88 protein-coding genes, 1 tRNA gene and 2 pseudogenes (1 of these 91 running past the window's edge) are annotated in these 106586 nt (G+C 73.0%); 35 read left to right on the top strand and 56 right to left on the bottom strand.

Annotation, left to right across the window (positions count from 1 at the left end; genetic code table 11):
• Nucleotides 1-283: the 5' portion of a DUF5666 domain-containing protein gene (locus MNY60_RS00550; protein WP_242336106.1), read on the bottom strand. It extends 29 nt beyond the left edge of the window; only the first 283 of its 312 coding nucleotides appear in the window; its start codon is at nucleotides 281-283; the stop codon falls past the left edge of the window.
• Complete coding sequence (locus tag MNY60_RS00555; RefSeq protein WP_242336109.1) at nucleotides 280-909, bottom strand: c-type cytochrome; 630 nt, start codon at nucleotides 907-909, stop codon at nucleotides 280-282. The genes MNY60_RS00550 and MNY60_RS00555 overlap by 4 nt, the downstream gene beginning before the upstream one ends.
• 429 nt (nucleotides 910-1338) lie before the next feature.
• Between MNY60_RS00555 and MNY60_RS00560 the strand changes: the two genes are divergently transcribed.
• The 9 genes and pseudogenes from MNY60_RS00560 to MNY60_RS00600 all read left to right on the top strand — a co-directional run bounded on the left by MNY60_RS00560 (nucleotide 1339) and on the right by MNY60_RS00600 (nucleotide 11205).
• On the top strand, nucleotides 1339-3096 hold the full coding sequence (locus tag MNY60_RS00560; RefSeq protein ID WP_242359823.1) for a carboxypeptidase-like regulatory domain-containing protein: 1758 nt from the start codon (nucleotides 1339-1341) through the stop codon (nucleotides 3094-3096).
• Between the two features lie 182 nt (nucleotides 3097-3278).
• Nucleotides 3279-4202, top strand: a complete 924-nt coding sequence (cysD, locus tag MNY60_RS00565; protein WP_242336115.1) for a sulfate adenylyltransferase subunit CysD — start codon at nucleotides 3279-3281, stop codon at nucleotides 4200-4202.
• Nucleotides 4202-5479 (top strand): sulfate adenylyltransferase subunit 1, encoded by a 1278-nt coding sequence (locus tag MNY60_RS00570; RefSeq protein WP_242336118.1) that lies wholly within the window; start codon nucleotides 4202-4204, stop codon nucleotides 5477-5479. Before cysD ends, MNY60_RS00570 begins: the two co-directional genes overlap by 1 nt.
• A pseudogene (locus tag MNY60_RS00575) lies at nucleotides 5476-6156 on the top strand (phosphoadenylyl-sulfate reductase); the annotation flags it as partial. The gene MNY60_RS00570 and the pseudogene MNY60_RS00575, both read left to right, overlap by 4 nt.
• 132 nt (nucleotides 6157-6288) lie before the next feature.
• Nucleotides 6289-6852, top strand: a pseudogene (cysC, locus tag MNY60_RS00580) (adenylyl-sulfate kinase); the annotation flags it as partial.
• On the top strand, nucleotides 6849-7682 hold the full coding sequence (cysT, locus tag MNY60_RS00585) for a sulfate ABC transporter permease subunit CysT (RefSeq protein ID WP_242354298.1): 834 nt from the start codon (nucleotides 6849-6851) through the stop codon (nucleotides 7680-7682). The pseudogene cysC and the gene cysT, both read left to right, overlap by 4 nt.
• Nucleotides 7679-8623 (top strand): sulfate ABC transporter permease subunit CysW, encoded by a 945-nt coding sequence (gene cysW, locus MNY60_RS00590; RefSeq protein WP_308197049.1) that lies wholly within the window; start codon nucleotides 7679-7681, stop codon nucleotides 8621-8623. The genes cysT and cysW overlap by 4 nt, the downstream gene beginning before the upstream one ends.
• Nucleotides 8620-9705: a sulfate/molybdate ABC transporter ATP-binding protein gene (locus tag MNY60_RS00595; RefSeq protein ID WP_242336124.1), complete on the top strand. Its 1086-nt coding sequence runs from the start codon at nucleotides 8620-8622 to the stop codon at nucleotides 9703-9705. The genes cysW and MNY60_RS00595 overlap by 4 nt, the downstream gene beginning before the upstream one ends.
• 111 nt (nucleotides 9706-9816) lie before the next feature.
• Nucleotides 9817-11205: a cystathionine beta-synthase gene (locus tag MNY60_RS00600; RefSeq protein ID WP_242336127.1), complete on the top strand. Its 1389-nt coding sequence runs from the start codon at nucleotides 9817-9819 to the stop codon at nucleotides 11203-11205.
• Between the two features lie 62 nt (nucleotides 11206-11267).
• On the opposite strand, the gene MNY60_RS00605 is transcribed toward MNY60_RS00600, so the two are convergent.
• Complete coding sequence (locus MNY60_RS00605; RefSeq protein WP_242359824.1) at nucleotides 11268-12182, bottom strand: pirin family protein; 915 nt, start codon at nucleotides 12180-12182, stop codon at nucleotides 11268-11270.
• A gap of 339 nt (nucleotides 12183-12521) precedes the next feature.
• On the opposite strand from MNY60_RS00605, the gene MNY60_RS00610 reads away from it, so the two are divergent.
• Nucleotides 12522-12806, top strand: coding sequence for a hypothetical protein (locus MNY60_RS00610; protein ID WP_242359825.1), 285 nt, complete (start codon nucleotides 12522-12524; stop codon nucleotides 12804-12806).
• A gap of 76 nt (nucleotides 12807-12882) precedes the next feature.
• On the opposite strand, the gene MNY60_RS00615 is transcribed toward MNY60_RS00610, so the two are convergent.
• From MNY60_RS00615 to MNY60_RS00675, 13 genes are all read right to left on the bottom strand, one after another.
• Nucleotides 12883-14976, bottom strand: a complete 2094-nt coding sequence (locus MNY60_RS00615) for a heavy metal translocating P-type ATPase (protein ID WP_242359826.1) — start codon at nucleotides 14974-14976, stop codon at nucleotides 12883-12885.
• 2 nt (nucleotides 14977-14978) lie between these two features.
• Entirely contained in the window at nucleotides 14979-15323 is a 345-nt protein-coding gene (locus MNY60_RS00620; RefSeq protein ID WP_242359827.1) for a TraR/DksA family transcriptional regulator, read from the bottom strand.
• Nucleotides 15324-15543: 220 nt separating this feature from the next.
• Nucleotides 15544-16728, bottom strand: coding sequence for an ABC transporter substrate-binding protein (locus MNY60_RS00625; protein WP_242359828.1), 1185 nt, complete (start codon nucleotides 16726-16728; stop codon nucleotides 15544-15546).
• Nucleotides 16729-16877: 149 nt separating this feature from the next.
• A complete protein-coding gene (locus MNY60_RS00630; protein WP_242359829.1) occupies nucleotides 16878-17720 on the bottom strand; it encodes a glycoside hydrolase family 16 protein in 843 nt (280 codons plus the stop codon).
• Between the two features lie 52 nt (nucleotides 17721-17772).
• Nucleotides 17773-19923 carry a DUF3131 domain-containing protein gene (locus MNY60_RS00635; RefSeq protein ID WP_242354347.1) on the bottom strand — a complete coding sequence of 717 codons (2151 nt, stop codon included), beginning with the start codon at nucleotides 19921-19923 and terminating at the stop codon, nucleotides 17773-17775.
• A complete protein-coding gene (locus MNY60_RS00640; RefSeq protein ID WP_242359830.1) occupies nucleotides 19920-21266 on the bottom strand; it encodes a DUF3131 domain-containing protein in 1347 nt (448 codons plus the stop codon). Before MNY60_RS00640 ends, MNY60_RS00635 begins: the two co-directional genes overlap by 4 nt.
• A complete protein-coding gene (locus tag MNY60_RS00645) occupies nucleotides 21263-23086 on the bottom strand; it encodes a glycosyltransferase (protein WP_242359831.1) in 1824 nt (607 codons plus the stop codon). The genes MNY60_RS00640 and MNY60_RS00645 overlap by 4 nt, the downstream gene beginning before the upstream one ends.
• A gap of 5 nt (nucleotides 23087-23091) precedes the next feature.
• Entirely contained in the window at nucleotides 23092-23421 is a 330-nt protein-coding gene (locus MNY60_RS00650) for an STAS domain-containing protein (RefSeq protein ID WP_242336162.1), read from the bottom strand.
• A gap of 444 nt (nucleotides 23422-23865) precedes the next feature.
• Complete coding sequence (locus MNY60_RS00655) at nucleotides 23866-24153, bottom strand: hypothetical protein (protein WP_242354369.1); 288 nt, start codon at nucleotides 24151-24153, stop codon at nucleotides 23866-23868.
• Between the two features lie 64 nt (nucleotides 24154-24217).
• Entirely contained in the window at nucleotides 24218-27466 is a 3249-nt protein-coding gene (locus MNY60_RS00660) for a fused MFS/spermidine synthase (protein WP_242354380.1), read from the bottom strand.
• A gap of 168 nt (nucleotides 27467-27634) precedes the next feature.
• Nucleotides 27635-28396 carry a metal ABC transporter permease gene (locus MNY60_RS00665; RefSeq protein WP_242336171.1) on the bottom strand — a complete coding sequence of 254 codons (762 nt, stop codon included), beginning with the start codon at nucleotides 28394-28396 and terminating at the stop codon, nucleotides 27635-27637.
• Nucleotides 28396-29085, bottom strand: coding sequence for a metal ABC transporter ATP-binding protein (locus MNY60_RS00670; protein ID WP_242336174.1), 690 nt, complete (start codon nucleotides 29083-29085; stop codon nucleotides 28396-28398). Before MNY60_RS00670 ends, MNY60_RS00665 begins: the two co-directional genes overlap by 1 nt.
• Before the next feature lie 3 nt (nucleotides 29086-29088).
• On the bottom strand, nucleotides 29089-29670 hold the full coding sequence (locus tag MNY60_RS00675) for a phosphatase PAP2 family protein (protein WP_242336177.1): 582 nt from the start codon (nucleotides 29668-29670) through the stop codon (nucleotides 29089-29091).
• A gap of 151 nt (nucleotides 29671-29821) precedes the next feature.
• On the opposite strand from MNY60_RS00675, the gene MNY60_RS00680 reads away from it, so the two are divergent.
• Together MNY60_RS00680 and MNY60_RS00685 are read left to right on the top strand one after the other, a co-directional pair.
• Nucleotides 29822-30553 carry a hypothetical protein gene (locus MNY60_RS00680; RefSeq protein ID WP_242336180.1) on the top strand — a complete coding sequence of 244 codons (732 nt, stop codon included), beginning with the start codon at nucleotides 29822-29824 and terminating at the stop codon, nucleotides 30551-30553.
• A gap of 281 nt (nucleotides 30554-30834) precedes the next feature.
• Nucleotides 30835-37329, top strand: coding sequence for a S8 family serine peptidase (locus MNY60_RS00685; protein WP_242336183.1), 6495 nt, complete (start codon nucleotides 30835-30837; stop codon nucleotides 37327-37329).
• A 72-nt stretch (nucleotides 37330-37401) separates the two neighbouring features.
• Here the strand turns inward: MNY60_RS00685 and MNY60_RS00690 are convergent, their stop codons facing one another.
• Nucleotides 37402-38529 (bottom strand): sensor histidine kinase KdpD, encoded by a 1128-nt coding sequence (locus MNY60_RS00690; protein WP_242336186.1) that lies wholly within the window; start codon nucleotides 38527-38529, stop codon nucleotides 37402-37404.
• A 177-nt stretch (nucleotides 38530-38706) separates the two neighbouring features.
• Here MNY60_RS00690 and MNY60_RS24095 point away from each other — a divergent pair, with 177 nt between their 5' ends.
• On the top strand, nucleotides 38707-39783 hold the full coding sequence (locus MNY60_RS24095) for a sensor histidine kinase KdpD (RefSeq protein WP_242336189.1): 1077 nt from the start codon (nucleotides 38707-38709) through the stop codon (nucleotides 39781-39783).
• A gap of 185 nt (nucleotides 39784-39968) precedes the next feature.
• Here the strand turns inward: MNY60_RS24095 and MNY60_RS00700 are convergent, their stop codons facing one another.
• The 4 genes from MNY60_RS00700 to MNY60_RS00715 all read right to left on the bottom strand — a co-directional run bounded on the left by MNY60_RS00700 (nucleotide 39969) and on the right by MNY60_RS00715 (nucleotide 45756).
• The gene (locus MNY60_RS00700; RefSeq protein ID WP_242359832.1) at nucleotides 39969-41216 is read right to left on the bottom strand and encodes an NAD(P)/FAD-dependent oxidoreductase; all 1248 of its coding nucleotides are present in this window, start codon (nucleotides 41214-41216) and stop codon (nucleotides 39969-39971) included.
• A gap of 150 nt (nucleotides 41217-41366) precedes the next feature.
• Nucleotides 41367-42866 carry a helix-turn-helix transcriptional regulator gene (locus MNY60_RS00705; RefSeq protein WP_242336195.1) on the bottom strand — a complete coding sequence of 500 codons (1500 nt, stop codon included), beginning with the start codon at nucleotides 42864-42866 and terminating at the stop codon, nucleotides 41367-41369.
• A gap of 254 nt (nucleotides 42867-43120) precedes the next feature.
• Nucleotides 43121-44608, bottom strand: a complete 1488-nt coding sequence (locus tag MNY60_RS00710; protein WP_242336198.1) for an Ig-like domain-containing protein — start codon at nucleotides 44606-44608, stop codon at nucleotides 43121-43123.
• Between the two features lie 221 nt (nucleotides 44609-44829).
• On the bottom strand, nucleotides 44830-45756 hold the full coding sequence (locus MNY60_RS00715; RefSeq protein WP_242336200.1) for an SDR family oxidoreductase: 927 nt from the start codon (nucleotides 45754-45756) through the stop codon (nucleotides 44830-44832).
• A gap of 457 nt (nucleotides 45757-46213) precedes the next feature.
• Between MNY60_RS00715 and MNY60_RS00720 the strand changes: the two genes are divergently transcribed.
• Both MNY60_RS00720 and MNY60_RS00725 read left to right on the top strand, forming a co-directional pair.
• Nucleotides 46214-47221: a choice-of-anchor D domain-containing protein gene (locus MNY60_RS00720; RefSeq protein WP_242336202.1), complete on the top strand. Its 1008-nt coding sequence runs from the start codon at nucleotides 46214-46216 to the stop codon at nucleotides 47219-47221.
• Nucleotides 47222-47517: 296 nt separating this feature from the next.
• Entirely contained in the window at nucleotides 47518-49281 is a 1764-nt protein-coding gene (locus tag MNY60_RS00725; RefSeq protein WP_242359833.1) for an MOSC and FAD-binding oxidoreductase domain-containing protein, read from the top strand.
• A gap of 30 nt (nucleotides 49282-49311) precedes the next feature.
• On the opposite strand, the gene MNY60_RS00730 is transcribed toward MNY60_RS00725, so the two are convergent.
• Nucleotides 49312-52239 (bottom strand): protein kinase, encoded by a 2928-nt coding sequence (locus tag MNY60_RS00730; protein ID WP_242354392.1) that lies wholly within the window; start codon nucleotides 52237-52239, stop codon nucleotides 49312-49314.
• Between MNY60_RS00730 and MNY60_RS00735 the strand changes: the two genes are divergently transcribed.
• Entirely contained in the window at nucleotides 52238-52498 is a 261-nt protein-coding gene (locus MNY60_RS00735) for a hypothetical protein (protein WP_242336211.1), read from the top strand. The genes MNY60_RS00730 and MNY60_RS00735 overlap by 2 nt on opposite strands.
• Nucleotides 52499-52573: 75 nt before the next feature.
• Here MNY60_RS00735 and MNY60_RS00740 read toward each other — a convergent pair whose 3' ends face one another.
• A complete protein-coding gene (locus tag MNY60_RS00740) occupies nucleotides 52574-54943 on the bottom strand; it encodes a hypothetical protein (RefSeq protein WP_242336214.1) in 2370 nt (789 codons plus the stop codon).
• Nucleotides 54944-55127: 184 nt separating this feature from the next.
• Entirely contained in the window at nucleotides 55128-55835 is a 708-nt protein-coding gene (locus tag MNY60_RS00745; protein WP_242336217.1) for a TetR/AcrR family transcriptional regulator, read from the bottom strand.
• 217 nt (nucleotides 55836-56052) lie between these two features.
• Here MNY60_RS00745 and nuoB point away from each other — a divergent pair, with 217 nt between their 5' ends.
• The 3 genes from nuoB (at nucleotide 56053) to MNY60_RS00760 (ending at nucleotide 58819) form a co-directional block, all read left to right on the top strand.
• The gene (gene nuoB / locus MNY60_RS00750) at nucleotides 56053-56571 is read left to right on the top strand and encodes an NADH-quinone oxidoreductase subunit NuoB (protein WP_374109392.1); all 519 of its coding nucleotides are present in this window, start codon (nucleotides 56053-56055) and stop codon (nucleotides 56569-56571) included.
• A gap of 19 nt (nucleotides 56572-56590) precedes the next feature.
• Nucleotides 56591-57718, top strand: coding sequence for an NADH-quinone oxidoreductase subunit D (locus tag MNY60_RS00755; protein WP_242336221.1), 1128 nt, complete (start codon nucleotides 56591-56593; stop codon nucleotides 57716-57718).
• 198 nt (nucleotides 57719-57916) lie between these two features.
• Complete coding sequence (locus MNY60_RS00760; RefSeq protein WP_242336271.1) at nucleotides 57917-58819, top strand: hypothetical protein; 903 nt, start codon at nucleotides 57917-57919, stop codon at nucleotides 58817-58819.
• A 258-nt stretch (nucleotides 58820-59077) separates the two neighbouring features.
• On the opposite strand, the gene MNY60_RS00765 is transcribed toward MNY60_RS00760, so the two are convergent.
• The 3 genes from MNY60_RS00765 to MNY60_RS00775 form a co-directional block, all read right to left on the bottom strand.
• Nucleotides 59078-62029 carry a PAS domain S-box protein gene (locus tag MNY60_RS00765; protein WP_242359834.1) on the bottom strand — a complete coding sequence of 984 codons (2952 nt, stop codon included), beginning with the start codon at nucleotides 62027-62029 and terminating at the stop codon, nucleotides 59078-59080.
• A 136-nt stretch (nucleotides 62030-62165) separates the two neighbouring features.
• Complete coding sequence (locus MNY60_RS00770) at nucleotides 62166-62843, bottom strand: hypothetical protein (RefSeq protein WP_242354405.1); 678 nt, start codon at nucleotides 62841-62843, stop codon at nucleotides 62166-62168.
• 473 nt (nucleotides 62844-63316) lie between these two features.
• Nucleotides 63317-63391, bottom strand: a tRNA-Gly gene (locus MNY60_RS00775).
• Between the two features lie 115 nt (nucleotides 63392-63506).
• Between MNY60_RS00775 and MNY60_RS24100 the strand changes: the two genes are divergently transcribed.
• Complete coding sequence (locus MNY60_RS24100) at nucleotides 63507-64697, top strand: glycosyltransferase family 9 protein (RefSeq protein ID WP_242336230.1); 1191 nt, start codon at nucleotides 63507-63509, stop codon at nucleotides 64695-64697.
• On the opposite strand, the gene pgsA is transcribed toward MNY60_RS24100, so the two are convergent.
• The 3 genes from pgsA to MNY60_RS00795 form a co-directional block, all read right to left on the bottom strand.
• Nucleotides 64595-65320, bottom strand: coding sequence for a CDP-diacylglycerol--glycerol-3-phosphate 3-phosphatidyltransferase (pgsA, locus tag MNY60_RS00785; protein ID WP_242336234.1), 726 nt, complete (start codon nucleotides 65318-65320; stop codon nucleotides 64595-64597). The two genes, MNY60_RS24100 and pgsA, sit on opposite strands and share 103 nt — an antisense overlap.
• A gap of 181 nt (nucleotides 65321-65501) precedes the next feature.
• A complete protein-coding gene (locus MNY60_RS00790; protein WP_242354426.1) occupies nucleotides 65502-66875 on the bottom strand; it encodes a tetratricopeptide repeat protein in 1374 nt (457 codons plus the stop codon).
• Entirely contained in the window at nucleotides 66872-67501 is a 630-nt protein-coding gene (locus tag MNY60_RS00795) for a lytic transglycosylase domain-containing protein (protein ID WP_242336240.1), read from the bottom strand. Before MNY60_RS00795 ends, MNY60_RS00790 begins: the two co-directional genes overlap by 4 nt.
• Nucleotides 67502-67590: 89 nt before the next feature.
• On the opposite strand from MNY60_RS00795, the gene nadB reads away from it, so the two are divergent.
• Complete coding sequence (nadB, locus tag MNY60_RS00800; protein WP_242336243.1) at nucleotides 67591-69198, top strand: L-aspartate oxidase; 1608 nt, start codon at nucleotides 67591-67593, stop codon at nucleotides 69196-69198.
• A gap of 34 nt (nucleotides 69199-69232) precedes the next feature.
• On the opposite strand, the gene MNY60_RS00805 is transcribed toward nadB, so the two are convergent.
• The 8 genes from MNY60_RS00805 to MNY60_RS00840 all read right to left on the bottom strand — a co-directional run bounded on the left by MNY60_RS00805 (nucleotide 69233) and on the right by MNY60_RS00840 (nucleotide 75844).
• Complete coding sequence (locus MNY60_RS00805) at nucleotides 69233-69877, bottom strand: hypothetical protein (protein ID WP_242336246.1); 645 nt, start codon at nucleotides 69875-69877, stop codon at nucleotides 69233-69235.
• Nucleotides 69874-70470, bottom strand: a complete 597-nt coding sequence (gene pyrE / locus MNY60_RS00810) for an orotate phosphoribosyltransferase (RefSeq protein ID WP_242336248.1) — start codon at nucleotides 70468-70470, stop codon at nucleotides 69874-69876. The genes MNY60_RS00805 and pyrE overlap by 4 nt, the downstream gene beginning before the upstream one ends.
• Nucleotides 70467-71246, bottom strand: a complete 780-nt coding sequence (locus MNY60_RS00815) for a ParB N-terminal domain-containing protein (RefSeq protein ID WP_242336251.1) — start codon at nucleotides 71244-71246, stop codon at nucleotides 70467-70469. The genes pyrE and MNY60_RS00815 overlap by 4 nt, the downstream gene beginning before the upstream one ends.
• 18 nt (nucleotides 71247-71264) lie before the next feature.
• Entirely contained in the window at nucleotides 71265-71804 is a 540-nt protein-coding gene (locus MNY60_RS00820) for a polymer-forming cytoskeletal protein (RefSeq protein ID WP_242336254.1), read from the bottom strand.
• Between the two features lie 2 nt (nucleotides 71805-71806).
• Nucleotides 71807-72175 carry a polymer-forming cytoskeletal protein gene (locus MNY60_RS00825; RefSeq protein WP_242336257.1) on the bottom strand — a complete coding sequence of 123 codons (369 nt, stop codon included), beginning with the start codon at nucleotides 72173-72175 and terminating at the stop codon, nucleotides 71807-71809.
• A 110-nt stretch (nucleotides 72176-72285) separates the two neighbouring features.
• On the bottom strand, nucleotides 72286-73152 hold the full coding sequence (locus MNY60_RS00830; protein ID WP_242336260.1) for an alpha/beta hydrolase: 867 nt from the start codon (nucleotides 73150-73152) through the stop codon (nucleotides 72286-72288).
• Between the two features lie 31 nt (nucleotides 73153-73183).
• The gene (locus tag MNY60_RS00835) at nucleotides 73184-75139 is read right to left on the bottom strand and encodes a tetratricopeptide repeat protein (RefSeq protein ID WP_242359835.1); all 1956 of its coding nucleotides are present in this window, start codon (nucleotides 75137-75139) and stop codon (nucleotides 73184-73186) included.
• A gap of 69 nt (nucleotides 75140-75208) precedes the next feature.
• Complete coding sequence (locus tag MNY60_RS00840; RefSeq protein ID WP_242338506.1) at nucleotides 75209-75844, bottom strand: excisionase family DNA-binding protein; 636 nt, start codon at nucleotides 75842-75844, stop codon at nucleotides 75209-75211.
• A gap of 29 nt (nucleotides 75845-75873) precedes the next feature.
• Here MNY60_RS00840 and MNY60_RS00845 point away from each other — a divergent pair, with 29 nt between their 5' ends.
• Nucleotides 75874-76686 (top strand): carbon-nitrogen hydrolase family protein, encoded by an 813-nt coding sequence (locus tag MNY60_RS00845; protein ID WP_242338507.1) that lies wholly within the window; start codon nucleotides 75874-75876, stop codon nucleotides 76684-76686.
• Between the two features lie 41 nt (nucleotides 76687-76727).
• On the opposite strand, the gene MNY60_RS00850 is transcribed toward MNY60_RS00845, so the two are convergent.
• From MNY60_RS00850 to uppS, 10 genes are all read right to left on the bottom strand, one after another.
• Nucleotides 76728-77450 carry an MXAN_2562 family outer membrane beta-barrel protein gene (locus MNY60_RS00850; RefSeq protein ID WP_242355380.1) on the bottom strand — a complete coding sequence of 241 codons (723 nt, stop codon included), beginning with the start codon at nucleotides 77448-77450 and terminating at the stop codon, nucleotides 76728-76730.
• A complete protein-coding gene (locus MNY60_RS00855) occupies nucleotides 77447-78355 on the bottom strand; it encodes a fibronectin type III domain-containing protein (protein WP_242338511.1) in 909 nt (302 codons plus the stop codon). Before MNY60_RS00855 ends, MNY60_RS00850 begins: the two co-directional genes overlap by 4 nt.
• A gap of 154 nt (nucleotides 78356-78509) precedes the next feature.
• Nucleotides 78510-79532 carry an aspartate-semialdehyde dehydrogenase gene (locus MNY60_RS00860; protein ID WP_242338513.1) on the bottom strand — a complete coding sequence of 341 codons (1023 nt, stop codon included), beginning with the start codon at nucleotides 79530-79532 and terminating at the stop codon, nucleotides 78510-78512.
• Between the two features lie 76 nt (nucleotides 79533-79608).
• Nucleotides 79609-80511: a TIGR01777 family oxidoreductase gene (locus tag MNY60_RS00865; protein ID WP_242338515.1), complete on the bottom strand. Its 903-nt coding sequence runs from the start codon at nucleotides 80509-80511 to the stop codon at nucleotides 79609-79611.
• Between the two features lie 2 nt (nucleotides 80512-80513).
• Complete coding sequence (locus MNY60_RS00870) at nucleotides 80514-81965, bottom strand: site-2 protease family protein (protein WP_242338517.1); 1452 nt, start codon at nucleotides 81963-81965, stop codon at nucleotides 80514-80516.
• A gap of 169 nt (nucleotides 81966-82134) precedes the next feature.
• On the bottom strand, nucleotides 82135-82890 hold the full coding sequence (tsaB, locus tag MNY60_RS00875) for a tRNA (adenosine(37)-N6)-threonylcarbamoyltransferase complex dimerization subunit type 1 TsaB (protein WP_242338519.1): 756 nt from the start codon (nucleotides 82888-82890) through the stop codon (nucleotides 82135-82137).
• 10 nt (nucleotides 82891-82900) lie between these two features.
• Nucleotides 82901-84577 carry an RIP metalloprotease RseP gene (rseP, locus tag MNY60_RS00880; protein WP_242338521.1) on the bottom strand — a complete coding sequence of 559 codons (1677 nt, stop codon included), beginning with the start codon at nucleotides 84575-84577 and terminating at the stop codon, nucleotides 82901-82903.
• A 105-nt stretch (nucleotides 84578-84682) separates the two neighbouring features.
• Complete coding sequence (locus MNY60_RS00885; protein WP_242355382.1) at nucleotides 84683-85840, bottom strand: 1-deoxy-D-xylulose-5-phosphate reductoisomerase; 1158 nt, start codon at nucleotides 85838-85840, stop codon at nucleotides 84683-84685.
• Between the two features lie 45 nt (nucleotides 85841-85885).
• Complete coding sequence (locus MNY60_RS00890) at nucleotides 85886-86719, bottom strand: phosphatidate cytidylyltransferase (protein ID WP_242338525.1); 834 nt, start codon at nucleotides 86717-86719, stop codon at nucleotides 85886-85888.
• A 3-nt stretch (nucleotides 86720-86722) separates the two neighbouring features.
• The gene (gene uppS, locus MNY60_RS00895) at nucleotides 86723-87475 is read right to left on the bottom strand and encodes a polyprenyl diphosphate synthase (RefSeq protein ID WP_308197106.1); all 753 of its coding nucleotides are present in this window, start codon (nucleotides 87473-87475) and stop codon (nucleotides 86723-86725) included.
• Between the two features lie 101 nt (nucleotides 87476-87576).
• Between uppS and MNY60_RS00900 the strand changes: the two genes are divergently transcribed.
• The 5 genes from MNY60_RS00900 to MNY60_RS00920 all read left to right on the top strand — a co-directional run bounded on the left by MNY60_RS00900 (nucleotide 87577) and on the right by MNY60_RS00920 (nucleotide 91318).
• On the top strand, nucleotides 87577-88623 hold the full coding sequence (locus MNY60_RS00900) for a serine/threonine-protein kinase (protein ID WP_242359836.1): 1047 nt from the start codon (nucleotides 87577-87579) through the stop codon (nucleotides 88621-88623).
• Nucleotides 88624-88751: 128 nt separating this feature from the next.
• Nucleotides 88752-89174, top strand: a complete 423-nt coding sequence (locus MNY60_RS00905) for a hypothetical protein (protein ID WP_242338529.1) — start codon at nucleotides 88752-88754, stop codon at nucleotides 89172-89174.
• Nucleotides 89175-89213: 39 nt separating this feature from the next.
• Nucleotides 89214-89612, top strand: coding sequence for a hypothetical protein (locus MNY60_RS00910; protein ID WP_242338531.1), 399 nt, complete (start codon nucleotides 89214-89216; stop codon nucleotides 89610-89612).
• A 125-nt stretch (nucleotides 89613-89737) separates the two neighbouring features.
• Nucleotides 89738-90421: a hypothetical protein gene (locus MNY60_RS00915; protein WP_242359837.1), complete on the top strand. Its 684-nt coding sequence runs from the start codon at nucleotides 89738-89740 to the stop codon at nucleotides 90419-90421.
• A gap of 12 nt (nucleotides 90422-90433) precedes the next feature.
• The gene (locus MNY60_RS00920; protein WP_242338534.1) at nucleotides 90434-91318 is read left to right on the top strand and encodes an ATP-binding protein; all 885 of its coding nucleotides are present in this window, start codon (nucleotides 90434-90436) and stop codon (nucleotides 91316-91318) included.
• Nucleotides 91319-91360: 42 nt separating this feature from the next.
• Here the strand turns inward: MNY60_RS00920 and MNY60_RS00925 are convergent, their stop codons facing one another.
• Nucleotides 91361-92524 carry an aspartate kinase gene (locus MNY60_RS00925; RefSeq protein WP_242338537.1) on the bottom strand — a complete coding sequence of 388 codons (1164 nt, stop codon included), beginning with the start codon at nucleotides 92522-92524 and terminating at the stop codon, nucleotides 91361-91363.
• Nucleotides 92525-92748: 224 nt separating this feature from the next.
• Here MNY60_RS00925 and rpoZ point away from each other — a divergent pair, with 224 nt between their 5' ends.
• Complete coding sequence (rpoZ, locus tag MNY60_RS00930; RefSeq protein WP_242338539.1) at nucleotides 92749-93015, top strand: DNA-directed RNA polymerase subunit omega; 267 nt, start codon at nucleotides 92749-92751, stop codon at nucleotides 93013-93015.
• A gap of 136 nt (nucleotides 93016-93151) precedes the next feature.
• Here rpoZ and MNY60_RS00935 read toward each other — a convergent pair whose 3' ends face one another.
• Both MNY60_RS00935 and MNY60_RS00940 read right to left on the bottom strand, forming a co-directional pair.
• Nucleotides 93152-93838, bottom strand: a complete 687-nt coding sequence (locus MNY60_RS00935; protein WP_242359838.1) for a hypothetical protein — start codon at nucleotides 93836-93838, stop codon at nucleotides 93152-93154.
• Complete coding sequence (locus tag MNY60_RS00940; protein WP_242359839.1) at nucleotides 93835-94458, bottom strand: hypothetical protein; 624 nt, start codon at nucleotides 94456-94458, stop codon at nucleotides 93835-93837. Before MNY60_RS00940 ends, MNY60_RS00935 begins: the two co-directional genes overlap by 4 nt.
• Before the next feature lie 396 nt (nucleotides 94459-94854).
• Between MNY60_RS00940 and groES the strand changes: the two genes are divergently transcribed.
• The 4 genes from groES to MNY60_RS00960 all read left to right on the top strand — a co-directional run bounded on the left by groES (nucleotide 94855) and on the right by MNY60_RS00960 (nucleotide 98605).
• Nucleotides 94855-95148 (top strand): co-chaperone GroES, encoded by a 294-nt coding sequence (groES, locus tag MNY60_RS00945; RefSeq protein ID WP_242338544.1) that lies wholly within the window; start codon nucleotides 94855-94857, stop codon nucleotides 95146-95148.
• A gap of 39 nt (nucleotides 95149-95187) precedes the next feature.
• The gene (gene groL, locus MNY60_RS00950; RefSeq protein ID WP_242355386.1) at nucleotides 95188-96831 is read left to right on the top strand and encodes a chaperonin GroEL; all 1644 of its coding nucleotides are present in this window, start codon (nucleotides 95188-95190) and stop codon (nucleotides 96829-96831) included.
• 1004 nt (nucleotides 96832-97835) lie between these two features.
• A complete protein-coding gene (locus MNY60_RS00955) occupies nucleotides 97836-98057 on the top strand; it encodes a hypothetical protein (protein ID WP_242355389.1) in 222 nt (73 codons plus the stop codon).
• A gap of 344 nt (nucleotides 98058-98401) precedes the next feature.
• Nucleotides 98402-98605, top strand: coding sequence for a hypothetical protein (locus MNY60_RS00960; protein WP_242338551.1), 204 nt, complete (start codon nucleotides 98402-98404; stop codon nucleotides 98603-98605).
• 69 nt (nucleotides 98606-98674) lie between these two features.
• Here the strand turns inward: MNY60_RS00960 and MNY60_RS00965 are convergent, their stop codons facing one another.
• Nucleotides 98675-99115, bottom strand: a complete 441-nt coding sequence (locus MNY60_RS00965) for a hypothetical protein (protein ID WP_242338553.1) — start codon at nucleotides 99113-99115, stop codon at nucleotides 98675-98677.
• Between the two features lie 199 nt (nucleotides 99116-99314).
• Between MNY60_RS00965 and MNY60_RS00970 the strand changes: the two genes are divergently transcribed.
• A complete protein-coding gene (locus MNY60_RS00970; RefSeq protein WP_242338555.1) occupies nucleotides 99315-100826 on the top strand; it encodes a hypothetical protein in 1512 nt (503 codons plus the stop codon).
• A gap of 24 nt (nucleotides 100827-100850) precedes the next feature.
• On the opposite strand, the gene MNY60_RS00975 is transcribed toward MNY60_RS00970, so the two are convergent.
• From MNY60_RS00975 to MNY60_RS00990, 4 genes are all read right to left on the bottom strand, one after another.
• Nucleotides 100851-101216: a metal-sensitive transcriptional regulator gene (locus MNY60_RS00975; RefSeq protein ID WP_242338557.1), complete on the bottom strand. Its 366-nt coding sequence runs from the start codon at nucleotides 101214-101216 to the stop codon at nucleotides 100851-100853.
• An 8-nt stretch (nucleotides 101217-101224) separates the two neighbouring features.
• The gene (locus MNY60_RS00980; protein WP_242359840.1) at nucleotides 101225-103627 is read right to left on the bottom strand and encodes a heavy metal translocating P-type ATPase; all 2403 of its coding nucleotides are present in this window, start codon (nucleotides 103625-103627) and stop codon (nucleotides 101225-101227) included.
• Nucleotides 103628-103629: 2 nt separating this feature from the next.
• Nucleotides 103630-104019: a cupredoxin domain-containing protein gene (locus MNY60_RS00985; RefSeq protein ID WP_242338558.1), complete on the bottom strand. Its 390-nt coding sequence runs from the start codon at nucleotides 104017-104019 to the stop codon at nucleotides 103630-103632.
• A 212-nt stretch (nucleotides 104020-104231) separates the two neighbouring features.
• Nucleotides 104232-105134 carry a DUF1207 domain-containing protein gene (locus MNY60_RS00990; RefSeq protein WP_242338560.1) on the bottom strand — a complete coding sequence of 301 codons (903 nt, stop codon included), beginning with the start codon at nucleotides 105132-105134 and terminating at the stop codon, nucleotides 104232-104234.
• 652 nt (nucleotides 105135-105786) lie between these two features.
• On the opposite strand from MNY60_RS00990, the gene MNY60_RS00995 reads away from it, so the two are divergent.
• Entirely contained in the window at nucleotides 105787-106071 is a 285-nt protein-coding gene (locus tag MNY60_RS00995; protein ID WP_242359841.1) for a phospholipase D-like domain-containing protein, read from the top strand.
• A gap of 26 nt (nucleotides 106072-106097) precedes the next feature.
• Nucleotides 106098-106457, top strand: coding sequence for a cupin domain-containing protein (locus MNY60_RS01000; RefSeq protein WP_242359842.1), 360 nt, complete (start codon nucleotides 106098-106100; stop codon nucleotides 106455-106457).
• The last annotated feature ends 129 nt before the right edge of the window (nucleotides 106458-106586 follow it).

Here is a 106586-nt window from a genome sequence, read left to right on the forward strand (position 1 = left end):
TCACGGTGTCGGCGCGAAGGCGCTCGCCGACGTGCGTCCCGCGGATCACCGCGCGCTGCCCCACCTGGACGTCCTCGCGCCTGGCCGGCTTCTCGCCCCGGAAGAATCGCGTCTCCGGCGTGACCGTGAACGCGACGGAGTGTCCGTCGGCCGTCTTCACGACGAGCTGCTGGGCGGTGACGCTCTCGACGACCCCCATCGCGCGGCCGCCCTGCTCGTGCGCGGCCGCTGCCGGTGCGGTGAGCAGCGTCGCCAGCAGCGTGAGCGTTCTCGTGCGCTTCATCTGTGCTCCTTCCCGTGCGGGTGGGCCCCGTCCCCGGGCGGACGCGCCGCCGGCTCCTCGCCGCGCAGGAACGCGTCCTCCTCCTGGAGGGCGCGCCACTCTTCGGGTGACCTCGGGTTGAGCGCCTCCATGGACGCCCTTTCCTCGGCGGTGAGCGTCGGGAGGTGGCGGATGAAGTGGACGAGGTGCCAGCTCTCCTCCGCGGTCCCCGGACCGCCCCACGCCGGCATCCCCGTGAGCCGCACGCCGTTCTCGATGATGTAGAAGAGCTCCCCGTCCGTGAGCCTCTGCGTCTCCGCGGCGCGCAGGTCGGGCGCGCGCGGATAGAGGCTCCTTCCGAGCTCGGTCTGGCCGCTGCCGTCGTTCGCGTGACAGGTGGCGCAGTGGTCTGCGAAGTGCGCGAGCCCCGACTCGAGCACGCGCGGGCTCGGCGCGATCGGGTTCGTCGCCTCGCGCGCCTCCCCCGGGATCGCCCAGCCCCGCAACGCGCGGGCGACGCGCGCCTCGAGCGCCGAGGGCCGTGCGCGCGCTGCGATCCCTCCGCGCAGCACGTGCGCGCTGCCGAGCGCCGCCAGGGCGATGATCACGAGCCCGATCCCACCCACGAGCCAGCACGCGCTTCGCATCCGCGGTCCTCCAGCGCCCCCTCGCCTGCTAACGCCCGCCGCGGGCCTCGAGGTCCTCGGCGCCCAGACGCTCCGCGCCACAGTCCTCGGGGCTCATGTCCGGCGGAGGCGCGCGGCGCGCGTCCACGTAGTGGCGCGGCCCCGCCGGCTCGGCGAGTGCACCCTCTTCGAGCGCTCGGGCGCTCGCCGCGCCGCCGGCGGCGAGGGCGAGGACGCGGCGATGCGTGATCCCCTTCTCTCATTGCACGGCGCGCCTCTCATCGTGCGATCCTTTGGCGTTCCAAGCGATTTGGAGCGCGCCGCCGCGGAAGCTCCAGGCCGGCGACACTGGTGCCCGCGGGGTGCGATCGTCTGGAGGCGCGCGCTGCGGCGGCTCGAGCGAGCTGAACCGTTTCGCCACACGCCGTGTTCTCCCTGTCAGGAGATCTCATGCGAAATGACCTCAAAAGTCCGCCCCCCGAATTCCTCCCCGCCGCTCTCGGCGCGGTGCGCCGCGCCTCCCGACCGCTCGCCCTGCTCGCGATCGGGGCGGGACTCCTGCTCGCCGCGTGCGGCGGCGGCGGCGACACCGGCGGGCCGGGCACCTCGGGCGCCACGCTCAGTGGAACCGTCGTGAAGGGGCCGGTGGGTGGCGCCGCGGTGACCGCGTTCGCCGTCGCGAACGGCACCAAGGCGGCGCAGCTCGGCACGGCGGCGACGGATGCGCAGGGACGGTTCACGATGACCCTCGGGTCGCACACGGGTCCCGTCATGATCGAGGCGATCGGCGGGACGTACACGGACGAGGCGACCGGCGCGACGATGACGATGCAGGCGGGGAGCGTCATGACCGCCGTGATGCCCGCCGTCGACGCGGGAGCGGCGGCGGACGTCCAGGTGACGCCGCTCACCTCGATGGCCCAGGCTCGTGCGCAGAGCATGCCGGGCGGGATGACGGCGGCCAACGTCGGGACCGCGAACTCCGAGCTCGGCGGCTACTTCTCGGTCGGCGACCTCCTGCACACGATGCCCATGAATCCGCTCGTACAGGGCTCCGGCGCAGCCGCGACGCAGGAGATGAAGAACTACGGGATGACGATCGCGGCCATGTCGCAGTACGCGGTCATGATCGGCATGACCACCTCGTCCTCGGGCGTCGTCACGGCGATGATGCGCGACGCCTCCGACGGCGTCATGAACGGCATGTCGGGATCGACGGCGGTCTCGATGAGCGGGATGGGCGGCAGCCTCGCGCCCTCGGCCGGCACGGCCGATCTCGCGGACGCCATGTCACGCTTCGTGAGCTCCGGGATGAACAGGTCGGGCGTGGCGCTGGCGGACATGCAGGCGCTCATGGACAGGCTGCGCCTCTCCGACGGCCAGCTCTCGGGGACCGGCACCGGGACGACGAGCGGCATGCTGACCGGCAGGGCCTTCATGGGCACGATGTCGGGCGGGACGATCGGCGCGTTCGCTGTCCAGAACGGCCAGGTCGGCGCGATGATCGCCAGCGCCGCGCTGGACTCGACGGGGAGCTTCAGCCTGCCGCTCGGCTCGTACACGGGGCCGATGATGTTGCGGGTGAGCGGCGCGTCGTACGCGGACGAGGCGACGGGCTCCAGGATGACGATGCTCCCGCGCGACGTGCTGACGGCGGGGATCCCCGCGGCCGCTGCGGGCATGAGCGACATCCAGGTGACCCCGCTCACCTCCATGGCCGAGCTCCGGGCGCAGGCGATGACGGGGGGCTCGAGCGCCGAGAACATCGCGGCGGCGAACTCGGCCGTCGCCACCTACTTCTCGTGCGGCGACCTCCTGACGACCGCGCCCATGGATCCCTCGGTCGCGGGCTCCGGCTCCTCGGCGGACGCGAACAGCAGGAACTACGGGATGTCCATCGCGGCCATGTCGCAGTACGCCCAGATGATCGGGATGACCACGTCCTCTGGCATCGTCACGGTCATGATGGACGACGCCTCGGATGGCGTGATGAACGGCATGATGGGGACGACGCCCATCTCCATGACCGGGATGGGCGGGATGATGGGCGGCGGCGGCATGATGCAGCCCACGGTCGGTACGTCCGGCCTGGCGACGGCGATGACCACGTTCGTCGGCGACACGTCCGTCAACAGGTCGGGCGTGACGATGGCCGACATGCAGCCGCTCGTCGACCAGCTGGCGCGCTCCAACGGCGTGATCCAGTGACGCCGGCGGCCGACCCGGATCTCTGCGGGATTCCCCAGCTGTACGCCGGCGTCCTCGCGGTGACCGGGTCCCGAGCCGGCGTCCGCTTGACCTGACACCTCTCCGTTATCTAGGATGCCTCCGTTATCACGGACGGCGCGCCGCCATCCCGACGGCGCGCCCCCGTGTGGAAACGGGCAGGCATGGCGGTCGTCCCGACGTACCCCGCGAGCACGCTCTCGCACCTGGACTGGCTGGAGGCGGAGGCGATCCACGTCCTGCGGGAGGTCGCCGGTCAGTGCGCGAGCCCCGCGCTGCTCTTCTCCGGCGGCAAGGACTCGATCTGCCTCCTCCGGCTGGCCGAGAAGGCCTTCCGGCCGGGGCGCTTCCCCTTCCCGCTCCTGCACATCGACACCGGACACAACTACCCGGAGGTCCTCGCGTTCCGCGACCGCCGCGCGGCGGAGCTGCGCGAGCGGCTCGTGGTCCGCTCGGTAGAGGACTCCATCCGCGCGGGCCGCGTCGTGCTGAAGCACCCGCAGGAGTCGCGCAACAAGCACCAGTCGGTGACGCTGCTCGACGCGATCGCCGAGCTCGAGCTGGACGCGTGCATCGGCGGCGCGCGCCGCGACGAGGAGAAGGCGCGCGCGAAGGAGCGCGTGTTCTCGTTCCGCGACGAGTTCGGCGGCTGGGATCCCAAGAACCAGCGCCCCGAGCTCTGGAGCCTCTACAACGCGCGCGTCCACAAGGGCGAGAACGTGCGCGTCTTCCCGATCTCCAACTGGACCGAGCTCGACGTGTGGCAGTACATCGCGCGCGAGCGGCTCGAGATCCCGTCCATCTACTTCGCCCACCGGCGCCCGGTCGTCCGGCGCGGCGGCGCGCTCGTGCCCGTGACGCCGCTCACCCCGGCGCGGCCCGGCGAGGCGGTCGAGGAGGTCTCGGTCCGGTTCCGCACGGTCGGAGACATCACCTGCACCGCGCCGGTCGAGTCCACCGCCGACACGCTCGCGAAGATCGTCGCGGAGACCGCCACCACCACGATCACCGAGCGAGGCGCGACCCGCCTCGACGACCAGACCTCCGACGCCTCGATGGAGCAGCGCAAGAAGGAGGGGTACTTCTGATGCTCGCCGCCGAACGGCTCTCCGCCCCCGCCGCGGACGGCCTCCTCCGCTTCCTCACCTGCGGCAGCGTCGACGACGGCAAGAGCACGCTCATCGGGCGGCTCCTCCTCGACACGCGCTCCATCCTCGCCGACGCGCTGCACGCCATCGAGCGCACCTCGCGCAGGCGCGGCCTCGAGGCGGTGGACCTCTCGCTCCTCACCGACGGCCTCCAGGCCGAGCGCGAGCAGGGCATCACGATCGACGTCGCGCACCGCTACTTCTCCACCGGGACGCGCAAGTACATCATCGCCGACGCCCCCGGGCACGAGCAGTACACGCGGAACATGGTCACCGCCGCCTCCACGGCGGACCTCGCCGTCATCCTCGTCGACGCGCGCAAGGGCGTGCTCACGCAGACGCGCCGCCACTCGTACCTCGCGCACCTCGTGGGGATCCCGCACCTCGTGGTCGCCGTGAACAAGATGGACCTCGTCGGCTACTCGCCCGACGTCTTCGAGCGCATCCGCGCCGACTACCTCGCCTTCGCGGCGAAGCTCGGGATCAGGGACGGCGTGCACTTCGTCCCGATGTCGGCGCTCGCGGGCGACATGGTCGTGGAGCGCGGCGCGAACCTCCCCTGGTATCAGGGCCCGACGCTGCTCGAGCTGCTCGAGGAGGCGCCGCCCGCGCGCGACGCGTCGCAGGGGCGGTTCCGGTTCCCCGTCCAGTGGGTGTGCCGGCCGCAGACGCTCGAGCACCACGACTTCCGCGGGTACACGGGCCGCGTCGAGTCCGGCGAGGTCCGCCCCGGCGACGCCGTGCAGGTCCTCCCCTCCGGCCAGACGACGCGCGTGAAGCAGCTCCTCCTTCACGACGCGCCGCTCGCGCGCGCCTTCGCGGGCCAGTCGGTCACGATCCTCCTGGAGGACGCCGTCGACGTCTCGCGCGGCGATCTCCTCGTCCGCGCGGGCGAGGCGCCGGAGCCGACCCGCAAGCTCGACGCGACGCTCTGCTGGCTCTCGGAGCGGCCCGCCCAGGCGGGCCGGAGGGTGCTCCTCCGCCACGGGACGCGCGAGGTGCGCGCCACGCTCGCCGAGCTCGCCTACCGCGTGGACCTCGCGGAGCTCGCCGAGGCGCCCGCCGCCGCGCTCGGCATGAACGACATCGCGCGCGTGTCGCTGCGGCTCGCGCAGCCCGTCGCCGCCGATCGCTACGCGGACAGCCGCGCCACGGGCGCGTTCATCCTGATCGACGAGGCGACGAACGACACCGTGGCGGCGGGGATGATCCTGTGAGCGGCCGCACGCGCGAGGAGCTCGCCCGCTGGGCGCGAGACCTGGAGGGGAAGCACCCGGCGGAGATCCTCGCGGAGGTCACCGCCGCCTTCCCGCGCGGTCGCGTCGGCTTCGCGACCGGCTTCGGTCCAGAGGGGTGCGTGCTCCTCGACGTCGCCGCGCGCGCGGGGCTCCCCATCGACGTGTTCACCCTCGACACGGGCGCCCTCTTCCCCGAGACCTACGCGCTCTGGAACCGGCTCGAGGCGCGGTACGGGATCGCCATCCGGCGGGTGGCGAGCGCCGCGGCGGACGAGCTCGTGCCCGACGGCGCGCCCCCGCCGTGGGAGGCCGATCCGGATCGCTGCTGCGAGCTCCGCAAGGTGCTGCCGCTCCGCGCCGAGCTCGCCCGCTTCGACGCCTGGGTGACCGCGATCCGCCGCGACCAGACCGCCGACCGCGCGACCGCGGCGATCCTCGAGTGGGACGAGAAGTTCGGGCTCGTGAAGGTGAACCCGCTCGCCGCGTGGTCGAGCGCCGACGTGTGGCGGCACGTGCGCGCGCACGAGGTGCCGACGAGCCCGCTGCACGACCAGGGCTACGCGAGCATCGGCTGCGCGCCCTGCACGACGCCCGTCGGCGCGGGCGAGGACCCGCGCGCCGGCCGCTGGCGCGGCCGGTCGAAGAAGGAGTGCGGGCTGCACGCGAGGCCGGCGGCACGAACGACCGCGACCTCGACCGCGACCTCGACCTCGACCTCGACCTCGACCTCGACCTCGACCTCGACCTCGACCTCGACCTCGACCCTTCCCCTCGCACCCGAGCGCCGAGGCTTCATCCTGTGGCTCACCGGTCTCTCCGGCGCGGGCAAGAGCACGCTGTCGCGCGCGCTCCGGTGCTCGCTCGCCTCGGAGCGGCCGGTCGAGATCCTCGACGGCGACGAGGTCCGCGCCTACCTCTCGGCCGGGCTCGGGTTCACGAAGGAGGACCGCGACACGAACGTCCGTCGCATCGGGTTCGTCGCGCGCCTGCTCGCGCGGAACGGGACCGCCGCCGTCACGGCGGCGATCTCGCCCTACGCCGCGACCCGGGACGAGGTGCGGTCGCTCGCCGAGCGCGACGGCGTCCCGTTCGTGGAGGTGTTCGTGTCCGCGCCGGTGGCGGCGCTCGCGGCGCGCGACGTGAAGGGGCTCTACCGCAAGGCCCTCGCCGGCGAGCTCGCGCGCTTCACGGGCGTGTCCGATCCCTACGAGGCGCCCGAGCGGCCCGACGTCGTCGTCCGGACGGACGTCGAGTCGATCGAGGAGTCCGCTGGCCGCATCCTCGAGCACCTCCGCGCGCGCGGGCTCGTCCGCGCGGCGGCCCCGCCCGCCGCCGCGGAGCGCGCCTCGTGAGCGCCGACGCCCGCCGCGGTGTGCTGCCCGGGTTCGGGCTCTCGACGGGGTTCACCGTGCTGTACCTGTGCCTCGTGGTGCTCGTGCCGCTGTCGGCCGTCGCGCTCCGCTCGAGCAGCCTCGGGTGGCAGGAGGCCTGGAAGGTCGTCGCGTCGCCGCGCGCGCTCGCCTCCTACCGGCTCAGCTTCGGCGCGTCGCTCCTCGCGGCCGCCGCGAACGTGGTCTTCGGGGGGCTCGTGGCGTGGGTGCTCGCGCGCTACCGCTTCCCCGGTCGCGCCTTCGTGGACGCGCTGGTGGACCTGCCGTTCGCGCTCCCGACCGCGGTGAGCGGCATCGCGCTCACCGCCGTGTACGGTCCCACCGGCTTCATCGGGCGGCACCTCGAGGCGGCCGGCGTCCGGGTCGCCTTCTCGCCCCTCGGCGTGACCCTCGCGCTCACCTTCATCGGCCTGCCGTTCGTGATCCGGACCTTGCAGCCGGTCCTCGAGGACCTCGATCCCGAGGTGGAGGAGGCCGCGGCGGTGCTCGGCGCGTCGCGCTGGGAGACGTTCCGCCACGTCCTCTTGCCCGCGCTCGTCCCCGCCGCCACCACCGGGTTCGCGCTCGCGTTCGCCCGGGGGCTCGGCGAGTACGGCTCGATCGTCTTCATCTCCGGGAACATGCCGATGCGGACCGAGATCGCGCCGCTCCTCGTCATGACGCGCCTCGAGCAGTTCGACTACGCCGGCGCGGCCGCGCTCGCGACGGTGCTGCTCCTCGCGTCGTTCGTCCTGCTCCTCACGATCAACCGGCTCCAGGCCTGGACGCGGACGCGCGCGGGGGCGGCGTGACGTCCCCCGCCCTCGCGGTCCCGGCGCCCGATCGCGAGGCCCCGCCGCGCCCGGCGCCCTCCCGGCCCGCCGCGGTCCCCGCGCCGCCGCGCCGGCGACCCCGGCGCGCCACGGAGGACCCGGCGCTCGTCCGCTGGGCCCTCGTCGCCATCGCGCTCCTCTTCGTCGGCGCGTTCGTGCTCGTGCCTGCCGCGACGGTGATCGCCGAGGCGCTCCGCGGCGGCGTCGCGCTCTGGTGGAAGGCGCTCGCCGACCCCGAGGCGCTCGCGGCGGTGAGGCTCACGCTGCTCGTCGCGGCGATCGCGGTGCCCCTCAACGCGCTCTTCGGGCTCGCCGCCGCCTGGTCCGTGACCCGCTTCCGCTACGCGGGGAAGAGCGTCCTCGTCTCGCTCGTCGATCTGCCGTTCGGCGTCTCGCCGGTCGTCTCGGGCATGGCCACCGTGCTCCTGTTCGGCGCGCACGGCTGGCTCGGCCCGTGGCTCCTCGCGCACGGCGTCAAGGTCGTGTTCGCCGTCCCGGGCATCGTCCTCGCGACCGTGTTCGTCACGTTTCCGTTCGTGGCGCGCGAGCTCATCCCGTTCATGGAGGCCCAGGGCGTGGAGGAGGAGGAGGCCGCGCTCGTGCTGGGCGCGAGCGGCTGGCAGATCCTCACCCGCGTCACCCTGCCGAACGTGAGGTGGAGCCTGCTCTACGGCGTCATCCTCTGCAACGCGCGGGCGATGGGCGAGTTCGGCGCCGTCTCCGTCGTCTCGGGGCACATCCGCGGCCTCACGAACACGGTCCCGCTCCAGGTCGAGATCCTGTACGGCGAGTACGCGTTCCAGGCGGCGTTCGCGGTGGCGTCCCTGCTCTTCCTGCTCGCCCTCGTGACGCTCGTCGCGAAGAAGGCGCTCGAGTGGCACCACCGCCCCCGTCCGTCCGCCGTCCGGAGCGCCCCATGAGCATCGTCGTCCGCGAAGTCGAGAAGGCCTTCGACGCCACCCCCGTCCTGCGCGGCGTCTCCCTCGAGATCCCCGACGGCGAGCTCGTCGCGCTGCTCGGCCCGTCCGGCTGCGGGAAGACGACCCTGCTCCGGATCATCGCGGGGCTCGAGTCCGCCGACGCGGGCGAGGTGCGGCACGACGGCGAGGACGTCTCCGCGCGGAGCGCGCGGGAGCGGAACGTGGGCGTGGTGTTCCAGCACTACGCGCTCTTCCGGCACATGACCGTGGAGGAGAACGTCGCGTTCGCGCTGCGCGTGCGGAGGCGCCCGAGGGCGCAGGTGGCCGCGCGCGTCGCCGAGCTGCTCCGCCTCGTCCAGCTCGAGGGCCTCAAGGGACGTTATCCGCAGCAGCTCTCGGGCGGGCAGCGCCAGCGCGTCGCGCTCGCGCGTGCCCTCGCGACCGAGCCGCGGATCCTGCTCCTCGACGAGCCCTTCGGCGCGCTCGACGCCCGCGTGCGCCAGGAGCTGCGCCGCTGGCTGCGGCGCCTCCACGACGAGCTCCACGTCACGAGCGTCTTCGTCACGCACGACCAGGAGGAGGCGTTCGAGGTGGCCGACCGCGTGGTGCTCATGAACGCGGGGCGCGTGGAGCAGGTCGGGACGCCGGCGCAGGTGTTCGAGGAGCCCGCGAGCGCCTTCGTGATGCGCTTCCTCGGCGCGGTGAACGCCTTCAAGGGCTGGGTCGAGGGCGACCGCGCGTTCGTGAGCGGCCTCGACCTCGAGCTCGTGGCGCCCGCGTCCGCGGCGCACCGCGCGCGCGCACACGTCTTCGTCCGTCCGCACGAGCTCGACGTCCACCGCGCCCCCGTCCCCGGCTCGTTCGCGGCGAACGTGGACCGCGTGCTGCCGCTCGGCGCCGCCGTCCGGATCGAGCTGTCGGCGCCAGGGTTCGGCGGGATGGTGGAGGCGGAGCTCGACGTCCGCCGGAGCGAGGCGCTCGCGCTCGCTCCCGGAGACGCGGTGCACCTCTCCCCGCGCCGGGTGCGCGTGTTCCCCTCGCGCGAGGACGAGCTCGACAGCCTCACGGCGAGCGGCCTGTGACGCGCTCCCTCCGCCAGGGCGCTCGACGCGCCGGCCCGTGAGACGGGCGCGGTCGTGGGGTATACCGGACGCGAGGACCGGCAGACCCCACCGCCCCCGAAGGAGCCCGAGATGCCCGCGCCCACCGCCCCCTCCCCCGCAGACGGCGCGCTCGCCCTCGTCGGCGGCACGCCGATGGTCCGGGTGCGCCAGCTCGACACCGGGCCGTGCGAGCTCTACCTCAAGCTCGAGAGCGCCAACCCGGGCGGATCGATCAAGGACCGCATCGGCGTCTCGATGATCGCCGCCGCCGAGCGAGACGGGAAGCTTCACGCCGGGCAGCGGCACCTCGTGGAGGCGACGGCGGGCAACACGGGCCTCGGGCTCGCGCTCGTCGCCTCGCAGCGCGGGTACCGCCTCACCCTCGTCATCCCCGACAAGATGAGCCGGGAGAAGATCCTGCACCTCAAGGCGCTCGGCGCCGAGATCGTGATGACCCGCTCCGACGTCGAGAAGGGTCACCCGGAGTACTACCAGGACCTGGCCGAGCGGATCGCGCGGGAGGAGGGCGCGTTCTACGTGAACCAGTTCGGGAACCCGGCCAACCCGCTCGCGCACGAGACCACCACGGGCCCCGAGATCGCGGAGCAGCTCGGCGGCAAGCTCGACGCGATGGTCTGCGGCGTCGGCTCGGGCGGCACCCTCACCGGGCTCTCGCGCCACTTCGCGCGGGCGATGCCCGCCTGCGAGATGGTGCTCGCCGACCCGGAGGGCTCCGTCCTCGCGGGGTTCGTGGAGACCGGCACGGTGGGCAAGGCGGGGTCGTGGCTCGTCGAGGGCATCGGCGAGGACTTCGTGCCGCCCATCGCGGATCTCTCGCGCGTGCGCCGGGCGTACCGGATCCCGGATCGGGAGAGCCTCGAGACCGCCCGCGACCTGCTGCGGAAGGAGGGCCTCCTCGGCGGCTCCTCCACGGGCACCCTCGTCGCAGCCGCGCTCCGCTACTGCCGCGAGCAGGACCGCCCGCGGCGGGTCTGCACGCTCGTCTGCGACTCGGGGAACAAGTACCTGTCGAAGATGTTCGACGACCTCTGGATGCTCGACCAGGGGCTCTCCGCCCGGCCGCTCGTGGGGGACCTGACGGATCTCGTGACGCGCCGCTTCGCGGACCGCGCGGTGGTGACGGTCGGCCCCGGAGACCCGCTCCTCGTCGCGCTGAACCGCATGAAGGCGAACGACGTGTCGCAGCTCCCGGTCGTCGACGGCCGCCGCATCGTCGGGATCGTGGACGAGTCGGACCTGCTGTCCGCCGCCCTCGAGGACGAGCGGCGCCTCGCGCAGCCGGTGCGAGACGTCATGGCCACGCGGCTCGAGACGGTGTCGCCCTCGACGCCGCTCCGCGAGCTGCTCCCGATGTTCGCCGCGGGGCTCGTCCCCATCGTGATGGACGGCGACGCGTTCGTGGGGCTCGTGACCCGGATGGACGTGCTCGGGCACCTCCGGCGCGCCGTGAAGGGGTGAGGCAGCCCTGTCACGCGCGACGGCGGCGCTCTCCGGGCGCGAGCGGCGGGCGCCCCATGGCCTCAGCGCCTGCCGGCCTTGATGAACGTGCCCGCCTCGAGCTCCTCGAACGCGGTTCGCAGCTCCTCCTGCGTATTCATCACGATCGGCCCGTACCAGGCGACGGGCTCGCCGATCGGCTTCCCCGAGACGAGCAGGAACCGCACCGGCTGCGCCTCGGTCGTGACGGCCACCGCATCTCCGTCGCCGAAGAGCACGAGGTGCCCGTCGTCGATGAGGGCGTCGCGCTTCAAGTCGAAGTAGCCCGCCCCCTCGGCCTCGTAGGAGTAGGGATCCCGCTGCGGGCCGAACATGGCCTCGCCGCCGAAGACGTACGCGAAGACCGTGTGTCCACGCGGCGTCTCGCGGGAGAAGGTGACGCCCGGCGGCACGGTGACGTCGAGGTACTCGGGCTGCGTCACCACGTCGGTCACCGGCCCGGTGATCCGGTTCACGGCGCCGGCGATCACCTTGATCGTGGCGCCGCTCCCGTCCTTCACCTCGGGGATCTGCGCCGCCGAGATGCCCCGGTAGCGTGGGGCCATCATCTTGTCCACGGCCGGCAGGTTCGCCCATAGCTGGAAGCCGTACATCGCGCCCGAAGGATCCCCCTTCGGCATCTCCTGGTGGATGATCCCGCTTCCGGCGGTCATCCACTGCACGTCCCCCGGGGAGATCACGCCGCGGTTACCGAGGCTGTCGCCGTGCTCCACCTCGCCGCGCACGACGTAGGTGATGGTCTCCATGCCCCGGTGCGGGTGCCAGGGAAAGCCTTTCCGGTAGTGCTCCGGCTCGTCCGAGCGGAAGTCGTCGAGCAGCAGGAAGGGGTCGTAGAGCTCCGGGGGACCGAAGCCGATGGCGCGGCGGAGGTGGACGCCGGCCCCCTCGACCGTGGACCGGCTCTTCACGACCTTGCGGATGCGTCGCTCCTCGGCCACGGGCGGCCTCCCTCTCCGGCGCGCGTTCGACGCCCGCGCCCCAGCGCGTGAGATGTCTCCGCGGGCCGGGGCTGTCAACCGAGCCGCGAGGCTGGCCACGAGGAGGGAGCCCGGGCCCATCCCGTCGCTCGCACGGCCGTCACCGCAGAGTGGAGGTGACGCGCCCTTCGCCGTGACCGAGCCGGTGACAGCGTGACCGCTCCGGCCCCGCCGCGGCCGTCGTCCGTCGCCACGATCCCCGCGATTGGCGGGCGGGCGGAGCGCGGCGGGTGCGCGCTCGAGCTGGCACGGGGGTCGCAGTCTCGATCGCTCGAACCCGTTCTCAAGGAGAAGCCGCACATGCTCGCCCGCCCCATCCCTTTCGGCCTCGCAGCACTCATGACGGCGTCGGTCGCCGCCGCGTCGGACCTGCCGCCTCACGCGGGCTCGCACGACGACGTCACCTACGGCGACATCTCTCGCTCCTCCTTCGACGTCGCCCTCGCCCGGCCCGACGGCGCGACCGGGGTCGGCTCCCCGTACGACGACACGCGCTACGCGGCCCCGGAGGAGAGGACGTCCGCGGTCGCGGCACGCGAGCGGCGCACCCACGACCGCGCCACGTGCACGTGCTGCAAGGCGTGATCGCCTGACGCGGGCTTCGCTCGGGTGGACCCGCCATGGGATCCATCCGAGCGAAGCCGGGGGGCTGCGGAGGGGGTCACAGCCGTGCGCGCCGCAGGAGCTGGGCGTTCACGGCGACGACCACGGTGCTGACGGACATGAGCACCGCGCCGATGGCCGGCGGGAGGAGGATGCCCCACGGCGCGAGGACGCCCGCGGCGAGCGGGATCGCGACGACGTTGTAGCCGGCGGCCCACCAGAGGTTCTGGATCATCTTGCGGTACGTCGCCCGGCTGAGCGCGACGATCCGCGGCACGTCGCGCGGGTCGCTCCGGACGAGCACGATGTCGCCGGCCTCGACCGCCACGTCCGTCCCGGCCCCGACGGCGATGCCGACGTCCGCGGTCACCAGGGCCGGCGCGTCGTTGACCCCATCCCCGACCATCGCGACGCGCTTGCCGCTCCGCTGCAGCGCCTCGATGACCTCGGACTTGCGATCAGGGAGCACCTCCGCGTGGACGGCGTCGATCCCGAGCTCTCCGGCCACCGCGGTCGCCACCGCGCGCGAGTCGCCGGTGAGCATCGCGACCTCGAGCCCCATCTCGTGGAGGCGGCGGACCGCGGCCGGGGACTCGGGCCGCACCGCGTCCGCGACCGCGAACGCCGCGACCGCCCTCCCCTCCTCGACCAGGAACACCACGGACTGGCCGCGCTCCGCGGCCTCGCGCGAGAACGCGTCGAGCTCGGCGAGGGGCGCGACGCCGAGCCGCCGGAGCAGGTTCGGCCCGCCGACGTGCCGCACGCGCCCGTCCACCCGCGCGCGCACGCCGTGGCCCGGGATGGCCGCGAACGCCTGCGCCTCGGGGATGGCGAGGCCGCGCTCGCGCGCCGTGCGCACCACGGCCTGTGCGACCGGGTGCTCCGAGTCGCGCTCCACGGCGGCGGCCACGCGCAGCGCCTCGTCCTCGCCCATCCCGGCGGTGGACCGCACGCCGACCACGCGGTGCTCGCCGAGGGTGAGCGTCCCCGTCTTGTCGAAGACGATCGTGGTCAGGCGCCTCGCCTCCTCGAGCCCCCGCCGATCGCGCACGAGCAGGCCCGAGCGCGCGCCGAGGGTGGTCGAGATGGCGATGACGAGCGGGATGGCGAGCCCGAGGGCGTGCGGGCAGGCGATGACGAGGACCGTCACCACCCGCTCGACCACGAACGCGCCGGGCGCGCCGGCGAGCCGCCACGCCAGCGTGGTGAGGAGCGCCGCCGCGATGGCGGCGATCGTGAGCAGGAAGGCGGCGCGGTCCGCCAGCGCCTGCGCGCGCGAGCGCGAGGTCTGCGCGTGCTCCACCAGCCGCATGATCCCGGCGAGCGCGGTCCGCTCCCCCGTGCCTGTCACCTGCGCGCGCAGGGATCCGGCGCCGTTCACCGTACCGGCGATGACGCCGTCGCCAGGCCGCTTCTTCACCGGGCGGGACTCGCCGGTGATCATCGACTCGTCGACGGCGCTCTCGCCGGACTGGACGCGCCCGTCGGCGGGCACGCGCGCGCCGGGCCGGACGAGCACGAGGTCGCCGTCACGCAGCGCGGCGAGAGGGACCTCCTCCTCGCGCCCGTCCACGACGCGCACCGCCGCCGAGGGGAGGAGCTTCGCGAGCTCCTTCAGCGCGCCCTGGGCCTGGGTGATGGACCGCATCTCGATCCAGTGGCCGAGCAGCATCACCGTGACGAGGGTGGCGAGCTCCTCCCACAACGGCATCCCGGGGTAGCCGAGCGTCACCGCGGCGCTGAAGACGAACGCGACGCCGATCGCGAGCGCGATGAGCGTCATCATGCCCGGGAGGCGGTCCTTCACCTCGCGGACGGCGCCCTGGAGGAACGGCAGGCCTCCGTAGACGAACACGACCGCCCCGAGGAGCGGCGGGATCCACGTCGACCCCGGGAACGCGGGGGCGTGCCAGCCGGTCACCGAGGTGAGCATGTGGCCCCACAGGACGGTGGGGATCGTGAGGGCGAGCGCGATCCAGAAGCGGCTGCGGAACATCGCCACGCTGTGGCCGGCGTGGCGGTCGTGCCCGCCGTGCGCGTGCTCCGCCGCGGCACGCTCGGGCGCGGCGGGCCCGGGCATCCCGTGCGCGTGCCCGTGCGCGCCGTGCCCGTGGCCCGCGTGTGCGCCCTGCGCCCGCTCCTCGCGCGCCACCTTCAGTCCTCGTCCACGTCGGCGCGCGCCCAGGGCACCGAGCGAAGCCGCTCGAACGGGATGGGCGCGCCGCTCCGCTCGCTCACGCCGTACGTCCCCGCGTCGAGCTTCGCGAGGGCTCGCTCGACCTCGGCGAGGAGCGCGCGCTCGCGCTCGACGACCCTCTGCTGGTGCTCTCCCTCCGTCGAGCGCTGCGCCACCTCCTCGAGCTCGGTGCGCTCGTCGTCCGACGGCGCGGCGCCCGCGGGCGCCGCCAGCACGCGGGCGATCCTCTCGCGCTCGACCTCGAGCGCGCGGCGTAGGGTCTCGAGCTGCGCCTTCGTGAGCACGGACGTGGAGCTCGCCACGGTCCCCTCCTCTCGCCTCCGCAGATCGCGCGGGCCGCTCACTCAGATGTTTGCGCGCCGCCGCGCTGTCAACGCGCCGCGCGGTCCGCCTCGGCCGGGACGCACGGCACGAGCGCTCGCCCGTCGGGCGGCCCCGGCCGTCCACACGACGCGCACCCAAAGGAAAGGCCCCCGGCGAACCGGGGGCCTCTCGGTGCTGCCACGCTGGACGTCCGCCGCGTTACGGCTCGACGGTCGCCACGTACTTCGGCGCGTTCTTCTGGATGCCGATGATGACCGCCGACTTCACCGGGTTGTGGTCGGCGTCGAGGCGGATGGTGCCGGTGACGCCCTGCAGCGACGTGGTCTTCTCGATGGCGTCGCGGATCGCCGTCGGCGTGAGGTCCGAGGCGCGCTTCATCGCGTCGATGGCGAGGAGCGCCGCGTCGTAGCCGAGCGCGCCGAACGCGTCGGGCTTCGCGTGGTACGCGGCCTCGTACTTCTTCGCGAACTCCTGGACCACCGGCGAAGGGTTCTCGACCGAGTAGTGGTTCGTGAAGAAGCTGCCGTCGAGCGCGCCCTGCGCGATCTCGTAGAGCTTCGCCGAGTCCCAGCCGTCGCCGCCCGCGAGCGCGACCTTCACGCCGAGCTCGCGGCTCTGGCGACCGATGAGCGCCACGTCGGTGTAGTAGCCGGGCACGTACACGATCTCGGGCTTCGCGAACTTCACCTTGGTGAGCTGCGCCTTGAAGTCCTGGTCGCCGGCCTTGTAGCTCACGTCGAGCACGATCTCGCCGCCGAGCTCCTTGAAGGTCTTCGCGAAGTAGTCGGCGAGGCCCATCGAGTAGTCGTTGCCCACGTCGCGCATGATCGCGGCGCGCTTCACCTTCAGGGTCTCGCGCGCGTACTTCGCCATCACGGTGCCCTGGAACGGGTCGATGAAGCAGACGCGGAACATGTACGCGCGCGTCTTGTCGCCGTCCTTCGTGACCTTGGGGTTCGTGGAGGCCGGCGAGATGGCCGGGATCTTGTTCGCCTCGGCGATGGGCGCGAGGGCGAGGGTGCTCGTCGAGCCGAGCTCACCGATGAGCAGCGTCGCCTTCTTCTCGTTGATGGCGCGGGTGGAGGCGATGGCGGCCTCCTCGGGCTTGCCCTGCGTGTCGTAGACCTGGAGCGAGAGCTTGCGGCCCTTCACGCCGCCCGCGGCGTTCGCCTCCTCGACCGCGAGCTTGACGCCGTTGTTGGCGCCCTCGCCGAACGTGGCGATGTCGCCGGAGAGCGGCATGACGTTCCCGATGACGATCGGGGCCGCCTCCGCCTGCGCGGCCGGGGCCGCCGCCTGCTGCTGCTGCTTCCCCTCGTCCTTCTTCGAGCACGCCACGCCGGCGACGAGCGTCGCGAGCGCCACAGCGCCCAGCTTCCGCATTGGTGATTCCTCCTTGTGCCGCGTCGCGCATGCGCCAGCGGGCGCTGGGCGCGGCCCGTCACGTGCATATCACGCCGGCCGGGAAAAGGGACTCGAGCGGGCCCCGCGAGGCGTGACTCGTCGCGGCATCCTGCGCCGAGCCCGGGCGCTCACGACTTCTGCCAGACGCGGACCCAGTCGACGTCCATCCTGGTGGTGCTGGTCACGCGCGAGCCGTAGCCGCCCGCCGGCACGTACCCTGCCCAGCTCGCGTCCGCGACCTCGCAGGTGAGCTGCAGGTACTCGCTCCGGTGCGAGAGCGCCGCGGCGGTCGTCCAGGCCGGCAGCCCGTCGACGTAGAACGTGTAGCCCGTCTCCGTCCACATCACCCCGAAGACGTGCCACTCCCCCTGGATCGGCGCGTTGCCGGGGAGCGACACGACCTTCTGGACGTTCTGCCGCGAGGACGCGGTGCGATCCCAGTTGAGGTTCATCGCCGACATGTCCTTCAGCGCCGTCCAGCCGTGGTCGTCCGTCGCGCGGTGCTCGACGACGTCGATCTCCACGCCCGCCTTGCCCGGGTCGCCCATCGGATCGCCGTTCGTCGGCGAGTCGATCCAGAACGCGCACCACTCTCCCGGCGAGTCGTTGAAGCGGATGCGAGCCTCGAAGTACCCGTACGTCATCTCGACCGTGCCCTGCGTGGAGAGGAAGCCGGTGTGGTGCTTGCCGGACGCGTCGGTGTAGGTCGTGAGCGTGAGGAGGCCGTCGTGCACCTGGGCGGCGTCGGGCGTGGCGATGGCGTCGAGGCGCGGGGCGGAGAGCGCGCTCCAGGCCGACCCGAGCGCGCTGCCCTCGAACTCGTCCTGCCAGACGAGCTTGTAGCCGGGCGGCGGCAGCGCGTCGGGGTTCGTGTTCGCCGGGACCTCCGTCGGAGGCGCCGTCGGCTGCTGGCGCGGCGGCTCGGGCGGCGGCGTGAGCCCGCACGCCGCCCCGAGCATCGCCAGAGCCACCGGGATCGCACTCTCCAGCCTCGATCGCTTCACGATCTCCTCCCAGCGCGCGCTAGAACGCGAGGTTCACGCCCACCGCGAGCACGCCGTTGTGGGACCAGCTCGTCGGTCCCCAGTCGTAGTAGGTGACGTAGAAGGTGCCCGGCCTCCAGTCCCACCGGCCGAACCCGTACACGACGCGCCAGCGCGGGGTGCCCGTGGGCCCCTCGAACACGCGCGGCACCGTCCACCCGATGCCGCCCATGGCGAACCACTTCCCCGCCACCGTGAGCGTCGCGCGCGCGCTCACGTAGGGACCGCCGCCGAAGGGGACCGTTCCGCCCAGGAGCGGCGAGAGGCAGAACGCGCCGCCGCAGAGGTTCGGGCCGCGGTAGCCGAGGTTGAGCTCGGCCCCGTGCATGGCGAGCCCGTCCCCGGGCCGGACCGGCCCCCAGTTGTCGAGGTGCAGGAAGAACGTCCGGCCCCGCCAGTCGTCCCAGCCGATCCCCCACAGCATCCGCGCGTTGCCGCCGGGCGAGAACGGCGTGCCCTCGGCGCCGAAGCGCAGGAACGAGGCGCGCCAGGGCCAGAGCGTCGCGACCGCACCGGCGCCGGCGCGATCGACGCCGCGGTAGTCGGTGAACAGGGAGAGCGTGAGCGGGTGCGTGTACAGCCGGGCCCGGTGCGGCGCGGTCGAGCCCTGCGCCACCGGCGAGACCGGCAGCGCCTCGGCGCGAGCGGCCTCGGGCGTCCCCGGGTAGCAGGCCCCCGCGACGCCCGGGAACGCGGCCGGGACCATGACCCCGCCGCGCCGGGCCGCGCGGGCCTGCGGCCCCCTCGGCCCGGCAGGCCACGGACCGTGCAGCGGGCCGGCGCGCGCGAACAGGATCGCCTCGAGGACGACGCCGTTCGTGTTCGCGTTGAGCGACCTGTTCATCCCGCCGCGCTCGTAGATCCCCGCGTACCAGCCGCGGGCGGGGTCGCGCGCCTGCGCGACGGCCTGGCGGAGCACGCGGGAGTACGGGTCCTCCGGGAAGAGCGCCGCCAGCGCGAACGCCGCCTTGGTGGAGAGCGCGCGGAACCGCCCGGCGTCCCCGCCGTCGGGCGTGAGCGCCTGCCAGGGGCCGCCGTCCGCCCAGATCGCGCCGTACACGAACCACGGCGCCTCGTCGACGTGGTCCTCGCTCGCGGCCGTCGGCACGCCGGTCTGCTCCCAGCGCCGTCGCTGCACCTCGAAGATCCGCCGCAGGAGCTCGCCCCGCTCGCCCCCGCGCCCGAGCTCGAACGCGCCGAGCACCCACGGATCGGTCACGAGGGCGTTCACGGCCCCGAACCGCCGCCTGTCGCGCGTGTCGTGGCGGACGGGGACGCCCAGGATCGGGGTGTCCGCTGCGAAGCGGTCGTAGTCGCGCGCGCGGGACACCGCGAAGCCGAGCCGGGCGAAGCTCTCCGCGGCGTACTGCTCGTACCCGAGCCGCCCTTCCTGGACGACCTGCACCTTGCCGCCCGCGTCGACGATCGCGCCGTGCAGCTCGCCGTCGCCGAGGAGCCGGCAGTAGCGCCAGCGCGCGAGGACGCGCGCCACCCCGGCGCGGTGCTCCGGGGCGCGCTCGGCGAGGATCGTCAGGGCCGAGGCCAGGCGGGCGAGGTCGATCGCGGAGAAGCCGATGCCGGTCGCGGTCGGCTTGTTCGCGTAGTCCGCCATCCGGCCCGTCGCGGCGTCGTACGTCTTGTTCGGCAGCTCACCCTGGAAGAGCGGCTGCATGGCCAGGGTCCAGAGGAGCGTGTCGATGCGCGCGTCGAAGGTGGAACGCTCGACGAGACCGAGGTCGCGCGCGGCGAGCGTCGCGAGCACCGTCGAGCCGAGATCCCACATCGTCGTGTTCGGGTAGCCCTCGACCGAGTTCACGAGCCCGGTCGCCGGGTGGTAGTTCCGCTCGAAGTACCGCCAGGCGATCTGCGCCGCCTCGAGCTCGGGATCGACGGGGCGTGCCGGCTCCGCGGGAGGTGGCGCCGCCGGCTCGGACGGCGGAGGGATCTCCGACGCCGGCTCCGCGGCGGGGGCCTCCGGTGCGACGGCGGTGGGCGGCTGCGCCCCCCCGCCCGGCTCGGCCGCCGCCGCGGTTTCCGCCGCGGGCGGCGCGGGCGCTTCCGCGCGGACGGCGCCGCGTGGCGCGATCGCGAGCGCGGCGGCGAGGACGGCGGCGAGGACGCGGTCGCTCACCGGCGGGCCTCCGGGGCCTCGGGCTCCTCGGGCCGGAGCCACGGACCGCGCGCACGGTACGCGAGCGCCTCCAGCACGAGCGCGTTGGTGTTGAGCGACAGCGCCCGGTTCACCGCGCCGTCCTGGTCGTAGCGCCCGGCGTAGAGCCCGCGCGCGTCCACGAGCTCCCGGGCCGCCGCGGCGAGGCGATCCGGGTACTCGCCGTCGAACAGCACGCCCCAGCCCACGGCCGCCTTGGTGGAGAACCCGAGGTCCTGCGGGACGGGGGTGCCGTCGGGCGCGAAGGCGGTCCAGCGCTCGTCCCCGTTCAGCACCGCCGAGTAGGCGAACCACGGCGCGCGGTCGAGCGCGTCCTCGGAGATCGCGGTGAGCTTCCCCGTCGTCGCGAAGCGCCGCTCCTGGACGCGCACGAGCGCCCGCGCGATGGGGAGCGTCGTCGCGTCGAACCCGTGCTCGAGGGCGTCGAGGATCCAGGGCTCGGAGAGGACGGCGGCGTGCGTGCCGCCGTACCGGCGCGGGTGGCGATCGTCGTGCGGGATCCGTTGCCCGAGGACCTCCGAGAACGCGAGGTGGGCGCGGTAGTCGATCGCGCGTGCGACCGGCACGCCCCAGGGCAGGAGCGCCTTGGCGGCGTACTGCTCGTAGCCGAAGCGGCCTTCCTGGTACCTCTCGACGGCGCCGTCCGCCCGCCGCTGCGCGCCGACCAGGGCACCCCCGTCGCTGAGCGCCCCGAGCCGCCAGCGCGAGACCGCGCGGCGCACGAGCGGCGTCAGCTCGGGGTGGCGCCAGGTCACGATCCACAGCGGGACGAGGACGCGGGCCACGTCGAGAGCAGACCAGCCGATCCCGTTCGGCGCCGGCCGGTTGTCGTACCCGACCATCTCGAGCGTGCGCGTGTCGTACGCCTTGTTGGGCAGCTTGCGATCGAACAGCGGGATCGCGCGGAGCGACTTCAGCGCCCGGCGCAGACGGAGCGCCGCCGCGTCCGTCGAGATGACGCCGAGGTCCTCCGCGGCGAGGATCGCCATGAGCTGCGAGCCGGTGTCCCACATGGTGGTGGACGGGTAGCCCTCGACCGAGCCGGCGAGGCCGGTCGCCGCGTCGGTGTTGCGCTCGAAGTAGCTCCAGGCCGCGCGCGCCATCCGCCGCTCGTCCGCGTCGAGCGGCGCGGGCCGGCGGAGCGCGAGCGCCTCGTCCGAGGCCAGCGCGGCGAGCCCCGGGGCCGGCCCGGACTCGGCGCGCGCGAGCTTCCCGGCGTAGTGCACCGTGAAGATCGCTGCGGCGAGCCCGACGAGGAACGCGAGGTGTGAGCGCGCGGTGAGGAGTCCACCCCAGAAGCTCAAGCGACGACCTCCTTCTGCCGCCTCGGCACGAGCGCCGCCATGACGAACGGCGCGAGGCAGGCGGCGTTGTGCAGGCTCCAGAACAGGTTGGCGGCGTACGCGGTCGCCTCGCCGGGCGCGGCCAGCGGTCGCGTGAGGAGCACGCCCCGGTAGACGAGCCCGGCCGCGATCGCGCCGAGGAGCACGAGGTGCGGCACGACGAGCCCGAGCGGGCGCCGCGCCGACGCGATCTTGGGCGTGACGGGGAACCGCAGCGGGCGCCGGGCGACGACGTGGACGAGCGCGCGGAGGTTCAGCCAGAACGAGGCGAGGTGGTACTGCTCGCCGCGCCAGGTCGGCACGCCCCAGGTCCCGACCATCACGGCGAGCCGGCTCGTGAGGAGGAACGGCACGATGCGGACGGCGAACTCGCCGTCGTACGCCCGCACGGGCGTCACCCCCGCGAAGAAGAACGCGAGCGGCGCGAGCATGAGCGGGAGGACCCACAGCGGCGCGAGGTACGCGTACATCGTCGCGCCGTACATCACCTTCTGCCAGGCGGTGAGGCGGCGCAGGCGCAGCGGGTTGTCGTGGAGCGCGATGTCGAGCGTCCCGCTCGCGTACTTGAAGCGCTGGATGCTCCAGGCGAGCAGGTCCTGCGGCGAGAGCATGCGGGTGAGGACCCGCGGGTGGTAAACGGAGCGCCAGGGTCGCGGCGCCGCGTGGAGCCGGATGCTCGTGTAGATGTCCTCGGAGACGTGGAACTCGTACGGCGTGAGCTCGATGCGGCGCGCCGCCTGCGACGCGAGCGCGGTGGCGAGCGTCGCGCGGCGGGCGCGGTCCGGCACCCGCTCCGTGATCGGGCGAACGGCCGCCTCGACCGCGGCGCCGAACTCCGTCAGGGCGCCCTCCATCACCGCCTCGCGGCGGTGCACGCTGCCCGCGCCGCAGCAGAAGGCCGCGTTGCACCAGTTCCGGCAGCGCTGGACCACGTGGTAGAAGGCGCGCGGATCCGACCCGAGCCGGTCCGCGCCGACGGCGATCGGCCCGAACGCCGCCTCGATCGCGCGACCGACGGCGCGGCCGGCGCGCCCGAGCCGCGCGCGGCGCGCGAGCCAGTCCGGGAGGCGCACGCCGGGGTCGAGGTCGTAGAAGGACTGCGGCGTCTGCACCCAGGCGACGCTCGGATCCCGGAAGTACCCGAGCGTCTCCTCGAGCAGGGCGGGCAGGGGCCGCGTGTCCGCGTCGCAGATGACGACGAGGTCGCCGTCGCTGTGCTCCAGCCCGTTGCGGAGGTTGCCCGCCTTGTACCCCTCGTTCGTCGCGCGGCTGAGGTAGCCGACCCCCTCCTCCCCGGCCATCCGGCGCATCTCGGGCCGGCGCCCGTCGTCGAGCACGTACACGCGCACCGTGAGCGGGAACGGGTAGGTGAGCTGCTTCGCGTCGCGCACGGACAGGCGCACGAGCCCGACCGGCTCGTCGTAGGTCGTGATCATCACGTCGACCTTGATGGGCCGGTCGTGAGGGAGCGGCTCGTCGCGGAGCTCGTTCACCGTGCGCGGCGCCGGCTGCGCGGGGGGATCCTCGGCGCGCCAGATCGACAGGAAGAAGAGGACCGCCCCGAGGTACGCGAGGGTCTCCGCCGCCGCGATGACGACGGCGAACCCGAGCGCGTCCGGGTTGAGCGACGCGATCCAGCGCCAGGCGAGATACCAGCCCCCCAGCACCGTGGCGAGGACCGCCAGCACCTGGAAGGCGAAGTTCCGCACCGCGTCGCCGCGCGCCCGCACGCCGGGCGCGGCGGTCTCGGGCTCGATCCGCGGAACGTACGAGGCGTCCAAGGCGATCACTCCCCGACGGCGGCGGCCAGATCGTCGAACTGCGGGAAGAGCTCGTCGAGCCGCGTCCGCTCGAGCAGCGCGCGGACGGACGGCGAGGCGTGGACGAGGCGCAGCTCGGCGCCGGCGTCCATCGCCTTGAGGAGCGAGATGAGCGCCGCGATCGCCGAGCCGTCCATGGCCGCCACGTGCTCGAGCGACACCACGACGCGCCGCCGCCCTCGCACCTGGTCGGCGACCCGCGCGCGCAGCTCCAGCGCGCACTCGGCGTCGAGCCGCGGCGCGAGCGGCGTGACGACGAGCGATCCGTTCCTGTGAGCGAAGCGGAGATGGAGCATGCGTGAGGATCCGGCCGGCCCCCCGCCGTACCGCATCCGCTCTGCAAACTGGAACGTCGCCCGGACGACGCAAGGGTTGACCGTTTCATCCGACCCTCGCCGGGAAGGCGCGCCGGGAGGCCCGGGCGCTGCGCACGTGGGAGCGTGGGCTCGCCGGCTCGCGCCTTCAGCGCAGCGTGCGAAACGGCCCTGTCGTCAGGGTCTTCGCCAGGGGTGGGCGTCAGCGAACGCTGACGAGGCTCGCGACGCGAAAAGGTCCTGCAGCGGACGCTCGCCCGCGGCGCGCGCGCCCCGTCGGGCGCGACCTCGCACGGGGTTCGGCCACCCGACTTCCCGGAGAGCGCTCGGTCCGCGTCGCGCGTGCTCGAGGCCTCGCTCGCTCGCGCCTGCAGCCAGCCGCCGCGCAGTCGGAGCCCCGCCAGCCGTGGCCGAAAGAGACGCCGATCACCGGGAGTCGCCGCCGGAGTCCCGGTCCGAATCCCGCCAGACGCGCCGCAGCCGGAGGAGGGAGAGCGCGACCGCCCCGAACGCGGCCACGATCGCCGCCGCGGCGGTGATCCACGGCGCGCCGAGCGACGGGAACGACGACGCGAGGACCCGCGGGACGAGCCCGACCGCGATCACCGCGAGGAGCCCCAGCCCGCCCACCTGGAGGAGCCCCAGGACGGTGAAGGCCCTTCGCCGCTCGGCCTCCTCCGCTCGCTGATCTCGCTTTTCGTCGGGTTCGCGCATGGTGGGTCCTTCCGGGCCTGCGGGACGCAGCTCGGCGTCATCGCCGCGCGGCGACGGCGGCGCGCTAGGGAGCGGCCCCGCGCGTCATGCCGGCCAGCGGGACCCGCCGGCGGTACCCCTCGAGCGCGGCGCGCGCGGCGTTCGCGTTCGCCGGATTGCCCGAGGCCTCCAGGATCGCGACCGCCCTCTGCTCCTGCTCGATCGCGCCGTCGAAGTCGCCGGTCGCCGCGTAGGCGACCGCGAGCGTCTCGAGCGAGCCCGGATCGCGGTCACCCGTCTCCTCCACCGCCGCGCGCGCGAGGCGCACCGCCTCGGGCGGATCGCGCAGGCTCGCGTCGGTCGCCAGCAGGAGGGCGAGGTGCTGCTTCGGCGCGGCGAGGTCCGGGGCGAGCTCCACGGCGCGGCGGAGCTGCGCCACGGCGTCCCCGGTGCGGCCCAGCATCGCCAGCGAGACCGCGAAGCGATCGCGCAGCGTCGCGTCCAGGGGCGACACCTGGAGCGCGTCCTCGTAGTGCTCCGCCGCCTCGCCCGTCAGCCCCTCCGCCTGCAGGATGTCGGCGAGCATCCTGTGGGCGGGTGCGAGGGCGGGGTCCTCGGCGAGCGCCTCGCGCAGCGCCGCGGTCGCGTCCGCCGTGCGCCCGCGCAGCGCGAGGACGCGGCCGAGATCGACGCTCGCCTCGACGAGCAGCGGGGACGCCTGGAGCGCGGCCCGGTAGAGGGCGATGGCGTTCTCGTAGTCCCCCCGCAGGTCGAGCCCCAGCGCGTGCGCGAAGATCGCCTCTCCGACGATCTGGTGGACCACGCCGAAGTCCGGCGCGTCGGTGAGCGCCCGCCAGAGCAACCCCTGCGCGCCGGTCGTCCCGCGCGCGTCGCCGACGAGCCCGTCGAGGAGATCGCCGACCGCCCGCGAGCTCGCCTCGAGCGCCGCGGCGTCCCCGCCGACCAGCGCGACGTCCCGGAGGCCTCTCCGGCGAAGCTGCGAGATCTCGGCGAGGTTCCCGGTGACCCGCTCGGCGTCCGCACCTGCGAGCGCTCCGGGCGGGTAGAACTCGAGGATGGGGCGCTCGCGGGAGTTCGTGGTGCTCCCGCCGGACACCCAGGCGCGCAGCGCCGCCGTGTCCGCGACGAGCAGGCTCGCCACGTCGGTGGCGCGGCGCCAGCCGTAGCGGCGGAGGTCGTCGGTCTCCGGCGCGTCGAGGACGCGCTGGACGTGGGCCATGTCGAGGGTCAGCGCCTGCTTCGAGCCGACGAGGAAGCTCGAGTGATGGCCCAGCCACATGTACGCGTGGGGGAACACGCCCGTGAAGGTGCGGACGATGATCTGCAGGTCCTCCGGCTCGACGTCGAGCGGCACCCACTGGATCATCGTCCCGTCCGCGGCGAGGTGGTCGAGCGCGCTCCGGTAGTAGTCGCTCGAGTAGAAGAGCCCGTTCCCAGCGTGCCCCGAGCGCGACTTGCCGTCCGAGATGATGGCGTCGTAGCGGGCGCGGCTGCGCTCGAGGTAGTTGACCCCGTCGTCGTTCACGACGCGGATGGCGGGGTGCTCCAGGGCGCCGCCGTTCCAGGGCGCGAACTCGCGCGCCGCCTCGATGACCGAGGGGGAGAGCTCGACGCACTCGACGCTCGCGACGCCCGGATGGCGCGCGACCTCGCCGACCAGGATCCCCGTCCCGAGCCCGATCGACAGCACGTGCTCCGGGGTCCTCCGCGAGAGCATGAAGGGCAAATGGGCGAGGACCTGCTGCTTCATGTCCACGCCCGCGCTGCTCTGGCCGATCGTGACCCCGTCCACGGCCATGACGAGCTGACGCCCGTCCCGCGCGCGCCGGAACACCTTCACCGTCGAGACCGGCCCCTCCTGATAGAAGAGCACCGGATCCAGGGCCTCGCCGCCGCTGGCGGGCAGCGGCTGGGGCCGCCACGCCCACAGGAGGACGACGCTGCTGCACAGGCACACCGCGACGGGCGCCGCCCGGAGCAGCCTCGCTCGCCAGGGGCTCCGCTTCAGCTCTTCGGAGAGCCCCCAGCCCGCGCCGAAGAGGTTGAACGTGGCGACGAGCGCGATGCCCTTCTGCATCCCGAGCAGCGGCAGCACCACGAACCCGCCGAGCGCGGCTCCGGCGACGTTCCCCAGGGTGTTCGCGCCGTAGAGCTGGCCGAGGCGCCGGCCCAGCGTGTCCACCGAGCGCGCCCAGATCACCGCCGCGATGGGCAGCGTCGAGCCGATGAGCGTCGTCGGCACGATCATGATGAGGAAGCTGAGGGCGAACCTGCCCCACAGGGCGGTGGTCCAGCCCGGCTCGGCGGCCTCGAACCAGCGCTTCCCGTACTCGAGCACCCAGCGGGTCAGGGGGATCGTGGCGAGCGTCGACGCCGCGATGGCGACCTGGATCCAGCCGAGCGTGCGGCGCGGCTGGCGCAGGCGATCGACGAACGCCCGCGCGACGAGGCTGCCGAGCGAGATTCCGACGAGGAACGTCGAGAGCATCGTCACGAAGGCGTACGTCGAGGTGCCGACGAGGACGGCGAGCATCCGCGTCCAGAGCACCTCGAGGCACAGCGAGGCGACGCCCGAGAGCATCATGACGACGAGCAGCCGCCGGTCGGTGCTGCCGGGCGCCGCGTCGGAGACCCCCGGCGCGGACCGCGGCTCGGACGTGCGGGAGGGCTCGGCGCCCGGCGCCCTGCGACGAAGCGCGGCGACGCCGAGCGCCGCGACGCCCACGGCGCAGTTCACCGCCACCGCGATCCACAGCGTCCCGTGGACGCCCAGCGCGCGGATGAGCACGAACCCCGCGGCGACGCTGCCCAGCACCGCGCCGGCGGTGTTGAGCCCGTACAGGAGGCTCAGCCCGCGCCCGAGGTTCCCGATGCGCTGCACGAGCGCGCGGGTGATCGCGGGCAGGGTCGCCCCCATGAGCAGCGTGGGCGGGAGCACCACCACGGACGCGAGCACGATCCGGAACAGGAGCAGGGCCGGCGAGCCCGGCGGGAGCTGGGCGGCGGCCCACGTGTGCACGGGGTGGAGCAGGCGGATCGCCACGGTGCCGGCGATCGCCGTGGCGGCGATCCCGAGCTCGAGCCACCCGTAGACGCGGAGCGGGTCGCGACTCCGATCCGCGACCGGGCCGAGCGCCCATCCCCCGAGCGCGAGGCCGCCGAGGTACGTGGCGAGGACGGCCGTGATCGCATGGATGCTGACGCCGAAGACGTCGTTCAGCATGCGCGACCAGACGACCTGGTAGACGAGCCCGGCCGCACCGGAGACGAGGAAGATCGCGGAGACGACTGCGAGATCGCGTCGGCGTTGCATGGAGCGCGGACTGTACCCGTTCGGCGCGGCCGACCCAAGCCGCGCCGTGCCGCCGCCCGGCGGCTCCCCGCGACTGCGGAGAGGCGGGCGAGCGCCCGCGCGCCCTACCCCGCCCGCACGGCAAGCCGCTCCCGCGCGGCCCTCCCCGCGCGAGCGGAGCGCGCCGCCTCAGCGACCGCGGCGGACGACGAGGGCGACGAGGAACATCCCGGCCGCGATCGAGATGATCACGGGGCCGGTCGCCCGGTGGAGGCGCGAGGCCAAGAGCTCGCCGGCGAGCGTGGAGGTGACCGCGACGCCGACCGAGATCGCGAACATCTGGTCGAGGGTGCGCGCGAGGTGCTTCGCCGTCGCGGCGGGGATGATGACGAGCGAGCCCATGAGCAGGACGCCGAGGTAGCGAAGCCCGAGGGCCACGGTGAGCGCGAACGCGAGGAGGAAGAGGAGCTCGAGGCGCGCGACGCGGATCCCGGAGGTCCGCGCGATGTCGGCCGAGACCAGCGTGATGACGAGCCGGTTCCGCTGCGTGAGGACGAACGCGACCACCGCGGCGGCGCCTGCGAGCCCGAGCGCCAGCTCCCACCCGCCGAGGGTCCCCGGCGCGCCGAGGAGCGCGTCAACCAGCTCGTCTCCGGTGGCGAGCATGCTCCCGAGCGCGAGCGCGAGCGAGAAGACCACGCCGATGACCGTCTCGGTCGAGCTGCGGGTCTGTCGCTCCAGCCCCCAGACCAGGAGCGTGCCGGCGAACAGGGCCGCGAGCCCGCCCAGCACCGGATGGAAGTGGAACACCAGGGCGAGCCCGATGCCGGGCAGCGCGACGTGGGACATCGCGTCCGACGCGAGCGCCATCCGGCGCATCAGCGCGAAGCAGCCGACGAGGCCGGCGGCCACCGCCATCCCGATCGAGAGCGTGAGCCCGGTCCACTGCATCAGTGGTGATGGTACTTGAGCGGCGTGCCGTACACCTGCTCGATCCGCTCGGGCGTCAGGATCTCCTCCGGGGCCCCGAAGCACGGCGCCTCGCGCGAGAGGCACAGCACGTTCGTGGCGTACCGGTAGACCACGCTCAGCTCGTGCGAGATGAGGAGCAGCGTGAGCCGCTCGGTCTCCTGGACCCGGTGGATCATCTCGTACAGCCGCTCCTCGCCGGGCTCGTCCACGCCCGCCGTGGGCTCGTCGAAGAGGAGGACCGTGGGCTCGCCCAGGAGCGCGGACGCGAGGAGCAGGCGCTGGAACTGGCCACCGGAGAACGCCCCGATGGCCAGGTCCGCGGCGCTCGGCGGCAGGTTCACGAGCTCGAGGGCCCGCGCGAGGTCGGCGCCGGGGGCACCCGACACGTGGGCCTTGGCGCGGAGGAAGTCGCGCCCGGTGACGGGGAGGTCGCGCTCGATGTCGAGCTTCTGCGGCACGTACCCGATGCGCGTCCCGGGCGCCCAGCGGACCACGCCGCCGTGCGGCAGCGCCCCGATGAGCGCCCGGAAGAGGACCGTCTTCCCAGCGCCGTTCGGCCCGATCACGGCGAGGGCGCTGCCGCTGCGGACGCTGAAGCTGAGCTCGCGCAGCACCTCGGTCCCGCCGAGCCGCACCGAGAGCCCCTCGACCTCGAGCGCGTTCTCCATGCCTCAGCCCCTCTCCTCGGGCCGCCCATCACGAGCGGCCGACGCCCGGCCGACGGCGGCCCTCGCGACGGCGAGCCCCGCGAACGCGCACAGTGTGCCCCACGCTGCGCCGGCGAGCACGTCCGTCGGCCAGTGCACCCCCACGTACACGCGGCTCAGCGCGACCGCCGCGGCGATCGCCAGCGCCGCGACCCCGGCGCGCCGGTCCGCCGCCCACGCGACGACGCCCATGGCGAAGAAGTTCGCCGCGTGGAGGCTCGGCAGCGACCCGACGTCGCTCGCCGGCGCGAGCCACCGCACCGCTTCACCCAGCGCGAAGCACGGACGCATCCTGGCGAACAGCGGCCGGAGGACCCGCGCCCCGAGGAAGTCGCTCGTCGCGAGGGCCGTCGCGAAGGCGACCAGCAGCGCGCGCCGCCTCGTCCCGCTGGCGACGAGGATCGCGACGACGATCGCCGCCCCGACGACGGCTCCGAACCACCGGCTGGAGAGCGCCACCGCGAGCGCGTCGAGCACGCGCCCGCCGTCGAGGTTCAGGGCCCGGAAGATCTCCTCCTCGAGTCGCGTGTGGTGGTCGGACGTCATGCGTTCCTTCATTTCACGAGACGCGCCTCCTGCCTACGCCTTGGGAGGCAGGGGGCGGCGGGAACGCGACCCGGAGGCGGACGGAGACGTCGACCGTTCCCTCGCGGTGCCCCCAGTGCCGAACCGCGGCCCGGGTGCGCACGCTCATGCCATGAAGACGCTGCTCAAGCTGGGCGCGGGCGTCGGTCTCTGCGCGGGTGCGTACGCGCTGCTCGTTCGCCCGCGCATGCTCCGGTGGGGCGCGACGCGAGAGGAGGTCCAGAGGCGATCCCCGGGCGACGACCTCCTTCCGGACGGCAAGCGCGGCTCGACCATGGCCGTCACCCTGGACGCCGCGCCCTCCGCCGTGTGGCCATGGCTCGTGCAGATGGGGTTCGGCCGAGCGGGGTGGTACAGCTGGGACCGTCTCGATCACTTCGGCCGGCCGAGCGCGAGCCAGATCCATCCGGAGTGGCAGTCGCTCTCCGTCGGAGACCGTCTGCCCGCCACTCCGGACGGCAGGTACTGGTTCGACGTGGCGGCGGTGGATCCCGGGCGCTTCCTCGCGCTGCGCGTCCTCACCTCCGGCGGTCGCCAGCACGACTCGGCGGATCCGCGGCCACGCTCCGCGAAGGACTTCGTCGATTCGCTCTGGGCGTTCCAGCTCGACGAGCTGCCCGGCGGGCGGACGCGGCTCGTCGTGACCGTCCATTCCGCCGGCCGGCCGCGGCTCCGCGACACCGCGCTCGGCTTCGTCTTCTGGGAGCCCGCCCACTTCATCATGCAGACCCGCCAGTTCACGAACCTCGCGCGCCGAGCCGGGGGCGCGCTCCGCGAAGCGCGGCGAGAGCGCTCCGCGGGGCCGCCGGATGAGGTGCCGCTCGCGCCGCACCCGCAGACCTGACGAGGCGGGACCGCCGCCCTCAGAGCGCCACAGCGCGTCAAGCTGAACCGGTCTCGGAAGCCACGGGACCCGGCTCGCTCCGCCGCAGCCTCATCTGGCTGCGGGCTGCGCTTGTCCCCGGTCACGAGCCTCGACGCCGCGCCGCGCTGTGCGAGCTTCGCCTGATCGCCGACAAGCTTTTTCTCCGCACAATGCGGCAGCGTGCCTCATCCCCTCCAGGATTGCTTCACAAGTAGTCTCGTAGCCTGATCGGCACCGCCGTCCCCACACAGAGGTCCTCCATGCGCCAACTGCTCGCCGCGACGATCGCGGTGTGTTGCGTCGTCGTCTGCCTGAGCTGCGGCTCGGGCGTCCCGGGCAAGGACGAATCGTCGACCGCGACCGCCGGCCGCTTCTCGATCACGGTGCAGGGCGCAGAGCGCGCTCAGGAGGCGGCTGCCGCCGGGCGGAGCGACCGTGGCGCCGAGGAGCCCCCGACGTCGGCTCCGGGACGCCTCATCGTCAAGTTCCGGGACACGCTCGGCGAGCCCGCCGACGTCATCCACCGGTTCGGCCTGAGGTTCGCGGCGAACGCGCGCTCCGGCGGCGCCGACCTGGACCGGCTCGACGCCGAGTACCGCGTGAGCGCGGTGAGGCCGGTGTTCTCGTCCCTCTTCGCGCGCGCGATCTCCGCCCCTGGCAAGGGCGCGATCGCGGATCGGCGGAGGAAGCTCCTCGAGACGGTGAACGCGTCCAGGGCCCGGTTCGCCGCGAGGGCTTCGCGCGCAGGACGCGCCGAGCTCCCGGACCTGGTCCGCACCTACGTGTTCGAGGTCCCCGCGGACACCGACGTCGCGAAGATGGCGCTCGATTACGCGGCCAACCCGAACGTCGAGTACGCCGTCCCGGATCGCCTCGCGAAGACGCAGGCCCTCCCGGACGATCCGTATCTCCAGTCCTCCGGCTCGTGGGGACAGGCCTACGGCGATCTCTGGGCCCTCGCCAAGATCGGCGCACCGGCCGCCTGGGACGTCGCGACGGGCGCCGGCTCCGTGGTCGCGGTCGTGGACACGGGGCTCGACTACAACCACCCCGACATCGCCGCGAACGTGTGGGCCAACCCGGCCGAGCTCGGCGGCGTTCCGGGCGTGGACGACGACGGGAACGGCTACGTGGATGACGTCCGCGGATGGGACTTCGCCTACGGCGACGCCGACCCGATGGACCGGATGGGCCACGGAACCCACGTCTCGGGGACGATCGCCGCAGCCGGGAACAACGGCGCCGGGGTGATCGGGGTCGCGTACCAGGCCCGGATCATGCCGGTGAAGGGGCTCGACGACTCCGGCTACGGGCCGTTCTCGACCCTCGCGGCCGCCGTCACGTACGCCGCGATGAACGGCGCGGACGTGATCAGCAACAGCTGGGGCTGCTACGGCACCGGCTGCACCGACGCCGCCATCGCCGACGCCGTCGCGCTGGCGCGGAGCCTCGGCTGCGTGATCACGTTCGCCGCCGGCAACGACGACGCCGACGTCAAGGATGCCTTCCCCGCGAAGCTACAGGACGTGATCACGGTCGCGGCGTCCGGCGCCGACGACTCGAAGGCGTCCTTCTCGAACTGGGGCTACCTCGTCGACGTCGCCGCTCCCGGCGGCGGCCCCGACGCCGCCTCCCCCTACGCCGCGGCCCGCAACATCCTCTCGCTGCGCGCCGCGGGCACCGGCGATGCGAACCTCGTCGTCGGCGGCAGCTACCTCCGGCAGGCCGGCACGTCGATGGCGACGCCTCACGTCTCCGCCGTCGCCGCGCTGGTGCTGTCCGCCAACCCGCAGCTGACGGTGGCGCAGGTCGAGTCGATCATCCGTCACACGGCGCGCGACGCGGTCGGGGACCCGGCGCTCGACACCGCGGGGTACGACCCATACTACGGGTGGGGCAGGCTCGACGCCGCCGCCGCGGTCGCCAGGGCGTTCGATCCGCCGGCGGACCCGCCCCTCCTGAAGGTGCTCGCGGAGCCGCTGGAGTTCGACGTCCCGGCGACGGCGTGCGCGGGCCAGCAGTGGACGCTGCCGGTGGACGTCTACAACCTCGGCGGCGGTACGCTGAGCTGGTCGGCGGACGCTCCCGCCTGGCTCACCGTGCAGGCCTCCACGGCGACGACGCCTTCGTTCACGTCCGTCTCGTTGAGTCGCCTCGAGGACGCGACCGGCGTCCTGACGATCCACTCTCCCGAGGACCCGGGTGGCTCCACGGCGCTGCCGGTGATCGCGCGCCTGGCCTCCGGCATCACGATCAGCAACTGCAGCACCGCCCTTTCGAAGGCGTACTCCACCCAGCAGTGGGATCCCTTCCACCACCTCAGCACGCAGCCCCCTGGCGTCCCTGACGGCGCCGGAGGGGCGTTCTACGTCTGGACCGACACGCGGTACGGGAACCCCGATCTGTTCATGCAGCGGGTGGACGCCTCCGGGAATCCGCTCTGGAGCACGGACGGGATGGCGTTGACCTCCGCCTCGCCGGGAGCGGAGATCCGCCCCGCGATCGTCTCCGACGGAGCAGGAGGCGCGATCGTCGCCTGGGTCGAGGGCGCCAACACGGGCAACGTCTACGACAAGCACATCCGGGCCCAGCGAGTGAGCGCCACCGGGCAGAAGCTCTGGGGGACCTACGGGGTCTGGGTGTGTCAAGCCTCCGGAGGACAGGAGCGGCCGACCCTGCTCTCCAAGGGCAGCGGGACGGCGATCGTCGCCTGGACGGACTATCGCAACGGCAATGCGGACATCTACGCGCAGAAGATCGACGCGAGCGGAACGATCGCGTGGCAGACCGACGGCGTTCCGGTGGTGCAGGCGGCCAGCTCCCAGTCCGAAGTCGCGATCGCGACGGACAACTACGGCGGCGCGATCCTGACCTGGGTCGATGCGCGCACGGGATACCAGACCGTCTACGCCCAGCGCCTGACCTCGCTCGGCCAGGCGCTCTGGGCTCAGAACGGCCTGCTCCTCACGCCGGAGACGTCGATGACCCCGGGCGTGCCGGAGATCGCCCTCGGGCCCAGCATCCTCCCGGATGGCCAGGGCGGCGCGATCATCGCCTGGCACGACTTCCGGAACTTCCCCTTCAAGCCCGGCCCCAACTTCCTCTCGCGGAGCGACCTCTACGCGGTGCGGGTGGACCACCTCGGCCAGAGCCTCTGGACGCCCGGCGGCGTTCCGCTCACGTCGGGCCTGACCGCCACTCCGAGCACCTTCGTGCCCGGCTATTCTCCCTCCCGGCTCACGATGGCGCCGGACGGCCGTGGCGGCGCGTTCGTGGTGTGGCACGACAGCCGTAACGCCAGCTGGGACGTGTACACGCAGCGGTTCGACCGAGACGGGAACCGGCTGTGGGGCACGGACGGCGTGCCGGTCACGACGGCGGCGGGCAATCAGCTCTCGCCGTCCGTCGCGTCGGACGGCGCGGACGGCGCGGTGTACGCGTGGAGCGACGATCGGCCGGGCCACCAGGACGTGTTCGTGCAGCGCCTCGGGCCGACGGGCGCGCCGCTCGCGCCGCCGAACGGCCTGTGGATCGAGGGCAAGCCGGGGGACCAGTCCTATCCGTACGTCGTGCCGCTCGCGCGCGGCAAGTTCCTCGTCACGTGGGACGATTCGAGCAACTGCGCTCCCACGGGGTGGTGCGCCGGGACCGGCATCGACTTCGTCGGCAAGGTGATCGACATCGGGACGGGGTTCCTGCTCGACGTCTCCCTCACCGGCGACGGCGTGGGGACGGTCACCTCGACTCCGGCCGGGATCTCCTGCGGCGTCACGTGCTCGGCCGACTTCGCGGCCGGCACGTCCGTCACGCTCACCGCCCAGCCGGCGTCCGGCTCGATCTTCTCCGGCTGGAGCGGCGCCTGCGCCGGCACGGCTCCGACCTGCACCGTCAGCATGGACGCCGCGCGGACGGTGGCCGCGAGCTTCTCGCTCGCGAGCTATCCGCTCACCGTCGAGCTCTCGGGCTCGGGACAGGGCACCGTGACGGGCGACGGGATCTCCTGCCTGACCCCTGGGGCGGCGGGGTGCACGGCCACGGTCCCCAACACGTCGCCGCCGGCGACCGTGACGCTCACCGCGACGCCGACCGCGCCGTCGGTCTTCGCGGGCTTCACCGGGTGCACGTCGGTCTCCGGGAACGTCTGCACGGTCTCGATGACGGGGGCGAAGACGGTGACCGCGACGTTCCACTCGGTCGCGCTCCTCACGGTGAGGACGTCCGGGCTGGGGCGCGGGACGGTGACGGGCGAGGGCATCGCCTGCACCACCGGCTCGACGGACGGGTGCACGGCCTCGGAGCCCCTCACCTCGCCGGCGACGACCGTGACGCTCACGGCCACGCCGGACGCGACCTCGCTCTTCTCGAGCTGGACCGGCTGCACCTCCGTGTCCGGGAACGTCTGCACGGTCTCGATGACCGGCGCGAGGACCGCGACGGCGACGTTCCAGCCGGCGACCTGGCTCCTCACGGCGAAGACGGCCGGAACCGGGCGCGGGACGGTGACGGGCGAGGGCATCGCCTGCACCACCGGCTCGACGGACGGTTGCACGACCTCGGTGCCCAACACGACGCCTGCGACGACCGTGACCCTCACGGCGACGCCGGACGCGACCTCGGTCTTCTCGACCTGGAGCGGCTGCACCTCGGTGTCCGGGAACGTCTGCACGGTCTCGATGACCGGCGCGCGCACCGCGACGGCGACGTTCCAGCCGAGCACGTATGCGCTCACCGTGAAGACCGCCGGGACGGCCTCCGGCGGGGCCGTCCAGGGTGACGGCATCGACTGCAGCTCCACGACGGGGTGCACCTACGTCGAGCCGAACGGGGCCACGATCACGCTGACAGCGGTCCCTGACGCGACGTCGCTGTTCAAGAGCTGGACCGGGTGCACGACGACGAACGGCGCGACCTGCACGGTCACCATGGCGTCGGTGAAGACGGTCACGGCGACGTTCCAGCCGAGCACGTACGCGCTCACCGTCAAGACCGCGGGCGTGAACGCCAGCGGCACGGTCCAGGGCGACGGCATCGACTGCAGCTCCACGACCGGCTGCACCTACGTCGAGGCGAACGGGGCCACGATCACGCTGACCGCGACGCCGGGAGCGGCGTCGGTCTTCGCGAGCTGGACCGGCTGCACCTCGTCGTCCGGCAACGTCTGCACGGTCTCGATGACCGGGGCGAAGACGGTCACGGCGAGCTTCCAGCCGAGCACGTATACGCTCACGGTGAACGCGACGGCCCAGGGTGGGGCCGGGACGGTGACCGGGCCGGGCATCGCCTGCACCACCGGGGTCACCGGAGGCTGCACCACCGCCGTCGCGAACGGCACGACCGTGACCCTGACCGCCGCCCCCGACGCGAGCTCGATCCTGAAGAGCTGGAGCGGCTGCACCTCCGTGAGCGGCGCGACGTGCACGGTGTCGATGACCGGAGCCAAGACGGTCACGGCGACGTTCCAGCCGAGCACGTACGCCCTCACGGTGAAGACCGCCGGGACGGGCGCCGGCGGCGCCGTCCAGGGCGACGGCATCGACTGCAGCTCCACGACCGGGTGCACCTACGTCGAGGCGAACGGGGCCACGCTCACGCTGACGGCAGTCCCGGACGCGACGTCGCTGTTCAAGAGCTGGACCGGGTGCACGACGACGAGCGGCGCGACCTGCACGGTCACCATGGCGTCGGCGAAGACGGTCACGGCGACGTTCCAGCCGAGCACGTACGCGCTCACCGTGAAGACCGCCGGCGTGAACGCCAGCGGCAGCGTCCAGGGAGACGGGATCGACTGCGGCTCCACGACCGGCTGCGTTTACGTCGAGGCGAACGGGGCCACCCTCACGCTGACCGCGACGCCGGGGGCGGCGTCGGTCTTCGCGAGCTGGACCGGCTGCACCTCCGCGACCGGCGCCACGTGCACGGTCACCATGACGTCGGCGAAGACGGTCACGGCGAACTTCCAGCCGAGCACGTATGCGCTCACCGTGAACGCGACGGGCCAGGGTGGGGCCGGGACGGTGACCGGACCGGGCATCGACTGCACCACCGGGGTCACCGGAGGTTGCACCGCCGTCGTGGCGAACGGCGCCACCGTGACCCTGACCGCCACCCCGGACGCCAGCTCGATCGTGAAGAGCTGGACCGGCTGCACCTCCGCGTCCGGGAACGTCTGCACGCTCACGATGACCGCCGCGAAGACGGTCACGGCGACGTTCCAGCCGAGCACGTACGCGCTCACGGTCAAGCCGGCCTCGAGCTACGGCGCGACCGGCACGATCAGCGGGGCGGGGCTCGTGTGCAGCGATCCGGCTGGCTGCGTGACGACCGTCGCGAACGGCAGCGCGGTGACGCTCACGGCCTCGCCCGCGGCAGGCGCCCTGCTGAAGAGCTGGACCGGCTGCACGAGCTCGAGCGGCGACACCTGCACCGTCACGATGTCGTCGGCGAAGACGGTGACGGCCACGTTCCAGCCGAGCACGTTCCGCCTCACCGTCACGCCGGCGGGGACCGGCTCGGGCACCGTCACGGGCCCTGGCATCGCGTGCACGTCGGGCAGCGCCGACGGCTGCGCGGCGGACGAGAGCACCGGCTCGTCCGTCACCTTGACGGCGACGCCGGGCGCCTGCGCCACGTTCACCTCGTGGAGCGGCGCGTGCTACGGCACCGCGAGCCAGTGCACCGTCACGATGTCGGTGGCCAGGTCGGTCACGGCCACGTTCGCCGCCGGCACCTGCCCGCTGTCCGCGGCGGCGCGCTGAGGACGGCCGGGGACGGCGGCTCGCCGTCCCCGGCTCCCATCGCAGCGGAGGGGCGCTCGCCTCGTCGCGTGATCAAGCGGTGGGCGTGCAGTCGGAGCGAGGCCACGTGAGCGTGAACGTCGTGCCAGCCTCGCGGGATGAGCTCACTGCGACCGTTCCGCCGTGCGCGCGCATGATCTCGCTGACGATGTAGAGCCCGAGGCCGAGCCCCTCTCGGTTGCCTGCACCTGCTTCGCCGCGCTGGAACGGATCGAAGAGCCTCAGCAGGCGATCCTCGGTGATGGGCTCACCGTGATTCGTGACCTGCACGACCGCGCCTTCACTTGCACATGCCGCAGTGACGACCACCGGCCCCTCACCGTAATTGAGGGCGTTCGCGAGGAGATTGCCGACCGCCTGGAACGCACGGTCGCGATCCCAGTGACCCCAGAGATCACCGCTGGCGTTCAGGATGATCTCTCGATCAGGATTCGTGAGGATCGCGTCCTCGACGGCGGCGTGGCAGACCTCGCCCAGGTCCACGTGCGTCGTCGTGTCGACCGGGATGCCGTCGCCGAGGCGCCCGCGGGAGAGGTCCAGCAGGTCGCGCACCATCCTGCTCATGCGCTCCGCGTTGCGGGCGATTCGCCCGGCGGCGCGGTCGAGACCCGGCGCGAGGCGGCCCGACCGCAGCATGTGGTCTGCGCTCATCAGGATGGCGCTGAGGGGCGAGCGGAGATCGTGGCCCAGCACTCCGATGAAGCGCTCGCGGATTCGCTCCCGCTCCTCCACGAAGTATTCGACGGAGTCGCTGATCGCCTGATCGAGGCCCGCGTTCAGCCGCGCGAGCTCGACGACGCGGCGCTCCATTCCTTCCATGAGATCGACGGAGCCTGCCTGTTCCTCGGCCTCGGCGTGCAGCAAGAGCCGCAGGATCGTCGCTCTCAGCACGCGGAACTCGGTGATGAGCTGGGCGAGCTGGTACGCGTGCTTCAGGCGCTGCTTCGCATGCGTGATGGGAAGGCCCTGGAGCATGCCACCGGCAGGTGCATCCGGCGCCTTCATCCAGGTGGCCAGCGCGTCGAGGAACTCCGGAAGATCGTTCCGGAGGGCCGAGTCCTCCAGCGGGATGGGTCTCGGCTCCGCGTGGATCGCGCGCTCCCACTCCGCCATGATGCGGTCGCGTTCGCGCGTCAGAAACTCGTGTGTGATCAAGGTCATGCTCCGCTCCGCGAGCCAGCAATCCTGGGTGGGCGGAGTAGTACACCATGAGGGCGCAGGCGGCTGCGAGCTCGCCGGCTTTCATGCGACTGGGGACTGGTTACTGCCCGGCGAAAGCCTAATATTTACAGCCAAGATGCCTGGCACCGGCGCGTTCCTGCCGGGCACGAGCAGGTCGTGAGCCTCTACGACTTCATCACCAGCGACAAGAACGACATCCTCTCTCTCGCCCGAGCGAAGATCATGGCGAGGAGGTGGCCCACCGTCTCCGCCCTGGAGCTGGAGCACGGGCTACCGCTCTTCTTGTCCCAGCTCTCGGAGACGCTGCGGCTGCGGTCGAGCTCCGAGCCGTTCTCCAGCACCGCCATCGGGAACAGCGCAGGCAAGCACGGCGGCGAGGCGCTGGCGAAGAACTTCAGCGTGGCTCAGCTCGTTCACGACTACGGGGACCTCTGCCAGGCCATCACGGAGACGGCGGTCGTCAAGCACGTGGAGATCAGCGCGAAGGACTTCCAGACCCTGAACGGCTGCCTCGACGACGCCATCGCCGGAGCGGTGACCGAGTTCAGCCGCCAGCGAGAGGAGGCGCTCGGCGAAGGCGAGGCGGAGCGGCTCGGCTACCTGACGCACGAGCTGCGCAACCGTCTGTCGACGGCGATGCTCTCGTTCGCGGCGGTGAAGAGCGGGCGGGTGGCGGTCGCCGGGAGCACCGGGTCCATCGTCGAGCGCAGCCTCGCGGCGATGCGCGACCTCCTCGACACGACGATCTCCGAGGTGCGACTCGCCGCCGGGAGCCAGGAGCCGAAGCGGATGTCCATCGCCCGGTTCCTGCACGAGGCGGAGGGCGCGGCGTCGTTGCAGGCGGCGCAGCGCGAGATGAACGTGACCTTCGCCGACGTGCCGGACGACGTGATGGTCAAGGCCGACCCGCAGCTCCTCTCGTCGGCGCTCTTCAACCTCATCCAGAACGCCTTCAAGTACTCGGTCCCCCACGGCTACGTGACGGTGCGCACCGTCTGCGCGGACGCCCTCGTCTCCATCGAGGTGGAAGACGAGTGCGGCGGGCTCCCCGAGGGGAACTCCGAGGCGTTCTTCACGCCGTTCGGCAAGCGACGGGGCCAGGACCGCACGGGACTGGGGCTCGGGTTGAACATCAGCCGCAAGGCGGTGAAGGCCTTCGGTGGAGACATCACCGTCCGCAACCTGCCCGGCAAGGGCTGCATCTTCACCATCGAGATGCCGGTCTCGGCGTAACCCGACGGCTCCCTTCGTCGCTGTCCCGCCGGTCATGCCGCAACCAATCCCTGCCGCCAGCTCGGGTGCGCCGGGCGCCACGCCAGCTCGCGCTTGGTCATGACCACGAACGACAGGGGCTGAAGGTTACAGAACCCACTCCTAGGAAGCGGTGGCCGCGAGGCGCCGACCGTCGCGCGGCTCGGTCATCCCACGTATCGCGAGCTGCTGCCGTCCCGCTCGCTCGTTCCAGCTCTCGCCGCGTCGATGATCCGCGCGACGTTCTCCTCGGACATGAACTCGGGGAGGGGCGTCGCACCGGTCATCGCCGACAGGTAGGCATCCGTCGCGGGCTGGTTGTGTTGCAGCGCGGCGAAGAGCGCCTGGAGCGGGGGCGGCGGCGGCTCGAGCGTGGCGATCTCGTTGGTGAGCTCGTACATCGGTCGAACGCGCTCGTTCCGGGCCGCCTCGTGAGCGGCCAGGAGGTCCTCGAGCGGGCCGCGGCCGGACAGGCCTGCATCGAGCGCCTCGACGAGCCGCTCGGCGTCGATGAAGGAGTCGCTGATGCCCTGCGCCGTCATCGGGTCCTTGCAGTAGCCGGCGTCGCCGACGAGCGCCCACCCGGCGCCGTACGGCCGCCGGAAGTAGCCGGGCACGCCGGCGACACCGTACCAGCGCTCCTCGCGCGTTCCCTGCGATACCCGGGCGCCGAAGTCCGACGCCAGCGCGAGCGCCTGCGCGACGTGGGCCTCGACGTCGGCCCGCACCTCGGCGAAGCGCCGGGCGGGCCAGTTCACCATCACGAGGTGGAGCCCGTCGTGGGTGGGGGCTCCGCCGAACGCGCAGCGCTCGCGCAGATACAGCTCGAGGTCTTCCTGCCGAACGCCGCTGAAGTAGGAATAGTAGGCGCAGACGGCGATCGGGCGCGTGTCGTACTCGGGGGCCCGCACGGCCGCGGCGACGAAGGAGTGAACGCCGTCAGCGCCGATGACGATCCGGGCCCGCTCCTCGACCTGCTTCCCCCCGGCGCCTCGCCCCCGGAGCCCGACGAACGCGCCGTCTGCGAAGAGCAGGTCGTCGACCGTGAAGGACTCGCGCACCTCGGCGCCGCTCCGCGCCGCGGCGTTCACGAGGAGGCCGTCGAGGATCGTGCGCCTCGGACAGAATCCCCCCCGGCCGCCATTGGCGCCGCGGATGGTGCCCCGGAGCACGAAGGGGCCGACGTCGAGGGACATGCGCCGGCAGATCGGCGGAAGCCCCGTGGCCGCGAGCGCGTCGAGGAGACCCCACCGCGCCAGGGCCTCGGCACCGTGGGGCCAGAGAATGTGCGTGGAGATGGTGTCGCTGGGAAACCTCGCCCGATCCACCAGCAGCACCCTGTAGCCCTTCCGTGCAAGCAGCATGGCGGTGGGCGATCCGGCGCAGCGGGCGCCGACGACGATGGCATCGTACATTCCGTCCTCCCGGTGAAGCCCAATGCGACAGGGCGAAGCGCTCTTCGACCTGACCATGCGTAGGAAGGAGCCGCGCCGCCGGCATCGGGAGAACCACCCACCACCGCTGCCAGGGCGATGGGTGGTTCTCCGCACTCCCGGCGGAGCGGATCAGACGAGCTCGTGCTCGTACGCGAAGGCGGTCGCGGCCGCCCGCGAGGGGACGTGCAGCTTCCCCAGGATGCTGCTCACGTGTCGGTCCACCGTCTTCTCGCTCAGGCGGAGCGCGGCGGCGATGGCCTTGTTGGTCTTGCCCGCAGCGACGAGGCGGAGGACCTCGAGCTCCCGTGGCGTCAGGCCGTGAGGGCGGCGGGAGCTGTCGAGCCTCGCGAGCGAGTCGACGTGGGCGGCGTCGGGCGCGGCTCCGAGCTTCGCGAACATCCGCCGCGCCGCCTCCAGCTCCAGCCGGCCCCCCTCGTCGTCGCCGAGCGCGCGGCACGCCAGCCCGGTCACCAGGCGCGCCTGCGCAGCTTGATAGGGCGCCTCCATCTCGGCCCAGATGCTCCAGGCCCTGCGCACCAGGTCGAGCGCCGCCGTCGCGTTCCCCTCCGCAAGCTCGACCGTGCCGCGCGCCTGCAGCGCCAGCGCGCACAGCACGCCCGTCTCGAAGCGCTGCGCGATGGCCTGCAGCTCGTCGCTGGCGGCGCGGGCCTCCTCCACCTTGCCGCCGGCGAGCAAGATCTCCACGTAGGCCGGGAGCAGGCGAGTCCGGACCAGGGGATCTGCCGTCCCTCCCACCACTCGACGGAGGGCGGCGACTGCGGCGCCGACGCGCCCCTGCGCCAGGCGCAGCAGGGCCAGCCCGGGTTGAGGCTCTCGCCCCTCCTCGTTCGCGCTGAGGAACCACGCCTCGGCAGCCGCCTGCTCGCCACGCAAGCGGCTGATCTCGCCCAGCTGATAGGCTGCCTCAGCAGCCGACGGCCGATCGGTCGCGGCCCGCTCGCGGGCGCGCCGCGCCTCGTCGATGGCCGCTGACCAGTCGCCGCCCAGCTGCAGCACCTCTGCCCGGTGGACGCGGCAGGCTCCGGTGAACGACACCATCTCCGGCTGGCCGTCACACCAGCGTGCCAGCGCGGCCGTCCATTCCCTGGCGCGCTCCAGCGCGTGAACGCTGCGGCAGCATTCGACGATGCTGCAGTACAGAAGCCCGGTAGGAATGGGCGACAGCTCCCCGGAGGTCACCGCCAGCATGGTCTCGTCGAGGAGCGCCAGCCCTTCCTTCACCCGCCCTTCGTGCAGCCGTGCCCGTCCCTGCAGGTGACGGGCGATGGCCACGAGGTCCTCCTCGCCAGAACGCTCGCCCGTGTTCGCGGCCGCGCCGGCGATGGAGAACGCACCCTGCGTGTCGCCCGACCGGAGCCGCTGCTCCGCGACCGGCAAGAGCATGTAGCCGCGCTCCACGCATTCGCTGCTCTCATGCTCGAGCAACCGTCCCGCGCGCGCGTGCCATGCGGTCGCCCGTCCGGCCTCTCCCCGGAGCAGGAATCGCAGGCCGATCCAGAACGCGCACCGGGCGGCGCGAGCCGACCTCGATGCGGCGAGGTGGGCGCGGTAGGCGTGGTCGAGGGCATCCAGGTATTCGCCGTCCCGGCCGACGAGGTACGCCGACACCGCCAGGAGCTCGAGATCCTCGGCGCCGAGCGGGGAGCGCCCATCGGCGCGGGTCAGCGAGGTGTACGCCTCGCCCCAGGCCTTGAGCCGGTAGTGCTCGCGCCCGCGAGCGAGGTCGCCGGTCGAGTCCTCCATGAGACGGTCCTTAGGGTGACCGGCAGCGACGCGCACGCGGACGCGCCTCCCATCGCCCACCGCGTGGCGGCCACGTCGAGGCGAGACCTCGCTGCACCGTCATCGACCGGAGGTCCGTCTCACGGCAGTCCCACGACCTCCGTCGGCACGTCTCGTGGGCTGGTCGAGTCGTCGCCCAGCTGGCCGGCGCCGTTGGCGCCCCAGCAGTAAAGGGTCCCCGAGGTCGCACGGGCACAGGTGTGGCGGTAGCCGGCATCCAAGGCGTTGAATGAGAGATCGCCTGCGACCGCCGAGGGCGCGAACCTATCGATCGTGGAGTCGTCGCCGACCTGCCCCAGCTCGTTTTCGCCCCAGCAGTACGCCTTTCCGCTCGCCGTCAGCCCACAGGTATGGCCGATGAACCCACCGGCTATCAACTGGACGAAGGCCAACCCGCCGGACACAGGGACTGGCACGAAGCTGTCGCCCACCGAAGGATTACCCAGCGCACCGAAGCTGTTCTGGCCCCAGCAATAGGCAGAACCCGCGGCGGTCACACCACAGGTGTGACTGGCAAGCCCGGTGGTCAGCGCCACGAACTTGATGTCCCCGGAGACGGGCGCGGGCACTGGGTGCGCAGTGAGGTCGCGCCCTCCGATCCCGAGCTGCCCCGATTCGTTATCGCCCCAGCAGTACGCCGCGCCGGTGAGGGTGAGCGCACAGCTCTGGCCGATCCGATAACCCGGTTCGGAGACTTCGAAACCGCCAGCCGCTATCTGCTGGAAGGTGTGGCCGCCAGTCACGGCCACGGGTACGGAGCTGGAGCTCGTCGTCCCGGTGCCCAGCTGCCCCCGGTCATTGGCTCCCCAGCAATACGCGGCGCCATCACTGGTCAGCCCACACGTGTGCTGGGCACCCGCGTCGATGGCGACGAACCTGAGCTCGGTCGCGACGGGTACCGGAGTGTCGCGATTGTTGCTGGAGCTGTCGCCGAGCTGGCCACTCACATTGTTTCCCCAACAATGCGCCACCCCCTCGTTCGTTAGACCGCACGTATGGGAGCCGCCCGCCGCCAGCTGCGCGAACGCGAGCCCGCCCCCGACCGCGACCGGGACACGGCTGCACGGAAACGTCCCCGTCTGCAGTTCGCACGTCGTCGTCGGAATCGGTATCCCGAGCTGCCCGCTCTCACCGCGACCCCAGCAGAACGCAGATCCCCCCGTCGTGAGGGCGCAGGTGTGAGCGCCGCCAGTCGCAAGCGACGCGGATCTCGGAAGAGCGACCGACACCGTGACCGTGGCGCTGCCGCTCTTTCCCTCCGAGCTGGCGGTGATCGTCGCCGACCCTGCACCGACGGCCGTCACGTTGCCCGCGTCGGAGACGGTGGCGACCGCTGGCTCGGTGCTCGACCAGGTGATGGCCCGTCCGGTCAGTGGATTACCGGCCTCATCTCGGACACTCGTCGTCAATTGCTGCGATGCGCCGACCACCAACGTGAGCTCGCCCGGCGTGACCGTGACAGAGCCGACCGGCGTCTGTGGACCGCTTTGCTCGCCCTTACCACCACCACCACACGAGGCGAGGCTCAGCATGCATGCGAGCATCCAAGGTCCGAGGAGCCGCTGCATGGGGTACCTCCTGCGCGCGCCCACGAGAGGTCGTTCACCGGACGGGCCGCGGCGCCGCCGCCGACGACCACTGCGGGTCGCTCTCCCGCTCGGGCTCCGCGATCCCGCTTCACGCGAGTTCGAGGCCGCCCTCTGTCTCTATTGGTCTCGAGGGTGAGGGCGATGCCCAGGCAGGGCCGCCCGTCGGCAGGGCCGTCCGCGCCGCCGGTGACGACCGCGCGTCACCCCGGCATGTCGTAGGGCATCGCGGTCCAGTACGCGTAGAACGCGTCGTCGAGCTTCCGCCAGGCCGCCGCGACCTCGGGCTGGTGCTCCCGAGTCCACCGCAGAAAGTGCGGACGCGTCCCGTCCGCGTCGGTGACGCCGTACTCCTCGCCGAGATCCCAGGACGCGAAGACCCGCCCGCTCTTCGCGGCGACGTTCGGGTCGGCGGCGAGCGCGGCGATCCCTCGGCCGACGAAGAGCGGCGTCTCCGACGCGATGAACGGCTTCACCTTCTTCGCCGCGTCGCGCCAGTTCGCCTCCGTCACCCCGAAGTGATCGAGCATCCACTCCGAGCGGAGGAACCCCGGCGTCACCGCGAGCGCCGTGACGCCGCGGCCGCTCAGCTCCTGCGAGAGCGCGAACGCCATCCGGATCACGGTCGTCTTCACGAGGTCGTAGAAGAAGTGGCCGCGGTAGAAGTAGCCGTCGCCGTCGGTGATCTCCACCACGAGCCCTCCCCGACGGATGCGCGGGAGGCCGTGGTAGCTCGTGATGACGTGCGTCTTGATCGCCCGGTCGATGAGGGTGAGGCCGTCCTCGAGCTTCGTCTCCCAGAGCCGCTTGCCCCACGCGACGAGGTCGTCGCCGCCCCAGATGTCGTTCACCAGGATGTCGAGCTCGCCCACGCGCTCGAACAGCCGCGCCACCTCGTCCGGCACCGTGTGATCGACCCGGACGGCGATGCCCCGGCCGCCGCGCGCGGTGACGAGGGCGGCGGTCTCGTCGATGGTCTCCGGCCGCCCCTTCATCCCGGGGCTCCCGGGGACGCTGCGCCCGGTGCAGTAGACGGTGGCGCCCGCCTCGCCGAGCGCCGTCGCGATGCCCCTCCCGGCCCCGCGCGTGGCGCCCGCGACGACGGCGATCTTTCCCTCGAGCGGTCTCATGGAATCCCCCCAGTTGCGCCTCGCGCATAACCGGAGCCCGGCGCTGGCGCAGGCGCGCGGCGGGTCCCCAGATGAGCGGCCACGGCCGTCCGCGCGCCGGGACTTCACGCCGAGCGGCGCGCGCGCCGCGCGCACCCACCGGGGATCGCGGCACGCCGTAATTCGATGATGGCGCTCGGAAATCCGAGGTGGCGAGCTGAGGGCGGGCGGAGCACATCCGCGGAACGCCGCGCACTCGACCCTCCGCGCGCGGCGGATACCGGGTCCGCGTAAACCCCGGGTTATTTTGACGTCACACGATCATGGTGCTTCTCGGTCGGCATTCGTGCTCCGCCACGCGGCATGGCGGCGTCCTGCGTGCAGCAGGGGGCACCCGCTGCACGCGGGATGAACCCGCAGCAGGGGCGGTCTCCGAGCCCCCTCATCGCCGGGCGAGTCGCCCGGAGAAGGGAACACGATGCACCGGATCAAGCACCTCGCCGTCGTCGCCGTACTCGCCGGGGTTGTTGCCGCGCCGCTCTCCGCGAGCGCGCTCTCCACGTACCTCTCGACGTTCAACTCCAAGTACGGGACCTCCGGCACGGCCCTCGACAGCTGCACGACCTGCCACGGCAGCGGCGGAACGAGCACGTTCAACCCGTATGGCACCGACGTGCGCGCCGGGATCGCCTCCGGCATCACGTCAGCGCTCACGGCCGCCGAGCCCAAGGACTCCGACGGCGACAAGGTCACGAACGTCGACGAGATCACCGCGCGCACGCTGCCGGGAGACGCGACGAGCTTCCCGGTCGCGCCCGCGCCGAAGATCGCGGTGGCGCCGACCTCCATCGCGTTCGGCACCGTGGCGGTCGGCAGCTCCGCCACGCAGACCGCGACCGTGTCGAACACGGGGAGCGTGGATCTCACGGTGACCTCGGTGTCGAGCTGCACCGGCACGTCCGCCGAGTTCAGCGCGTCGCCCTCGGCCTCGTTCACGGTCGCGCCCGGCGGCTCCCAGACGCTCACCGTGAAGTACGCGCCGACCGACGCGTCGGCGGACAGCGGGTGCTTCCAGATCGCGAACGACGACGCCGCGACCGGGACGGTCCAGCTCACCGTCAGCGGCACGGGCCAGAGCCAGCCGAGCGCGGTGGTGGACGTGGACGTCACCCGGTTCTCGGTGCCGAAGCGGCTCGACCTCTCGCGCGGCGGCACGGCCGCGCCGAAGGTGTCGGTCGTGAACGCCGGGACGGTCGCCGGGACCGTGGCGGTCCACGTGGAGGGCTCCGTCACCGACGCCCAGGGTGTGACGGAGATCGTGTACTCGGCCAGCCAGGACGTGACGCTCGCGCCCGCCGCCACCGCGAAGGTGTCCTTCCCCACCTACGCGCCCGCGGGGCCAGGAGTCGTCACCTGGACCGCGACGGTGGTCGACCCGGATCCCGACGCCGACGTCGCGACGGCGACGAGCAAGGTCGTGCCGTAGCAGGTCTTCGCGGATGGTGAACGAGGGGGAGGGCGCCAGCGCGGCCCCTCCCCCTCTGCTTCTCACGGCGCTGCGTCCCTTCTACCGGGCGCTTTCCGAGCGGCTCGGGTGGGTGCGGCCACCGCAGAGGAGCGCCTGGCTGCGCGCCGGCGAATCGAGCATCGGGCAGCGCGAGTCGCTCATCCCACTTACCTACCGGTCGAGCCAACCGCTACGCAGAGGAGGCGCCGCGAGTACGCCCGGCCGTCCGTTGCGTGTCGGGCGTGGTCGCGAGGAGATCGCAGGGAGGAGCTCCGGTGCCTCGATTGCTCTCGGTGAACGTCGGTCTGCCGCGCGATGTCGCCTGGTACGGGCGCATGGTCCATACCTCCGTCTGGAAGGCTCCCGTCACCGGCCGCCGCATGGTGCGGCGCCTCGACGTGGACGGGGACGCCCAGGGAGACCTCATGGGCCACGGCGGCGAGCACCGGGCCGTGCTCGTCTACCAGATCGCGTCGTATCGGTACTGGGAACGAGCGCTGGGGCGCGGTCCGTTGGACCCTGGACAGTTCGGAGAGAACTTCACGGTCGAAGGGCTCGCCGACGACGAGGTGTGCATCGGCGATCGCTACCGGATCGGAGGTGCGGTCTTCGAGGTGACGCAGCCCCGCGTGACCTGCTTCCGCGTCGGGATGCGCATGGGGGAGCCGCGCATGGCGGCCCTGCTCGTGGCCCACCACCGGCCCGGCTTCTACTTCCGCGTGATCCAGGAGGGCGAGGTCGGAGCGGGCGACGACATCATCCGCGTCGCTCGGGGCCCTGAGGAGATGACCGTCGCCGAGATCGACGCGCTCCTCTACCTGCCCGGGCACCCACCCGATCGGCTGGAGCGGGCGTTGCGCATCCCGGCGCTGAGCGCCGGATGGCAGGGGTCCTTTCGCGCGCTCCTCGCGCAGGAACGAGCGGGCGGGCCGCCGGCCGGCAATTCCGGGCTCGCACCCGACGTCGCGCCGGCGCCCGCGTGGGAGGGCTTCCGACCGATGCGCGTCGCCCGGCTGGCGCAGGAGAGCGCGAGCATCCTCTCGGTCACCCTGGAGGCCGTGGACGGATCACCGCTGGCCGTGCCGCTCCCCGGGCAGTTCGTGGTCTTGCGCGTCCGCCCGGATCCTTCCGCACCGCCGGTCGTGCGCAGCTATTCGCTCTCCGACGTCCCCAGCGCGGAGCGCTACCGCGTGAGCGTGAAGCGCGAGGTGAACGGTGTGGCGAGCGGCTACATCTTCGACCACGTCCACGCCGGCGACACGCTCGACGTGAGCGCGCCTCGCGGGAGCTTCACGCTCCGTCCTGGATGGAACGCAGTGGTGCTCGCCAGCGCGGGGGTCGGCGCCACGCCGGTGCTCGCGATGCTGCACGCGCTCGCGGCCGCGCGCACGCCACGCCACGTCTGGTGGCTGTTCGGTGCCCGCGATCGCGCGAGCCATGCCTTCGCCGCGGAGTCGCGGGCGCTCCTCCGAGCGCTCCCGAACGCCCACGCGCACGTGCGCTACAGCCGGCCCGCCCCGACCGACCGCCTGGGCGTCGATTTCGACGCGCCCGGGCACCTGACCGTCTCGGCGTTCGAGGAGCTCGGGGTACCCCACGACGCCGACTTCTACCTGTGCGGGCCCCCGGCGTTCCTCGCCGACCTGCGGGCTGGCTTCGCGGGCCAGGTCGTCGCGCCCGGCAGGATCCACACCGAGGTCTTCGGTGCCGGACCGTCCTTGACGCCTGGGATCGCTCCTGGGGCCCGCGTTCGTCCGCATCAGCCCGAGGGCCGCCCCGGTGAAGGGCCGATCGTGTCCTTTGCCCGGAGCGGGCTCGAGACGCGCTGGTGTTCGCGGTTCCAGAGCCTGCTGGAGCTCGCGGAGGCGTGCGACGTGCCCGTGCGCTGGTCCTGCCGGACGGGCGTCTGCCACAACTGCGAGAGCTTCCTCGTCTCCGGCAGCGTCCGCTACGAGCCCGAACCCGTCGAGCCGCCGGGCCCTGGCGCCGCGCTCATCTGCTGCTCGCGACCGGAGGGCGATGTGGTGCTCGACCTGTGAAGCGCGAACGACGATCGCCTTGACGCTCATTCAGTTCTCGCGGCCAAGTCCCGCCGGATCCCTGCCCTGTCGCAGGGAGTCGCGGGCGGGCGGCGCCGGGTGACACCGGACGCGCGTGCACAGCGCACGCGCCCGGGCGAGCTCCGGCAGGTCGCGGTCGGCGTTGCGCCAGTCCGAAAGGAATCTCTGCACGAGGCCGCGCGCCTCGTCCACCTGGCCCTGCCGCTCCAAAACCTCAGCGAGGAGCAGCGCCGAGCGGGGGAACATCCAGTTCTGGAACAGGACGACCGGCGAATGGTCCGTCCTGTACTGCCGCAGCGCAGCGACGGCGCATCCGAGATCGCCGTCCTCGGCGCACGCCTGTCCGAGGGCGAACGCGCAGACGAGTCGCGCCTTGAAGCGCCGTGATGCCACGAGGTCGCGGAGCATGGCGCGGCCCGTCGCTGGATCGCCGCGCGCACGCGCGGCGACTGCTCGGACGAAGGTCGCGACGGAAAGGACCTCGTCCGGGAAGACGGTGCTGCCCGGATCCGCTTGGTCGCGCGACAACGCCCCCGCGTAGCGCTCGGCCTCCGGCACGTCGCCCGCGAGCGCGAGCGCGAGCGCGGCGAGCCAATCGAGTGACGGCTGGGCGGCGACCAGCGCCCGGGCGCGCGCGCGGAGTCGCTCGGTCGGTCCATCGGCGGCGGCGATCCCGAGGGCGGCGTAGGCTGCCAGCGAGCCGCCGCGCGAGGCCTCTTCCAGGACCGCGAGCGCCTCTCTCCTGCGCCCCTGGTACGTGAGCGACACCGCGAGCCAGCCGATTCCCTTCCCGGATCGCTCGATACGCTCGCGTGCCACCCGCTCGGCCTCGACGTACTCGCCCCGGGCCAGGTGAATCGCCTCGAGCGTCGATCGACCCGGGGACAGGAGGTCCTCGCGCTTCGCAGCCTCGAGCGCACCGTCGAGATCACCGGCGGCCGCGAGGGCCAGCGCCGCCGCCCCCAGGCGACGAGGTGCCGGCGGCTGCGCGAGCCACGTACGCGCGAGCGGGAGCAGCTCCGCCTCGCGACCGAGGTCACGCAGGGCACCGACCATCTGCTCCTGTGCCGGGACGTACATGGGATCGGCCAGGAGAGCCCGTTCGAGGTACGCGAGCGCCTCCTCGGGCGAAGCCGCCACCGACGCGTACAGCGCGAGGGCCTCCTTGTCGTCGGGATGACGCTCCAGGACCTCCTTGAAGAGCGCTCGAGCATCGGCCACGCGCCGCTCCACGATCGCGTTCCAGGCGCGGATCAGCCGTGCCTCGCGCCAGGGGGCGCGGTCGGCCACCTGGATCGCCGCGGTGGCGATCGCCCCGAGCTCGCCGATGGGGGCCTTCTCCCGAGACGCCGCGGTGACGAGCGCGAAGTGGGCGAGCGCGAACTCGGGGTCGAGCTCGATCGCCTCGCGGTAAGCGTCCTGTGCGCCGGGGAGGTTCCGCTCCTCGAGCGACCTTCCCGTCGCGTAGTGCCGATACGCCTCGAGGTTCGGCGTGACGAGCCGTGCGATGGGTGCCGAGTAGGTCGAAGGACCGCGATCCCCGAGGAACTGCTGCCTCGCCCGGACCGCGAGTCGATCGACGAGCGCCAGCACCTCGGACTTGCCCCGCGCCTGTTCGCGGTGCGTGAAGAGGTACTCGTCGCGCTGCGGATCGATCGCTCGCAGCTCCACGAGGACCAGCTCGCCCATGCGGCTGACGGAGCCCACGAGCAGTCCCCCGACCCCCGCGCGCTTCGCGATCTCGCGCCCCGTCGACTCGTCGATGCGGTCCCCACCCTCGTCTCCGATCGTGCGCTGGAGGTCGCGCATGCGGCTGCGGGTGAGCACGCGCAGTCCCGGCGACTCCTGGAGCGCGGTTCCGACGAGGCCCCCCAGGCCGTCGAGATCGGGGTCCCCCGTCTCGTTCGTGAAATCGGCGACGGCGACGAGCGGCGGCCGTGCGGGAGCAAGCGACCGTGGCCCCGGAACGAACCGCCAGGCGAACACCGCAGCCGCGGCCAGGATCGACAGCGCGGCCGCAGCTCGCCGGACGGTGCGAGGCACCCTGCGGCGGACGCGAATCGTCGCCCGCCCCTGCCGCGCCTCGATCGTGCGCACGATCGGCTCGAGGGCCTGCACGACCTCCGTCGCGTCCCGCGGCCGCTTCACCGGGTCGTGCTCGAGCATCCGCTCGAGGAGCGCCATCAGCTGCGGTTCTTCCTCGATGGTGAGCCGGTGTTCCGCGGGGTCTCTGCCCGCCAGGGCGCGAAAGAGGATGGCTCCGAGCGCCCAGACGTCCGTGCGCTCGTCCTCCGGGGCCCCGCGTCGCTGCTCGGGTGCCATCCACCCCGGCGTCCCGCCCTCGATCGTCCGGCGCCTTCCGAAGATGCGGGCGAGGCCAAAGTCGAGCACCTTCACCCGACCGTCCGCGCAGAGGAACACGTTCGAGGGCTTGAGGTCGCGATGGACGACCGCATTCCGGTGGGCGTGCGCGAGGCCCTTCGCCACCTCGAGGACCATCCGCGCCGCCTCGGCCACCGGCATCGGACCGCGCTCGAGCCGGCTCGAGAGCGGCTCTCCCTCGAGCTTCTCGAAGACGAGGAAGGGTCCTGCGTCGCTCACCCCGGCATCGTGCAGGTCCACGATGTTGGGGTGTGCGAGCTGCGCGACGGCCGCGGCTTCCGCCAGCTCGGGGCCGCCCGCATCGACGCGCCGGCCGGGCCTGACGAGCTTCAGCGCGACGCGACGGTGGAGCAGTGGGTCCCTCGCCTCGAGCACCACGCCGAACCCGCCGCGCCCGAGCTCGCGCACGACCTCGAACCGGCCCACCTTCTCGCCGGGGCCGGGCGGAACGCGGGCGAGGCTGCTCGGAGCCGTGTCGCGCGCGAGCGCCTGGAGCAGGGCCGATAGGGTGAACGGCTCCGGCGACCTCGGGGCTGGCGGAGGCTCCCCGGTCATGGCGTCTGACGGAGTGTATGCCGCCCGGGAGCCGCCGGACGCGAGCCTCCCACCCGGGGTCAGGTGGACGGAGAGCACCGTCGGGCGCAAGCCGGCGCGCGCGGGACATCCGGAGGCGCAGCAGCATCCCGCGGAGCCGCACCGTCACCCGGTGCCCCGGCCCGGCGCCGCGCCCGGGGAAGCGGACGAGAGCGGACACGCCGACGTGGGGGAGCGCGACCGCGCCGAGGCGCCGCCCATCAGCGGCATCGAGGAGTGACCCGCGCGGCGGCGGGATCGCCCCGTCGCCCGGCGGCGCTCGGGGCGAGCGCCGGCCTCGCCGTGCGCATCGCGCTCAGTAGGTCCCGATGCCGATCCCGTACGGCCCGCCCGCGTCCCTGGCGCCGACCTGGAACCACGCGGTCTCGCCGGTGCGCAGCGCCACGGACGCCGATTCGGACACGCCCACGCCGCCCGCGTCCACGAGGGGAGGGCACGACGCCGGAGTGCACCCGTCGGCGCTCGGGCCCCACGCGCGGAGCACCGCATCGAACCCGGTCGGCGACACGGAGACCGTGACGGTGCCGGGCTTCGTGCCGGTCCACGTGTACTTGTAGTAGACGTCCGGACCCGTCGAGGCGCACGCCGCGAGCGGATCCGCGAACGCGAGCGAGAGGTCGTCCTTCTCGCCCACGACGATGGCCTCCGCGCCGGAGCAGAGGTCGTTCGCCGGCGGCGCGACGAAGTCGGCGCGCACCGTGTACGGACCGTCGGCCTGCCCGGAGTCGACCCAGAACGCGGTCGAGGTCCCGTCCACCTTCAGCGCCGCCACCTCGCGGCCGCCGATCCCGGTCGCGTCGACGCAGCTCGGCTCGGGCGCGCCCGAGCACGCGGGATCGAGGCGGATGACGGGATCGGAGCGGAGGGTCGAGGTCGTCGAGAACGTATCCTGCCCGGCCACGTCGAGCTTCACCGTGCCGCGTCCGGGGAGCACCGCCCGGAACGCTGCGTCGCCGCCGGAGCCCGCCGACGCGGGGCCGCAGCTCCCGCCGACGTCGTCCGCCGCCCCGCGCGTGTCGCCGACGACGCGCGCGACCGTGCTCGAGACGAGGTCGAGCGTCGTCGCGGTCGTGCACGTGTCGTTCGGGACGGGCGGATAGCTCGGCTCGCCGAGCGTGACCTGCACGTCGTAGGCGTCCGACACCGCGACCCCGACCCAGTAGTCGCCGGGCGGGAGCGCGTCGAAGCGCAGCTCGGAGACGGAGTCGCCGCCGGGGTACGGGTTCTGGTCGCAGGCGAGCGAGTCCGCCGCGGCGGTGCCGCAAGCCTTCAGCAGCGTGAGCAGCGGGCGCGACGTGGCGGTCGCGGCCGTGGCGCGGATGACGGCGGAGCGGTCGCCCAAGCTTGCCGTCGAGAAGGAGAAGAACTCGTCGCACCAGTAGGAGGTCCCTCCGCAGCCGCAGCCGCTGCCGGTCGCGTACCTCCCGTCGCCCTGCGCGGTGGCGGCGCCGGAGGCCAGGACGAGCGGCGTCGCCGCGCCGCAGGTGTCGTTCGTCGCCCAGGGCTCGACGCGGCCCTTCAGCGTGTACGGGTGGCCGTCCAGATCGTCGAGATCGCCGTGCACCACCACGGCGTACGTGCCCGCCTCGAGCGGCTGCGAGACCTGGAACCGACCGAACTCGAGCTGGCTCGACCGGATCGGGAACTGGTTGCAGGAGAACGCGTTCGTCGGCGCGGAGCAGTCGGTCTTCAGCTCGACGGTGGGGTAGTCGCCGGAGCCCGCCACGCCCGCGACCGAGAGGAGCACGTACGAGCGCTCCGGAAGGTCGAGCCGGTATGCCACCTCCGGGATGCCCCGCCCCTCGCCCGTGCACTGCTCGTCCGGCACGAACTGGTAGCGGCCGGTGAGGTCGCCCGAGACGTCGATCGCGCCGCTCGCGTCGGGCACGAGCGGGAGCGGCGCCTCGCAGCTGTTCCCCGGGGCCCCGTCGGGCGCGGCGAAGCGGAGGCGGACGGCGTAGCGCGCCGTCGCGGCGTCGGAGAAGAGCACGACGAAGTACTTGCCGGCTGGGAGGTAGCGAGGGGCGAGCGTCTTCGCCTCGGACCAGGGCGTGAACAGCGCCTCGACCACGCTCGTCGCGCAGTCCGCGCGGAGGATCCACACCCGGGAGCTGCCGATGAGGCCGTCCTGGAAGTCGGCGTCGCCCGTGAGCACCCGCGGCTCCGCGAGGTCGAACGCGAACACCGCCTGGTATCCGTCGGCGCCCGACCCGAGCACGTCCGACGTGAACGGTTTTCCCCCGAAGTCCCCCATCAGCGCGATCGGCCCGGGCAGGAGCGCGTCGATGGACGCGGCGGCGTCGCAGGTCGCGCCCGACGCCGGGCAGGAGACATTGACGTCGCACACGGTGCACGCCCCGAAGAAGCACGCGCCCGCCGTGCACGTCGAGGACGAGCACGCGGTCGAGGACGCCTTGCACACGCCCGCGCCGCTCGACAGGTCGCAGACCTGACCCGCCGGGCAGGGTCGCTCCATCGAGCACGCGCCGCCGCTCGGGACGCACTGGTTCCGCGATGGGTCGCAGAGCTGCCCCGCCGGGCACGCGCCGGACTGGCACGACACGGGACCGCCGCCTCCGCTGCCGTCGCCTCCTCCGCTGCACGCGGCGACGAGGGTGAGAGTCAGGGCGAGCGGGATCGCGGTCGCGAGACGTGGCGTGGGCATGATCGGGAGACTCCGTCGTTCACCGAACGTGCCGAGCATGCTACGCGGCGGATCGCACGGGTCAAGGAGGCGCCGTCACGGTGCGTGTGGCGTGGGGGTGCGCCGGTATCGCACTCCGCGTCCACGCGGCGCCCTGCGCATCGCGCGGCGCGGCGGGAGCGCGGCGCGGGTTCCATCGCATCGCTCACTCCGAGCGAATCGTCGCCTTCTGGCGCGAGCTCGGCGCTCGGCGCTCGCCGCGGCTTCGGGCGAGGCCCTGCATGAGCAGCTCCAGCTGGTGCTCGAGCTGCGTCCGAGCGAGGTCGGGCGTGGGGAACGCGCCGTTGAGGTAGCCAACCACCCCGAACACGTACAGCGCGAACGCATGAGTAGCCGCTTGCATGGGATCCACGGACGGCTCGATCTCGCCGCGGTCCTTCGCGCGGGCGACGAGCTCCGCGAGGCGCGCGACGAAGCCCCGCGTCAATGCGAGCACGTCGTCGCTCTCTCCCACCTCGAGGAAGAGGAGCTCCTTCATGAACACTCGAGAGAGGCGAGGGTCCCTGGCGTAGTAGGCGTAGAAACTGCCGAAGACGTGCCCGATCTGCTCCACCAGCGGCGCGTCGCCCGGCACCGACGCGAGAGCCTTCTCCTGGACGGCGGAGACCTCGTCCTTGAAGAGGTGAAACAGGAGCTCGCGCTTCTCCTTGAAGTAGAGGAAGAAGGTGCCGGCGGCGACCCCAGCCTTCGCCGCGATGGCCCGAGTCGTCGTCTCGTCGAACCCCTTCTGGACGAAGAGCGCCCGTCCCGCGCGCACGATCCGCTCGAGCTTCTGCTCCTTGTTGCGCTCCCGAAGCCCCGAGCGGGCGCCGCCGCTGGGAACGCGGCGACCGGGCCGACCACGATGATTCATGTGAACCCTCGATCCGTGCGGAACGCCTAGCGCATCGCTTCCGCTGCCGCACTTCGGCGACAGCGAGTTATCCCGGACGGGCGCCCGCACCGTCAACGGCTCTCGAGACCTTGACCGGCGCCGCGCTTCGCGTTACTGAGCATGCTCATTTCTGAGCATGCTCACATGCTCGTCGAACGCCGGTCAAGGGCGCGCCGGGCGTCGGGAGGGATCGAGAATGGCCGCTCAGCGGATGGCTCGCGGGCTCGGAGGTGACGTCGCGCTTTCCCACACGAGCCGGCTCGACGACCTCATCAACCTGGCCCGCGAGAGCTCGCTCTATTTCCTGCTCTTCGGTCTCGCGTGCTGCGGCATCGAGATCATGCAGCTCGGCGGTCCGCGGGCGGACGTGATGCGCTTCGGAGCGATCCCGCGAGCGTCGCCACGCCAGGCCGACCTCATCATCATCGCCGGCACCCTCACGTACAAGATGGCCGCGCGGGTGAAGCTCCTGTACGAGCAGATGCCGGAGCCGAAATACGTCATCTCGATGGGCTCCTGCTCGAACTGCGGCGGGCTGTTCCAGAACGCCTATTCCGTCTGCAAGGGTGTCGACAAGGTGATCCCGGTCGACGTCTACGTGCCGGGATGCCCGCCCCGGCCCGAGGCCGTCATCGAGGGCCTCCTTCGGCTGCAAGAGATCATCCGCGGCGAGCGCTGGGCCACGCGGCGCCGCCCAGCAGCTGCGTCGCGCTAGGAACCGAGAGGACATCGACATGGACGAGCGAGCGGACCGTACCGAGTCCACCATGCTGGTCAACTTCGGCCCGCAGCACCCGGCCACGCACGGCGTCATCAACTTCCTCGTCGAGACGGATGGCGAGGTGCTGAAGCGGGCGACCCCGGAGGTCGGGTATCTACACCGCTCGATCGAGAAGTCTGCCGAGCGAATCGGATACGCCGCCTTCGTTCCCTTCACCGACCGGGTGGACTACCTGGCGGCGATGTTCGCCAACGAGGGCTACGCGATCGCGCTGGAGAAGCTCCTCGGCGTGGAAGTACCGTCTCGCGCGCAGTGGCTGCGTGTCATCTCCTGTGAGCTGAATCGGATCGCGAGTCACCTCGTGGCCGCAGGCACGATGGCAATGGACGTCGGCACCTTCACGGGCTTCCTGCACGGGGTGCGCGAGCGCGAGGCCATCAACGATCTCATGGAAGAGCTCTGCGGCGCCCGCCTGACGTACAACTATCACCGGATCGGCGGCGTCGCGTTCGACCTGCCGACGGGGTGGAGGGACAAGGCCCTCCGGTTCCTCGACCACTTCGACAAGTTCCTCGTCGAGTTCGATCGGCTCATCTCGTTCAACCAGATCTTCGTGAAGCGCCTCGCGAACGTGGCGGTCATCCCGGGCCCGACAGCGATCGACTACGGCCTCGTCGGGCCGAACCTGCGCGGTTCGGGGGTGGACTGGGACCTCCGCCGCGACATGCCGTATGGCGCCTACTCGCACTTCGAGTTTTCGGTGCCCGTGGGCAAGGGGTTCTGCGGCACCGTCGGCGACTCTTTCGACCGCTATTACGTTCGCTGCCTCGAGATGGCGGAGTCCTCCAGGATCGTACGCCAGGCGCTCGAGACCATTCCGGAGGGCGAGATCCGGGCCAGGGTGCCGAGGAACGTCAGACCAGACGCAGGCGAGACCTTCTCCCGGGTCGAGTCCGCGCGCGGGGAGATGGCGTACTACGTCGTGTCCGACGGCTCGAACACCCCGTGGCGCGTACGCATCCGCACCGGGAGCTTCGCGGCGATGGGGATCATCGAAGCCGTATCACCCGGGCTCATGGTCGCAGACCTGGTCGCGCTCATCGCCAGCCTGGACGTGATCGCTCCCGAGATCGATCGCTGACCCGCTGCTCCCCTCTCGGCGGCCGGCCGCGCGCTGCGCGACATCCACGCGTCCCTCGGCGCCCGGCGCCCTGACCGAGAGTACCGCGCAGCGGACCGACCGCCCAAGGCGCGACCCTCTCCTGCGGACCTCGTCTCGTTAACGGTTCGCAACGACATGCCCCGGCGACGGCACGCTGCCTGCCTTGCCGCCATCCCCATGACTGCGCCTCGCCGCGTTCTGCCCGGGACCGTCTACCTCATCACGCGTCGTTGCTCGGAACGCCGCTTCTTCCTTCGGCCGTCCAAGATCGTCAACGAAATCTTCCTTTATGTCCTAGCGCTCGCGGCGCAACGACACGGCGTTCTCGTCCACGTCCTCTGCGTCCTCTCGAACCATGCGCACCTCATCATCACCGATCCCCAAGGACGCCTTCCGTCGTTCATGCAGTACCTCGACTCCCTCGTCGGCCGCGCGGTGAACGCCTCGCTCGGGCGCTTCGAGGGTTTCTGGGCCACCGACGGGAGCTACAGCGCGGTCGAGCCCCTCGGCGCCGAGGACGTCCTCGCGAAGGCGGCCTACGTCCTCGCGAACCCCGTCGCTGCCGGGCTCGTCCGACGCGGCGCGGAGTGGCCGGGCCTCTGGACTGCACCCGAACAGATCGGCACCACCAAGCTCATGGCCCGCAGACCGAAGATCTTCTTCGACCCCAAAGGCTACCTCCCGGAAACAGTCGAGCTCGAGCTGACGGCTCCGTCGGGCTTTTCCTCCGCGGCCGAGTTCCGCACGCTGCTCTCGGCCGCCGTCCAGGAACTCGAGCAGAAGCACCACCAGGAGAGCGCGACCAACGGCCGTCGGTTCCTCGGCGTCGGGCGGGTCCTAGCGCAGAATCCGTTTGCGCGACCACCTGCCGGCGGCGAGCCTCGCTTCGAGCTCAAGCCCCGGATTGCCGCGCGCGACAAGTGGAGAAGGATCGAGGGCCTCCTTCGCCTGAAGTCCTTCGTCCTCGAGTACCGGCACGCCTTGGTCGAATGGTGCTCGGGCTCACGGAACGTGGTCTTCCCCGCCGGCACCTACCACCTACGCGTCCTCCATGGTGTGCAGTGCGCCGGCGCTGCGTAGAACCTTTCCGCTCGATCTCACCCCCTCAGCCGTGTCGGTGCCGCGCGCGACTCACCGTGGCAGCGGTGTGCCCGCAGACAACGATCTTCGCGTGCGCGCGCGCCCAAAGCGCGTCAGATGCCCTCGCGTTTGGCGTGAGTCGCCCGGACTGCCAATCTTCCACGCCCGAGTTGGGCATCTAACGTCCTCTCGCGCCCTGTCCGTCGATGGATACTCTCGGTCGGGCTCGCTAGATGGATACTCTCGGTCGGGCTCGCGCTACTCCAGCGCCCGCTCCAGCTCGTCGGGGTTCAGTGGCTTGGCGAGATGGCCGTCGAAGCCCGCGTCCTGGGCGCGCTGCCGGTCCTCCGGCTGCGCGTACCCGGTGACCGCGACGAGCCGCGTCCCGCGGAGCGCCTCGTCGCGCCGGAGCGCGCGGGCCACCTCGTAACCGTCCAGGTCCGGGAGCCCGATGTCGCAGAGGATCACCTCCGGGCGCAGCTTCCTCGCCGCCTCGATCCCGGAGCGCCCGTCGCGCACCACCGTGACCCGGTGACCGCCCAGCTCCAGGATGTCCGCGAGGCTCTGCGCGGCGTCCAGGTTGTCCTCGACGACGAGGACCGACCGGCGTCGGCTCGGCGCGCGCGCGCCCGCCTCGCCATCGGACGCGGCGGCGGCCGCCGCGAGGGGAAGCCTGATCGCGATCTCGGTCCCGTGCCCCACCCCGTTGCTCCGGGCCTCGACACTCCCGCCATGCAGCTCGATCAAGCCCTTCACCAGCGCGAGCCCGAGGCCGAGCCCGCCCTTCGTCCTCGCCAGCGACTGCTCGGCCTGCGCGAACGGCTCGAAGACGCGCGCGAGCATCGCCGGCTCGATCCCGATCCCGTCGTCGCGCACCGTCAGCCAGGCGCTCCCGTCCCGCGCCGTCAGCGCCAGCTTCACGGAACCGCCCGATGGCGTGAACTTGACCGCGTTCTGCAGCACGTTGCCGATGACCTGCGCGACGCGCACCGGATCCGCCTCGATCCAGATCGGGGTGTGCCCGTCCTCCACCGCGAGCTCGACCTTGGCCTGCACGAACAGCGAGTGGAAATCGCTCGCGGTCTTCCGGGCGAGGTCGCGCAGGTCGAGGCGCGCCTCGTGGAGCACGATCTTGCCGCGCGAGATCCGGGTCACGTCGAGCAGGTCGTCGATGAGCCGCGTGAGGTGCTCGGTCTGGCGCGCGATGACCTCCCGGGCGCGGCGCGCCTGCTCGCTGCCCGCAGGCGCACGATCGAGCAGGTAGATGCTGTTCCGGATCGGCGCGAGCGGGTTGCGCAGCTCGTGCGAGAGCACGCCCAGGAACTCGCTCTTGCGCTGGTCGGAGTCGCGCAACGCGGACTCGGCCCGCTTGCGGTCGGTGATGTCTTGCCACACGTTCACGAAGCGCAGCTCGCCGCCAATCCGGACCGGGCGCGTGCGGACGAGCACGTTGCGGATCTCGCCGGACTTCGTCCGGTGCCTCACCTCGTACTCGGCGCCCCCTCGAGCGGTGATCTCCGTGATGTGGTTGCGGACGTCGACCGGCTGCTCCTCGGCGTCCACGTCGGCGAGGTGCAGTCGCGCGAACTCCTCGCGCGTGTAGCCGAGCTGCTCGTGCGTCTGGTCGTTGAACGCGAGGATCCGCCCCTCCGCGTCGTTAAGGACGACGCCGCTCGGCGCGAGCGTGAACAGCGAGCGGTACAGGTCCTCGCTCTCGCGCAGCGCCCGCTCGGCGTTCTTGAGGTCGGTGATCTCGACGCCCGTCAGGCCGACGCCGCGCTTGCCGCCCGGAAGCTGCACCGGGAAGCACGACGAGCGCCAGTACGCGAGCTCGGCTGCCCGGCCCCGCCACGCGATCTGCGCCTCCTGGTTCAGCGCCGGCTCTCCCCTGTCGATGACCCGCCTCAGCACGGGACCGAGCTCTTCGATCAACGCCGGCGCGAGCTCCGCGACCCGCTTTCCGACGATGCTCTCGCGCGTGAGCCCGAAGTACGTGGGCGTCGTCGCGTCGGTCTTCACGTACCGGAACTCCTCGTCCGCGAGGACGAGGAGCCCGGGGGAGTTCGCGAAGAACGCGTCGAGGGCGGCCTCGGACCGCCGCAGCTCCTCCTCGGCTTGCTTCCGCTTCCGGACGTCGCGGAAGAAGATCGCGATCCCGCCGCTGCTCGTCGGGTACGCGGTCACGCTGCTCCAGAGGTCGAGCGGCGCGTAGTAGTTCTCGAACGCGACGGGGACGCGTTCCTCCATGCAGCGGTGGTACTCGCGCCACCACGGCGAATCCGGGCGCGCCGACTCCGGCCAGAGCTCCCAGTGCGTCCTCCCGACGGACTGCTCGCGAGGCGTCTTCGTGAGCTGCTCCTGGCGCGCGTTGACGCGGACCAGCCGGTACTCCGAATCCAGCTCGCAGAACGCGTCCCCCAGGTCCAGCAGCTCGGACGCGTGCCGGAGCGCGTCCTGCTTCCGCTGCTCGTCGGTGACGTCGTGGAAGATGACGCAGGCGTACTGCTCGCTCCCCTCCACCATGATGAGCGACGACGACGCCTCGACCGGGAACACCGTTCCGTCGTTGCGCCGCGCGGTGATGCGCCCGTGCGCTGCTCCCGTTCGCTCGCGCTCGGAGAGGAATGCCTCCAGCGCTGCGTCGCGGACGACGTAAGCCGCCCGACCTCGCCCGCAGACCTCAGACTCGGGCGCGCCGTACACGCGACACGCCGCCGGGTTCGCCCGCACCACCGTCCCGTCGGTCCTGGTGATGATGACGCACTCCGGGCTGTGCTCGAACAACGCCGTGTAAAGGTCATCGAGGGCCGGCGCGTCCGGCTCGGTGCCCACGCGGTCGCGGCGTACGTCGTGCGTCACGTCGCGCGTCGTGATCAGCAGCCCCGTCCCCCCCTCCATCGCAACGGGATCGAGGGTGCCTTCCCACCTCGTCTCGCGCCCGTTCACGACCTGCACGTGCCGGGGGACGTCGACGCGGAGCCCCGCGCGTGCACGGGCATGCATCTCCAGCACCGTCTCGCGCGTATCGGGGAAGAGCTCGACCATGCTCTGCCCGACGACCTGCTCCTCGGTGAACCCCGTCGAGCGCAGCCACTTGGCGTTCGCGCGCAGCACCGTCCCGTCGGGTGCGACGAGGCAGAGGCCGACCTCTTCCTTCTCGAACAGCAGGTCGGTGAGGGTCCGCGATGGGGTGGTGGGCGCCACCGGCATGGCTCTGGATCCTGCGCGCAAAGAGGGAGAACTTACCACTCGCGTTCGTCGTTCGCGGTTCCCTCCTGCGGCCGCGGCGTGGTGACGCGGGGCGTTCGCGCTCGAGTGGCCCGGCGCGACGTCGCGGGTGCCCTCGTCAGGGGAACCGCGGCGGCGGGTCCCCGGTCGCCGCCCGGAACGAGAGCACCGCGAACGCAGCGATCGAGTCCATGAACCCGAGGCTGTCCGGGTTCGATACCGGGTAGAGCAGCTCCCCCGCGAGCGCGATGTGCGGCCACAGTCGCCAGTAGGTCACGGGCCCGATCATCACCAGTGGATCTCCGCCACGACCGGACTCGAAGGCCCACAGCGCGCGCCCGCCCAGGAGCGCCGTCCCGCCGCGGAGCGACGCGAGCCAGCCGGCGCTCACCGTGCCGAGCCAGTCCGGACGGTAAACGATCCTGTACAGCTCGTCGTACAGGTGGACGTCCCCGTGTGACGAGAGCTGCCGTACGCCGGCCACCTCGTAGATCGCGAAGCCGGGGCCAAGCGGAAGGCCTCCCTTCGCGGAGAGGTCGAGGACCCGCGACTCGAATCCATCGCCGCCGGGGATACGGGTGTGCCGGCGCTGGACCGGGAGAGGCAGGTGCTCGAACGTACGGACCCACCGAACGCCTCCTTCGAGCGCGAGGGCCTCGAGGTCGACCTTGGCGCCTACGCGCGCCGCGGCGGAGTTGAGCGTGAGGTAGCCGTGGGCGATGAGGCCGCCCCAGCGCGCGTCGGGCTTCCCGTACCCCGCGGCAAGGGCGACGTGCTGGGAGGTACCGAGATCCACGCCAGCGGAGAGGAACCGACGCGGCTCCGTTTCGTCCCCGCGGTTCCTCGGCTCGTCGGCGAGCGCGGCCGAGCACGCGGCGGCGAGCAGCGCGCCCAGGAGCGCGCGACGATCACGAAGGCGCGTCGTCGACCGGAGGTCCTTCTCACGGCCGCCCCGACACCGTCGTCGGCACATGTCGTGAGCTGGTCGAGCTCGTGCCAAGCTGGCCGGCCCCGCTGGAGCCCCAGTACGAGACGGATCCCGTGGTGGCACGGGCACAGGTGTGGCGGAAGCCCGCATCCAAGGCCTCGAACGAGAGATCGCCCGCAACCGCCGAGGGCGCCCGCCCGTCGATGCTGGACGCATCGCCGACCTGCCCCCGCTCGGCTCTCGCCCCAGCAGTATGCCTTTCCGCGGTCGCGCGCGTGGAGGCGGGTTGGAGGCGCTGAAGGGCTGAAAGAAAAAGGCCCCGGCGAACCGGGGCCTTTAACTGGAGCGGGAAAAGGGATTTGAACCCTCGACCCTCGCCTTGGCAAGGCGATGCTCTACCACTGAGCTATTCCCGCAGAATCCGTGCGAAGGACGCCGGTTATAGAGGCGCTCCGGGATGGTGTCAAGCGTCCATCTCTCGGGTGCGGCGGGGAGCGCCGGAGCCCGCCGGTGCTAACATCCGCGGCCCTCGTGACGACCCGGAACGCACCCAAGGACCCGCCCTCCTCCGCCCTCGCGCAGCTCCGCGAGGCCTCCCGCAAGAGCGCCGAGGACAAGCGGCTCCGCGCGCGCGTGGGCGGCGGGAAGAGCCGCGGCGCCGCGGGGAACGCGCTCCGGGCCCTCGGCCGCGCCCTCGTGCTCGGCCTCGCGAACCTCGTCTGGCCGCGTCCCCGCGCGGCGCAGCCGCCGCTCGCCTCCATCCGCAAGATCCTCGTCATCCGAGTGGACGAGCGCGTCGGGAACCAGCTCCTCACCACCCCGCTCCTCCGCGCCCTGAAGCTCGGGCTGCCTCGCGCCGAGCTCCACCTCCTCGCGCCGCGGCAGGGCCACCTCGTCGGCTCGCCGCACGTGGACCGGGCGATCCTCTGGCAGAAGCGGGACGCCTTCCGCGCGCCCGGGCGGTTCCTCGGCCTCGTGCGCGCGCTGCGACGCGAGCGCTACGACCTCGTGGTCGAGGCGGGCCACTGGTCGGCCTTCTCGCTCACCGCCGCGCTCCTCGCGCGCATCGTCGGCGGACGCGCAGGCTTCATCGTGGGCCACGACCGCGGCGACTCTGCCCGCTTCCTCTCCCACCCCGTCGCCCACGATGCGGCGAACGCCGTCGAGGTGCCCGCCAAGCTCGAGCTCCTCCGCCCGCTCGGGCTCCCGCCGAGCGGCCTCGAGCTCGACACCTCGCTCGGCGAGGATCTCGGCCCGGCCGACGCGCTGCTCGCGGGCGCGGGGCTCGCCGGCCGGCCGTTCGCGCTCCTCAACCCCGGCGCGCGGCTCGCCGACCGGCGCTGGCCGCCGGAGGCGTACGCAGCGGTCGCGCGCGGCCTCGCGGCGCGCGGGCTCGCGGTGCTCGTCGTGTGGGGTCCGGGCGAGGAGCCGCTCGCGCGCGCCATCGCGGAGGGCTCGGGCGCGACCCTCGCACCGCCCACCGATCTCGCGCTCCTCGCCGGGCTGATGCGCCGTGCGCGGCTCGTGGTGTCGAACAACTCGGGCCCGATGCACCTCGGCGTCGCCGTGCGGACGCCCACAGTGGGCGTCTTCTTCCGCGGCGACTCCGCGCGCTGGGGTCACCGCGTGCCGGGCTTCGCCGCCGCGGAGGTGCGCGCCGAATCCGAGACGGACGCGGTGCTCGCCGCCTGTGACCGGCTGCTCTCCGCCTCGCGCGGGTAGCCGGCCGCGCGGTCGCGTCCGTCGGAGCGCGCCGGGGTGCGGTAGACCGCCTCGATGAAGCTGGTGAAGTACTTCAGCGCCGACCAGACCGAGAAGAAGAGCGAGATGTAGAGCAGCCACGTCCCGACGCGGTTCGCGTCGAGGTCGAACGAGAAGAAGATCGCGTCGATCGGGTACGTGTAGTGCAACAGCAGGAAGGTGATGGAGGCGACCTGGAAGGCCGTCTTGTGCTTCCCCTCCTGCCCCGCCGCGATGACGATCCCCTCGCTCATCGCGATCGTGCGCAGGCCCGTCACGATGAACTCGCGGGCCATGACGACGATCACCACCCAGGCGGAGACGCGCCCGAGGTGGACGAGCATCACGAGCGCCGCCATCACGATGAGCTTGTCGGCGAGCGGGTCGAGGAACTTCCCGATCACCGTGACGAGGTTCTTCTTGCGCGCGACCCAGCCGTCGAGGAAGTCGGTCGCGCCGGTGACCGCGTAGACGACGCAGGCGATGAAGCTGTCGACGCGCGACTCGTGGAAGGTGAACCAGAGGAACACCGGGATCATCGCGATCCGCGTGAGCGTGATCGCGTTGGGCGCGTTCAGGAACTCCCGCGCGAGCGAGCGGCTCATGGCGCCCCTCGCTTGCATGGAGCCGTCGCGAGACGCGCGATGCCGTCGCCGGGCCGGGCGCCCCGAGGAGTGAGCACCGCAGGCGTGCCTGTAAGGCACGTCGAGGAGCGCAACGACGAGGCCGCCCGGCGGAGGCAGGCAGCGTGCGTCGCAGCAGGCTCCCTGCGGGCGGGTGGCGCCATCATGGCGTGCCCCCGCCCCCACGCTCCGCCACCGCCTCCGGATCCGCGAGCGCCCGCCCCTCGCCGGTCAGCTCCACCGCGAGCGGCGCGCCCTCGGCCTCGTCGGCGAGCGGCCCGAGCCGCGGCGTGAGGGCGCCGGTCCAGCCGACGAGCGCGGTGAGCGGGAGCCGCACCGGCGTGCCGGGCACGACGTCGATCGCGACGGGCTCGCCGCGAGACGCGACGAGCAGCGCGCCCTGCCCGCGGATGTGTACGAGGTTCAGCTCGCCCGCGGACGACGGCACCCTCCCGTTCTCGAACGCGAGGCCCGCGTCGAGGCCGCACACCGCGTCCTCGCGGAAGTAGGCGGCCTCGCCGCCGAGCTCCAGCGCGGTGAGGCGCCGGTCGCCGGCGCGCAGGAGGAGCACGCCGTCGCCGCTCGCGTGGTACATGCGCGCGGCACCCTGGCCGAAGGGCGTCTCGGTCACGCGCCCGCGGAAGCGCTTCACGTCCCCGGCGAGCGCGACCTGCCCGCGGATCGCGAACAGGCCCTCGAGCCGGACGCGCAGCTCGCCGCGCACCGCGACCGCGAGGACCCCGTCCTGCACCGCGAAGGGAGCGGCCCCCTCGAGCGCGAGGACGCGGGAGGCGGCCCACGCGGAGAGCGCCGGGGGCGAGGCCTGCGCGATCGGGGCAGGAGGAGCGGCGCGCTCGTCCTCTGCCGCGAGGGCCGCGGACGCCGCGTCGAACGCGTCGGATCCGGAGAGCGGAGCTTCGGCGGCGAGATCGGCGACCGGCACCGGCGTCGCGAGCGGCTCGAGCTGCTCAGCGGGTAGCGGTTCGCCGGGGGCGCCTTCGTCGGCGACGGCAACGGGCGGCGCGGCCTCCTCCTCCGCGCCGGCGGGGCCGGCGAGGAGCGCGTCGCAGCGCGCGATCATGTGCTCGGCGCCGGTCCGCTCGAACCAGGCGCGCGCGGCGGCGGGGTCGCCTCCCTCGAGCAGCGCGAGGCCGAGGTAGCCCATCGCCTTGCGGTGGTCGGGGTTGAGGTCGAGCGCGATCTGGAGCTGCCGGGCCGCGTCGGCGTGGCGCTTCGCCTTGAGGCGCGCGAGCCCGAGGTTCACGCGCGCCGCCGGCTCGACCGGGCTCTCGTCCACGAGCACCTGCCACACGTCGCCCGCGTCCTCGAATCGGCCGAGGCGGTAGTACGCCTGGCCGAGCAGGCCCAGGACCTTCACGTCCTTCGGGCGCAGCGTGCGCGCCCGCTCGAGGGCGGCACGCGCGCCGTCCGCGTCGCCGGCGCCGATGAGCTCGGTCCCGCGCGAGAGGTGGAACAGGAACTCCTCGTCGAGTCCCTCGACCTCGTGGGTGCCGCCGCGCCTGGCCAAAGGGTTCACTTCCCGGCCTTGTAGGCCTCGTACAGGGCGACGACCTTGCGGACGTACTCGCGCGTCTCCGGGATGTTCGGGACGTCGCCGCCTGCGCGGCGGACCGCCTCCGGCCCGGCGTTGTACGCCGCGAGCGTCCTCATGAGATCGCCCTGGTACTGGTTCGCGAGGATGCGCAGGTAGCGCGCCCCGCCGTCGATGTTCTGGCCCGGGTCCCAGGCGTCGGACACGTACATGTCCTTCGCCGTCCCGGGCATGAGCTGCATGAGTCCCATCGCGCCCTTCTCGGACACGGCGCGGTGATCGAAGTTCGACTCGACCGACATCACCGCGAGGAGCAGCGCCTCGGGCAGCGCGTAGCGCGCCGCCGCCGAGGTGATGTGGGCGCGCCACTGCGTGTAGCGCTCGTCAGCGGACGCCGCCGGGCGCGCGCGCGCCTGCGACCCGGAGCGATAGACGCCGCCGCCGCTCCTCGCGCGGTTCACCCGGCGGTAGCGCGGGTCGTTCGGCGCGTTCGAGAAGTGCACCACGCCGTCCGAGTCGACGTACGAGTAGACGTCTCCGCCCCGCGCCAGCGCGGGCGCGCAGAGGAGCCCCACGAGGGCGAGGCCGACGAGGGAGCGAGGGCCGGACATGCGGTGGGAAAAACCTACCAAGAGCACGTCGGGACGGACAACTTTATTCCCCCACCGGCACGCACACACATGCGCTACACAATGACGCCATGAATACCCTCTCCCCGCGCGAGCACGTCGACTTCCTCGTCCTGGGCGGCGGTGTCGCCGGCCTGACGTTCGCCCTCGAGGCCGCGAATCACGGCTCGGTGCTGGTCCTCACGAAGCGGCAGCGCTCGGAGGGCTCCACGCAGTACGCCCAGGGCGGCGTCGCCTCGGTGCTCGGGCCCGACGACGACTTCGAGCTCCACATCCAGGACACGCTCGTCGCCGGCGCGGGGCTCTGCCGGCGCGAGGCGGTGGAGGTGACCGTCCGCGAGGGACCCGATCGCATCCGCTGGCTGATGTCGCTCGGCGTGGAGCTCGATCGGGAGGCCCCGGATCGGCTGCACCTCACCCGTGAGGGCGGCCACTCGCGCCGTCGTGTCGCGCACGCGAAGGACACGACCGGCCGGGAGATCGAGCGCGCGCTCCTCGCCGCCTGCGACGCGCGCGGGATCCGCATCGAGGAGGACCACGTCGCGGTCGACCTGGTGACGAGCGGCAAGGCCGGCATCGGCGGCCCGAGCCGGGTGCTCGGCGCGTACGTGCTCCACCGCGACACCGGCGTCGTCTCCACCCTCTCGGCGGGCGCGACCATCCTCGCCACCGGCGGCTCGGGCAAGGTCTACCTCTATACCTCGAACCCCGACGTCGCGACCGGCGACGGGGTCGCCATGGCGTACCGCGCCGGCGCGACGGTCGCGAACATGGAGTTCTTCCAGTTCCACCCGACCTGCCTCTTCCACCCGCAGGCGAAGAGCTTCCTCATCAGCGAGGCGCTCCGCGGTGAGGGCGGCATCCTCCGCAACGCCGCGGGCGACGCATTCATGGTGCGCTACGACCCGCGCAAGGAGCTCGCGCCGCGGGACGTCGTCGCGCGCTCCATCGACGCGGAGATGAAGAAGCGCGGCGACGACTGCGCGTTCCTCGACATGACGCACCTGCCGAAGAGCTTCCTGCTCGAGCACTTCCCGCACATCTACGCGACGTGCAAGGAGTTCGGCATCGACATGGCGGCGCAGCCGATCCCCGTCGTCCCGGCCGCGCACTACCAGTGCGGCGGCGTCGTAACGGATCTCGTCGGCCGCACCTCCATCCCGCGCCTCTATGCCATCGGCGAGGTCTCCTGCACCGGCCTGCACGGCGCGAACCGGCTCGCCTCCAACTCGCTCCTCGAGGGCCTCGTGTTCGGCCGGCGCGCCGCGCTGCGCGCCGCGGACGAGCTCTCCGAGGGGAGCGGGCCGCCGCCGCACATCCCGGACTGGAACCCGGGCTCGGCGCTCGCGCCCGAGGAGGGCGTCGTCGTCGCGCACAACTGGGACGAGCTCCGGCGCGTGATGTGGAACTACGTCGGCATCGTGCGCACGCAGAAGCGGCTCGAGCGCGCGCGCACCCGCATCGCCATGCTGCGGAGCGAGATCCGCGACTATTACTGGCAGTACAACCTCACGCCGGACCTCGTCGAGCTCCGGAACCTCGCCGACGTCGGGATGCTCATCGTCGAGTGCGCCCGCCAGCGCAAGGAGTCGCGCGGGCTGCACTACATCCTCGACTACCCCAAGAGCGACGATCGCTGGCTGCGCGACACGCTCATCACGCGCGGCGATCTCGAGTAGCGGGGCCGCTCGCGCGGCGGCCGCGCCGCGAAGGTCAGCGCCCCTCGGGCGGCGACGGCTGGATGAGCGGCGTGGGGAGCGGCGGCGAGGTGTAGTCGAGCTCGAGCACGCCGAGCGCGCTCGCGATCTCGAGCACGTAGCCCTCGTCCGCGAGCGGTCCCTCCTTCGGGACGGGGAACTGCACCCGGTAGACGGTGTCGAACGGGCCCACCCAGGGGAAGAGGCCGTGCAGCTCGTCGTCGGCGTCGGCGATGTGCGCGCCGACGCTGACGAGCTCCCCCGCCTCGCTCTTCACCGCCACGTGCCAGATGCTCCTCGGCGCGTCGAGGTCGTTCGCCCTCGACGAGGGCGTGTAGAAGACGAGCAGGAACTCCTCGCCGGCCGCCGCCTCGGCGCGCTCCCTCGCGAGCCGCTGCTCGAGCTCCTCCGCCGTCCACCCCTTCCACTCGGCGAGGCGGCGCGCGCGCGCCTCGCGCACCGGGAGCGACAGGTGGGTCGCGGTCGCGGTCGCGCGGTGATCGAGGCCGTCGTAGAGCAGGTCGCGGCGGGTGGCCTGGTCGCGCTTCTCCGCCCACTCGCCCTGGTCGGTGCGGGGATACGGCGTGCGCGAGCGGATCGTGCAGCCGGCCGCCAGGAGCGCGAGCCCCAGCAGGGCGCGGACCACCGCGGCGCGGGTCATCCGAGGAAGTCCTGGCGCGTGAAGAGCGCCTGGAGCGGCACGCCCTGCGCCTCGATCGCCTCGCGGCCGCCCTCCATCCGATCCACGAGCGCGAGGCACGCGACCGGCTCGAGCTTCTCCGCCCGGCAGCGCTCGATGGCCTTGAGCGCGCTGCCGCCCGTGGTCACCACGTCCTCGATGACGACGACGCGGCTGCCGTCCGGGATGGTCTTGCGCCCCTCGATCCACTGCCCGGTGCCGTGGCCCTTCGGCTCCTTGCGGACGATGAACGAGTCGACCGTGCCGGGGGGATGAACGCCTCCCAGACCGCCCGCTCGCTCGTGCTCCAGGAAGCTCGTGAGCGCGATCGCGCTGGCGATGGGATCGGCGCCGAGGGTGAGGCCGCCGACGCCGCGCACGAGCGGCTGGATGCGGCGGACGCGGTCGAACAGGAGCCGGCCGACGAGGACGTGCCCCTCGGCGGTGAGCGTCGTCCGCTTGCAGTCCACGTAGAAGTCGCTCTCCTTGCCGGAGGCGAGGATCACCTTCCGGCGCTCGAAGGAGAGCTCGCGCAGGAGCTCGAGGAGCCGGGCGCGATCGGTGTCGAGGCTCATTCTTCCTCTCCCTCGAGGTGCGGCAGGAGCGCCGCCACCCAGCGGGCCTGCGCCAGGATCTGGCGGCGGCCCTCGGGCGGCAAGTCTGCCCAGGCCCCCACGGCGAGCGCGAGATCCTGGTTGAGCTCCCAGAAGCGCCGCGCCACGTCCTGAGCGAGCTCGTCCGGGGTGACCTCCACGGGGACCTCCTCGGGGACCAGGCGCTCGGCCTCGTCGGCCTCCTGCTCGCGCTCGAGCGCGGCGTCCTCGTCGGGCGCGGGCGCCGGGGCCTCGGCTGCGGCGGGCGCGCCCGCCTCGAGGAAGGCGAAGAAGCGCTCGCGCAGCTCGGGCTCGAGCGGCGCGCGCACGCGCGCCTCGTCCACGAGTTCGTCCGCCCACGGCGCGACTCCCGTCCCGGCGAGCCGCTCCCGGAGCGCGCCCAGGGCCGCGCCGTCGAGCGGCTCGGTGAGCAGGGCCTGCCCGAGCGCGACGCCCCAGGCGTCCTCCTCGGAGAGCTGCTCGTGCACGCGCGCGAGCACCCGCTCGCGCATGAGCATCCGGAGCGCGGCCAGCCGGCGGAAGCCGGCGACGACCTGGTAACGGCCCGGCGCCGCCGGGTCCGGCCGGAGCTCGACGGGCGAGAGCTGACCGAGGCGGCCGATCGAGGCCGCGAGGTGCGACACGTCGCCCTCCGGGCGCACCCGGAAGGTCGCGTCGTCGGTGACGGCGGCGAGGGGTACGAACGCGACGGCGCCCGTCGCATGGGCGGGCGCCGTCGTGCGCGGCTCGAGCTCCACGGCGAGCCTCGAGACCGGCTACTTCCGCTTCACGATCACCTTGCGCTTCACCGCGCCCATCGCGACGGGCGCAGGGGGCGCGGGCGGCTTCGGCGCGGCGACGGCCACGGTCTTCTCCTCCATCTTGCGCTCGATCGGGACCGGGCGCGGCGCGGGGCGGAGGGCCGGGCGCGACGGCAGCGGGGCCGGGCGCGAGACGACGGTGCGCGTCTCGCGCTCCGCCTCCACGTCCACCTCGCCCATGTCGATGCGGCCGCGGAAGCTCGCGCCGTCGACGATGATCACGCGCGGCGCGCTGATGTCGCCGACCATCCGGCCTTCCCGGGTGATCTCGACCGACTCGGTGGCGGTGACGTTGCCGACGATGGCGCCGGAGATGATGCAGTTCTTGACCTGGACCTCGGCCTTCACGACGCCGGTCGGCTCGACCACGAGGGTCTTCGTGAGGGTCAGCGTGCCCTCGACCCGGCCGCGGACCGTGAGGTCCTCGTCGCCGTTGAGGGAGCCGCTGATGAGGATGGACTCGCCGATGATGGTGCTGCCGTCGATGGTCGCCACGGTCACTTCCCCTTCGTTTCCTTGACGTCCATGTCCACGTTGCCCTTGAAGAGGGCGCCGTCGGCGATGAGGATGCGCGGAGCGCGGATGTCGCCCACGACCTTGCAGTCGGCCTTCAGCTCGACCTTGTCGCTCGCGGCGATGTTGCCCGTCACCTGGCCCGACACCTCGACGTTCGCCGTCTCGATGTCCGCCTCGATGACGCCCGAGCCCTCGACGTAGAGGCTCTCGCGCAGGCTGATGCGGCCCTTGACCGTGCCCTGGATGACGAGGTCCTCGTCACCCGAGATCTCGCCGTCGATCACGATCGAGCTTCCGATCACCGTGTGTGCGCCGCTGCGCGGCGACGGGACCTTCTCGATGCCAGCCATTTTCAGACGTCCTCCGGGAGCTTCACGTCCGTCGCGGACCCGCGTGGAGTGAAAGACCGGGGCAGGATAGAGGGCCTCTCCAGGGGGCGTCAACCCGCCTGAACGCCTCTTCACTTGGCGTGGGAGGAGAGCCACGCGATCGCCTCGGCGATGGGCCGATCGCGCTCCACCTCGTTGAAGATCTCGTGTCGGAACCCGTCGTACACCACGAGCCGCTTGTCCCTCGATCGCGCCGCGTCCACGAACGCGCGCGCGGCGGCCACGTCGGCGATGCGGTCGGCGCCCGCGGCGAGGACGAGCAGCGGCGCCTCGAAGCGCGCGGCGCCCCGCAGCACCGCGGCCTGCGCCCGGGTGGACTCGGCGAACCAGCGCGGCGTCGTGGCGCGGCCGTAGAGGGGGTCGTGGTCGGTCCAGCGCTGCAGCTCGAGGTCCGAGGTGAGGTCGGCCACGTCGAGCCCGGCCGACATCCGCAGCCAGGGGACGACCCGCCCGGCGAGCTTCGCGGCCAGGAGCTTCACCGCCGGCGGGTGGAACGCGAGGCGGAAGTACGGCGACGACAGCACGAACCCGTCCACCTCGCCGCCGCGGGCGAGCCCCCACGAGGCCGCCACGAGCGCCCCCTGGCTGTGCGCGAGGACGAACAGCTTGCCGGCGACGCCGTCGGCCCGGAGCTTCGCCACGAACGCGCCGAGGTCGGCGAGGTAGTCGGAGAACGCGTCCACGTGCCAGCGCTGGCCGTCGGACTGGCCGTGGCCGCGCAGGTCCACGAGCGCCACCTGGAACCCCGCGCGCACGAGCGCGGAGGTGACGGCCGGGTAGCGGCCGGAGTGATCGCCCGCGCCGTGGAGCACGATCACCGTGGCGCGGGGCGAGGGCGGCGTGTAGCGCTGCCAGTAGAGGCGAAGGTGGTCCGCCGAGTTGAGGAAGCCCTCCTCGTGGCGCGCCTCCGCCTCGGAGGGAAAGGAGGGGACCGGCATCCGCGGACGCTAACGGCGCGCCGCCGCGGGGTCAAGGCGTGGAGGGGGAGCGCGCCGTGGCCGCGAGCTCGCGCAGCTTCCGCTCGATCCCGGCCTTGCGCCCGGCGTCCGCCGCGCCCTCGTCGTCGTCGCCCGGGTCCGCCCCGAGCGCGCGGCGGTAGGCGCGAGCGGCGTCCCCCGTCCGCGAGAGCGCGCCGTAGGCGTCCCCGAGGTGCTCGAGGATGACCGCGTCCGGCCCGGCGAGCGCGTCGGCCTGCTCGAGGAGCTCCGCCGCGCGGGCGAACTCGCCGCGGCGGAACAGCACCCAGCCGAGCGAGTCGAGCACGTGGCCGGATCGCGGCCTTAGCTCGAGGGCGCGGCGCAGGAGCCGCTCCGCCTCGTCGAGCCGGTCGCCGCGCTCCGCGAAGGCGTAGCCGAGGAAGTTCAGCGCGTCGGGGTAGTCGGGGTGGAGCGCCAGGAGCGCCTGCATCTGCGCCACCGCCGTGTCGGGCTGGCCCGCCTGGTGGTACGTCGCGCCGAGCGCGTAGAGCAGCGCCTCGTCCCGCGGCGACGCCGCGAGGGCCGCCCGCAGCGCGGCGATCGCCTCCTGCGGCCTGCCCGCCCGCACGAGCGCCTGCGCGAGCGCGGTGGTGAGGTCGGCCACGTCCGCCCTCGCCGCCTCCCCGCGCCGCGCCTTGTCGGCCACGGCGGCGCGCAGGACCGCGATCCCCTCTCCGCGGCGTCCGGCGCGGGCGAGCACCGCCGCGCGCGCGAGGAGCAGCCGGACCTCTCCCGGGAAGGCGTCGAGCGGCGCCGCGAGCGCGCGGTCCGCCTCGGCGTGGCGCCCGGCGCGGGACAGCGCGTCCGCGAGCGCGGCGCGCGCCGGCACCCAGCTCGCCCCGGCGCTCGGCGGCACCGTCGCGAGCGCGGCGGCGGCCTCGGCGAAGCGCCGCAGCTCCCGCAGCGCGAGCCCCTCCACGAAGCGGAGCCGTCCGTCGGGGCCCGCCTCCCGCACTCCTTCTCGCGCGGCGGCGAGCGCCTCGACGGGCCGGCCGGCGTCGAGCCACTCGAACGCGATCCGCAGCTGCGCCTCGACGCCCTCGCCGGCGGCGCGGGCGTAGCGCTCGAACCACTCGCGCGCCCGCGCGAGCTCTCCCGCCTGCGCCGCGAGCCTCCCCATCGCCGCGAGCGTCGCGGCGTCGTCCGGCTCCCGGCTCAGGATCGCGAGCCGGTCGTCGCGCGCCTCGCCCGGGCGGCCGAGGGCGTCGTGCGCCGCCGCGAGCAGGCGGAGGGACTCGAGCTCTCCCGGCTCGAGCTGCGCGGCACGGCGGAGGTGGCGCTCGGCGAGCCCCGCCTGGTCCCGGTCGAGCAGCGTCCGGCCGAGCTCGCGGAAACCCGCGCTCGCCTCCTCCGGCGCGCGCGCCGCGAGATCCTCGAGCGTGCGGGTGGCGGCCGCGTCGTCGCCGGTGTCGAGATACAGATCGGAGAGGACCCGCCACGGCGTCGGATCGACCTGCTCGCCGCGCGCCGCGAGCCCAGTCTCGACGCGGATGGCCTGGCGCAGGGCGAGCGTCGCCTCCTCGAGCCGGTCGCGCTCCACGGCGAGCCGCGCGAGGAGGACGTGCGCCTCGGAGGCGGCCCGGCCGGCGTCCCCTGCGCGCTCGACGGCCGCGCGCGCCTCGGTCTCGGCCGCGTCGAACCGCTCGAGCTCGAAGAGGGCGCCGGCGAGCGACACGCGCAGCTCCGGGCTCGCCGCGTCGTAGGCGACCGCGAGCGCCAGCGCGTCGGCCGCCCCCTGCGCGTCGCCGGCTCGCAGCCGCCGGTGTGCGTCCAGGTAGCAGGCGATGGCGCGCGCGGAGGCCCAGCGGCGCCCGCCGCCGTCGGAGCCCTCCGCTTGCCCGGCGCGGGGTGCCGTTTCGCCCGGGCCGGAGGCGGCGAACGCGGTCCCCGCGGTGCTCGCCAGGACGAGCACAGCGGCGACGAGGGCGGGGCGCGCGGCGGCGTTCATGACCGTGAGCAGGCGAGGGAGCGAGCGCTTCAGGAACGGGATCGAGCATAGCGACCCCCTTCCGGCGCATCAATCCGAGAGGGGGCGGCGCGGGGGGCGCCGGGTGCGGGTGGAGGTGGGCGAGCGCCCGCCATCGGCGCCGCGCTTCCCCGCCGGCGCGAGCGCGCTCGCGACGGCGCCCTCCAGCGCGCCGTCCGCGGGCGGAGCAGCCACGACCTCGGCACAGCCCGCCTCGCGCAGCGGCGCGAGCCAGTCGGGGTGCCCGACCGCCACGATCGGCGTCGCGCCGAGCTCGCGATCGGTGCGCAGGGAGCGCAGCACCTCGCCGCCGTCCGCCGCGGGCGCGTGGATGACGAACACGTCCGGCGTGAACCGCGCCGCGGCCGCGCCGGCGGCGAAGCCCGGCGACGCCTGGTCCACCGCGTAGCCGGCCGCCGCGAGCTGCCGCGCCGCGCCCTCGCGCGCCGGCCCGGGCTCGGCGATGACGAGCGCCTTGCGCCGGGCGTGCGCCGCGTCGTCGAGATCCGCAGGCAGCGGCATGCCGTGGCGGATCATGAACGTCGCGAGATCCTCGCGGGCGATGCGCCGGTGTCCACCCGGAGTGCGGTGCGCCTTGAGCCGGCGCGCCTTGATCCAGTTCACCACCGTGGGCAGCGAGACACCGAGGAGGCGGGCGGCCTCGAACGTCGTGTAGTAGCGGTTCATCGCGCCTCGAACATGGTAAGGACATCGACATGGCGCCGTCCGCTTACCTCATGGGCGCGGTCCAGATGACCTCCACCGCCGACCGGGCGCGGAACCTGGAGGTGGCGCTGCGTCTCGTCGAGGACGCGGCCGATCTGGGCGCGCGGCTCGTCGCCCTGCCAGAGAACTTCTCCTACATGGGCCCCGAAGAGGGGCGGATCGCCGGCGCCGAGCCGCTGGAGGGGCCCACGCTCGGCGCGCTCCGCGAGCTGGCCAGGCGGCGCGGGATCTTCGTCGTCGCCGGCTCCATCTCCGAGAAGGTGGACGACCCGCGACGCACGGCGAACACCTCGGCGCTCATCGCCGACGACGGCCAGATCGTCGCCGCGTACCGCAAGATCCACCTCTTCGACGTGAACATCCCCGACGGCGCACGCTACGCCGAGTCGGAGGGCGTCGTGCCGGGGGACAAGGTCGTCATCGCGCCCACGCCGCTCGGGCGGGTCGGCCTCACCATCTGCTACGACCTGCGCTTCCCGGAGCTGTACCGGAAGCTGGCGAGCCTCGGCGCGGAGGTGATCACCATCCCCGCGGCGTTCACGCTCTTCACCGGCAAGGATCACTGGGAGGTGCTCGTGCGCGCGCGCGCGATCGAGAACCTCGCCTACGTCATCGCGCCGGCGCAGGTGGGCCGCCACTCGGCGAACCGCCAGACCTTCGGGAACGCGATGATCGTCGACCCCTGGGGCGTCGTGCTCGCGCGCTGCCCGGACGGCGAGGGCGTGTGCGTCGCGCCGTTCCGGCGGGACCGGCTGGAGAAGGCGCGCCAGGAGCTGCCGGCGCTCAAGCACCGGAAGCTCTAGGTGCGGCGCACGAGGCCTGCCTGCGCCGGGCAGGCTCAACTTCAAAACACCAGCATCAGGCCGCCCTGCAGCGAGACGCCGTCGGTCGAGAGGTTCCAGCTCTTGCCGCTGCCGAAGTCGTCCACCTGGGCGCGGGTGACGTCGAAGAACAGGTACGTGTGGTTCACGCCCGTGTCGTTGTCGAGCTCGCGCGCGAGCCCGGGGTCGAAGGCGTCGAGGAGCAGCGCGGCGCCGCCCGTGACGGACCAGCCGTTCGTCGCACCCTTCTTGGACCAGTCGCCGGTGCCCCCCGTCACCCACCAGTTGTAGCGCTCGAAGGCCGCGCGCCCGTAGAACGACAGCGGCACGAAGCGGTAGTGCTCGGCGAGCCAGTCGAGGCGGAGCGTCACGGTCGCGCTGGTCGGGACGATGGCGAGGGTGGTCTTGTCCGGCGACGGGACGAGGACCGTGGTGCCGTCGGGGTTCGCCTGCTCGATGAGCCCCTTGCCGTTCTTCTGGAAGTACCCGGTCCGCAGCCCGACCTCGATCGCGCCGAGGTCGTTCGCGAAGATCGCCTTGGAGGCGCCGAGGCGGAACATCCAGCCGCTTCCGCCGCCGAGGATCCGCTCGTACGGCCCTGGCCTGGTCGCGAACTCCGAGTCGAGGTCGGGCGTGTAGGTGCCCGCGCCGATCTCGAACGAGCCCCACTTCGGGGAGCGGTCCTGCGCGGCGGCGGGCAGCGCGAGCGCCGCGAGGGCGAGGGCGAGGAGGAGCTTCGCGTTCACTTGCGCCTCCGGAACGCCAGCGCGAGCGCGGCGCCGAGGATGCCGAGCGCGCCGGCGGGGCCGCTCGCGCAGCCGCCCTGCTCCTGCCCGCCGCTCGAGTGGTAGTACTCCCAGAAGTCCTCCACCGGCTGCGGCGTCCCGGTCTTCGGCTCCGACGGCTGGCTCGCGTTGTCCGCCGAGGAGTAAGCAACCACGGTCACCTGGTACTCGACGAGGTTCGTGAGCCCGTCGATCCGGCCGCTGACCCGGCCGGTCTCGTCGAGGATCTTCCCGGACCAGTGATCCCGGGCGTCCTTCGTCGCGTCGGTCGCCACCGCGTGGATCTTGAAGTAGCTCGCGTCGGCCGCGCCGCCCGTGCCGTGATCCCACGAGACGCGCAACCCCTGCTCTCCCGGCTCGACCGTCACGTTGGCCGGGCTCGCGGGAGCCTTCAGGTCGAGCTTCATCGAGCCGTTCGCCGAGGCGCTCGCGTCGGTCTGGCCGGAGGGGACGAAGTGGACGCAGACGTAGATCGTGCGCGCCGTCGTCTCCGCGCAGGAGTAGCCCGTCGCGAGCACGAAGTCGGCGGTCCGGAAGTCGGCGCTCTGCGGGTTGGCGGTGGCGCTGATGTCCTCGCCGATCTGGGCCGCGCGCACGCTGTCCGCCGGGACGTCGCTCGTGTCGCAGAGCTTGACCGCGTTCGTGGTCGTGGAGGTCGGCGCGCGCGAGGACGCGTAGACGCGATAGGTCCCGCCCGCGACGCCGGTGGCCGCCACCGCCCACGAGAGGCTCACGGTCGTCGTGCTCGCGGGATCGCAGTCCGCGGAGCCGAGGAGGTTGTCGGGCGTGAACGTGACCGTGCCCGCCGTCTGGGCGCGGACCAGCGCGGGCAAGGCCAGCGCTGCGAGGAGGAGTGCTCGGCGCATGATGGGCGCCGATTCTGCAACCGGAGCGCCAGGGGGGCAAGGGAACGATCCCCCCCGACTCCCTCGCGATTTCCGGCTCGCTCGAGCCGCGCGGGCGCCGGCGGGGCGCCAAAATGGCAGCGCCCGCGCGGGCGGGCTGACAATTTGGCAGAGGCTAGAGGTGCTGCTCGGCGAGGACCCGCGCGATCTGCAGGGCGTTCGTGGCGGCGCCCTTGCGCGTGTTCTCGACGACCAGGAACAGGTCGAGCCCGCGCGCCTGCGAGCGGTCCTCGCGCAGGCGGCCCACCAGCACGGCGTCCTCGTTCGCCGCGAGCATCGGCATCGGGTAGATGCCCTCCCCCGGCGTGTCCACGACCTTCACGCCCGGCGCGGCCCGCAAGAGCTCCCGCGCCTCGCTCACCCCGAGCTTCTCGCGCGTCGTGACGTTCACCGCGACGGCCTCGCCGTAGAAGACCGGCACCCGCACCGCGGTCGCGGTCAGGCGCAGCTCGGGCGCGCCGAGGACGCGGCGGGCGTCGCGGACGATCCCCTCCTCCTCGTCGGTCGCGCCGCCCTCGCCGAAGGCGCCCACCTGCGGGATCAGGTTGAACGCGAGGCGGTGCGGGAAGCGCGCCGCGGGGTCCGGCTCCTTGAGGCCGAGCAGGTCCCGCGCCTCGCGCTCGAGCTCTGCGACGCCCGCGCGGCCGGCGCCGGAGGCCGGCTCGTACGTCGAGACGACGACCCGCTCGATCCCCGCGGCGCGGAGCGGCGCGAGCGCCAGCGCCACGGCCGTCGCGGTCGGGCCGGGCGTCGCCACCACGCCGCGTGCGCGGAAGGCGGCGATCGCCTCGGCGTTCAGCTCGGCGACGACGAGCGGCACCTCGCCGTCGGCGCGGAACGCGGGCGAGACGTCCACCACGGCGCAGCCCTCCGCCCACGCCCGCGGCGCCCACTCGCGCGCGACCTCGGCCCCGGCGCAGAAGAGCGCGACGTCGCAGCCGCGGAACGCGCCGTCCGCGAGCGGTGCGACGCGCAGGTCGTCGCCCTGGAACTCGACGAGCTCGCCCGCCGAGCGGGGCGAGGCGAACGGGCGGAGCGCCTTCACGGGGAGGTCGAGCTGGTCGAGCGCGTCGAGCGCAGCGCGCCCGACCTCGCCGGTGGCGCCGACGAGGGCGAGGGTCATGGGGAGCTTGGGCACGGCGGTTCTCCTGGGCGCGAGGTTCGGGATGCGGTCGAGGCGGGCGTCGGTGAGGTCGAGGTCGAGGGGGCTGCCCTCAGCTCCCGAGCAGCTCCCTGAGCGCGGCCTCGAGGGTCGGAAAGCGGAAGCGGTAGCCGAGCTCGAGCGCCTTGCGCGGCACCACCCGCTGGCTCCCGAGGACGGCCTCGGCGGCCTCGCCCACCGCGAGCCGCACGGCGACCTCCGGCGCGGCGAGGAAGCTCGGGCGTCCGAGCACCTTGCCGATCGCGCGCGCGAGGTCACGGTTGCGGACCGGCTCGGGCGCGCAGGCCGCGAGCGGCCCCTCGACGCGCGCGTCCTCGAGCGCGAAGCGCACGATCCCGACCTCGTCGGCGAGGTGGATCCAGGGCATCCAGAAGTCGCCCCTCCCGAGCGGCCCGCCCGCGAAGAGGCGGAACGGCCGGACGAGCTTCGGGAGCGCGCCGCCGGCGGGAGAGAGGACGATCCCGGTGCGCAGGAGCACGAGGCGCGCCCGCGCCGCGGCCGGCGTGGCGGCGGCCTCCCACTCGCGGCAGACGTCGGCGAGGAACCCCTCCCCGCCGGAAGAGCCCTCGTCGAGGAGCTCGTCCCCGCGCGAGCCGTACCACCCGACGGCGCTGCCGGAGACGAGCACCCGCGGCCCGCCCGCGCGCACGACGGCGGCGATGCGCTCCGTCGCGCGCACCCGGCTCTCGCGGATGCGCCGCTTCTTCGCGGCGGTCCAGCGCCCCTCGACGATGGGCTCGCCCGCGAGGTTCACGCAGGCGTCGCACGCCGCGAGCGCCTCCTCCCAGCCGCCTCCCTCCGCCGGATCGCCGGTGAGGACGCGCGTACCCGCCGGCAGGATCCGGTCGGCGCCGCGGCTGCGGGACAGCGCGGTGACCGCGTGCCCGGCCTCGAGGAGCGCGCCGCAGAGGGCGCGCCCGATGAGCCCCGTGGCGCCGGTGACGAAGACGTGCATGGTCAGGACAGGATCTGCGCGGCGACGTTCGCCCCCGGCACGTGCGACATGAAGTGCACGAGGGCGAGCAGCCCCGCCGCGAGCGCGGCGTAGCCGACGCCGAAGAGCGCCATCTCGAGCGGCCGGAGCGGCGCGGCCTTCGCGGCCTGCTCCATCCGCTGGAGGTCGCGCACGAAGAACGCCTCGGACGGCGAGCCGAGCGGCGGCCCCGCCACCGCGCGCAGGTAGCGGAACTGCGCGGGCCCGAAGCGCGCGCGCTCGGGCAGGAGCCGCAGCGCCCGCCCGCCCGCGCGCGCCTGCGCCTCCGCGACGAGCTCGAGCGCGCCGAGGAGCGCGATGATCCAGACGAGCTCGTAGCCGAGCGTCGTCCCCACCGCGACCGCGGCGCCGAGGCCCAGGATCGTGAGCGCGACCCCGAGGGTCGAGGAGAACGAGAACGCGAAGGCCTGCATGACGCGCCCGCCGTCGAGCGGGGCGATGGGGAGCAGGTTGAAGAGGTTGATCACCGCCCACCAGGTGGCCACGGCGGCGAACATGGGATCGCGCGTCCAGAGCCAGAGGGCGGCGGGGAGGAGGGCGAACAGGGAGCCCCACAGCGGCCCGTTCAGCGCGACGTACGCCTGCTGGCGGCGCGAGGTGAACGCGTCGTCGGTGACGGCGATCGCCCCGAGGAACGGCACGAAGTACATGCCGCGCACGCTCATGCCGGTCCTCCGCATCGCGTGGACGTGGCCGTACTCGTGGACGAAGAGCTGGACGAGGAGCGCCACCGCGAACTTCCAGGAGAAGAGGACGCCGTAGGTCGCCGCAGAGGCGGCCGCCCAGCCGAGGTTGGCGGTCTTCGCGGCCTTGGCGACCGTCCCGCCCAGCTTGCCGAGGAGGCCGAGCAGGCCCACCCGAGATCGCCGCTCTCCCGCGGCCGGCGCCCCGGTGGGCGCGGGCGCCGCCTCGACGACGGGCGGAGCGAGCAGGGCCGGCGGCAGGACGTGCCACGCCGGAGCGCGCTGGACCACGAGGGCGAGCAGGAGCGGGGCGTCGCGCAGGTCCTCGATCTCGACGTCGGCGCCGTCGAGCCCGCGCACCGCCTCGCACCCGCGCGCGCCGGCGAGGTCGGCGAACGCGAAGGAGCGGCCGCGCGCGTCCGCCACGATGGCGTAGGGCTGCCAGGAGCCGTCGGGGCGCGGGCTCCTCCCGAACCCGAGCCGCAGCTCCTCCCAGCGCGCCGAGAGCCCCGCGTCGCGGCCCTTCACCGCGAGGCCGCCGGCCGTCGCGACGACGCGCAGGCCGGTGAGCTGGCGGAAGGCGAGCGCGAGGGCGGCGGCGACCGCCCCGAACGCGAGCGAGAGCAGGAACGGCGCACCCGCGACGACGCCGAGGACGACGCCGCCGGCGGCGCCGGCGACGAGGGAGAGGAGGACGTTGCGCAGCGCGGGGCGAAAGACGGCGGCTTCCATGGGGGCGTCGGGCGTTTGGCCTTCGCGGCCTGTCGGGACCGGTCTGGGGCGGAGGTGGGAAGATAGCCGAGTCGGGGCGTCCGCGCTCGGCGCGCCGGCGCACCATAGGTCGCGCGCCGCAGGCGCAAGGAGCGAGGACGCCCGCCGCAGGCCGGGATCGTGCGCCGAGTCAGCGATCCGCGCCGGGGCCGAGCCCCTTCGGAAACTTCAGCTCCGCCTCGCTCGGGCGGACGTAGTGCGGCTCGAGCGCGAAGAGCGCCTGCGGGTCGAAGCTCGCGCCGGCGAGCCTCGGTCCGGCGAGCGCGGCGACCGCCGCGGCGGTGGGCGCCGCGATCGCGGTCTCGAGCCGCGCGAGGTGCCCCTCGAGCGCGGCGGCGTACGCCGCGTAGCCCTCGCCGAACGCGGCGGCGCCGGGCACCGTCGCGACGCGCTCGAGCAGCGCCGCCGGGGGAAGGGCCGCCTCGGGCAGCACCGCCTCCACCGCCCCGCCCGCCGCGCGGTAGAAGCCCGCGTAGACCTCGCCCTTCTTCGCGTCGAGGAGCGGCACGAGCACCTCGCCCGGGCGGGCGTCCGCCTCCGCCGCGAGCGCCATCGCCGCGAGGCTCGACACGCCCGCGATCGGGCGGCGGTTCGCGTAGGCGAGCCCCTTCCACGTGGCGAGGCCGATGCGGAGCCCGGTGAACGAGCCCGGCCCGATGCCGATGGCGAAGCCCTCCACGTCGGCGAGGCGGAGCCCCTCCGCGTCGAGGAGCGCGACGAGCGCCCCGGGGAGCCGCCCGCCGTGCCCGCCGGTCGCGCCGGGGGCGGGGCGCGCCGGCGCGTGCTCGGTGCGCTCGCAGCGGACGCGCGGCGCCGCGCCCGGGAGGACGTCCACGAGCGCGACGGAGAGCGTGAGCGTGGCGGTGTCGAGGGCGGCGACGAGCATGCCGCGCTTCTTACCCCACGAGCCGCACGATGTCGTTCTTGAACACGAAGAGCATGAGCGTGAAGAGCAGGACGATCCCCACGATGTTGGCGATCTCCCGCGCCCGGAGGGACAGCGGCCGCCGCGTGACGGCCTCGACGAGCGCCTGCGCGATGTGCCCGCCGTCGAGGACCGGGATCGGCAGGAGGTTCATGAGGCCGAGGTTCACGCTGATGAGGGCCATCTTGAAGAGGAACGACGCCCAGCCCTCCTGCGCCGCCTCGGAGGCGATGGAGAACAGCATGATCGGCCCGCCCACCGTCTTGAAGCTGATCTGGCCGGTGACGATCCGCTGGATGCCGAGCACGGTGAGGCGCACCACCTCGGAGAGCTGGCGCCACGCGAGCCCCGCCATCTCGACGGGGCCGCGCGAGAGCGGGACCTCGTCCACCACGAGCGCGCGCGCGTCCACGAGCGCCCGGCGATCGGGCTGGAACCCGAGCACGAGCCGCTCCTTCCGCTCCTTCGTGAGCTCGTCGACGTAGCTCTCCTTCGCGGGGACGAGCGTGGGGGTGCGGCCGTCGGCGAGGGTGAGCGCCACCGGCTTGCCCACCTGGAACTCGCGGGCGAGCGCGTTCACGTCGCGCATGAACGAGCGCACCGGCTTCCCGTTGATCGCGGCGATGGCGTCGCCGCGGCGCAGCCCGGCCTTGTCGGCGGGGCTGCCGGGGACCACCGCCGCCACGAACGTCGAGAGCGACGGGTCGGCGGGGAGGAACGCCGGGCGGCCGCCGGCGCAGGTGGGGACCGCGTCGAGCTTCACCGGATCGAAGGACGCGAGCGTCGCCCCGGGGAGCTTCTCCGCCCGCTCGCGGACGACCTCGAGCGACACGGGCTTGCACGCGGCGTCGCGGACCGCGTGCTCGAGCTCGCCGAGGTGGCGGACCTTCGTCCCGTTCACCGCGACCACCAGATCGAACGGCTCGAGCGGGCCGGCGGCGCCGGCCGTCGCGGGCGCCACCACCGCGGGGGCGTAGAACGCCGTCACGCCGATGACCCCGCGGCGCGTGGTCTCGATGGGGTTCGCCTCCTCGTCCGCGGCGGGCACGATGGTGACCGGCCCGACGGGAGCTCCGTCGCGCTCGACGCGGAACGTGAGCGGCTCCCCCGCGTGCGGCGACACGAGGTCGCGCAGGTCGCCGAAGTAGCGCACCGGCGCGGGCGCCGTGCCGGGCGCCTGGACGGAGAGGATCCGGTCCCCGGCGCGCAGCCCTGCCTCCGCGGCGGGCGAGCCGGGGGCCACGGTGCCGACCACCGGGCCCGCGGTGGGCTCGCCGTTCTGCCCGATCATGAGGGCGAAGTAGATGAGGCCGGGGAAGACGAGGTTCATCGCCGGCCCGGCGAACGCGATGAGGAGCCGCTTCCAGGGCGGCTGCTCGAGGAAGCCGCGGCCGCGATCCTCCGGCGCGAGCTCCTCGCTCGGATCGTCGCCCGCCATCTTCACGTAGCCGCCGAGCGGAAGGAGCGAGATGCGGTACTCGGTCTCGCCGCGCCTGAACCCGAACAGGCGGGTCCCGAACCCGATGGAGAAGCGGACGACCTTCACCCCGAGCGCCTTGGCCACGAGGAAGTGGCCCAGCTCGTGGACGAAGATGAGCCCGCCCAGCAGGAGGACGATCGATCCAGCTTTGAGGAGGAGATCCGGCATGTCACTCCCATCGTACCGGGCGGCCGGGCGATTCGCCCGGACCCGTGCCGAAACTTTGGTCGCCTTGATGGAGCCAGGAAGGCGCGGCGGGGGGCGCGGAGACGGCTAACCCCCCGCGCGGGCGACGCGCTTCTCCGCCTCGCGGCGCCCCCAGTCGCTCGCGGCGAGCGCCTGCTCGACGCTCCTGACGGGCTCGACGGCGTGGGCCTCGAGGACGGAGGCGCAGATGTCGGCGATGTCGGGAAAGCGGCACCGTCGGGTGAGGAACGCGGCGACCGCAGCCTCGTCCGCCCCGGACAGCACCGCGGGGGCGGTGCCGCCCAGCTCGAGGGCGCGGTACGCGAGCATGAACGCCGGGAAGCGCGCCGGGTCGGGCTGCTCGAAGGTCAGCTTGCCCAGGCGGGCGAGGTCGAGCGGCGGGAGGTCGAGTGGCAGCCGCTCCGGGTGGGCCATGGCGTAGCTGATGGGGCCGCGCATGTCCGACACGCCGAGCTGCGCGACCATCGAGCCGTCGATGTACTCCACCATCGAGTGCACTATCGACTCGGGGTGAACGACGATGTCGATGCGGCGCGGCTCCACGCCGAACAGCCAGCGCGCCTCGATCACCTCGAGCCCCTTGTTCATCAGGGTCGCCGAGTCGATGGTGATCTTGTCCCCCATCGACCAGTTCGGGTGCTTGAGCGCGCGCTCCGGGCCCACGTCGGCGAGCTCGGCGGCGGGCACCAGGCGGAGCGGACCGCCCGAGGCGGTGAGGATGAGGCGGCGCACCTCGCGCCGGTTGTGGCCGGCGAGCGACTGGTAGATGGCGCTGTGCTCGGAGTCCACCGGCAGGATGGGCACGCCGCGCGCCGCGGCGCGCGCGGTGAGCAGCTCGCCCGCGAGCACGAGCGACTCCTTGTTCGCGAGGCCGACCGGCTTCCCCGCCTCGATGGCCGCGGCGGTGGAGCGGAGGCCCGCGCCGCCGGAGATCGCCGCGAGCACGAAGTCCACGTCCGGGTGCGAGGCGACCGCGACCGCCCCCGCCTCGCCGACGAGCACCTCGGTGCCGGGCGGCGCGAGCTCGCGCACCTCGCGCGCGGCCGCCGCGTCCGCGACGGACACGAGCCGCGGGCGGAAGCGCCGGACCTGCTCGGCGAGCCGGGCCGCGTTGCGCCCCGCGGCGAGGCCGACCACCTGGAAGCGGTCGGGGAAACGGCCGACGACGTCGAGCGCCTGCACGCCGATGGAGCCGGTGGAGCCGAGGATCGCGACGCGCTTCACGGGGCGAATCTCTATCACGGGCAGGCGAGGCGCGACCGGACGGCCCTACCGGAGGTACGCCGCGCAGACGTACACCCACGGCGCGACGAACAGGAGCGCGTCGATGCGGTCGAGCAGCCCGCCGTGGCCTGGGATGATCTTGCCGGAGTCCTTCACCCCCGCCGCGCGCTTCACCATCGACTCGGCCAGGTCGCCGAGCGGTCCGAGCACCGCCCCGCCGATCCCCACCGCGATCGCCAGCCCCACCGGGAGCTCGTCCGACAGGAGGAGCGCGCGCGTGACGAGCGCGCCCACGACGCTGCCCACCGCCCCGCCGGCGAAGCCCTCCCACGTCTTCTTGGGCGAGATCCGCTCGAGCAGCTTGTGCCGGCCGAGCGCGTGCCCGGTGAAGTAGGCGAAGGTGTCGTTGCCCCACGTCACCACGAACGCGAGGATCACCCAGCCCACGTCGAACCGGAGCCGGAGCCCGACGAGCGAGGCGATGAGCACGCCGCAGTAGAGCCAGGAGAGCGTGACGATCGCGATCGCGCGCGGGATCTCCTCGAGCGGCGAGCGCCGGAAGAGGGAGAACACGAACAGGGAGACGGTCGCGCCGGCGAGCGCGAGCCCCGACCACCCGGGCAGCAGGTTGCCGCTCGGCTCCCACGCGGCGACGAACGGGATCGCGCCCGCGATCGCGACGCCGAACAGCTCGGTCGCGCCCACGGTCCCGAACATCACGACGAGCTCGTACGCCGCGATGGCGGCGGCGGCGCCGGCCAGCACCGCGAACGGGAAGCCGCCGACGTAGGTGAGCCACACCGCGAGCGGGAACAGCACCACCGCCGAGGCGACGCGGAGCACGAGGTTCTGCCGGTTCTTCTGGTCGAACGCGGGCATTCGCTAGGTGCGGGGGCCGAGCTGCGCGCCGGTGAGCCCGAAGCGGCGCTCGCGCCCCTGGAAATCCTCGATGGCGCGGAAGAGCTCGCGATCGCGGAAGTCCGGCCAGAGGACGTCCGAGAAGTGGAGCTCCGCGTAGGCGCACTGCCAGAGGAGGAAGTTCGAGATGCGCCGCTCCCCGCTCGTGCGCACGAGCAGATCGAGCTCGGGGAGGCCGGCGGTCCAGAGCGCCGCCTCGATGTCGTCCGCCTCGAGCGCCGCGCCCTTCGCCGCCGCGGCCCGGCGCGCGGCCTGCACGAGCTCCTGCCGGCCGCCGTAGGAGAGCGCGAGCGTGAGGGTCATCGCCGAATTGCCGGCGGTCTCGGCGCGCACCACCGCGAGCTTCTCGCGCACGACGTCGGGCAGACGGTCCAGCTCGCCGATGGCGTTCAGCCGGATGCCGTTCGCCATCATCTCGCCGCGCTCGGACTCGAGGAACTCGGCGAGCAGCGACATGAGCGCCCCCACCTCCTCGTCCGGGCGCGCCCAGTTCTCGGCGCTGAAGGCGTAGAGGGTGAGCGCCTCGACGCCGATGCGCCGCGCGGCGCGCGTCACCGCCCGCACCGACTCGGAGCCCTCGCGGTGGCCGAGCACGCGCGGGAGTCCCCGCGCCTCCGCCCACCGCCCGTTCCCGTCCATGATGATGGCCACGTGGCGCGGCACGGGTCTCGCCCGCACGCGTGCCTCGAGCTCTTCGACGGGGGTCTCGCCGGTCACGCGCGGCTCATAGCACGGGTCGCCGGGCGGCCGCGAGCCCGAACGTCAGTCAGGGCGCGGGTTTGACCCATTCCGCGAGGGTTGGCGTATGCTCGATTCCCGTGCCCCCCCGCCGCGTCGGCCCGTACGAGATCCTGTCCGTCATCGGGCGCGGTGGGGTCGGGACGGTCTACCGCGGCCGGCACACCGGGACCGGTCACCTCGCCGCGGTCAAGGTGCTCGGCGGCGCCGCCGCGGCCGATCCGACCGCCGCCCGGAGGCTCGCGCGCGAGTACGAGGTGCTCCGCGCGCTCGATCACCCGAACGTCGTGCGGGTGTACGACGCGGGCTTCTCCGAGGGGTGCTCGTACCTCGCGATGGAGCTCGTCCTGGGGCTCCACCTGCGCGCGTACCTCTCCCCCGCCCTCGACGCGCCCCCCACCCCGGCGCCGCCCGGCGACTCCGACTCGGCCGCCGAGTCCGACGACGAGACCGAGTCGGGCGCTTCCGGCCCCTTCCCCGACGCGCGCGCCGCCCTGGCCGCCATGCTCGACGAGCCCGCGACGGAGACGGATTGGCCCAACCCGGCCGACCCCTCGTCGAGCGGCGGGTGCGGGCTCGCGCCCCCCTCGCCGGAGCTCCTCGTCGCGCTCAACCGTCCGGGCCGCGTGGAGCGGCTCCGCTCCGCCCTGGCGCAGGTCGCGGACGCCCTCGCGTACGTGCACGGAGAAGGGCTCGTGCACCGGGACCTGAAGCCGACGAACGTCATGATCGACGACGCGCGGGTCGCCCGGCTCATGGACTTCGGGCTCGTGAAGACCGCGGCGGCCGACCCGGAGGAGGCGCTCACCGCGGTGGGCCGCGTGGTCGGCACGTACCGCTACATGTCTCCCGAGCAGGCTCAGGGCGAGCCGGTGGACGCGCGCAGCGACCTCTACAGCCTCGGCGTCATCCTGTTCGAGCTGCTCGCGGGTGTCCCGCCGTTCGTCTCGAGCGATCCCGTCGCGCTCTGGCGCGAGATCCTCCACGCGGCCCCCCCCGCGCTGCTCTGCGTGAACCCCGGCGCCGACCCGCGGCTCGCCCGGCTCGCGGAGCGCCTCCTCGAGAAGGACCCCGGCCGCCGGCCGCCGACGGCGGCAGAGGTCGCGCGGGAGCTCCGGGGTCGCTGACCGCCGGACGGGCCCCCTCGTTACCTCCACGCCCTCCGGGCGACCACTCCGGCGGCGCGCGGGCGGCGCGCGCCGGAGCTAGGGCCTTCGCGGCGGGCACGTGTCCGCGCGGAGATGCGGAGATGACGATGCGTGATCGTTCGCGGGCTGCGGGTGGCTTCGGGAGACGCAGGCTCCTCACGGCCGGGCTCGGCGCGCTCGGCGTGGCGGGCGTGGGCGGGGGACTCGGGGGTGCTGCGCGCGCGGCGGCGCCGCGCGGCGGCCGAGACGTGCTCGCCGCGCCGGTGGGCGGCTCGAGCGAGCCGTCGGCGATCCCGTGGCTCGACAAGAACGGCAGCCACAACCAGTCGCCCGGTCCCGGGATGGACCCGTCGAACATCTTCCACTTCAAGGGTCGCATCGCGCGCGCGAACGACTTCGAGGGCACGGGCAAGGACGGGCAAGGAAACCCGCTCGTGTGGGGCGCCCCCTCCACCGACTTCTCCTTCATCGACGCGACCTACTGGCCCACGACCCGGATCGAGCGCAGAGGCCTCTTCGCGCACCTCTGACTGACGCTGTTCCGGGGGTCGGCGACCCCCGCCAGCAAGGTGCACGACTTCCATCCCGCCATCCGGCCGAACGGGCTCTACTGGATCGCGGACGTCCCGCCCGGCGCGCTCGTCGTCTCCGGGGACGGGCGCAAGGCGACCCTGCGGCTCACCGGGCTCGCCGTCATCGACCAGCCGCGCTGGCCCGAGCCGGACGCCGACGCGCGCCGGGCGCGCCTCGACGTCACCGTCGTCTGGACGGCGACCGACGAGCCCGTCACCATCGACGACCCCGCGAAGCAGTTCCGGTTCAAGGGCTGGAAGGCCACGGCGCAGGCGGAGGCGCGCGTCGAGGTGCCGTCGCTCGGCTTCACCTGGCGCTCGGACCCGCTCGCCACCTCGCGCGCGAAGTTCGGCGTCATCGGCGAGGAGGCGAACGGGCGCTATTACGGCGCGTGATTTCGGCGGCGGGCCGGCGGCCCGTGTCGCACCTCGCGGTTCGCACGGCCGGGCGCCGAAGCGGCGCGGCGGCGCCGGGGAGGACGCCGCGCCCGTCGTACCCGCCGCGTATCCTCCGCTCCGCCGTGTCGGACCTCCCCGCCTCCGCGCTCGACTACGCCGCCGTGGTCTCCGAGTACTTCCTCGGGCTGCGCGGCGCGGGGCTCATGCTGTCGCCGCTCGACGAGGAGCTCGTCTGCGAGTGGGAGCGGCGCGGCATCCCGGTCGCCGTCGTCTGCCGGGGCATCCGCCGCGGGCTCGAGCAGCAGCAGGAGGGCGGCGCCCGGCCGCCTCGCTCGCTGCGGGCGCTCAGGCTCGCCGTCGACGACGAGTGGCGCGACTACCGCAGCGGCCGGGTGGGCGACGCGCCGCCGGGACCGGCGGGAGAGGAGCCGGTCGCCGCGTCACGCCTCCGCGCCGCGCGCACGCTCCTCACCGAGGCCGGACGTTCCGCGCCGCCCGCGCTGCGGGAGGGCTATCGCGCCGCGTGGCGCGCGCTCGAGCCGGCCCTGGCCCTGGCGGCGGCCGGCGAGACGTCCCCGCTCGCGCGGCTCGACGCCGCGCTGGCCGAAGCCGACGCCCGCATCCTCGCCGCCTGGCTCACCTCGCTCGAGCCGCCGGTGCGCGCGGCCCTGGGGCCCCGCGTGCGCCTGCTCGCCGGCCCGCGCACGCGCTCAGCGAGCCGCGCCGCCTATCGCGACGCGCTCCGGGCCCACGTCTCCGACGCGGCGCGGGCGGCGGGGGTCACGTGCCTCCGCGGTTCGGTGTAGACTCCCGCCCCCATGCCAGACCCCGGGACGACCTCCTGCTCCGACTGCGGCGGCGGCGGCTACGTCGTGGAGCAGGTGCTCGGGCAGCCCGCGCGGGCCCGGCGCTGCACGTGCCAGTCCGCCTGCCCTCGCTGCGGCGAGACCGGCTACACCCTCGTGCCGTCGGGCGGGTCGATGGTCGCGCAGGTCTGTTCGTGCCGGCACCTGGACGAGCGGATCGGGGTGTTCAACCAGATCGGCATCCCCGCCGCCGTCGCGAAGGCCTCGTTCGACGGGTTCAAGAGCTGGTCGCCGGACCACGCCAAGGCGAAGGCGGTCGCCGAGGACTTCGCGCGCAAGTTCCGCAAGGACGCGCCGACGAAAGGCTACCTCCTCTACGGTCGCCCGGGCGCGGGCAAGACGCACCTCCTCGTCGCGACGCTCCGCTACCTCGCGCTCGAGAAGGGCGTCGCCGGGCGGTACGTCGAGTTCATGCTGCTGCTCTCCGACATCCGCTCCGGCTTCGACGCGAACCGCGGCCACATGGAGATCCTGCGGCCGCTCCTCTCCGTCCCGGTGCTCGCCATCGACGAGCTCGGCAAGGAGCGCGGCACCGAGTGGGAGCGCTCGATGCTGGACGAGCTCATCAGCCGGCGCTTCAACTCCGGCCTCGCGACGCTGTTCGCGACGAACTACTTCCTCGAGGCGCGCGCCCCCGCCGAGGAGCCGGGGCGCGTCGTGCGCACCCGCTCGCCCGAGTTCCAGCGCGACGCCGAGGCGATGACGCTCGCCCAGCGGGTGGGCGATCGCATCTACTCGCGGCTCAACGAGATGTGCAGCTTCGTGAAGCTCGACCCCGGCCACGACCTCCGCAAGGACCGGCACGGCGCCGGGAGCGGCGGGTTCTGGGGGTCGTGAGGGGCGGAGGAGCCGCCGCGCGGCGCCCGCGCGAGGCCGCGCTCAGCCGATGAGCCGCCGGTGGAGCTCCCGCGCCGCGTCCGGCAGCGCGCGCGCGTCGCAGTAGGCCGTCACGCGCAGCGCGGAGGTGAAGAGCGCGCGGGCGGGCGCGCCGAGGCCGTCGAGCACGCCGGTGACCTCGCGCAGCACGCGATGCCCGGCGGAGAGTCCGGTGCCCACCACCGAGACCGCGCCGAGCCCCTCGTCCGCGATGTCGATCCCGGGCACGTCGGCGCGGAGCGCGCGCGCGAGGAGCTCCCAGTCGTGCACGTTCTCGAGCGCGAGGACGAGCCCGGCGCGCGCGCCCGGCATCGCGATCTCCGCGGCGACGGCGCCGCGCCCCTCGAGCCGCTCCAGCACGGCGGGGAGCGCGGCGGCGGGCAGGCCGAGGAGCGCGAGCTCCTTCTGCGTCGCGACGCCGGCGATCCGCTCCGGGTGCGTCCCGCCACGGACCACGGTCTCCTCCGCGCCGCCGAACGTCGAGCGGGCGTGGATGGCGATGCCCCGCTCCTTCGCGAACTCGACCGCCTGCGCGTTCAGCACCTTGGCGCCGGCCGCCGCGAGCTCCTGCATCTCGTCGTACGAGAGCGCGTCGAGCCGCCGCGCGGCGGGGACGACGCGCGGGTCCGCGGAGAACACCCCCGCGACGTCCGAGTAGATCTCGCAGTCGCCGCCGAGCGCCGCCGCGAGCGCGACCGCGGTCGTGTCCGAGCCGCCGCGGCCGAGCGTCGTCACCTCCTTGCGCGAGGAGACGCCCTGGAACCCGGCGACGATGACGACCTTGCCGCGGGCGAGCTCCTCCTGCACGCGGTAGGGCCGCACCTCGACGATGCGCGCGGAGGCGTGCGCGTCGGTGGTGAGGATGCCGGACTGGCTGCCGGTGAAGCTGATGGCGTCCACGCCCTGGTCCTGCAGCGCCATGGAGAGGAGCGCCATCGAGATGCGCTCGCCGGCGGTGAGGAGCATGTCGAGCTCGCGCCGGGGCGGCGCCGACGAGACCTGCTTCGCGAGCGCGAGGAGCTCGTCGGTCGTGTCGCCCATCGCGGAGACGACGACGCACACGTCCTTGCCCGCGCGCCGGGTCGCGGCGACCTTCGCGGCCACCTTGCGCATCTTCTCGACGTCGGCGACGGACGAGCCGCCGTACTTCTGCACGACCACCGGCATGGGGGACCTCCGGGCGCGAGAGCTTGCCCGCGGAGCGCCCGCCGGTAAAGGGCCGGCAGGGCGCAGGAGCGGCCGCTCGCCCGCCCGGGGCGGGGTGCGATATCTCTCGTGCTTCCGCACCCCCGGAGGCCGCGGGCTCCGGGCGGGCCGCGACGGAGGTTGACCCGACCCGAAGACCCTCTTATCTTCCGCCGTTCCGCCGTAACGGAAAGAAGGAAGAGCTAATGGCCCGCGTCACCGTCGAAGACTGCCTCCCCATGGTCGACAACCGCTTCGCGCTCGTGCTCCTCGCGACCAAGCGGACCCGTCAGCTGATGGCGGGCGCCCGGCCGCTCCAGGGCATGACGAAGAACAAGCCGCCCGTGCTCGCGCTCCGCGAGATCGCGACGGGCAAGGTGCGCTTCGACCGCTCGGTGAAGGACGCGCTCTCCGGCAAGTTCGACAAGGAGAAGTCGACGATCCCGGCCGGCCAGACGCGCACGCTGCGCTAGTCGCCTCCGCTCGCCCTCCGCAAGTCGGGGCGAGCAGGTCGCGGCGATCGCAAGCCGTCGCACCCCGCGGGCGCGCCTCACCGGCGCGCCCCGTTCGTTTCTGTGGCGCGAGGGTCTCGCCGCGCCGCCCCCCTCGTCACTGCGCCGTCCGCGCGCCCAGGTAATCGAGCTTCTCGCGCCCGCCGAGCCTGTAGCTCTGGCGCAGCTCGCGGAGGAGCCCCTCGATGTCGGCGTCCTCGACGAACCGGCCCTCGAGCCAGCGCGCGTAGCCGCCGCCCAGCCGGTTCGCCTCGCGGTAGCGCGCGAGCGCCTCGGGACCGAGGTGGGCGTGGTACCGGACGCGCTCGAAGAGGCGCCGGCGGAGCGCGCCGCTCGTCCGGCGGAGCCCGCGCCGCCACAGGTGCAGGAGCAGGACCGCGAACTTGTCCACCTCCGCCTGCGCCTCGAGCTCGAGGAGCGAGACCGGTCGCCCGGCCGCGGCGCGGGTGGCGAGGTAGACGAAGTGCGAGACGCCCTCGGCGGCGCAGGCGACGCGCGCGAGCGCGGCGCGCGCGACGAGGCGGGGGCGCCGGTGGTGCGGATCGGCCGCCGCGGCGGTCTCCATCACCGCGTCGTCGAGGTAGAGCCCGAGCGCGACGCCGTCGTCCTCCTCGAGGACGAGCAGCTCCTCCGGCGCCTCCGGTACCCGCCCCGCCGCCCTCGCCGCCTCGCGCCCGACGAGGAACCCGGCGACCCGCGGCGCCTCCACCGCGTAGATCGCCTCGAGCTCGCCCTGGAGGAACGCGAGGGTCCGCCCTGCCCGGCCGCGCGCCGCGCGCGTCACTGCGGCAGCTCCCCCTTGCCTCGCCGTGCGCCCGGCCCGGCGAAGAGCGCGACGCCTCGCTCGCGGAGCAGCTGCGCGACGCGCTCGGAGCGCGTCTGGAGGAAGCGCTCGTAGAGCCGCACGAGGCCGCGGTTCGAGCGGAGGTCCGAGAGCTCCGCGATCTCGGCGAAGAGATCCACGAACTGCTCGAACCGCCCGGAGAGCTCGCCGTAGAGCGCGTCGAGCCCCGGCCGACCGCGCTCGGTCTCGGCGAGGGCGGAGTACGCCCGCTCGCCCATGGCGATGTAGTAGTCGACGTCCACCGGCGAGCGCGCGAGCGAGTCGCCGAAGAAGCCCGAGACGAAGAGCGCGGTGTCTCCGAGGCGGCGCAGGTGCGCGGCGCGCGCGCGCCGGTCGGCCTGCAGCGCGCGGAGCAGGACGAGCGCGAGCGGCTCGGAGCGGACGGTCCCGTCCGCGTCCTCCACGAAGAGCCGCTCCGTCTCGAGGAACCGGGTGAGGAGATCGACGAGGTAGAACTCGGTGGCCTCCTGGATCTTGAGCCTGCGGGTCGAGAGCGTGTCCGCGACGAGCTCGCGGAACCATTCCTGCGCGGACTTGCCGACGAGGATCGACTGGCTCACGGTTGCCGGGCCCTCCTCTCGCCCCTCCACGAGGCGCCCTCCCCGACCGGCGGAGAGCGACCTCCTTCCAGAACGGTACGCTCTGCGATCTCCTGCGGCAAGCTGCCGCACTTGCGACGGATTTCCCGGGGGCCACGCCGCGTCGCGCCAGCTCGAGCAGCCTGGCCGGGCGACTGCCAGCCGCCGCCTCGGCACTCGATCGGGTCGACTGCCAGCCGCGGGCAAAAAAGGCGCCCGTTTTCGGGGCTTTCGCGATCCGCGGTGCTCGCTTGACACCTCGGGGGCGGTGATTAGGATCCGCCGCGCCGCTGGCAGTCGGTTGGGTCGAGTGCCAGCGGCGTGAACGACCTGCTCATCGTCCCGGCGCGGCGCGCCGGGATCACACCGGAGGCATCCATGACGAAGATCCGCCCGCTGCAGGACCGCATCATCGTGAAGCGCGTGCAGGAGGAGGAGAAGACGAAGGGCGGCATCATCATCCCCGACTCGGCGAAGGAGAAGCCGATCGAGGGCAAGGTGCTCGCCGTCGGCAACGGCAAGGTCCAGGAGGACGGCAAGGTCCGTCCGCTCGACGTGAAGGCCGGCGACCGCATCCTCTTCTCCAAGTACGCGGGCACCGAGATCAAGATCGACGGCGAGGAGCACCTCATCATGCGCGAGGACGACATCCTCGGCGTGATCGAGAGCTAGTCGCCCGCCTTCCCCTCTCAAGAAACGGAGCACATCAGAATGTCTGCCAAGGAAATCTGCTTCGACCAGAAGGCGCGCGACGCGATCCTCAAGGGGGTCAACACGCTCGCCGACGCCGTGAAGGTGACGCTCGGGCCCAAGGGCCGGAACGTGGTCATCGAGAAGAGCTTCGGCTCCCCGACCATCACGAAGGACGGCGTGACGGTCGCGAAGGAGATCGAGCTCGAGAACAAGTTCGAGAACATGGGCGCGCAGATGGTGAAGGAGGTCGCGTCGAAGACCTCCGACGTCGCCGGCGACGGCACCACCACCGCCACCGTGCTCGCCCAGGCGCTCTACCGCGAGGGCTCGAAGCTCGTCGCGGCCGGGCACAACCCGATGGACATCAAGCGCGGCATCGACAAGGCCGTCGAGATCATCGTGGGCGAGCTGAAGAAGCTCTCCAAGCCGACGAAGGACCAGAAGGAGATCGCCCAGGTCGGCATCATCTCCGCGAACGGCGACACGACCATCGGCAACATCATCGCCGAGGCCATGGAGAAGGTGGGCAAGGAGGGCGTCATCACCGTCGAGGAGGCGAAGGGCCTCGAGACGACGCTCGACGTGGTCGAGGGCATGCAGTTCGACCGCGGCTACCTCTCGCCGTACTTCGTGACGGACGCGGAGCGGATGGTCGCGAACCTCGAGGACGCGTACATCCTCATCCACGAGAAGAAGATCTCGAACATGAAGGATCTGCTCCCGCTGCTCGAGCAGATCGCGCGCTCGGGCAAGCCGCTCCTCATCGTGGCCGAGGAGGTCGAGGGTGAGGCGCTCGCGACGCTCGTCGTGAACAAGCTCCGCGGCACGCTGCACGTCGCGGCGGTGAAGGCGCCGGGCTTCGGCGACCGCCGCAAGGCGATGCTCGAGGACATCGCGATCCTCACCGGCGGCCACATGATCGCCGAGGAGCTCGGCCTCAAGCTCGAGCAGGTCACCCTGAAGGACCTCGGCCGCGCGAAGCGCATCTCGATCGACAAGGACAACACCACGATCGTCGACGGCGCCGGCCAGAAGGCCGACATCGAGGCGCGCGTGAAGACGATCCGCGCCCAGATCGAGGAGACCACCTCCGACTACGACCGCGAGAAGCTCCAGGAGCGGCTCGCGAAGCTCGTCGGCGGCGTCGCGGTGATCAACGTCGGCGCGGCCACCGAGACGGAGATGAAGGAGAAGAAGGCCCGCGTCGAGGACGCGCTGCACGCGACCCGCGCGGCCGTCGAGGAGGGCATCGTCCCCGGCGGCGGCGTGGCGTACCTGCGCGCCGTGAAGGCGCTCGAGGGCATGAAGGTGAGCGAGGGCGAGAAGTTCGGCCTCGACATCGTCCGCCGCGCCGTGGAGGAGCCGCTCCGCCAGATCGCCGGCAACGGCGGCTACGAGGCGTCCATCGTGGTGAACAAGGTGAAGGAGGCGAAGGAGGCCAACTTCGGCTTCAACGCCGCCTCGGGCGAGTACGAGGACCTCGTGAAGGCCGGCGTCATTGACCCGACCAAGGTCTCGCGCTCGGCGCTCCAGAACGCGGCCTCGGTCGCGTCCCTCATGCTCACCACCATGGCCCTCATCGCCGAGAAGCCGAAGGAGGAGGCCGCGGCCCCCGCCGGCGGCGGGATGGGCGGCATGGGCGGCATGGGCGGGATGATGTAGCTCGCCTCCCGCCGGCGACGCGCCCTCTTCCACGGGGGCGCGGACCGCGGGAACGCTCGCAGGCTCGAGGGGCTGCCGGGAAACCGGCAGCCCCTTTTTCTTTGAGATTTCCATTCCCGCCGCTGCGCGAGCGCGGTCGAGCTGCTCGCGGTGTCCGCCCCTCGCCGGTCACGTCTTCGGGGTTCGCGGGATGTGTGGGTCGAGGCTCTGCAGGTACTCCTGCGCTCACGGTGATCGCCGGGTGCGGCGTTCGGCCGCGAGCCCATGACACCGCTCGTGTGCTGCACGATGCGGCATACAGCGCCGCGGGCAATTCGGGTCTTCCGGTGGACCACTGGTCGGGATTCGGGCCGCCCGGAGAACGAGCACCCGACCGAGTCCTTGTGTTTCACGGGATGTGTATCACGATGCGCGCACGCGAAGTGAAAGGCCGGATTCCCCTGGCCTCTCACTCTTGGAACCACCGGGGTCATCGATGCTCGCCGGGATGGTGGCGGCACAGCTGCTGTTCTTGACGCAGGGAGTCTGTGCCACCGGGAGTACGCGTACCTGCAAGCTCAGCGGCTGCGCCACTGCCGAGCAAGTCTGCCACCTGACGCGACGCCTCCGTGGTACCGGCCCCCACGGAGCTTAGAAGATGTTCAAGTCCGAGTGGAAAGGTTGGCTCATCATCACCTTTGCGCTTCCGGTTGTCGCCCTGGTTCTAGCCCTGCTTGTCGTGCTCGTCCTTCGGTTCGTCCATTAGCCGTGACTCGACATCCGTTGGTCCTGCCGTGGAAATGAAACTCAGGTGTACCCCAGCCACGCCATTGTGGGTTGGCGCGGGTGCGGCGCTACTTGGGATAGGGCTCACCGTCCTGCCGCGATACCGAAACGCCCTCGGCGTCGTGCGATCGGCAAGCGTTCTATCGATATCCGTTGGCCCGGCACTCGTCTGCGCACTGATGCACGTTGGCTGTGCAGTACTGGCAACAACGCGGCAACCCCCTCGAGGTCGCATCGTCGTGCTCTGCGGCGTCTACGACGTCATCGTCGGCGCGTTGATGTGGGTTCCATGGGCGGGGCTTTGGTTCAGTCTGTTCGCGCCGTTCAGCTTCGTGGCTTTCATCGCGGCGTACGGATCTCGCGGCGTCCAAGTACTGGGCTACATCGCAGCGGCCACGGCAACCTTCACGATTGGCATCTGGATCGTGGGTCGAGTCCGTTCGATTGCGCGAAACATCTGAACGCACTGTCGGATGAGCTGTTGAGCGCTCGCTGCCATCGGCGCGCTTTCTGTGGCGAGCGCGCCGAAGCCCACCAGGGCGCCTCCATCGCTCACCGTTCGGCGGGGCGAAACGGATGCTCTTCGGGGATTCCCTCGCCACTGTCCGACGAGATGTTTACTTCGTGACGACCGCGGGAACGCTCGCAGGCTCGAGGGGCTGCCGGGAAACCGGCAGCCCCTTTTCCTTTGGGCTTTCGAGCAGTTCGCGCCCGGCGCTCCCGCGCAGCCCCCCGGGGAGAACCCCTCCTCGCGGACCCCGCCTTTCGCGGCACCCGCTCGCCCTAGGGCGCGCACCATGGGGTCATGAAAAAGCGCATCGTCAGGACGAAGTGGGCGACCATCGAGCGGCCGGGCGACGTGGGCATGGACCTCCCTGCCGGCGTGACCGCGGCGCAGCTCAAGCCGACGGACTACCACCCGATGGAGATGGAGCAGGCGGAGCAGCCGACGCCGAAGGCGCGCGTGGCCGCGAAGGTGCGGCGCGCGCTGCACCACTCGCACCGGTAGTCACTCCCCGCCTCACGCGCGGCTCGCGCCCGTGCGACCTTCGCTGCATGGGCCGGCCGCGCGTGGACTTCAGCCCGGGTTTCGCGGCGCCACCTCTCCAGGGAACAGCGCGCCGGCGACGAGGGCGATCGCGGCCACGACGCGATCGAGGAACACGATCGCCGGCAATGCGAAGGCGAGCCCCAGCGCGAACGCCCACAGCCGCCGGTGCGCCGTCTCGAGCTGCGTCGCCACGAACACCGAGGCGCCGAACATCGCGAGCGTGAGCGTCCCGCCGACGAGCAGCGCCGCGGGCCAGCGCAGCCCCAGGAGCCGCAGCGCGCCGGAGATGGCGACGAGCCCCGCGACGTTCAGCAGATCGCGCCCCGTCCCCGCCCACCACGCGCGCTGCTCCTCGTCGCGCAAGCGGAGCCCGATCTCCTGCAGCAGCAGGAACGCGAGCACGGCGGCGAGGTAGGCCGCGACTGCGAGGGCGCGAGCCGCGCCCGCGGGCGGGACGATGGTCCACACGCCAGGACGTCTACCAGAACCCGCCGCCTCTTCGGACGGTCCCCGGACACCCGCCCCGGACGGCCGGGCAGGGTGGGGCACGGCGCGGGCACCCGCCCCCGGCGGACGCGCGCCCGCGCGGCCGGCCGTGCCCCTGCGCAGGCGGATTGAGCGGCCGCGCCCGGGGGTGGACGATCGAGCTGCGCTCGGGAGGTGCACCGTGAGCCATGCACACGAGCTCGCGCTCGCAGCCGTGCTGCTCGCCGCGGCGGCGTGCGGAGGAAACGGGAAGGACGGCGGCGGTCCCCCTCAGCCTGTGAGCTACGCCGTGCGCATCGCGCTCACCGGACCGGGCTCGGTTGACGTGACGGGCGACGCGGCCGGCAAGTGCCAGCGGACGTGCAGTCTCTCCGTGAAGGCTGGCGGACGGGTGGTCCTCACGCCGGTGCCGGACGCGGAGGCGTCGTTCGAGGGCTTCGGCGGCGCGTGCTCGGGGAGCGGGCCGTGCCCGCTGGAGGTGAACGCGGACGTGGACGTGACGGGGACGTTCGAGGCGACGCCGTCGCCGGCGAACGTGACGCTCACGATCGTGCGCGCGGGCGACGGGCAGGGCGAGGTCACGAGCGATCCCGCGGGCGTGAGCTGCGCCGCCTCCGCGTGCACCGGCGTCTTCGCGAGCGGGGCGACGGTGACGCTCACCGCGACGCCGGACGCCCGCTCGCGCTTCGAAGGATGGGAGGGCGGCGGGTGCAGCGGGACGACCACCTGCGCGCTCGTCCTCACGGCCGCGACGAGCGTCACCGCGCGCTTCGCGCTCGGGGCCCCGGGCACCTACGCGTTGAAGGTCCTCTCCCATCCGGACGGCACCCTCACCGCCGGGAGCGGCATCGACGCACGCGGCGACGTGGCGGGCACGCTCTTCGCCAGCGAGTGCTGCGAGTCGCAGGTGTTCGTCTACGACGCCGCGACCGATCGCGTGACCCTTCCGCTCCCCGACCACCGGGGCGCGCGAGGGGTGGTCATGAACGACGAGGGCATGCTCATCGTGTCCCTCGAGGACGGGAAGTACTACCGCTTCGAGGACGGCGCCGTGCTGTCCGCGCTCGGCGCGATGACCCCGCAGGCGCTGAACGTTCACGGCTGGGCGGCGGGCTGGATGGAGGCGGGGCCCGGCCCGCTCCACGCGGCGGTCGACGACGGGACGACGCTCCGGGATCTCGATCCGGGCGGCACCGCTGCCAGCACCGCGAGCGGCATCAACGCGGCGGGGATCGTCGTCGGGAGCCGTGAGGGCAAGGCGGTCGTGTTCGAGGCGGGCGGGCCCCGCGAGCTGCCGGTCCCCGCCGGCTCGGTGGCGCTGGACGTGAGCGACGACGGGAAGGTCGTGGGCGCGGCGAACCGCAGGTTCAAGTGGACGGAGCAGGCGTTCCTCGCCGAGCTCGCGAGCGGCGACGTCACGCTCGTCGATCGCCCGAGCGACGCCGCGGGCATCAGCCTCGACCGGATCAACCGGGCCGGCACCATCGCGGTCGGTCAGCTGTATTCGGGCTTCGGGACGGGGGACGGGTGCGTGTACCGGAACGGCAAGCTCGAGCGGCTCGGCGACCTCGTCGAGCTCCCCCCAGGCATGCGCATCCTCCACGTGGGAGGCGTGAACGACCGCGGACAGATCCTCCTCACGCTCGTCGACGGGCACGGCCGGACGTCGCCCGCCATCCTGACACCGCGCTGAGCCGCTCGCCGGCCGGGGTGAGGCTCAGCGCGCGCTGCGGTACATGAGCTCGACGAGCTCGTCGTACATCGCCTCGGCGTCCTCGCCCCCGGCGCGGATGGCGTTCGTCGCGCAGTGCTTCAGGTGGTTACGCATGAGCTCGCGCCCGACGCCGCGGAGCGCCTCGTGGACGGAGGCGATCTGCGTGAGGATGTCGGCGCAGTACCGCCCCTCCTCGACCATCTTCTGGAGCCCGCGCACCTGCCCCTCGATGCGCCGCAGCCGCTTGAGATTCGCGTCCTTCGTGGCGGGATCGACCGCGGCGGCCTTCCCGCCCGGCCCCACCTGCTCCGCCGCTCCGCACGGGCACTGCGCCTCCACCGCCACCGCCTCCTTCGCGCTCTTCGCCATGTCGTGCCTCACGCGCCCCTGAAGCGGCGCAGCCGCAGGCTGTTCGTGACCACGCTCACGCTGCTCATCGCCATCGCGGCGCTCGCCAGGATGGGCGAGAGCAGGAGGCCGATCGCCGGGTACAGCACGCCCGCGGCGATGGGGATGCCGACCACGTTGTAGACGAACGCCCAGAAGAGGTTCTGCCGCATGGTCCGCATCGTGCGGCGCGACAGCGCGATGGCGTCCGCGACGGCGCGCAGGTCGGCGCGCATGAGCGTCACGTCCGACGCCTCGACGGCGACGTCCGTGCCGCTCCCCATGGCGATGCCGACCTCGGCCTTCGCGAGCGCCGGGGCGTCGTTGATGCCGTCACCGACCATCGCGACGACCTTCCCGGCCGCCTGGAGCCGCTCCACCTCGGCGAGCTTCCCCTCGGGCAGCACGCCCGCCACGACGCGCGGGACGCCCGCGGCGCGGGCGACCGCCTCCGCGCTGCGGCGCGTGTCGCCGGTGAGCATCACCACCTCGAGCCCCATCCTGCGGAAGCGCGCGATCGCCTCGCGCGAGGTGGGCCGGATCGGATCCGCGACCGCGAGGAGCCCGGCCAGCTCGCCGTCCACCGCCGCGAACACCGAGGTGTGCCCGTCCGCGGCGTGCGACGCGGCGACCCCCGCGAGCGGAGAGGTGTCCACCCCCTCGGCCGCGAGGAACGCCTCGTTCCCCACGATCACCCTCCGGCCCTGGACCTCGCCGCGCGCCCCGCGGCCGGTCGCCGACTCGAAGCGCGTCGCCTCCAGCGCTGGGACGCCCGCGGCCGCCGCGTGCGCCGCGATGGCCGCCGCGAGGGGGTGCTCGCTCTGGCGCTCCACCGCCGCGACGAGCGCCAGCAGCCGATCCTCGGGGACGGCAGCGCCCTCCGGCAGGACGACGCCCACCACGGCCGGCCTGCCCTCGGTGAGGGTCCCCGTCTTGTCGAGCACGATCGTGTCGATCGCGTGCGCCCGCTCGAGGGCCTCGCCGCCCTTGATGAGCACGCCGAGCTCCGCGCCCTTGCCCGTCGCGACCATCACCGCCGTGGGCACCGCGAGCCCCATCGCGCAGGGGCAGGCGATGACCAGCACGGCCACCGCGGCGGCGAAGGCGCGCACCGCGGGCGCGGCGTCGGCGGCGACGAACCACACGACGAACGTCGCGATGGCGATCGAGAGCACCACCGGGACGAAGATCCCGCTGATGCGGTCCGCGAGCTTCTGGATCGGCGCGCGCGAGCCCTGCGCGTCGCGCATGAGCTTCACGATGCGCGCGAGGACGCTCTCCGCGCCCACCGCCGTCGCGCGGTAGCGGAACGCGCCGGTGCCGTTCACCGTCGCGCCGATGACCCGCTCGCCCGGTCCCTTTTCCACCGGCATGGGCTCGCCGGTGAGCATCGACTCGTCCACCGCGCTCGCGCCGGTGAGGACCTCCCCGTCCACGGGGATCCGCTCGCCCGGCCGCACGACCACGGTGTCGCCGTGCTCGACCTGCTCCACGGGCACGTCCACCTCGGCGCCGTCGCGCACGACGCGCGCGGTCTTCGGCTGGAGCTGCACGAGGGCGCGCAGCGCGGCGGAGGTCTGGCGCTTCGCGCGCGCCTCGAGCGTGTTGCCGACGAGGATGAGCGCGATGATGAGGACGACCGCCTCGTAGTAGACGTCGGGCGGGACGCCGCGCGCGACGAAGAAGCCGGGCGCGAGCGTGGCGATGACGGAGAGCAGGTAGGCGGCGCCCGTCCCGACGGCGACGAGCGTGTTCATGTCCGCCGAGTGGTGGCGGAACGCCGCCCAGGCGCGGGTGTAGAAGTGGCGCCCCGCCCAGGCCATCACGCCGGTCGTGAGGACGAGGAGCCCGTACGAGATCGCGCGCGGCGGGATGGCGTACAGCCACGGGAGCGCGCGCGAGAGCGTCGGATCGAGGACCCGCATGCTCCAGCGCATGAACGGATCGGCCGGCGCGCCGAGGCCGAGGTGCGCGTGCGTCGCCATGAGCGGCATCGACGCGACCATCGCGACGGCGCCGGCGGCGAGCGAGGCGAGGGCCTTGCCGCGGAGCTCGCGGAACTCGCGGACGCGCGCCTCGTCCTGCTCGGCGAGCGCGTCGCCGCCGGCGAGCGGGAGCGTCGCGCCGTAGCCGGTCGAGCGGACGCGCTCGAGGAGCGCCTCCGCGGAGGCCGCGCTCGGGTCGAAGGCGATCGTCGCCTCGGCCGTCATGAGGTTCACGTTCGCGTCGAGCACCCCCGGCGCGCTCGCGAGCGCCTTCTGCACGCGCGCCTGGCACGCGGCGCAGGTCATGCCCGAGACCTGGACCGTGAGGCGCGCTGGCGCGACCTTCAGCGTCGGGGCGCCGGCGCCGGCCTCGCCGGCGCGCGCCACCGTCCTCGTCGTGGCGTCCATGGTCATTCCTCCTCCACGACGAGGCTGCCGCGGAGCATGCCCATGCCGCAGGTGAACTCGTACGTCCCGGCGCGCTGCGCCGGCAGATCGACGCTGGTCCGCTGGTGGGCGGGGAGGAAGCGCCGGAGGCCGAGTTCCGGGATGACCACCTCCTCGGAGCAGCTCGAGTCCTCGCGGCGATCGAAGACGAGCCGCGCGGGCTGACCGGCCCGCAGCCGCACGCGCGCCGGCGAGTAGCCCCCCTCCACCCGGATCACCGCCTGCTGGACGCCCGTCGCGCCCACCTTGGCGGCGACCGCCGCCTTCCGCCGCTCGGCGAGGAAGAAGTACCAGTTCACCCAGCCGATCGCGGCCACGCCGCCCGCCACGACGGCCACCTCGCTCACGTCCATCTCCTGCCTCCGTTCGGCCGCCCGCGGATACCCCCGGGGCGTATGCCCGCCGATCCGGATCTAGATACCCCCCTCCCCTATGTCAAGCGAAAGCGAGCCTGGACGCCAGGCGGGCGCCTGGCCGCGCGGAGACCGCCGGGCTGGCCATGACGTGGCGAGGCACGGAACCGTCGCCGGCGAGCGCCCTGACGCACCGGTGAGCCGGCGCGGCGTCAGAGTTGGACGTGGAACCCCACGCCGGCGTAGCGGGTGGACTCGAGGAAGAACTGCCCGTACGGCGACGGCCCGTCGTAGTACTCACCGAGGAGGCTCCAGATCCGCGGCGGGTGCCCCTCGCTGCGCCACCAGGCCGCCTCCACGCCGGCGCGGACGCTGACGGCCGGCTTCCACTCCTGCTGCTCCGTGGACTTCACGTCCGCCGCCGCCACGAGCCGCAGCCCGCGCGTCGGGCCTGCCCGCACCTCCGCGCCGGCGTGGACCAGCTTCGGGTCGAGCGTGCTCGGCTTGCGGTTCACGAGGTACTCGCCGCCCGCGTAGACGCGGAGCGGCCCGAGCTCCTGCGACAGGACGAGCTCGACGGACTCGAACGCCAGGTTCACGCGCTGGATCTCGCTGTCGGCGCGGAGGAGCAGCTCGTCTCCGAGGTGGGAGCTCTGGTGGTAGACGCGGGCGCGCGCCGAGAAGCCGGCGTACCGGTACGTCAGCGGCAGGCCCACGAGGTAGTCCGCGTTCAGGAGGTCGTCGCTCGGGGAGTCGAGGTCGAATTGCGCGAACACGGCGGCCTCCAGCCCGAGCTGGAGCCCTTCGCCGGGACGGGGACCGCCGAGCCGGAAGAGCGCGAAGCCGTCGCCCACGCCGATCGAGCCGAGGTGCAGCGTCTGCTCGCTCGTCGGGAACTTGCCCCACAGATACGACACGAAGGAGCGGATCGCCTTCGGATCGGCGACGAGCGGACAGAAGACGTCCCCCTGCGGCAGCGGCACGAGCCCCTCCGCCTCGCCGGCGTGGACACCGGTTCCACAGCGGAGGATGTGGCCCTCGTCGGCCGAGGCCGTGGACGTGAGGGCGGCTGCAACGAGCGCCGCCACCGCGAGCGGCCGGCTACGTGAGGTCATCGCGTCTCCTTCGGTGAGCGCCGCGGGCTTCCCCGGACGGCGCGGGCTCCACGTTACCGCGCGGCGCCCGCCCGCGTGCTCCCTGGGCGGGCCCCTGCTCCGTCAGGAGCCGCGTTCATTCGCCGCGGCCGCGTGGCGCCGACCTCCTCCCACAGCCCCGCCTGGCGCCCAGACCACGTCCCGCCCGGTCGCGTGATTAGCGTGAGGGCGATGAGGCCCTTCGACCGCCGCGCGGCGTGGCTCGCCACGGCGGCGCTCCTCGCCGGCGCCTGCCGCGCGAACCCGGAAGCGCGCGTCGCGCCGGCGCCACCCGCCGCCCTGGACGCGCGCCTCGAGGCGCAGACCGGGGCGCGGCTCGTCGCGGGGAACGAGCTCACGCCCATCGAGAACGGCGCCGTCTTCGACGCGATGGTGAAGGACATCGCGGCGGCGAGGCGTCACGTGCACATCGTGAGCTTCATCTGGCGCGGCGCGGAGGGCCCCTCGCGCCGCATCACCGACGCGCTGCTCCGGCGCGCGCGTGGGGTCGAGTGCCGCATCGTCGTCGACCCGTTCGGCTCGCTGAAGTTCGACGACGCGCAGCGGGACGCGCTGAGGCGGTCGGGCTGCGAGGTGGCAGCGCGCGAGCTACGAGGAGCTGCTCGCCGCAGGCGTGCGGATCTACGAGTACCAGCCGAGCATGATGCACGCGAAGACCGTGCTGGTGGACGACCGCTGGGTGGCGATCGGCTCGACCAACATGGACCCGCTGAGCTTCGACCGTCTCGAGGAGGGCTCGGTCGTGGCCGACTCGCCCGCGCTCGCCGGGCACCTCGACCGCACGCTGCGCGCCGACCTCGTCCGCTCGAAGGAGATCACGCGCGAGGAGTGGTCGCGCCGCGACCCGGTCGTGGACGTGGCGCGCGACGCGGCGTCGCTCTTCGACGAGTGGCTGTAGCCCGCGGTCCGGTCTAGAACGACGGCATGGACAAGGTGAACCTCGGGGAGAAGCTCGCGCTCGTCGACGACTTCTGGCACCCGCGCGTCGTCGCGGAGCTGAACGGCCAGCACGTGAAGGTGGTGAAGCTCGCCGGACCCTTCGTGTGGCACCAGCACGAGCGCGAGGACGAGCTGTTCCTCGTCCTCCGCGGCGTGCTGCGGATGGAGCTCCGCGATCGCTCCATCGAGCTGCGGGAAGGAGAGCTCATCGTCGTCCCCCGCGGCGTCGAGCACCGGCCGGTGGCGGAGCGCGAGGTCGAGGTGCTCCTGTTCGAGCCCGCCGGTACTCTGAACACCGGGAACGTCCGCGACGAGCGGACCGTCGACGCCCCGGAGCGCATCTGATGGCGCTTGGACGCGCGGCGCTCACCGCCGCGCGACGGCCCGTACCTGCAAAGTCCGGCGGCGGCACCCCGCCCCCGCGCCGCCCCCGCCCGGGGGGGGCCCCCCCGCTACCCCCGTGGCCCCCCGAGA

The organism is Anaeromyxobacter sp. SG17 (genome assembly GCF_022690695.1).
GTDB lineage: Bacteria > Myxococcota > Myxococcia > Myxococcales > Anaeromyxobacteraceae > Anaeromyxobacter > Anaeromyxobacter soli.

What these genes read in the sequence shown, in the direction of transcription:
- MNY60_RS00555 (WP_242336109.1), bottom strand. Translation starts at nt 909, where the DNA reads ATGCGAAGCGCGTGCTGGCTCGTGGGTGGGATCGGGCTCGTGATCATC.
- MNY60_RS00560 (WP_242359823.1), top strand. Translation starts at nt 1,339, where the DNA reads ATGCGAAATGACCTCAAAAGTCCGCCCCCCGAATTCCTCCCCGCCGCT.
- cysD (WP_242336115.1), top strand. Translation starts at nt 3,279, where the DNA reads ATGGCGGTCGTCCCGACGTACCCCGCGAGCACGCTCTCGCACCTGGAC.
- MNY60_RS00570 (WP_242336118.1), top strand. Translation starts at nt 4,202, where the DNA reads ATGCTCGCCGCCGAACGGCTCTCCGCCCCCGCCGCGGACGGCCTCCTC.
- MNY60_RS00595 (WP_242336124.1), top strand. Translation starts at nt 8,620, where the DNA reads ATGAGCATCGTCGTCCGCGAAGTCGAGAAGGCCTTCGACGCCACCCCC.
- MNY60_RS00600 (WP_242336127.1), top strand. Translation starts at nt 9,817, where the DNA reads ATGCCCGCGCCCACCGCCCCCTCCCCCGCAGACGGCGCGCTCGCCCTC.
- MNY60_RS00610 (WP_242359825.1), top strand. Translation starts at nt 12,522, where the DNA reads ATGCTCGCCCGCCCCATCCCTTTCGGCCTCGCAGCACTCATGACGGCG.
- MNY60_RS00625 (WP_242359828.1), bottom strand. Translation starts at nt 16,728, where the DNA reads ATGCGGAAGCTGGGCGCTGTGGCGCTCGCGACGCTCGTCGCCGGCGTG.
- MNY60_RS00650 (WP_242336162.1), bottom strand. Translation starts at nt 23,421, where the DNA reads ATGCTCCATCTCCGCTTCGCTCACAGGAACGGATCGCTCGTCGTCACG.
- MNY60_RS00655 (WP_242354369.1), bottom strand. Translation starts at nt 24,153, where the DNA reads ATGCGCGAACCCGACGAAAAGCGAGATCAGCGAGCGGAGGAGGCCGAG.
- MNY60_RS00660 (WP_242354380.1), bottom strand. Translation starts at nt 27,466, where the DNA reads ATGCAACGCCGACGCGATCTCGCAGTCGTCTCCGCGATCTTCCTCGTC.
- MNY60_RS00665 (WP_242336171.1), bottom strand. Translation starts at nt 28,396, where the DNA reads ATGCAGTGGACCGGGCTCACGCTCTCGATCGGGATGGCGGTGGCCGCC.
- MNY60_RS00670 (WP_242336174.1), bottom strand. Translation starts at nt 29,085, where the DNA reads ATGGAGAACGCGCTCGAGGTCGAGGGGCTCTCGGTGCGGCTCGGCGGG.
- MNY60_RS00675 (WP_242336177.1), bottom strand. Translation starts at nt 29,670, where the DNA reads ATGACGTCCGACCACCACACGCGACTCGAGGAGGAGATCTTCCGGGCC.
- MNY60_RS00680 (WP_242336180.1), top strand. Translation starts at nt 29,822, where the DNA reads ATGAAGACGCTGCTCAAGCTGGGCGCGGGCGTCGGTCTCTGCGCGGGT.
- MNY60_RS00685 (WP_242336183.1), top strand. Translation starts at nt 30,835, where the DNA reads ATGCGCCAACTGCTCGCCGCGACGATCGCGGTGTGTTGCGTCGTCGTC.
- MNY60_RS00690 (WP_242336186.1), bottom strand. Translation starts at nt 38,529, where the DNA reads ATGACCTTGATCACACACGAGTTTCTGACGCGCGAACGCGACCGCATC.
- MNY60_RS00700 (WP_242359832.1), bottom strand. Translation starts at nt 41,216, where the DNA reads ATGTACGATGCCATCGTCGTCGGCGCCCGCTGCGCCGGATCGCCCACC.
- MNY60_RS00710 (WP_242336198.1), bottom strand. Translation starts at nt 44,608, where the DNA reads ATGCAGCGGCTCCTCGGACCTTGGATGCTCGCATGCATGCTGAGCCTC.
- MNY60_RS00715 (WP_242336200.1), bottom strand. Translation starts at nt 45,756, where the DNA reads ATGAGACCGCTCGAGGGAAAGATCGCCGTCGTCGCGGGCGCCACGCGC.
- MNY60_RS00720 (WP_242336202.1), top strand. Translation starts at nt 46,214, where the DNA reads ATGCACCGGATCAAGCACCTCGCCGTCGTCGCCGTACTCGCCGGGGTT.
- MNY60_RS00735 (WP_242336211.1), top strand. Translation starts at nt 52,238, where the DNA reads ATGGCGTCTGACGGAGTGTATGCCGCCCGGGAGCCGCCGGACGCGAGC.
- MNY60_RS00730 (WP_242354392.1), bottom strand. Translation starts at nt 52,239, where the DNA reads ATGACCGGGGAGCCTCCGCCAGCCCCGAGGTCGCCGGAGCCGTTCACC.
- MNY60_RS00740 (WP_242336214.1), bottom strand. Translation starts at nt 54,943, where the DNA reads ATGCCCACGCCACGTCTCGCGACCGCGATCCCGCTCGCCCTGACTCTC.
- MNY60_RS00745 (WP_242336217.1), bottom strand. Translation starts at nt 55,835, where the DNA reads ATGAATCATCGTGGTCGGCCCGGTCGCCGCGTTCCCAGCGGCGGCGCC.
- nuoB (WP_374109392.1), top strand. Translation starts at nt 56,053, where the DNA reads ATGGCCGCTCAGCGGATGGCTCGCGGGCTCGGAGGTGACGTCGCGCTT.
- MNY60_RS00755 (WP_242336221.1), top strand. Translation starts at nt 56,591, where the DNA reads ATGGACGAGCGAGCGGACCGTACCGAGTCCACCATGCTGGTCAACTTC.
- MNY60_RS00760 (WP_242336271.1), top strand. Translation starts at nt 57,917, where the DNA reads ATGACTGCGCCTCGCCGCGTTCTGCCCGGGACCGTCTACCTCATCACG.
- MNY60_RS00765 (WP_242359834.1), bottom strand. Translation starts at nt 62,029, where the DNA reads ATGCCGGTGGCGCCCACCACCCCATCGCGGACCCTCACCGACCTGCTG.
- pgsA (WP_242336234.1), bottom strand. Translation starts at nt 65,320, where the DNA reads ATGAGCCGCTCGCTCGCGCGGGAGTTCCTGAACGCGCCCAACGCGATC.
- MNY60_RS00795 (WP_242336240.1), bottom strand. Translation starts at nt 67,501, where the DNA reads ATGTCCGGCCCTCGCTCCCTCGTCGGCCTCGCCCTCGTGGGGCTCCTC.
- nadB (WP_242336243.1), top strand. Translation starts at nt 67,591, where the DNA reads ATGAATACCCTCTCCCCGCGCGAGCACGTCGACTTCCTCGTCCTGGGC.
- MNY60_RS00805 (WP_242336246.1), bottom strand. Translation starts at nt 69,877, where the DNA reads ATGACCCGCGCCGCGGTGGTCCGCGCCCTGCTGGGGCTCGCGCTCCTG.
- pyrE (WP_242336248.1), bottom strand. Translation starts at nt 70,470, where the DNA reads ATGAGCCTCGACACCGATCGCGCCCGGCTCCTCGAGCTCCTGCGCGAG.
- MNY60_RS00825 (WP_242336257.1), bottom strand. Translation starts at nt 72,175, where the DNA reads ATGGCTGGCATCGAGAAGGTCCCGTCGCCGCGCAGCGGCGCACACACG.
- MNY60_RS00830 (WP_242336260.1), bottom strand. Translation starts at nt 73,152, where the DNA reads ATGCCGGTCCCCTCCTTTCCCTCCGAGGCGGAGGCGCGCCACGAGGAG.
- MNY60_RS00835 (WP_242359835.1), bottom strand. Translation starts at nt 75,139, where the DNA reads ATGAACGCCGCCGCGCGCCCCGCCCTCGTCGCCGCTGTGCTCGTCCTG.
- MNY60_RS00840 (WP_242338506.1), bottom strand. Translation starts at nt 75,844, where the DNA reads ATGAACCGCTACTACACGACGTTCGAGGCCGCCCGCCTCCTCGGTGTC.
- MNY60_RS00845 (WP_242338507.1), top strand. Translation starts at nt 75,874, where the DNA reads ATGGCGCCGTCCGCTTACCTCATGGGCGCGGTCCAGATGACCTCCACC.
- MNY60_RS00855 (WP_242338511.1), bottom strand. Translation starts at nt 78,355, where the DNA reads ATGCGCCGAGCACTCCTCCTCGCAGCGCTGGCCTTGCCCGCGCTGGTC.
- MNY60_RS00865 (WP_242338515.1), bottom strand. Translation starts at nt 80,511, where the DNA reads ATGCACGTCTTCGTCACCGGCGCCACGGGGCTCATCGGGCGCGCCCTC.
- MNY60_RS00870 (WP_242338517.1), bottom strand. Translation starts at nt 81,965, where the DNA reads ATGGAAGCCGCCGTCTTTCGCCCCGCGCTGCGCAACGTCCTCCTCTCC.
- tsaB (WP_242338519.1), bottom strand. Translation starts at nt 82,890, where the DNA reads ATGCTCGTCGCCGCCCTCGACACCGCCACGCTCACGCTCTCCGTCGCG.
- rseP (WP_242338521.1), bottom strand. Translation starts at nt 84,577, where the DNA reads ATGCCGGATCTCCTCCTCAAAGCTGGATCGATCGTCCTCCTGCTGGGC.
- MNY60_RS00890 (WP_242338525.1), bottom strand. Translation starts at nt 86,719, where the DNA reads ATGCCCGCGTTCGACCAGAAGAACCGGCAGAACCTCGTGCTCCGCGTC.
- MNY60_RS00905 (WP_242338529.1), top strand. Translation starts at nt 88,752, where the DNA reads ATGCGTGATCGTTCGCGGGCTGCGGGTGGCTTCGGGAGACGCAGGCTC.
- MNY60_RS00920 (WP_242338534.1), top strand. Translation starts at nt 90,434, where the DNA reads ATGCCAGACCCCGGGACGACCTCCTGCTCCGACTGCGGCGGCGGCGGC.
- MNY60_RS00925 (WP_242338537.1), bottom strand. Translation starts at nt 92,524, where the DNA reads ATGCCGGTGGTCGTGCAGAAGTACGGCGGCTCGTCCGTCGCCGACGTC.
- rpoZ (WP_242338539.1), top strand. Translation starts at nt 92,749, where the DNA reads ATGGCCCGCGTCACCGTCGAAGACTGCCTCCCCATGGTCGACAACCGC.
- groES (WP_242338544.1), top strand. Translation starts at nt 94,855, where the DNA reads ATGACGAAGATCCGCCCGCTGCAGGACCGCATCATCGTGAAGCGCGTG.
- groL (WP_242355386.1), top strand. Translation starts at nt 95,188, where the DNA reads ATGTCTGCCAAGGAAATCTGCTTCGACCAGAAGGCGCGCGACGCGATC.
- MNY60_RS00960 (WP_242338551.1), top strand. Translation starts at nt 98,402, where the DNA reads ATGAAAAAGCGCATCGTCAGGACGAAGTGGGCGACCATCGAGCGGCCG.
- MNY60_RS00975 (WP_242338557.1), bottom strand. Translation starts at nt 101,216, where the DNA reads ATGGCGAAGAGCGCGAAGGAGGCGGTGGCGGTGGAGGCGCAGTGCCCG.
- MNY60_RS00980 (WP_242359840.1), bottom strand. Translation starts at nt 103,627, where the DNA reads ATGGACGCCACGACGAGGACGGTGGCGCGCGCCGGCGAGGCCGGCGCC.
- MNY60_RS00985 (WP_242338558.1), bottom strand. Translation starts at nt 104,019, where the DNA reads ATGGACGTGAGCGAGGTGGCCGTCGTGGCGGGCGGCGTGGCCGCGATC.
- MNY60_RS00990 (WP_242338560.1), bottom strand. Translation starts at nt 105,134, where the DNA reads ATGACCTCACGTAGCCGGCCGCTCGCGGTGGCGGCGCTCGTTGCAGCC.
- MNY60_RS01000 (WP_242359842.1), top strand. Translation starts at nt 106,098, where the DNA reads ATGGACAAGGTGAACCTCGGGGAGAAGCTCGCGCTCGTCGACGACTTC.